General features: G+C 64.1%; 103 protein-coding genes and 2 tRNA genes (1 of these 105 running past the window's edge). 62 read left to right on the top strand and 43 right to left on the bottom strand.

What is annotated here, in order from left to right:
• The 15 genes from AABB87_RS13900 to AABB87_RS13830 form a co-directional block, all read left to right on the top strand.
• Positions 1 to 855, top strand: partial view of a serine/threonine protein kinase gene (locus AABB87_RS13900; RefSeq protein WP_341971796.1) — the final stretch only. 1,020 nt of this gene lie to the left of the window's left edge; only the last 855 of its 1,875 coding nucleotides appear in the window; its start codon lies off the left edge, out of view; its stop codon occupies positions 853 to 855.
• On the top strand, positions 852 to 3,338 hold the full coding sequence (locus tag AABB87_RS13895; protein ID WP_341971795.1) for a protein kinase domain-containing protein: 2,487 nt from the start codon (positions 852 to 854) through the stop codon (positions 3,336 to 3,338). Before AABB87_RS13900 ends, AABB87_RS13895 begins: the two co-directional genes overlap by 4 nt.
• A gap of 200 nt (positions 3,339 to 3,538) precedes the next feature.
• Positions 3,539 to 5,248 carry a glycosyltransferase family 39 protein gene (locus AABB87_RS13890; RefSeq protein ID WP_341971794.1) on the top strand — a complete coding sequence of 570 codons (1,710 nt, stop codon included), beginning with the start codon at positions 3,539 to 3,541 and terminating at the stop codon, positions 5,246 to 5,248.
• 152 nt (positions 5,249 to 5,400) lie between these two features.
• On the top strand, positions 5,401 to 6,495 hold the full coding sequence (gene apbC / locus AABB87_RS13885) for an iron-sulfur cluster carrier protein ApbC (protein WP_341971793.1): 1,095 nt from the start codon (positions 5,401 to 5,403) through the stop codon (positions 6,493 to 6,495).
• Positions 6,496 to 6,633: 138 nt separating this feature from the next.
• The gene (locus tag AABB87_RS13880) at positions 6,634 to 7,521 is read left to right on the top strand and encodes a formate dehydrogenase accessory sulfurtransferase FdhD (protein WP_341971792.1); all 888 of its coding nucleotides are present in this window, start codon (positions 6,634 to 6,636) and stop codon (positions 7,519 to 7,521) included.
• 303 nt (positions 7,522 to 7,824) lie between these two features.
• A complete protein-coding gene (gene fdnG / locus AABB87_RS13875; protein WP_341971791.1) occupies positions 7,825 to 10,896 on the top strand; it encodes a formate dehydrogenase-N subunit alpha in 3,072 nt (1,023 codons plus the stop codon).
• 2 nt (positions 10,897 to 10,898) lie between these two features.
• A complete protein-coding gene (gene fdxH / locus AABB87_RS13870) occupies positions 10,899 to 11,807 on the top strand; it encodes a formate dehydrogenase subunit beta (RefSeq protein WP_341971790.1) in 909 nt (302 codons plus the stop codon).
• Complete coding sequence (locus AABB87_RS13865; protein ID WP_341971789.1) at positions 11,804 to 12,430, top strand: formate dehydrogenase subunit gamma; 627 nt, start codon at positions 11,804 to 11,806, stop codon at positions 12,428 to 12,430. Before fdxH ends, AABB87_RS13865 begins: the two co-directional genes overlap by 4 nt.
• A 76-nt stretch (positions 12,431 to 12,506) precedes the next feature.
• Entirely contained in the window at positions 12,507 to 13,544 is a 1,038-nt protein-coding gene (fdhE, locus tag AABB87_RS13860) for a formate dehydrogenase accessory protein FdhE (protein ID WP_341971788.1), read from the top strand.
• Positions 13,544 to 14,995: an L-seryl-tRNA(Sec) selenium transferase gene (gene selA / locus AABB87_RS13855; RefSeq protein WP_341971787.1), complete on the top strand. Its 1,452-nt coding sequence runs from the start codon at positions 13,544 to 13,546 to the stop codon at positions 14,993 to 14,995. Before fdhE ends, selA begins: the two co-directional genes overlap by 1 nt.
• A complete protein-coding gene (gene selB / locus AABB87_RS13850; protein WP_341971786.1) occupies positions 14,992 to 16,938 on the top strand; it encodes a selenocysteine-specific translation elongation factor in 1,947 nt (648 codons plus the stop codon). Before selA ends, selB begins: the two co-directional genes overlap by 4 nt.
• Before the next feature lie 31 nt (positions 16,939 to 16,969).
• Positions 16,970 to 17,065 (top strand) — tRNA-Sec (locus AABB87_RS13845).
• Positions 17,066 to 17,149: 84 nt separating this feature from the next.
• On the top strand, positions 17,150 to 17,581 hold the full coding sequence (locus AABB87_RS13840) for a glycine cleavage system protein H (protein ID WP_341971785.1): 432 nt from the start codon (positions 17,150 to 17,152) through the stop codon (positions 17,579 to 17,581).
• Between the two features lie 29 nt (positions 17,582 to 17,610).
• Entirely contained in the window at positions 17,611 to 17,985 is a 375-nt protein-coding gene (locus AABB87_RS13835; RefSeq protein WP_341971784.1) for a DsrE family protein, read from the top strand.
• Positions 17,986 to 17,988: 3 nt separating this feature from the next.
• On the top strand, positions 17,989 to 18,567 hold the full coding sequence (locus tag AABB87_RS13830; RefSeq protein WP_341971783.1) for a nitroreductase family protein: 579 nt from the start codon (positions 17,989 to 17,991) through the stop codon (positions 18,565 to 18,567).
• 23 nt (positions 18,568 to 18,590) lie between these two features.
• Here the strand turns inward: AABB87_RS13830 and AABB87_RS13825 are convergent, their stop codons facing one another.
• Together AABB87_RS13825 and AABB87_RS13820 are read right to left on the bottom strand one after the other, a co-directional pair.
• Positions 18,591 to 19,634, bottom strand: coding sequence for a 2-dehydropantoate 2-reductase (locus AABB87_RS13825; protein ID WP_341971781.1), 1,044 nt, complete (start codon positions 19,632 to 19,634; stop codon positions 18,591 to 18,593).
• Positions 19,631 to 20,176, bottom strand: coding sequence for an Mpo1 family 2-hydroxy fatty acid dioxygenase (locus AABB87_RS13820; protein WP_058720299.1), 546 nt, complete (start codon positions 20,174 to 20,176; stop codon positions 19,631 to 19,633). Before AABB87_RS13820 ends, AABB87_RS13825 begins: the two co-directional genes overlap by 4 nt.
• A 105-nt stretch (positions 20,177 to 20,281) precedes the next feature.
• Between AABB87_RS13820 and AABB87_RS13815 the strand changes: the two genes are divergently transcribed.
• Together AABB87_RS13815 and AABB87_RS13810 are read left to right on the top strand one after the other, a co-directional pair.
• A complete protein-coding gene (locus tag AABB87_RS13815) occupies positions 20,282 to 21,049 on the top strand; it encodes a YceI family protein (protein ID WP_341971780.1) in 768 nt (255 codons plus the stop codon).
• Positions 21,050 to 21,236: 187 nt separating this feature from the next.
• A complete protein-coding gene (locus AABB87_RS13810) occupies positions 21,237 to 21,917 on the top strand; it encodes a DUF502 domain-containing protein (protein ID WP_341971779.1) in 681 nt (226 codons plus the stop codon).
• Between the two features lie 31 nt (positions 21,918 to 21,948).
• On the opposite strand, the gene moeA is transcribed toward AABB87_RS13810, so the two are convergent.
• The 4 genes from moeA to moaA all read right to left on the bottom strand — a co-directional run bounded on the left by moeA (position 21,949) and on the right by moaA (position 25,685).
• Positions 21,949 to 23,250, bottom strand: a complete 1,302-nt coding sequence (gene moeA, locus AABB87_RS13805) for a molybdopterin molybdotransferase MoeA (RefSeq protein WP_341971778.1) — start codon at positions 23,248 to 23,250, stop codon at positions 21,949 to 21,951.
• Positions 23,251 to 23,313: 63 nt separating this feature from the next.
• The gene (locus AABB87_RS13800) at positions 23,314 to 23,865 is read right to left on the bottom strand and encodes a GNAT family N-acetyltransferase (protein WP_341971777.1); all 552 of its coding nucleotides are present in this window, start codon (positions 23,863 to 23,865) and stop codon (positions 23,314 to 23,316) included.
• On the bottom strand, positions 23,862 to 24,539 hold the full coding sequence (gene mobA / locus AABB87_RS13795; protein ID WP_341971776.1) for a molybdenum cofactor guanylyltransferase MobA: 678 nt from the start codon (positions 24,537 to 24,539) through the stop codon (positions 23,862 to 23,864). The genes AABB87_RS13800 and mobA overlap by 4 nt, the downstream gene beginning before the upstream one ends.
• Positions 24,540 to 24,548: 9 nt before the next feature.
• Positions 24,549 to 25,685: a GTP 3',8-cyclase MoaA gene (gene moaA / locus AABB87_RS13790; protein ID WP_341971775.1), complete on the bottom strand. Its 1,137-nt coding sequence runs from the start codon at positions 25,683 to 25,685 to the stop codon at positions 24,549 to 24,551.
• 186 nt (positions 25,686 to 25,871) lie between these two features.
• Between moaA and AABB87_RS13785 the strand changes: the two genes are divergently transcribed.
• Both AABB87_RS13785 and AABB87_RS13780 read left to right on the top strand, forming a co-directional pair.
• Positions 25,872 to 26,363, top strand: coding sequence for a response regulator (locus AABB87_RS13785; protein ID WP_341971774.1), 492 nt, complete (start codon positions 25,872 to 25,874; stop codon positions 26,361 to 26,363).
• A gap of 23 nt (positions 26,364 to 26,386) precedes the next feature.
• Positions 26,387 to 27,775, top strand: coding sequence for an ATP-binding protein (locus AABB87_RS13780; RefSeq protein WP_341971773.1), 1,389 nt, complete (start codon positions 26,387 to 26,389; stop codon positions 27,773 to 27,775).
• Positions 27,776 to 27,855: 80 nt separating this feature from the next.
• Here the strand turns inward: AABB87_RS13780 and AABB87_RS13775 are convergent, their stop codons facing one another.
• Positions 27,856 to 28,458 carry a phenylacetic acid degradation protein PaaY gene (locus AABB87_RS13775; protein ID WP_341971772.1) on the bottom strand — a complete coding sequence of 201 codons (603 nt, stop codon included), beginning with the start codon at positions 28,456 to 28,458 and terminating at the stop codon, positions 27,856 to 27,858.
• A 232-nt stretch (positions 28,459 to 28,690) separates the two neighbouring features.
• Here AABB87_RS13775 and AABB87_RS13770 point away from each other — a divergent pair, with 232 nt between their 5' ends.
• The 12 genes from AABB87_RS13770 (at position 28,691) to AABB87_RS13715 (ending at position 39,796) form a co-directional block, all read left to right on the top strand.
• Entirely contained in the window at positions 28,691 to 29,497 is an 807-nt protein-coding gene (locus tag AABB87_RS13770; protein ID WP_341971771.1) for an enoyl-CoA hydratase-related protein, read from the top strand.
• Between the two features lie 4 nt (positions 29,498 to 29,501).
• The gene (gene paaI / locus AABB87_RS13765; RefSeq protein WP_058720289.1) at positions 29,502 to 29,963 is read left to right on the top strand and encodes a hydroxyphenylacetyl-CoA thioesterase PaaI; all 462 of its coding nucleotides are present in this window, start codon (positions 29,502 to 29,504) and stop codon (positions 29,961 to 29,963) included.
• Positions 29,964 to 29,994: 31 nt separating this feature from the next.
• The gene (gene paaK, locus AABB87_RS13760) at positions 29,995 to 31,311 is read left to right on the top strand and encodes a phenylacetate--CoA ligase PaaK (RefSeq protein WP_341971770.1); all 1,317 of its coding nucleotides are present in this window, start codon (positions 29,995 to 29,997) and stop codon (positions 31,309 to 31,311) included.
• A gap of 24 nt (positions 31,312 to 31,335) precedes the next feature.
• A complete protein-coding gene (gene paaA, locus AABB87_RS13755) occupies positions 31,336 to 32,337 on the top strand; it encodes a 1,2-phenylacetyl-CoA epoxidase subunit PaaA (RefSeq protein ID WP_341971769.1) in 1,002 nt (333 codons plus the stop codon).
• A 37-nt stretch (positions 32,338 to 32,374) separates the two neighbouring features.
• Positions 32,375 to 32,689, top strand: a complete 315-nt coding sequence (gene paaB, locus AABB87_RS13750) for a 1,2-phenylacetyl-CoA epoxidase subunit PaaB (protein ID WP_058720286.1) — start codon at positions 32,375 to 32,377, stop codon at positions 32,687 to 32,689.
• A gap of 11 nt (positions 32,690 to 32,700) precedes the next feature.
• Positions 32,701 to 33,501 (top strand): 1,2-phenylacetyl-CoA epoxidase subunit PaaC, encoded by an 801-nt coding sequence (gene paaC, locus AABB87_RS13745; protein ID WP_058720285.1) that lies wholly within the window; start codon positions 32,701 to 32,703, stop codon positions 33,499 to 33,501.
• Between the two features lie 2 nt (positions 33,502 to 33,503).
• Positions 33,504 to 34,028: a 1,2-phenylacetyl-CoA epoxidase subunit PaaD gene (gene paaD, locus AABB87_RS13740; protein WP_058720284.1), complete on the top strand. Its 525-nt coding sequence runs from the start codon at positions 33,504 to 33,506 to the stop codon at positions 34,026 to 34,028.
• 21 nt (positions 34,029 to 34,049) lie between these two features.
• Positions 34,050 to 35,129 carry a 1,2-phenylacetyl-CoA epoxidase subunit PaaE gene (gene paaE / locus AABB87_RS13735; RefSeq protein ID WP_341971768.1) on the top strand — a complete coding sequence of 360 codons (1,080 nt, stop codon included), beginning with the start codon at positions 34,050 to 34,052 and terminating at the stop codon, positions 35,127 to 35,129.
• 32 nt (positions 35,130 to 35,161) lie between these two features.
• Positions 35,162 to 35,782, top strand: a complete 621-nt coding sequence (locus tag AABB87_RS13730) for a TetR/AcrR family transcriptional regulator (RefSeq protein WP_341971767.1) — start codon at positions 35,162 to 35,164, stop codon at positions 35,780 to 35,782.
• A 71-nt stretch (positions 35,783 to 35,853) separates the two neighbouring features.
• Positions 35,854 to 37,008 (top strand): ABC transporter substrate-binding protein, encoded by a 1,155-nt coding sequence (locus tag AABB87_RS13725; protein WP_058720281.1) that lies wholly within the window; start codon positions 35,854 to 35,856, stop codon positions 37,006 to 37,008.
• A 186-nt stretch (positions 37,009 to 37,194) separates the two neighbouring features.
• The gene (gene paaZ / locus AABB87_RS13720; RefSeq protein ID WP_341971766.1) at positions 37,195 to 39,270 is read left to right on the top strand and encodes a phenylacetic acid degradation bifunctional protein PaaZ; all 2,076 of its coding nucleotides are present in this window, start codon (positions 37,195 to 37,197) and stop codon (positions 39,268 to 39,270) included.
• Between the two features lie 34 nt (positions 39,271 to 39,304).
• Positions 39,305 to 39,796, top strand: a complete 492-nt coding sequence (locus AABB87_RS13715) for a hypothetical protein (RefSeq protein WP_058720279.1) — start codon at positions 39,305 to 39,307, stop codon at positions 39,794 to 39,796.
• A 69-nt stretch (positions 39,797 to 39,865) separates the two neighbouring features.
• On the opposite strand, the gene AABB87_RS13710 is transcribed toward AABB87_RS13715, so the two are convergent.
• On the bottom strand, positions 39,866 to 40,627 hold the full coding sequence (locus tag AABB87_RS13710; protein WP_445944867.1) for a C40 family peptidase: 762 nt from the start codon (positions 40,625 to 40,627) through the stop codon (positions 39,866 to 39,868).
• 390 nt (positions 40,628 to 41,017) lie between these two features.
• Here AABB87_RS13710 and AABB87_RS13705 point away from each other — a divergent pair, with 390 nt between their 5' ends.
• On the top strand, positions 41,018 to 41,446 hold the full coding sequence (locus AABB87_RS13705) for a YidB family protein (protein WP_341971765.1): 429 nt from the start codon (positions 41,018 to 41,020) through the stop codon (positions 41,444 to 41,446).
• 75 nt (positions 41,447 to 41,521) lie between these two features.
• Here AABB87_RS13705 and AABB87_RS13700 read toward each other — a convergent pair whose 3' ends face one another.
• The 4 genes from AABB87_RS13700 to AABB87_RS13685 all read right to left on the bottom strand — a co-directional run bounded on the left by AABB87_RS13700 (position 41,522) and on the right by AABB87_RS13685 (position 45,580).
• Complete coding sequence (locus AABB87_RS13700; RefSeq protein WP_341971764.1) at positions 41,522 to 42,385, bottom strand: HAD family hydrolase; 864 nt, start codon at positions 42,383 to 42,385, stop codon at positions 41,522 to 41,524.
• Between the two features lie 100 nt (positions 42,386 to 42,485).
• Positions 42,486 to 44,258 (bottom strand): PhoH family protein, encoded by a 1,773-nt coding sequence (locus tag AABB87_RS13695; protein WP_341971763.1) that lies wholly within the window; start codon positions 44,256 to 44,258, stop codon positions 42,486 to 42,488.
• A 290-nt stretch (positions 44,259 to 44,548) separates the two neighbouring features.
• Entirely contained in the window at positions 44,549 to 45,031 is a 483-nt protein-coding gene (locus AABB87_RS13690; protein ID WP_058720275.1) for a peroxiredoxin, read from the bottom strand.
• A gap of 174 nt (positions 45,032 to 45,205) precedes the next feature.
• On the bottom strand, positions 45,206 to 45,580 hold the full coding sequence (locus tag AABB87_RS13685) for an Mth938-like domain-containing protein (RefSeq protein WP_341971762.1): 375 nt from the start codon (positions 45,578 to 45,580) through the stop codon (positions 45,206 to 45,208).
• A 141-nt stretch (positions 45,581 to 45,721) separates the two neighbouring features.
• Between AABB87_RS13685 and AABB87_RS13680 the strand changes: the two genes are divergently transcribed.
• The 6 genes from AABB87_RS13680 to speD are packed head-to-tail and all read left to right on the top strand — an operon-like array spanning position 45,722 to position 51,645.
• Positions 45,722 to 46,948: a pyridoxal phosphate-dependent aminotransferase gene (locus tag AABB87_RS13680; protein ID WP_341971761.1), complete on the top strand. Its 1,227-nt coding sequence runs from the start codon at positions 45,722 to 45,724 to the stop codon at positions 46,946 to 46,948.
• Between the two features lie 47 nt (positions 46,949 to 46,995).
• Positions 46,996 to 48,309, top strand: coding sequence for a homoserine dehydrogenase (locus tag AABB87_RS13675; protein ID WP_341971760.1), 1,314 nt, complete (start codon positions 46,996 to 46,998; stop codon positions 48,307 to 48,309).
• A gap of 1 nt (position 48,310) precedes the next feature.
• Positions 48,311 to 49,717 carry a threonine synthase gene (gene thrC / locus AABB87_RS13670; RefSeq protein WP_341971759.1) on the top strand — a complete coding sequence of 469 codons (1,407 nt, stop codon included), beginning with the start codon at positions 48,311 to 48,313 and terminating at the stop codon, positions 49,715 to 49,717.
• Positions 49,718 to 49,745: 28 nt separating this feature from the next.
• Positions 49,746 to 50,978 carry a molybdopterin molybdotransferase MoeA gene (locus tag AABB87_RS13665; RefSeq protein ID WP_341971874.1) on the top strand — a complete coding sequence of 411 codons (1,233 nt, stop codon included), beginning with the start codon at positions 49,746 to 49,748 and terminating at the stop codon, positions 50,976 to 50,978.
• A 15-nt stretch (positions 50,979 to 50,993) separates the two neighbouring features.
• Positions 50,994 to 51,245 (top strand): molybdopterin converting factor subunit 1, encoded by a 252-nt coding sequence (moaD, locus tag AABB87_RS13660; protein WP_445944872.1) that lies wholly within the window; start codon positions 50,994 to 50,996, stop codon positions 51,243 to 51,245.
• A 28-nt stretch (positions 51,246 to 51,273) separates the two neighbouring features.
• Positions 51,274 to 51,645, top strand: coding sequence for an adenosylmethionine decarboxylase (speD, locus tag AABB87_RS13655; protein ID WP_341971757.1), 372 nt, complete (start codon positions 51,274 to 51,276; stop codon positions 51,643 to 51,645).
• Positions 51,646 to 51,728: 83 nt separating this feature from the next.
• Here speD and AABB87_RS13650 read toward each other — a convergent pair whose 3' ends face one another.
• The gene (locus tag AABB87_RS13650; RefSeq protein ID WP_341971756.1) at positions 51,729 to 52,262 is read right to left on the bottom strand and encodes a porin family protein; all 534 of its coding nucleotides are present in this window, start codon (positions 52,260 to 52,262) and stop codon (positions 51,729 to 51,731) included.
• Positions 52,263 to 52,401: 139 nt separating this feature from the next.
• Positions 52,402 to 52,896, bottom strand: coding sequence for a redox-sensitive transcriptional activator SoxR (gene soxR / locus AABB87_RS13645; protein ID WP_341971755.1), 495 nt, complete (start codon positions 52,894 to 52,896; stop codon positions 52,402 to 52,404).
• Positions 52,897 to 53,110: 214 nt separating this feature from the next.
• Between soxR and AABB87_RS13640 the strand changes: the two genes are divergently transcribed.
• Both AABB87_RS13640 and AABB87_RS13635 read left to right on the top strand, forming a co-directional pair.
• Positions 53,111 to 54,112 (top strand): questin oxidase family protein, encoded by a 1,002-nt coding sequence (locus tag AABB87_RS13640; protein ID WP_341971754.1) that lies wholly within the window; start codon positions 53,111 to 53,113, stop codon positions 54,110 to 54,112.
• A 5-nt stretch (positions 54,113 to 54,117) separates the two neighbouring features.
• Positions 54,118 to 54,603, top strand: coding sequence for a hypothetical protein (locus AABB87_RS13635; protein ID WP_341971753.1), 486 nt, complete (start codon positions 54,118 to 54,120; stop codon positions 54,601 to 54,603).
• A gap of 288 nt (positions 54,604 to 54,891) precedes the next feature.
• On the opposite strand, the gene AABB87_RS13630 is transcribed toward AABB87_RS13635, so the two are convergent.
• The gene (locus AABB87_RS13630) at positions 54,892 to 55,215 is read right to left on the bottom strand and encodes a DMT family transporter (RefSeq protein ID WP_341971752.1); all 324 of its coding nucleotides are present in this window, start codon (positions 55,213 to 55,215) and stop codon (positions 54,892 to 54,894) included.
• A gap of 2 nt (positions 55,216 to 55,217) precedes the next feature.
• On the bottom strand, positions 55,218 to 55,568 hold the full coding sequence (locus AABB87_RS13625) for a DMT family transporter (RefSeq protein ID WP_341971751.1): 351 nt from the start codon (positions 55,566 to 55,568) through the stop codon (positions 55,218 to 55,220).
• Between the two features lie 615 nt (positions 55,569 to 56,183).
• Here AABB87_RS13625 and AABB87_RS13620 point away from each other — a divergent pair.
• The gene (locus AABB87_RS13620) at positions 56,184 to 56,690 is read left to right on the top strand and encodes a cytochrome c (RefSeq protein ID WP_341971750.1); all 507 of its coding nucleotides are present in this window, start codon (positions 56,184 to 56,186) and stop codon (positions 56,688 to 56,690) included.
• 74 nt (positions 56,691 to 56,764) lie between these two features.
• Here AABB87_RS13620 and AABB87_RS13615 read toward each other — a convergent pair whose 3' ends face one another.
• From AABB87_RS13615 to AABB87_RS13580, 8 genes are all read right to left on the bottom strand, one after another.
• Positions 56,765 to 57,274, bottom strand: coding sequence for an FKBP-type peptidyl-prolyl cis-trans isomerase (locus tag AABB87_RS13615; protein ID WP_341971749.1), 510 nt, complete (start codon positions 57,272 to 57,274; stop codon positions 56,765 to 56,767).
• A gap of 86 nt (positions 57,275 to 57,360) precedes the next feature.
• Complete coding sequence (locus AABB87_RS13610) at positions 57,361 to 58,929, bottom strand: flavin monoamine oxidase family protein (protein ID WP_341971748.1); 1,569 nt, start codon at positions 58,927 to 58,929, stop codon at positions 57,361 to 57,363.
• Positions 58,930 to 59,164: 235 nt separating this feature from the next.
• Positions 59,165 to 60,775, bottom strand: coding sequence for a polyamine aminopropyltransferase (locus AABB87_RS13605; RefSeq protein WP_341971746.1), 1,611 nt, complete (start codon positions 60,773 to 60,775; stop codon positions 59,165 to 59,167).
• Between the two features lie 92 nt (positions 60,776 to 60,867).
• Positions 60,868 to 61,836, bottom strand: coding sequence for a PA2778 family cysteine peptidase (locus AABB87_RS13600; RefSeq protein WP_341971745.1), 969 nt, complete (start codon positions 61,834 to 61,836; stop codon positions 60,868 to 60,870).
• Positions 61,833 to 62,231, bottom strand: a complete 399-nt coding sequence (locus AABB87_RS13595) for a PA2779 family protein (RefSeq protein ID WP_341971744.1) — start codon at positions 62,229 to 62,231, stop codon at positions 61,833 to 61,835. Before AABB87_RS13595 ends, AABB87_RS13600 begins: the two co-directional genes overlap by 4 nt.
• Positions 62,232 to 62,360: 129 nt before the next feature.
• Complete coding sequence (locus AABB87_RS13590) at positions 62,361 to 62,585, bottom strand: DUF350 domain-containing protein (protein WP_058720259.1); 225 nt, start codon at positions 62,583 to 62,585, stop codon at positions 62,361 to 62,363.
• Positions 62,586 to 62,607: 22 nt separating this feature from the next.
• Positions 62,608 to 64,251, bottom strand: a complete 1,644-nt coding sequence (locus tag AABB87_RS13585; protein ID WP_341971743.1) for a DUF4178 domain-containing protein — start codon at positions 64,249 to 64,251, stop codon at positions 62,608 to 62,610.
• Complete coding sequence (locus AABB87_RS13580; protein WP_341971742.1) at positions 64,244 to 65,314, bottom strand: SPFH domain-containing protein; 1,071 nt, start codon at positions 65,312 to 65,314, stop codon at positions 64,244 to 64,246. Before AABB87_RS13580 ends, AABB87_RS13585 begins: the two co-directional genes overlap by 8 nt.
• A 239-nt stretch (positions 65,315 to 65,553) precedes the next feature.
• Here AABB87_RS13580 and AABB87_RS13575 point away from each other — a divergent pair, with 239 nt between their 5' ends.
• The gene (locus AABB87_RS13575; protein ID WP_341971741.1) at positions 65,554 to 66,045 is read left to right on the top strand and encodes a molybdenum cofactor biosynthesis protein MoaE; all 492 of its coding nucleotides are present in this window, start codon (positions 65,554 to 65,556) and stop codon (positions 66,043 to 66,045) included.
• A gap of 19 nt (positions 66,046 to 66,064) precedes the next feature.
• The gene (crcB, locus tag AABB87_RS13570; protein ID WP_341971740.1) at positions 66,065 to 66,445 is read left to right on the top strand and encodes a fluoride efflux transporter CrcB; all 381 of its coding nucleotides are present in this window, start codon (positions 66,065 to 66,067) and stop codon (positions 66,443 to 66,445) included.
• Here crcB and AABB87_RS13565 read toward each other — a convergent pair.
• The 3 genes from AABB87_RS13565 to AABB87_RS13555 are packed head-to-tail and all read right to left on the bottom strand — an operon-like array spanning position 66,430 to position 69,949.
• Positions 66,430 to 68,124, bottom strand: a complete 1,695-nt coding sequence (locus tag AABB87_RS13565) for a sensor domain-containing diguanylate cyclase (RefSeq protein WP_341971739.1) — start codon at positions 68,122 to 68,124, stop codon at positions 66,430 to 66,432. The two genes, crcB and AABB87_RS13565, sit on opposite strands and share 16 nt — an antisense overlap.
• A 2-nt stretch (positions 68,125 to 68,126) precedes the next feature.
• Positions 68,127 to 68,636 carry a hypothetical protein gene (locus AABB87_RS13560; RefSeq protein WP_341971738.1) on the bottom strand — a complete coding sequence of 170 codons (510 nt, stop codon included), beginning with the start codon at positions 68,634 to 68,636 and terminating at the stop codon, positions 68,127 to 68,129.
• Between the two features lie 5 nt (positions 68,637 to 68,641).
• Positions 68,642 to 69,949 carry a hypothetical protein gene (locus AABB87_RS13555; protein WP_341971737.1) on the bottom strand — a complete coding sequence of 436 codons (1,308 nt, stop codon included), beginning with the start codon at positions 69,947 to 69,949 and terminating at the stop codon, positions 68,642 to 68,644.
• Positions 69,950 to 70,225: 276 nt separating this feature from the next.
• On the opposite strand from AABB87_RS13555, the gene clpB reads away from it, so the two are divergent.
• Positions 70,226 to 72,820: an ATP-dependent chaperone ClpB gene (clpB, locus tag AABB87_RS13550; protein WP_341971735.1), complete on the top strand. Its 2,595-nt coding sequence runs from the start codon at positions 70,226 to 70,228 to the stop codon at positions 72,818 to 72,820.
• A 122-nt stretch (positions 72,821 to 72,942) separates the two neighbouring features.
• Here the strand turns inward: clpB and AABB87_RS13545 are convergent, their stop codons facing one another.
• Both AABB87_RS13545 and AABB87_RS13540 read right to left on the bottom strand, forming a co-directional pair.
• On the bottom strand, positions 72,943 to 74,319 hold the full coding sequence (locus AABB87_RS13545) for a L,D-transpeptidase family protein (RefSeq protein ID WP_341971734.1): 1,377 nt from the start codon (positions 74,317 to 74,319) through the stop codon (positions 72,943 to 72,945).
• A gap of 28 nt (positions 74,320 to 74,347) precedes the next feature.
• On the bottom strand, positions 74,348 to 75,538 hold the full coding sequence (locus tag AABB87_RS13540; protein WP_341971733.1) for a nuclear transport factor 2 family protein: 1,191 nt from the start codon (positions 75,536 to 75,538) through the stop codon (positions 74,348 to 74,350).
• 193 nt (positions 75,539 to 75,731) lie between these two features.
• Between AABB87_RS13540 and AABB87_RS13535 the strand changes: the two genes are divergently transcribed.
• A complete protein-coding gene (locus AABB87_RS13535; RefSeq protein ID WP_341971732.1) occupies positions 75,732 to 76,703 on the top strand; it encodes a type IV pilus assembly protein FimV in 972 nt (323 codons plus the stop codon).
• Between the two features lie 59 nt (positions 76,704 to 76,762).
• The gene (gene nadB, locus AABB87_RS13530) at positions 76,763 to 78,385 is read left to right on the top strand and encodes an L-aspartate oxidase (protein WP_341971731.1); all 1,623 of its coding nucleotides are present in this window, start codon (positions 76,763 to 76,765) and stop codon (positions 78,383 to 78,385) included.
• An 18-nt stretch (positions 78,386 to 78,403) separates the two neighbouring features.
• On the opposite strand, the gene AABB87_RS13525 is transcribed toward nadB, so the two are convergent.
• From AABB87_RS13525 to AABB87_RS13515, 3 genes are all read right to left on the bottom strand, one after another.
• A complete protein-coding gene (locus AABB87_RS13525; protein ID WP_058720249.1) occupies positions 78,404 to 78,694 on the bottom strand; it encodes a late competence development ComFB family protein in 291 nt (96 codons plus the stop codon).
• Between the two features lie 147 nt (positions 78,695 to 78,841).
• Positions 78,842 to 79,945, bottom strand: coding sequence for a quinolinate synthase NadA (nadA, locus tag AABB87_RS13520; RefSeq protein WP_341971730.1), 1,104 nt, complete (start codon positions 79,943 to 79,945; stop codon positions 78,842 to 78,844).
• 112 nt (positions 79,946 to 80,057) lie between these two features.
• Positions 80,058 to 80,918, bottom strand: coding sequence for an AraC family transcriptional regulator (locus AABB87_RS13515; protein ID WP_341971729.1), 861 nt, complete (start codon positions 80,916 to 80,918; stop codon positions 80,058 to 80,060).
• Between the two features lie 73 nt (positions 80,919 to 80,991).
• On the opposite strand from AABB87_RS13515, the gene AABB87_RS13510 reads away from it, so the two are divergent.
• The 5 genes from AABB87_RS13510 (at position 80,992) to AABB87_RS13490 (ending at position 85,698) form a co-directional block, all read left to right on the top strand.
• Positions 80,992 to 82,248: an MFS transporter gene (locus AABB87_RS13510; RefSeq protein WP_341971728.1), complete on the top strand. Its 1,257-nt coding sequence runs from the start codon at positions 80,992 to 80,994 to the stop codon at positions 82,246 to 82,248.
• Positions 82,245 to 83,957, top strand: a complete 1,713-nt coding sequence (locus tag AABB87_RS13505) for a thiamine pyrophosphate-binding protein (RefSeq protein WP_341971727.1) — start codon at positions 82,245 to 82,247, stop codon at positions 83,955 to 83,957. Before AABB87_RS13510 ends, AABB87_RS13505 begins: the two co-directional genes overlap by 4 nt.
• A 36-nt stretch (positions 83,958 to 83,993) precedes the next feature.
• The gene (locus AABB87_RS13500) at positions 83,994 to 84,215 is read left to right on the top strand and encodes an RNA-binding S4 domain-containing protein (protein WP_341971726.1); all 222 of its coding nucleotides are present in this window, start codon (positions 83,994 to 83,996) and stop codon (positions 84,213 to 84,215) included.
• A gap of 23 nt (positions 84,216 to 84,238) precedes the next feature.
• Positions 84,239 to 84,739 carry a ribonuclease E activity regulator RraA gene (gene rraA / locus AABB87_RS13495; RefSeq protein WP_341971725.1) on the top strand — a complete coding sequence of 167 codons (501 nt, stop codon included), beginning with the start codon at positions 84,239 to 84,241 and terminating at the stop codon, positions 84,737 to 84,739.
• A 170-nt stretch (positions 84,740 to 84,909) separates the two neighbouring features.
• Positions 84,910 to 85,698: a substrate-binding periplasmic protein gene (locus AABB87_RS13490; RefSeq protein ID WP_341971724.1), complete on the top strand. Its 789-nt coding sequence runs from the start codon at positions 84,910 to 84,912 to the stop codon at positions 85,696 to 85,698.
• Positions 85,699 to 85,865: 167 nt separating this feature from the next.
• On the opposite strand, the gene serB is transcribed toward AABB87_RS13490, so the two are convergent.
• The 3 genes from serB to AABB87_RS13475 all read right to left on the bottom strand — a co-directional run bounded on the left by serB (position 85,866) and on the right by AABB87_RS13475 (position 90,800).
• The gene (serB, locus tag AABB87_RS13485; RefSeq protein ID WP_341971723.1) at positions 85,866 to 86,576 is read right to left on the bottom strand and encodes a phosphoserine phosphatase SerB; all 711 of its coding nucleotides are present in this window, start codon (positions 86,574 to 86,576) and stop codon (positions 85,866 to 85,868) included.
• A gap of 13 nt (positions 86,577 to 86,589) precedes the next feature.
• Positions 86,590 to 90,054 (bottom strand): transcription-repair coupling factor, encoded by a 3,465-nt coding sequence (gene mfd, locus AABB87_RS13480; RefSeq protein WP_341971722.1) that lies wholly within the window; start codon positions 90,052 to 90,054, stop codon positions 86,590 to 86,592.
• Positions 90,055 to 90,134: 80 nt separating this feature from the next.
• The gene (locus AABB87_RS13475; protein ID WP_341971721.1) at positions 90,135 to 90,800 is read right to left on the bottom strand and encodes a CCXG family PEP-CTERM protein; all 666 of its coding nucleotides are present in this window, start codon (positions 90,798 to 90,800) and stop codon (positions 90,135 to 90,137) included.
• A gap of 272 nt (positions 90,801 to 91,072) precedes the next feature.
• Here AABB87_RS13475 and AABB87_RS13470 point away from each other — a divergent pair, with 272 nt between their 5' ends.
• Positions 91,073 to 92,326 carry a hypothetical protein gene (locus tag AABB87_RS13470; RefSeq protein WP_341971720.1) on the top strand — a complete coding sequence of 418 codons (1,254 nt, stop codon included), beginning with the start codon at positions 91,073 to 91,075 and terminating at the stop codon, positions 92,324 to 92,326.
• A gap of 7 nt (positions 92,327 to 92,333) precedes the next feature.
• Positions 92,334 to 93,482, top strand: a complete 1,149-nt coding sequence (locus AABB87_RS13465) for a substrate-binding periplasmic protein (protein WP_341971719.1) — start codon at positions 92,334 to 92,336, stop codon at positions 93,480 to 93,482.
• Between the two features lie 71 nt (positions 93,483 to 93,553).
• On the opposite strand, the gene AABB87_RS13460 is transcribed toward AABB87_RS13465, so the two are convergent.
• Positions 93,554 to 94,603: an RNA methyltransferase gene (locus tag AABB87_RS13460; protein WP_341971718.1), complete on the bottom strand. Its 1,050-nt coding sequence runs from the start codon at positions 94,601 to 94,603 to the stop codon at positions 93,554 to 93,556.
• A 219-nt stretch (positions 94,604 to 94,822) separates the two neighbouring features.
• On the opposite strand from AABB87_RS13460, the gene AABB87_RS13455 reads away from it, so the two are divergent.
• The 3 genes from AABB87_RS13455 (at position 94,823) to ispD (ending at position 98,090) form a co-directional block, all read left to right on the top strand.
• Positions 94,823 to 96,334: an acetyl-CoA hydrolase/transferase family protein gene (locus tag AABB87_RS13455; protein WP_058720237.1), complete on the top strand. Its 1,512-nt coding sequence runs from the start codon at positions 94,823 to 94,825 to the stop codon at positions 96,332 to 96,334.
• Between the two features lie 26 nt (positions 96,335 to 96,360).
• The gene (locus AABB87_RS13450) at positions 96,361 to 97,305 is read left to right on the top strand and encodes a bestrophin family protein (RefSeq protein ID WP_341971716.1); all 945 of its coding nucleotides are present in this window, start codon (positions 96,361 to 96,363) and stop codon (positions 97,303 to 97,305) included.
• A 71-nt stretch (positions 97,306 to 97,376) separates the two neighbouring features.
• Complete coding sequence (gene ispD / locus AABB87_RS13445; RefSeq protein WP_341971715.1) at positions 97,377 to 98,090, top strand: 2-C-methyl-D-erythritol 4-phosphate cytidylyltransferase; 714 nt, start codon at positions 97,377 to 97,379, stop codon at positions 98,088 to 98,090.
• Between the two features lie 62 nt (positions 98,091 to 98,152).
• Here ispD and AABB87_RS13440 read toward each other — a convergent pair whose 3' ends face one another.
• Both AABB87_RS13440 and AABB87_RS13435 read right to left on the bottom strand, forming a co-directional pair.
• Positions 98,153 to 99,238: a PEP-CTERM sorting domain-containing protein gene (locus AABB87_RS13440; protein WP_341971714.1), complete on the bottom strand. Its 1,086-nt coding sequence runs from the start codon at positions 99,236 to 99,238 to the stop codon at positions 98,153 to 98,155.
• A gap of 257 nt (positions 99,239 to 99,495) precedes the next feature.
• Positions 99,496 to 100,125 (bottom strand): outer membrane beta-barrel protein, encoded by a 630-nt coding sequence (locus AABB87_RS13435; protein WP_341971713.1) that lies wholly within the window; start codon positions 100,123 to 100,125, stop codon positions 99,496 to 99,498.
• A 257-nt stretch (positions 100,126 to 100,382) separates the two neighbouring features.
• On the opposite strand from AABB87_RS13435, the gene AABB87_RS13430 reads away from it, so the two are divergent.
• Positions 100,383 to 101,120, top strand: coding sequence for a helix-turn-helix domain-containing protein (locus AABB87_RS13430; protein WP_058720232.1), 738 nt, complete (start codon positions 100,383 to 100,385; stop codon positions 101,118 to 101,120).
• 20 nt (positions 101,121 to 101,140) lie between these two features.
• Here AABB87_RS13430 and AABB87_RS13425 read toward each other — a convergent pair whose 3' ends face one another.
• Entirely contained in the window at positions 101,141 to 103,378 is a 2,238-nt protein-coding gene (locus AABB87_RS13425; protein ID WP_341971712.1) for a patatin-like phospholipase family protein, read from the bottom strand.
• Positions 103,379 to 103,573: 195 nt separating this feature from the next.
• Here AABB87_RS13425 and ispF point away from each other — a divergent pair, with 195 nt between their 5' ends.
• On the top strand, positions 103,574 to 104,104 hold the full coding sequence (gene ispF, locus AABB87_RS13420) for a 2-C-methyl-D-erythritol 2,4-cyclodiphosphate synthase (protein ID WP_341971711.1): 531 nt from the start codon (positions 103,574 to 103,576) through the stop codon (positions 104,102 to 104,104).
• Positions 104,105 to 104,119: 15 nt separating this feature from the next.
• Here ispF and AABB87_RS13415 read toward each other — a convergent pair whose 3' ends face one another.
• The 3 genes from AABB87_RS13415 to ompR form a co-directional block, all read right to left on the bottom strand.
• Positions 104,120 to 104,950: a hypothetical protein gene (locus AABB87_RS13415; RefSeq protein WP_341971710.1), complete on the bottom strand. Its 831-nt coding sequence runs from the start codon at positions 104,948 to 104,950 to the stop codon at positions 104,120 to 104,122.
• Positions 104,951 to 105,197: 247 nt separating this feature from the next.
• Entirely contained in the window at positions 105,198 to 106,532 is a 1,335-nt protein-coding gene (locus AABB87_RS13410) for an ATP-binding protein (protein ID WP_058720228.1), read from the bottom strand.
• An 11-nt stretch (positions 106,533 to 106,543) separates the two neighbouring features.
• Positions 106,544 to 107,284, bottom strand: coding sequence for an osmolarity response regulator transcription factor OmpR (ompR, locus tag AABB87_RS13405; protein WP_058720227.1), 741 nt, complete (start codon positions 107,282 to 107,284; stop codon positions 106,544 to 106,546).
• A gap of 201 nt (positions 107,285 to 107,485) precedes the next feature.
• Between ompR and AABB87_RS13400 the strand changes: the two genes are divergently transcribed.
• The gene (locus AABB87_RS13400) at positions 107,486 to 108,244 is read left to right on the top strand and encodes an SIMPL domain-containing protein (protein WP_341971709.1); all 759 of its coding nucleotides are present in this window, start codon (positions 107,486 to 107,488) and stop codon (positions 108,242 to 108,244) included.
• A gap of 62 nt (positions 108,245 to 108,306) precedes the next feature.
• Here the strand turns inward: AABB87_RS13400 and AABB87_RS13395 are convergent, their stop codons facing one another.
• Positions 108,307 to 109,077 carry a 3-hydroxybutyrate dehydrogenase gene (locus tag AABB87_RS13395; protein WP_341971708.1) on the bottom strand — a complete coding sequence of 257 codons (771 nt, stop codon included), beginning with the start codon at positions 109,075 to 109,077 and terminating at the stop codon, positions 108,307 to 108,309.
• 104 nt (positions 109,078 to 109,181) lie between these two features.
• On the opposite strand from AABB87_RS13395, the gene AABB87_RS13390 reads away from it, so the two are divergent.
• The 3 genes from AABB87_RS13390 (at position 109,182) to AABB87_RS13380 (ending at position 112,601) form a co-directional block, all read left to right on the top strand.
• The gene (locus tag AABB87_RS13390; protein WP_341971707.1) at positions 109,182 to 110,066 is read left to right on the top strand and encodes an alpha/beta fold hydrolase; all 885 of its coding nucleotides are present in this window, start codon (positions 109,182 to 109,184) and stop codon (positions 110,064 to 110,066) included.
• Positions 110,067 to 110,142: 76 nt separating this feature from the next.
• On the top strand, positions 110,143 to 112,458 hold the full coding sequence (locus tag AABB87_RS13385) for a RelA/SpoT family protein (protein WP_341971706.1): 2,316 nt from the start codon (positions 110,143 to 110,145) through the stop codon (positions 112,456 to 112,458).
• Positions 112,459 to 112,524: 66 nt separating this feature from the next.
• A tRNA-Val gene (locus AABB87_RS13380) sits at positions 112,525 to 112,601 on the top strand.

Here is a 112,601-nt window from a genome sequence, read left to right as displayed (position 1 = left end):
AATATGCAGCGCGCCATTGCCATGATTGGGCTCGAAGGCGTGCAGCAGGCGGCGCGTGCGCTCAAGCCCTGGCCGGGGCCGCTGAGCCCGGTGCAGGCCGAGATGCTCAAGAGCTTGATGAAGCGCGTCCAGCATGCCGGGCAAATCGCCCAGGCGCTGCGGCCGGCGGGATACGACGGCGAGGTGGTCTACCTGATCACGGTGATGCAAAACCTGGGTCGTTTGCTCTTGCAGTACCACTTCCCCGACGACGCCCAGCAGATCCGCCAACTGATGTTGCCGCCTGAGCCCACGGCGGAATTTCCGCATCCGGCCAGCTTGAGTGAGCAGGCGGCTGCCTTTGCCGTGCTGGGTTGTGACCTGGACAGCCTGGGCGCCGCCGTGGCCCGGCATTGGAGCTTGGGCGATGAGTTGCTGCACATGATTCGGCGCCAGTCGCCCGACGCTCCCGTGCGCCACAGCGAAGGTGATGCCGACCTGCTGCGCCTGACCTGCAGCTTCGCCAATGAATTGGAAGACGCATTGAATCTGCCCGAGAGCAAACGCCAGGCCGGCATCGAGATCGCGACGCGGCGTTACGCCCGGCCGCTGGGCCTGGGCCTGCGGGATGTTTACAACGCCCTCAATCCCGAGGCACCCAAGGCTGCCGAGGACTTCCCTCAAGATCGCGCTGAGGCCGCGCGTGGCAAGCCCCAAGAGTCTGTGGATCCCTTGCAGCCGGGGGCGATTGCAGCGCCCAAGGCTTCGGCGCTGCGTTCCCGTTTGGCGGCGATGGCGCCGCCCAATCCGGGCAGCGGTGGTGGCAACGGCAACAGCGGCAATACCGGCAACAGCGGTTCAGGAGGCTCACGATGAGCGCCGAGCAGTCGCCGGTTTCGCCCCGTCCCTCGGGCACGGCTGGGGTAGAACAGCTGCCTCAGCTGGGGCGCTTTCGCCTGCTCAAGAAGCTGGGTGAGGGCGCGCAAGCCACCGTCTGGCTGGCGCATGATCCGCGCCTGGACCGCGAGGTCGCACTCAAAGTGCTGCGTCCCGGCACCGACCCCGGCAGCGTGGATGAATGGCTGCACGAAGCGCGCGCCGTCAGCCGCCTGACCCACCCCTTCATCGTGCCGATTTTTGAGGCCGACACCCAGGGCGGACAGTCCTATATGGTGTTCGAGTATGTGCCCGGCGGCACTTTGGTGGACCTGATGCGGCGCCAAGGCAAGCTGGACGCCCGCGCGGCGGTGGAGCTGTGCATGGATGTACTGGACGGCTTGCATGCCGCCCATCAGGCGGGCGTGGTGCACCGCGATCTGAAGCCCAGCAATATCCTGATCGATGCCAAGGGGCGCGCCCGGGTGATGGACTTCGGCATCGCCGGCCGTGTGGCCGTGAGCAGCGGCGGTGGAACGGTATCGCCAGCTTTGCGCAGCGAGCGCGTGGTGGGTACGCCCGGCTATTTGTCGCCCGAGGCGGCCGCCGGCATGGCGCCCAGCCCGCAGATGGATGTGTTTGCTGCCTCGATATTGCTGGTGGAAATGCTCAGCGGCCGGCGCCTCAATTACGACCCCGACCCCTGGCGCGCGGTGCAACGGGTGCAGGGCGAACAGTTCATCGTGCCCGGCGACCTCGGTGCGGACGTGGACGACGCGCTGCGCGCCATCATCCAGCGTGGCCTCGCCCGCGACCCGGAGCAGCGCTGGCTGGACGCGCATCTGATGCACGACGCCCTGGCGGAGTGGCTCAATCCCACCGAAGACGCGCCCGCCGCGGGTGAGGCCTCAGGCGAGGGCGCGGCCCTGGAGTTTTTGCTGCGGCGCATGCGGCACCAAGGCGATTTCCCGGCCATGTCCAATGCGGTCAGCCGGATTCAGCGCCTGACGCTCTCAGAAAAGGAAAGCCTCAGCAGCCTGTCTAACGAGATTTTGAAAGACGTGGCGCTGACGCAAAAGTTGCTGCGCCTGGTCAACACGGTGCAATACAGCCAGGCCGGTGCGGGCGGCATCACCACCATCTCGCGTGCGGTGGCCTTGGTCGGCTTTGCTGGCATACGCAATCTGGCGTTGTCGCTGATTTTGCTGGAGCGCATGGAAAACAAAGCCCATGCCCAGCAGCTGCGCGAGGAGTTTCTGCGCTCGCTGATGGCTGCTTCGCTGGCGCGGGAGTTGTCCGCGGGTGAGCGCGATAGCGAAGAAGCCTTTCTTTGCGCGATGTTTCACAACCTCGGCCGCTCGCTGACCGAGTTCTATTTCCCCGAGGAAGCGCGCCAGATCCGCCGCATCACCCGACCCGAGCGCGGCCCGCTGCTTGTCAAGGATGCGCCCGCGCCGGTGCCGGAATGGATTGCCTCGGCCCGCATTTTGGGCATGAGCTATGACCAGCTGGGCATTGGCGTGGCCCGGCAATGGGGCTTGCCGGAGAGCCTGCAGCTCAGCATGCGGCGCCCCGAAGGCGAACCGCCGCTGCGCCAGATCAGCAACCCCGATGAGCGCCAGCGCTGGCTGGCCCATGCCGCCAATGATGTGGCGGATGTGATTTTGCGCACCGAGCCGGCTCAAGCTCACTCCCGGGTGAATGCCATGGCGCAGCGCTACGCCCGCTGCCTGGGGGTGTCGGCCGAGGCCTTTGGCAAAGCCGCAGATCAGGCGCGCCTGCGCCTGGCGCAAATGACGGCGGTCATGGATCTGGCGCTGCCGCAGAACTCGCCCGCGCTGCGCCTGCTAGCACCCCTGACGCCAACGCCGGATGATTCGCTCTCGGCCCTGCAGTTGCAGGCCACCCAGGTGCTGGAGTCCACGGAGCACTTGAGCCATCAACAGCAGATTCGCGAGCGCGCGGTCGAAACCCTGGCCGCTGGCATTCAGGATGTCAGCAATGCCATGGTGGAGAACTTCAAGCTCAATGAAGTGCTGCGCATGATTCTGGAATCCATCTACCGCGCCTTGGGCTTTCGGCGCGTGGTGTTTTGCCTGCGCGACCCTAAGCTGGACCAGCTGACCGGGCGTTTTGGCCTCGGCCAGGATGTGGAGAGCGTGGTGACTTGTTTCAAGATCGCGCTCCAACCCAGCCCCGGCAAGCAGGCCGATTTGTTCGAGGCGGTGTGCCAGCGCGGCGTCGATACGCTGATCGCTGATGCCAAAGCGAGCAAGATCGCCGATCGCCTGCCTCCCTGGTATTGCGGCCCGGTGGCTGCCAATAGCTTTTTGTTGCTGCCTTTGGCCTTGCGTGGCAAGACCTTTGCGTTGATTTACGCCGACAAGGCGAAAGCCGGGGGGCTGGACCTGGGCGAAAAAGAGCTTTCGCTGCTGCGCACCCTGCGCAATCAGGCCGTGATGGCCTTCAAACAGACCGCCTGACTGACCCATTGGGGGCATAAACCGCTACCTCTAATCGAGTGGTGGTTTGTAATTGCTCGTAAACGTATCATTGCTGCCTTGTAAAGATGGGCGGCTTCGGCTGACCTGTCGAGTCATCAACAACGCTCACTTTGGTGAGCGTTTTGTTTGTGTGCCACAGGTGCAGATGCGCAAACAGCTCTGCCCGCAGAAGGACTTCCATGACTTGGAATGAAGGGCTGGCGACCGGGCGACCGAATGGGTCGAATGAGGCGCAGGGTGGGCCTCATTGGTCTGCCGGCGCGCTCAAGCCGCCGCAGCAAAGTTTGACGCTCGGGGCTTGGCGCCTGGATTGCGCCAATGCCCGCCATATGGCCGGCCTGACCTATGCGTTCTTGGTCTTCCACCTGCTGCTGTGGACGGTGCTAGCCACCTTGAGCCATCGCGCGCCGCCTTGGGACAATATCGAACAGCTGGTCTGGCAGCAGTCGCTGGAGTGGGGCTATTACAAGCACCCACCGTTCCCGACCTGGTGGGTGCACGGGTGGACCGAGTTGTTGGGCCGCAAGATGTGGGTCACCTTCTTCGCGGCTCAGCTGAGCGTGGTCTTGATGCAGTTCTTCATCTGGCGCATTGCCCTGATGGTGACGACCCCGGCGCGCGCCTTCGCCTCGGTAGTGCTCAGCAGCCTGGCGATTTATCACGGCGTGCACGGCATCATGGCCAACCACAACACCTTGCAGCTGATGCCTGTTGGCCTGCTGCTGTGGATGACTTTGCGGGCGGTGCGCGGCGAAGGGTCGGCGGGGCAGGTCTGGCGCTGGGCGCTGGTGGGCGCAGCTGCGGCGCTGTGTCTGCTGTCGAAGTACAGCGCGCTGATCTGGTTGGCGGTGATCGGCCTGTGGCTGTTGCAGGATGCACGTATGCGCAGCTGGCGCGCTTGGGGCGGGGTGGCGCTGGCGCTGCTGGTCTGCGTCCTGCTGGTGTCTCCGCATATCAGTTGGTTGACGCAGGAGGGCTCGCCCGGCCTGAACTATGCCGGCCGCGCCATGCAGGGCCAGAACGACCCCGATCAAATCAATCACTGGGGCCGTTTGGCCAAGTTCTGGGTGATCCAGTTTGGCCGTGTGCTGCCGATTTTCCTGGGCCTGGGCTTGATGCTGGCCTTGCTGCGCCGCGCCAATAAAAAAGTGGGCCAGGCAGTGGATGAGGCCGCTCACCCGGTGCTTGGTCCGGCCAGCGAAAAGCTGTCAGCCAGCTCCGAGTGGCGCTTTGTGCTGTTCATGGGCCTGGGCCCGATGCTCTTGACCACGGTGCTGGGCGTGTTGGGTGTGCGCCTGGGTTCGGCCTGGGCCGCGACCTATTTCGTGATGGCCGGCATTTTGGCCCTGGCCTGCCTGCCGCTCAAGCCGCCTTCGGCAAGCCCGCAATTTGTGCGCAGCGTGTTGTTGGCCGGCATCGTGCTGGAGGTTTTGCTGGCCCTAGGCATGGCGCTGGGCAGCGGCTGGTTGGCGGATTTGACCGGCCGCGGCGCGCGTTCCAACTTTCCAGCCGCCAAGCTAGCGCGTCAGCTGGATCGTGTTTGGGAGGCCCAAGCCACGACGCCGCTGCGCGTGGTGGTGGGTGAGACCTGGCTGGCCGGCAATGTGTCGGTGCGTTCCAAATACCAACCCTTGGTGTTCATCGAGGCGGATAGGCAAAAGTCGCCCTGGATCAAGCCCCATATGTTGGAAGACTGCGGCGCCCTGATCGTGGTGGATGGGCGTGATCTGGCCGAGCCCATGCCGGCTGCCATGCGGGAGTTGCTGGACCGCGCCGAAGCAAGCGGCCGCGTCAAGCTGCACTGGACCCGTTTGGCCGACCGCGGCCCGCAGTTGGATGTGATGTGGGCCGTGTTGCCCGCCCAGCGCCCTGAGGCCTGCCCGCGCTGAACCGTGCATGCATGCAGTGCTTGGTGCGCGCGCTGCAGCGATAGGCCTTGGGCCCGCAGGGGCATGGCGGGTCTGGGCTAGACTTCGCGCCATTCGCCCCTCAGCGGAGCCCGGGCTCTGCCGAAGGCACCAACAAATTCCCTTCTCGCGCCATGCCTAACATTCAAGAAGCCGCCTTGCTGCAGGCCCTGCAGACCGTCGTCGACCCCAATACCGCGCAAGACTTTGTCAGCACCAAGCAGCTCAAGAACCTGAGCATCGCTGCGGGCGATGTGTCCTTCGAAGTCGAGCTGGGCTATCCGGCGGCCAGCCAGATCGCTGAGTTGCGCCGCCAGTTGGTGGCCGCTGCGCGCCAGGTCGAGGGCGTGGCCAATGTCAGCGTGCATCTGCACAGCAAGATCACTGCGCACGCGGTGCAGCGCGGCGTGCAATTGCTGCCCGGCGTGAAGAACATCATCGCCGTGGCCTCGGGCAAGGGCGGCGTGGGCAAGAGCACCACGGCGGCCAATCTGGCCCTGGCCCTGGCTGCAGAAGGCGCGCGAGTGGGCATTCTGGATGCCGACATCTACGGCCCCAGCCTGCCGCTGATGCTGGGTGTTGCCGGCAAGCCCGAAAGCCAAGACGGCCAGACCATGGAGCCGCTGATGGCGCATGGCCTGCAGGTCATGTCCATCGGTTTCCTGGTCGAGCAAGACCAGGCCATGATCTGGCGCGGCCCCATGGCCACCCAGGCGCTGGAGCAGCTCTTGCGCCAGACGCGCTGGCAGGATCTGGACTATCTGGTCGTTGATATGCCCCCGGGCACCGGCGATATCCAGCTGACCTTGTCGCAGCGCGTGCCGGTCACCGGTGCGGTGATCGTGACCACGCCGCAAGACATCGCCCTGATCGACGCCAAGAAGGGTTTGAAGATGTTTGAGAAGGTGGGCGTGCCCATCCTCGGCATTGTGGAAAACATGGCGGTGCATGTCTGCAGCAACTGCGGTCATGCCGAACACATCTTCGGCGCCGACGGCGGCCGCAAGATGGCCGAGCAGTACAAGCTGGACTATCTGGGCGGCTTGCCGCTGGCCATGTCCATCCGCGCCCAGGCTGATGCCGGCGCGCCGACCGTGGTGGCCGAGCCGCAAAGCGAAATCGCCGGTCTGTACAAGACGCTGGCACGCAAGGTGGCGGTCAAGATCGCCGGCCAGGCCAAAGACTATTCGGCCAAGTTCCCGACCATCTCCATCTCCAAGAACAGCTGATCGCTAGATTGACCGCGGCCCGCCCGCTCTGGGCGGCGCGGTCAAGCGATGATTGTGCGAATGGCGGAATGCTTGCGGGCCTGGCTTGAGCCGGTCTTGCTTGCCCGTTTGTCCTTCCTTGGCGGCCACAATAGCGCCATGGTCAGCCCACATTGCACGCACAGCGCCGCGCCCCCGATTGAGTCTTCTCTGCCAAGGCTCAGCCAAGCGCGCGCCGCGCTGACGCATGAGATTACGGTGCTGGATGAGTCAGGCGCGCAGCGCCGCCTGCACATCCCGGCCGAGCGACCGCTGACCTTGTTTGTGAACAAACAGGAGTTGCTCACCCTGATGACTCTGGGCGAGGCGCCCGAGCTTTTGGTGCTGGGCTATTTGCGTAACCAGGGCCTGATCCAATCGGCCGCCGAGGTTCTGTCCGTCACGGTGGATTGGGAGGTCGGCGCGGCCGCCGTCTACACCCGTGCAGGAGCTGCGCAGTGGCAGGCTAAGAGCGCCGCGCATCTGGCCACGCGCACAGTTACCACCGGTTGCGGCCAAGGCACCATGTTTGGCGATATGCAGGCTGGCCTGGCGGATCTGGTGTTGCCGGATGTGCGACAGGCGCGCTTATCGCAAACCGATTTGTCCGCGCTGTTGGCGGAGATGCGGGCGCTGGACAGCGTCTACAAAAAAGCTGGCTCGGTGCACGGCTGCGGCCTGTTTGAGCAGGGGCAATTGCTGCACGCCGTAGAGGATGTGGGCCGGCACAACGCCATCGACACCCTGGCCGGCTGGCTGTGGATGAATCGCAGCGAGCCCCTGCGCGCGCCTGTGCTCTACACCACCGGGCGCCTGACCAGCGAGATGGTCATCAAGGCCGCCAGCATGGGCGTGCCCATCGTGGTTTCGCGCAATGGCATCACCCAGATGGGCCATGCCCTCGCCAGCCAGTTGGGGCTGTGTCTGATCGGCCGCGCCAAAGGCCGACACTTCATTGTTTACAGCGGCTTCGAGCGCTTTGTGCCCGAAGCTGAAATGGTCACGTAAGTTTGCGCGCGGATGATCCGCGGCTCCCTGCCGGGCCGGTCATTTTTTGCTGTTCGATCGGGTTCCAATTAAGCGGCCTAGGTGGGTCGCCGGCGTGCGCCAACTTGGGGCTTGACGCTATGGACAAGGCGGGGGACTTGTGTCGGAATACGGGCAGCGTGTCGCTTGTTTGTCACGGCGGCCTTTGGCACAGGCGGATAATTTTCAAAGAATTTTTTCAGCGATTTGGGAGTGCGAGCTTGCATGGCCAGCATAGGCATCGGGCTCGTGAAACTTGGGTGTCAGTCCGTAGGAGACGCGAACATGGATATGAACCGGAGGCATTTCTTCCGGGTGAGCGGGGCGGGGCTACTTGGCTCCAGCTTGGTGGCGCTGGGCTTTTCGCCCACGGCGGCGATTGCCGAAGCGCGTAACTTCAAGCTCAGCCGCGCCACCGAAACCCGTAGCACCTGTCCGTATTGCTCGGTGGGTTGCGGCATCCTGATGTACAGCATGGGCGACAAGTCCAAGAACGTCGTCAGCGACATCATGCACATCGAAGGCGACCCGGATCATCCGGTCAATCGCGGCACGCTCTGCCCCAAGGGCGCAGGCTTGCTGGACTTCGTGCACAGCAAGAACCGCCTCAAGTGGCCCGAGATCCGCGAGCCCGGTTCCAAAGAATGGAAACGCGTCAGCTGGGATGAGGCGATGGATCGCCTGGTGCCCATGATGAAGGCTGACCGCGACGCCAACTTTGTGGCGCAGAACGCGGCCGGCCAGACCGTCAACCGCTGGCTCACCACGGGCATGTTGTGTGCCTCGGCCTCCTCGAATGAGTCGGGCTATATCACCCACAAAGCGATGCGTTCGCTGGGGATGTTGGTATTCGATAACCAAGCGCGCGTTTGACACGCTCCGACGGTGGCCAGTCTGGCCCCGACGTTTGGGCGCGGTGCGATGACCAACCATTGGGTGGACATCAAGAACGCTGATTTGGTGCTGATCATGGGCGGCAATGCCGCCGAGGCTCACCCCTGCGGTTTCAAGTGGGTGATCGAAGCCAAGCACAAGAATAAGGCCAAGCTCTTGGTGGTGGATCCGCGCTTCACGCGCTCCGCTGCAATGAGCGACTACTACGCGCCGATTCGCGCGGGCTCCGACATCGCCTTCCTGGGCGGCGTCATCAACTATCTCTTGTCTAACAACAAGATTCAGCAGGAGTACGTCCGCAAGTACACCAATGCCAGCTTCATCGTCGGCGAGGCCTTCGGCTTCGAGGATGGGCTGTTCTCTGGCTACGACCCGGTCAAGCGCAAGTACGACAACGCCAGCTGGGCCTACGAAATGGGCGCCGACGGGTTCGCTAAGGTCGATGAGACCTTGGAGCATCCGCGCTGCGTGCTCAATGTGATGAAGCGGCATTACGCCCGCTACACGCCCGAGCTGGTCAGCAGCATCACCGGCACACCGCAGGACAAGTTCCTCAAGTGCTGCGAGATGATTGCCGAGACGGCCAAGCCCAACAAGGTGATGACCGTCATGTACGCCTTGGGCTGGACTCAGCACAGCCAGGGCACGCAGATGATCCGCAACGGCGCCATCATGCAGCTCTTGCTGGGCAATATGGGCCTGTCCGGTGGCGGCATGAATGCCTTGCGCGGCCACTCCAATATCCAGGGCTTGACCGATTTGGGTCTGCTCTCGACCTCGCTGACCGGCTATATGAGTCTGCCGCGCGAGAGCGAGCAAGACCTGGAGACGTACTACAAGCCGCGCGCCACCAAGCCGCTGCGGCCCGGGCAAATGAGCTTCTGGCAGAACTACCCCAAGTTCTTCGTCAGCATGCAAAAAGCCTGGTGGGGCAAGGCCGCCACGGCCGAGAACCAATGGGCGTATCACTACCTGCCCAAGTGGGACAAGGCCTACGACGTGCTGCAGGCCTTCGAGATGATGGGGCAGGGCAAGCTCAATGGCTATATCTGCCAGGGCTTCAACCCGGTGGGCAGCTTCCCCAACAAGAAGAAGATCATTGCCGGCTTGTCCAAGCTGAAGTACCTGGTCATCATCGACCCGCTGGTGACGGAGACCGCCGAGTTCTGGAAGAACTACGGCGAGCACAACGACGTCAAGAGCGAAGAGATCCAGACCACGGTGTTCCGCTTCCCCAGCACTTGTTTTGCCGAGGAAGATGGCTCGATCACCAACTCCGGCCGCTGGTTGCAGTGGCACTGGAAGGGCGCCGAGCCTCCGGGCGAAGCCAAGGGCGACCCGGAGATCATTGCCGAGCTGTTCACGCGCCTGAAGGCGGCCTACCAGAAGGACGGTGGAGCCTTCCCGGACCCCATCCTCAATCTGAGCTGGCCTTACCTGATCCCCAATAGCCCCAGCCCCGAGGAATTGGCCAAGGAGGCCAATGGCAAGGCACTGGCCGACGTCACCGATCCCAAGGATCCGACCAAGGTCCTGGCCAAGGCGGGTGAATTGCTGTCTGGCTTTGGCTTGCTGCGTGATGACGGCTCAACCGCGAGCGGCTGCTGGATCTACGCCGGCAGCTGGACGCAGGCCGGCAACCAGATGGCGCGGCGCGATAACGCCGACCCGTATGGCATCGGCCAAACGCTCAATTGGGCCTGGGCCTGGCCGGCCAACCGCCGCGTGCTCTACAACGCCGCTTCTTGCGATTCCACTGGCAAGCCTTGGAACCCCAAGCGCAAGCTGGTGGCCTGGAACGGTGAACGCTGGGCCGGCTCCGACGTGCCCGACATTCGCCCCGACGCCAACCCGAATGATGCGGACGCCGTGCGCCCCTTCATCATGACGGCCGAAGGCGTGGCGCGTTTGTTCGCACCTACAGGCCTGGTGGATGGCCCCTTGCCCGAGCATTACGAGCCCTTTGAGTCGCCGTTGCCCAACAACCCCATGCACCCCAAGAATGACAAGGCGCGGGCCAACCCGGCCGCCCGTGTCTTCAAGGGCGATATGGAGGCCTTCGGCAACCCCAAGGACTTCCCGTATGTGGCAACCAGCTATCGTCTGACCGAGCACTTCCACTACTGGACCAAGAACTGCGAAAGCAACGCCATCATCCAGCCCCAGCAATTCGTTGAAATCAGCGAAGAACTGGCCAAGGAAAAGGGCATTGCCAACGGCGGTTGGGTCAAGGTCAGCAGCAACCGCGGCTTCATCAAGGCCGTGGCGGTGGTGACCAAGCGCATCCCGGTGCTGGACGTCGCGGGGCAGAAGGTGCATACCGTCGGCTTGCCCAATCACTGGGGCTTTGTCGGGGTGGCTAAACCCGGTTATCTGGTCAATACGTTGACGCCTTTCGTGGGCGACGCGAATACCCAGACGCCCGAGTTCAAGAGCTTCACCGTCAACATCGAGAAAGCCTGACCATGTCTTCACTTCAATCTTTAGACATCGCCAAGCGCTCGGCCACCACCACGCCCAGCCCGCAGGCGCGCCACAAGACCATTGAGGTCGCCAAGCTGATCGACGTGTCCTCCTGCATCGGCTGCAAAGCCTGTCAGGTGGCATGCATGCAGTGGAACGAGTTGCGTGACGAGGTGGGTGAGAACCACGGCACCTACGACAACCCGCGCGATCTGACGGCCCAGTCCTGGACGGTGATGCGTTACTCCGAGGTGCAAGTCGAGGAGAACAAACTCGAATGGCTGATCCGCAAGGACGGCTGCATGCACTGCGAGGATCCGGGCTGCCTGAAAAGCTGCCCGGCCCCCGGCGCCATCATCAAGTACGCCAACGGCATCGTTGACTTCATCTCCGAGCACTGCGTCGGTTGCGGCAACTGCGTCACCGGCTGCCCCTTCGATGTGCCGCGCATTTCCAAGGCCGATAACAAGGCCTACAAATGCTCGCTGTGCTCCGACCGGGTGGGCGTGGGCCTGGAGCCGGCTTGCGTCAAAGCCTGCCCCACCGGCGCCATCCACTTCGGTGCCAAGGAAGACATGCTGGACTACGGTGCCGAGCGCGTGGCCGACCTGAATGAGCGTGGCTTCAAGGAGGCTGCGGTCTACAACCCGGCCGGCGTGGGTGGCACCCATGTGATGTATGTGCTACAGCACGGTGACAAGCCGGAGTTGTATGCCGGCCTGCCCGCCGATCCCAAGATCAGCCCGCTGGTCTCGCTGTGGAAGGGCTTGGCCAAGCCGCTGGCGGTGGCGGCCATGGCCGGCGCCGTGGTGGCAGGCTTCTTCCATTACATGAAGGTGGGCCCCATCGAAGCCAAGGATGATGGCGACGAGGGTGAAACCAAGACCGGCAAGGAAAGGAGCGGGACATGAGCACGACCAAAGTCTTGCAGCGTTACTCGGACCGCGACCGCATGAACCACTGGGCGATTGCCTTGTTGTTCATTTTGGCGGCGGTGTCTGGCCTGGCCTTCTTCCACCCCAGCTTGTTCTTCCTGAGCAATTTGGTGGGCGGCGGCGTGTGGGCGCGCATTCTGCACCCCTTCCTCGGGGTGGCGATGTTTGTGGCCTTCCTGGGCCTGTTCGTCAAGCTCTGGCGTGAGAACGTCTTGAACGAAGCCGACCGAGAATGGCAGCGCCACAGCGCTGACATGCTGCGCGGCGACAAGAGCAAGATGCCGCCGGTTGGCAAGTACAACGCCGGGCAAAAAGGCGTGTTCTGGTTGATGTCCCTGTGCCTGGCCGTGCTGCTGTTGACGGGTGTGATGTTCTGGCAACCTTGGTTCGCCGACTTCTTCCCCATCACCTTGCGCCGCATTGCCGTGCTCTTGCACTCGGCCTCGGCCGTGGGCTTGATTCTGGGCACCATCATGCATGTCTATGCCGCTATCTGGGTCAAGGGCACCATCCGCGCGATGACGCGTGGCACGGTCACCGAAGCCTGGGCCAAGCAGCACCATGCCTTGTGGCACAAGGAAATGACCGATCGCAAGTAGTCAGTCCAGACTCCTCGGCGTGTTAAAAAAGGGGCGGGCTGCGGCGCCGCCCCTTTTGTGTTTTGACGGAAAACCTATGACAGTCTCCAGCACCGCCAAACTGATGTCGCCCGAAGAAATCGCGGTGCGCGCGGGTGAACAGATTCCCTTTTTGCTCTACCCCGAGCCCGGCGTTTTTGCTGCGCGCGCCTTGCGTTTGCGTCAGCTGGCCCAAGGCCATGCCATGGCTGACTTTCTGCACTTCGCGGCCGAGCTGGCACAGGCCCAGCACGAGCAGCTGAGCCGCTCGCAGCCGGCCCTGACCCTGCCCAGCCAAGCGCAGATCGAGCAAGCCGCACAAGCCGGCCAGGCTTTGTTGGCGCCCGCACGTTGGCCGTTGGATCCGGTCTGGCGCGAAGGCCTGCGTGCCTTGATGCACACGCTGGCTGCGCGCTTGGCCGCCGGCCCCGCGCAAGCCGCCGTGCTGGGCTTGGTGCAGGCCAGCGACAGCCACCTGGACCTGCAAGCGCAGCGACTGCTGGCCGGCGTGATGCTGGGCCTGGATCTGGCCACCGCGCCGCTGATCGCCGCCGGCTTGCAGCTTTACTGGACTCAAGTGCTGAGCCAGTTGCAAGCCCGCTACGAGCGCGACAAGGTGCCCAATCAGCTGGCGCCTTTCGGTCGTATCGACGACCCGCTGGTCTGCCCCTGCTGCGCCTCCAAGCCGGTGGCCAGCATCACCCGCATCGGTGCCGATGGCGCTGGCTTCCGCTATCTGTCTTGCAGCCTGTGCGCCGCGCAATGGCATTACGTGCGGGTCAAGTGCGCCCATTGCCAAAGCACCAAAGGCATCTCGTTCCAGGGCCTGCTGGCCGAGGACGGCAGCACGCCCGAGGGCGCGGCCGCCGTGCAGGCCGAGTGCTGCAGCGAATGCGGCCACTACCTCAAGGTGGTGCACATGGAAAAAGACCAGGCGGTCGAACCCCATGCCGATGACTTGGCCACGCTGACACTGGATCTGCTGGTGTCTGACACGGGTCTGATTCGCCACGGCCTCAATCTGATGCTTTTGTTTGGCGATCCAGAATCTGAGGGCGAAGCGGGCAATGCCCCGCCCGACACGAAAGCGCACTGATGACGACGCCCGAAGCATCCATGGTTCATGGTCTGAAGGCAGCGCCCAAAGACTTGCCCTCGCTGGACCGCCTGCTGAGCAGCCCGCGCGCGGGCGAGTTGATCGGCCAGCATGGCCACCAATTCGTTGCCAAGCGCGCGCGCGCCTTGCTGGATGGGCTGCGCAGCAGCGCCCTGGCCGGCACGCTGGAGTTGGCCGAGCTGGCCCTGCCCAGCCTGGCCGAGCGCCTGAGCGAACGCTGCGCGCAAGACCTGGCCCCGCGCATGCGAGCCGTCATTAATTTGACCGGCACGGTCTTGCACACCAATCTGGGCCGCGCGCTCTTGGCGGATGAGGCCTTGGGTCATGTGATGGCCATGATGGTCGGGCCGAATAACCTCGAATTTGATCTGAGCACCGGTGGACGCGGCGACCGCGACAGTATGGTCGAAGCCCTGCTGTGCGAGATCACCGGCGCTGAAGCCGCCACCGTCGTCAACAACAATGCCGCCGCCGTGCTGCTGTCCATCGCAGCACTTGCCGGTGGGCGGGAAGTGATTGTGTCGCGCGGTGAATTGGTGGAAATCGGCGGCGCCTTCCGCATGCCGGATGTGATGGCCGCCGCAGGCGCCCGCCTGGTTGAAGTGGGCACCACCAACCGCACCCACGCGGCCGATTACGAGCGCGCCATCGGTGCCAACACGGCCATGCTGATGAAGGTTCACACCAGCAATTACGCCATCCAGGGCTTCACCTCGGCGGTGGACGAGGCAGAACTCGCCCCCATCGCGCACGCCAAGGGCTTGCCGCTGGTGACCGATCTGGGCAGTGGCTCGCTGGTGGATCTGGCGCAATGGGGCTTGCCGCGTGAGCCTCTGCCGCAAGAAATGCTCAAGGCCGGTTGCGATGTCGTCACCTTCAGCGGCGACAAACTGCTGGGCGGCCCGCAAGCCGGGCTGATCGTTGGCTCGAAGGCGCAAATTCAGCGCATTCGCAAATTCCCGATGAAGCGGGCGCTGCGCATGTCCAAGCTGCCACTGGCGGCGCTGGAGGCCACGTTACGCCTCTACCTGCAACCCGAGCGGCTCGCCCGCGACCTGCCCACCCTGCGCTTGCTGACCCGGCCGGTGGCCGAGATTCAGGCCCAGGCCCTGCGCCTGCAAGCACCGCTGGCGCAGGCCCTGAGCCCGCGCTTTGTGGTCAGCTTGAGCGAGATGCAAGGGCAGATTGGTTCCGGCTCGCTGCCGGTGGATGTCTTGCCCTCTGCAGGCCTGGTGATCGCGCCGGCTGGTACCAGCAAGAAGGGCTTGGGCACGGCGCTGGACGAGCTGGCCCGCGCCCTGCGCAGCTTGCCCCTGCCGGTGCTGGGCCGGGTGCAGCAAGACCAGTTGTGGTTGGACCTGCGTTGCCTGGACCGCCAGGAGGCCGACTTCCTGGCCCAACTGCCAGCGCTGCGGGAGGCCTTGGCTTGATCATCGGCACCGCCGGTCATATCGACCACGGCAAGACCACCTTGGTGCGCGCCCTGACCGGCGTGGACACCGACCGTCTGCCCGAAGAGAAAAAGCGCGGCATCAGCATCGAGCTGGGCTATGCCTTCATGCCGGGTACGCAAGGCGAGAGCATCGGCTTCATCGACGTGCCCGGCCATGAGCGCCTGGTCCACACCATGCTGGCCGGCGCCACCGGCATGGACCATGCCTTGCTGCTGGTGGCCGCCGATGACGGCGTGATGCCGCAAACGCGGGAGCATCTGGCCGTCTTGGCCTTGCTGGGTTTGAAGGCCATCACGGTGGTGATGAGCAAATGCGACCGGGCCGATGCGCAGCGCCGCCTGGCGCTGCGTGAGGAAATCGCCGCGCTGTTGAGCGGCAGTGGCGTGGACGGCAGCGCACTGTTTGAAGTCAGTGCCAGCACCGGCCAAGGCGTGGCCGAGCTGCGTGCGCACCTTCTTGCTTTGCGACCCACGCGAGCGGCCTTGGCGGAACAAGGCTTTCGCCTGGCGGTGGACCGGGTCTTCTCGCTAGCCGGCGTTGGCACGGTGGCAACCGGCACGGTACACGCGGGCGAGGTCAGCGTGGGGGATGAGTTATGCCTGGTGCCGCCTGTTACCGGGCAAGCGCCGCGCCGGGCCCGCGTGCGCAGCCTGCACGCGCAAAACCAAGGCGTGCAGCAGGCGTCTGCGGGCCAGCGCTGCGCGATCGGCTTGGTCGGCGTGGACAAACAAGACGTGGCGCGCGGCCAATGCTGGGTGGCGCCCGACTTGGCCTTGAGCAGTGAGCGCCTGGACGTGCGCCTGCGCCTGTGGCCCGCCGAAGCGCGCGCCTTGCGCAGCGGCACGCCCGTGCATGTACACATCGGCTCGGCCACGGTGATGGCCAGTGTGGCGGTGTTGGCTTCTGCGCAAGAGGGCAGCCTAGCCGCTGGCGAACAAGGCTTGGTGCAGCTGGTGCTGCGTGAGCCCTTGGCGGCTTGGGCCGGCGACCGGGTGGTGCTGCGCGATGCAGCGGCCAGCCGCACCATTGCCGGCGGCGTGGTGTTGGATCCTTTTGCCCCGGCCCGCTATCGCCGCAGCCCGCAGCGTCTGGCCGAGCTGGTTGCGCTGCAGCTGGATAGTCCTGCAGCCCGCCTACACGCCTTATTGCCCGCCGCCGTGCTGGGCCTGGATCTGAGCCGCTGGGCCACTGCTCAGGGCTTGTCCGCCGAGGCTCGGCAAAGCTTGGAGACGCCAGCGGACAGCTTGCTGGCCAAGGCCGAGGATGGGCACGCCTGGCTGCTGGGCGCGGCTCCCGCCGCGGCGCTGGCCGCCACAGCGCTGCAAGTGCTGCGCGACTATCACGCCAAGAACCCGGGTGAGTTGGGCCCCGACACCGCGCGCTGGCGCCGCTTGGCCGCACCGCGCCTGCCGGAAGCGCTCTGGCGCGCCTTGTTGCAGCGCCTGCAAGAGTCCGGGCAGCTGCAGCTGCGCGGAGCCGTCGCGCATCTGCCTGAGCATGGCTTGCAGCTCTCGCGTGCCGATGAATTGGTGGCGCAGAAGATCGCGCCCTTGTTGAGCACGGCCGGCTTCGAAGGCGCTTGGGCGCGCGACCTGGCCAGTGCCACCCAAACGCCCGAGCCTTTGATGCGCGTCAGCCTTTCTCGCCTGGCGCAAGGCGGCGAGCTGCATCAGGTGGTGAAAGACCTGTACTATGCGGCCCCGGTGATGACACGCTTGGCGGCTATGGCGCGCCAGGTGGTGGACGCGCAAGGCGAGGTCACGGCGGCAGCGTTTCGCGATGCCACCGGCCTGGGCCGCAAGCGTGCTATTCAGATTCTGGAATACTTCGACCGCGTCGGGCTGACCCGCCGCGTTGCCGATACGCACAAGCTGAGGCTGGATTCGCTCTTGTTCAGCGAGCCGGTGCCAAAGGCATGAAGAGGACCTGTGCTTTTGTGGGCAGGACAAAGGAGGGGAAACGATCCTGGTGGATCGGCCGGGCTTCAAACCCGGTGGGTGGTGCCACGCGCCGCCGGGTGGGTTCGACTCCCATTCCCCTCCGCCACTGCATTCCCACCCAGTCTTTGGAGCAGCCGATGCTGGTGAATACCGGTTTATCGTTGCTACATCCCCACCGCGCCCAGACCCCATGCTGATCCAAGGCATCTTGCTCCCCGACAACCTGCTCTATCTGGTTGAACACCAGACCTGGGCTCGCTTGCAGCCTGATGGCTCGGCGCGGCTGGGCATCACGGCCATGGGCTTGAAGGCCTCGGGTGAAATTTATATGTGCCGGCCCAAGTCCGTGGGCACGCAGCTGGAGCAGGGGCGGGCGATGGCGGTGGTGGAATTGGCCAAGTCCATCGTGTCGGTGAAAACGCCGCTATCGGGCCAGGTCTTGCGGGTCAATACCGCGCTGGAAGAATGCCCCGAACTGGTGTGGCGCGACCCCTACGGTGAAGGCTGGTTGCTGGACCTGGCGCCCAGCCGCCTGGCAGAGGAACAGGCGCTGCTGCACAGCGGTGAAGCGGCGCGCGCGCCGATGGAGAACTATGCATGGCTGAATCAACTCAAGCCATAAACACCACAAACTCCACATACGCCCCAAGCGTGACGGGCATTGCTTTGCTGCTGTGGGCGGCCGAGCCCGAGGCGCCGCATCGCCTGGTCACGCCCTTTTTCCATGCTGCGGCCGCAGCGGCCATGGATTTGGAAGTGGAGATTTATTTCACCGCCCGCTCGGTGCTCTTGCTCAAGCCCGGCGTGGCCGCAGGCTTGCGGGCCTCCGCGCTGCATGACAAGACGGTCTACCAAGCCATGCAAGAAGCGCTGGCCCATGGCGCCAAACTGTTTGCTTGTACGGATGCCCTGCATGCGCAAGGCCTGCAGCGCAGCGAGCTGATTCCCGAGTGCAGCGGCCATGGCGGCGCTGTGCAGTTCATGTCCCGCGTGGCCGATCCGGCCTGGCGCAGCCTGGTGTTCTGAGTCATGCCTTCCAGCCCCAATCACGACGCATTGCAAACCTTGCTGGGCCGCTACTCCGTCGGCCCTAAGCATTTGTTGGAACCCGGCCCCTCGAACGAAGAATTGGCGCTGATGGTGGCGGCCGCCTTGCGCGCGCCCGACCATGGCGAGTTGCTGCCATTTCGCTTCAAGCGGGTGGCGGGCGAGGCCCGGCAGCGCATGGCTGACTTATTTGCCGCAGCCGCTCGCGCCGCCGGTAAAGATGAGGCGGGCGCCGCCATGGATGCCGAGCGGGCATTGCGGCCTCCTCTGACCGTGGCCGTGGTGGCCCGCATCGATCTGGGTCACCCGCAGGTGCCCGCGCATGAGCAATGGGCTTGCGTGGGCGGGGCGCTGAGCAACTTCCTCAATGCCGCGCATTGCCTGGGTTATGGGGGCAAGATGCTGTCCGGCGCCAAGGTGCGCGACCCCGGCATCACCGCAGCGTTTTGCTCGCCGGGCGAAATCTTGCTGGGCTGGATCGCGCTGGGCACGCCGGCCAAGCGGGCCAGCGGCCCTTCACGCAAGGGCGGGGTGGAACAGGCTTTGCAGGATTGGGGCTGACGACAGGTCTGCACGGCGGCGATTCAGCTCAGCCCCAGGGCTGCCAGCAATTCATCCGGGCCATAGGGGCGGCTGCGCGCAGGCCAGTCCTGCACCAGACTCTGCATTCGTGCATTCAGCGGCGCCGACACGCCGACGCTGCGAGCCAGTGCCAGCACCTCGCCGCATAAGGCATCGATCTCGGTGCGGCGCCCTAAGGCCAAGTCATCGGCCATGCTGGATCGGGCCTTGGCATCGATCTTGAGCATGCGCGCGGCCACCAGCTTGAACAGCGGGGTGGGCAGGCGCAGCACGTTGAGCAGGCGGCGCGGTGGCAGCGGCGTCATCGCCTGCACGGGCTGGCCGGCGGCGGCCAGCACATCCAGTGCTTCGGCCTGCAGTGCAGCCAGGCAGCGGCGGTAGCCGCGTTGCTGCAACTGCTCGCGCAGCGGCAGGCCGGACAAAGCATTGACGGGATTGTTGAGGTTGAGCAGCAGCTTGCCCCATTGCACCGCCCGCATCGCCTCGGCGGAGTCGATCAACTGCAGCTCGATGCCGCTGTGGGCGAAGGCGCTCTGCAAAGTGCGTAGCGCGGCATCAGGCGCGGCATGGCCTTGCACCATCAGCGCGCCGCTGCTGCCGCGGTGGAAATGACCCGGCGCCAACTCGGCCACATTGAAGGGCACCATGCCGGCGCGGACATCCAAGGCAGGCGCTGCGGCTTGGGCCGCGCTGGCATTGCTGATGCCGTTTTGCATCGACAGCAGCAAGCCGCCTGCGGGCAGGGCAGCCTGCAACTCGCTGGCTGCCTCGGCAGTGGCGGCGCTTTTGACGCACAGCAGGCTGACGGCCGGGTGTAGCCCGGCGGGAACGCGCTCGTGCAGTTGCAGCTTGGCGGCTGGGATGGTGTGCTGGCGGCCAGTCAGATCGCTGCAGACCAGGCCATGAAGGCGCAGGCTGTCCAGCACCCGTGGGCGGCCGACGAAATGCAGGTCCAGCCCGGCCGTGTCGGCCAGGCCGCCCAGATAGCAGCCGATGCTGCCGGCGCCCATCACCAGCACTTGCATCGGTGCGGGCTTGATCGTCAAGCCAGTGGGCGGGTCAGGTCACGGAAATGGGTGGGGCCAACGCGGCGTTCAATCTCGGCCAGCATCTCGCGGCCCCAGCCCAGCGCGAACATGGCTTCGGCCACAACGAACATCGGCCCGACGGCCAGGCCGATTAAATCGTCCACGAAGGCGGGCTTTTTGCCCTCGTAATAATGGCCCAGGAACTGGATCAGCCAGCCCAGCACAAAGCTGCCCACGCCCCAGGCCAGCCAGCTGCTGGTGCTCTCGGCCGCCAAGGGCTCGGCAAGCACGCACAAGAGGCCGTTGACGGCGCTAACGGCCAGGCCCAGCGCCACATTGCCGCGGGTCAGATACCAGACGGTGCTGATCAGCCAGATCACCGAAATCGGCGTCAGGCTCAGGCCCATGACATCCACAGCGGGGCGCGACAGCAGCACGGCGATGGCGAACACGATCAGCGGGATGCCGACGAAATGGGTGGCGATATTGCGGCGGTCGCGGTGGTAGGCGGCGTACTGCGCCATCAGGTCCAGCGCGGAGCGAAAAGTGGAAGGGGTCATGGCAATGTCCCGATAAATGTCAATACTGCATGCTAGTCCAAGCCGCTGACTTTGCACTGTCAGAATCGGGACACATTTCCGCTCCTTTCCATCGTCGTCAACATCATGCTGCCACTTGCGTTTGCTCCTCGACATGCCCTGGCTGTGGCCATGTTTCTTGCCATGGTCGGGCTGACGGGCTGCAGCACGCCGGCGGTCACAGCCTTGGCGCCACCCACCTTGACTCAGGGCACCGACGAAGCCGGCCAATTGGCCGAACGCTTTGCCACGCTGCAGCGGGCCAATCCGCAAGCGCAGTTGTTCAAGCTGGACGCTGAGGCGTCGAACTTGACGGTCCATGTGTTCCGCGCCGGCCGAGCGGCTGCTCTGGGGCACAACCATGTCTTGCAGGCGCCCGCCTTGCAGGGCTGGGCCTTGGTCACGCCGGCTGCGCTGGGGCAGACGCAAATGGAGTTGCTGTTCAGACTTGATGAGCTGCAGCTCGATGCCCCGGCCCAGCGCGCCCGACTCGGCCCTGGCTGGGCCAGCGAGTTGTCGCCCGCGGCGGTGGCGGCGACGCGCAGCAATATGCTGGGCGCCGCCGGTTTGCAGGCCGATCAATACCCCTGGGTTCGCCTGCGGGCGGTGAAGCTTGTGGGCGAGTTACCCAAGTTGGCTGTTCAGGTCGAGATCGAGCTGCACGGCCAAAGCCGTAGCCAGTGGCTGGCGCTGGAGGCCAAGCTTGACGATCAGCGATTGAGCGCACGCGGCGCGCTGGTGCTTCGCCAAAGCGACTTCGGCCTGACGCCGTTTTCGGTCGGCGCCGGCCTGCTGGCGGTGGCGGACGAGTTGCTGGTGGAGTTTGAGCTGGTGGCGCGTCCGCAGGCGCGCTGAGCCTAGCGGCCGGCCTTGCTGCAGGGGGCGCTGCTTGGACGACGCGTCGGTCTTAGCTTCAGCCAAGGCGCTAGCATTGCCGGGCGCTTGATCGCGCGCCTATCCCGCTGTTCATCGCGCCAGTCAGCAAGCTTTTCCGCTGGCCTGCCAAGGCCCCGCCACCGACTTTGTTCCCGATCACCCACCCATGAAACCACTCGTCAAGTCCACCCAAGCCCATGTCCTGCGCACCCTGCTCACCGGCGCGCTGGCAGCCTTACCGATGGTGGCCACTTTGGTGCTGCTGAGTTGGGTGATGTCCTTGCTGCTGCGCTATCTTGGGCCGGGTAGTGCGGTCGGCGGTGTACTCGCGGGCTTGGGTTTGCGCATCACCGAGTCTGAAGGGCTGGCCTATGCCCTGGGCGTGGGCTTGTTGCTGATCTTGGTGTATCTGCTTGGCTTGATGGTGGAGACGCAGTTGCAGCGCCGCCTCAAGGCCATGCTGGATAACCTGATCCGGCGCATCCCCATCATCAGCACGGTCTACGAACTGCTGACCCGCATGGTGACCTTGATGAGCAAGCGCGATGCCGACGGCGTCGGCGCGATGACGCCTGTGTGGTGCCATTTCGGCGGTGTCAAGTCGGCGGAAGAGGGTGGTGGCGTGTTGGTGCTGGGCTTGCTGTCCACGCCCGAGCCGGTGCAGATCAATGGCCAAGCCTATATGGCGGTGATTGTGCCGACGGCGCCGGTGCCGGTGGGCGGCGGCTTGCTCTACTTGCCGCACAGCTGGATCACCCCGGCCGATGTGGGCATGGACGGGCTGACCAGCTTGTATGTCTCCTTGGGGGTCACCAGCAGCGAAGTGCTGGGGCGAAAAGGCGGCTAGCCCCCGGCACTCAGGCCGGCGGCGGCTGGCTTTAACTCAGGGCCGCCAAGGGCCACACGGTGACCCAGTCACCGGCTCGCACATCGGCCTGCTCATGGCTCAGCACCACCAGGGCATTGGCCTGGCACATGCTGGACAAAATGCCCGAGCCTTGATTGCCGGTGATGGCGACCTGCCACTGGCCCGCCGCATTGCGGCTGACGATGCCGCGCTGGTACTCGGTGCGGCCGGGCTTTTTGCGCATGGCCTCGGTGCTGATGGCTTGCACGCTCAGCAGCGGTTCGGGCGTGGCCCCGCTCATGCGCAGCAGCGCTTCGCGCACGAAGGCATAGAAGGTCACCATCACCGCTACCGGGTTGCCTGGCAGTCCGAATAGCAGCGTGCCCGGACCGTTGGCCGATGGCATGCGGCCGATGGCCAGGGGACGGCCCGGCCGCATGGCGACGCGCCAGAACAGCACATCGCCCAGCTCGGCCATCACGGCCTTGGTGTGATCCGCCTCGCCAACGCTGACGCCGCCGGAGCTGATGACTGCATCGGCCTCCAGCGCGGCGCGGCTGAAGGCGGCGCGCAGGGCTTGTGGGTCGTCGCGCACCAAGCCGAGGTCGATCACCTCCACGCCCAACTGCTCCAGCAAGGCCCACAAGGTGTGGCGGTTGCTGTCGTACAAGCCGCCCAGGGGCAAGACCTGACCCTGCTCGACCAGCTCATTGCCGGTGGACAAAATCGCCACCCGCAGGCGCCGCCACACCGGCACCTGGGCCAAGCCCAGCGAGGCCAGCAGGCCGATGTCGGCCGCGCGCAGCTTGCGGCCCTGGCGCAGGGCGATGGCGCCGTGCGCCAGGTCTTCACCGGCCAAGCGGCGGTTGTCGCCGGGCTGCAGCATTCCCGGCGGGATGCTGATGTGTTCGCCCTGGGCATCGGCTTCAAGCTGCACCAGCTCTTGCGGCACCACCGTGTCCAGGCCCGGCGGCATCACCGCGCCCGTCATGATGCGCTGGCAGCAGCCGGGCCGCAGCGCACTTGCACCGGCCTGGCCGGCCAAGCTGGTGCCGGCCACGCGCAAGCGGGTCGGGCCATCAGATTGCAAGTCGCTGCCGCGAAGGGCAAAGCCGTCCATGGCTGAGTTGTCAAACGCGGGGACGTTCAAGGGCGACACCACGTCTGCGCTCAAGACCCGACCCAGGGCTTGGCGCAGGGGCACCTCGCTCTGTTCGGCCGGCGTACTGAGCAGCTGCCCAATGAAGTCTTGCGCTACCTCCACGCGCAAGGCTTTGGGGTCATAGCCGGCTAGGCGGGCGGCTATGGCGGCAAGGGAGTCGGGAGCAGTCATGCGCAGGGGAGAGGACTTCAGGAATTGAACGGTTTGATCAGACTAGAGCAGCATCGGCCTGGGTCAGCGCAGGCGCAAACACATCAGGTCTTTGTCCAGCACGCGGCCGTCAGGCAGCTTGATGGCGCCGGGCAAGCGGCCGTAGCGGGTGAAGCCGCAGCGCTCGTACAGCTTGACGGCCCCGGTGTTGCTGGCGGTCACGCTCAGTGTCACCAACTCCAGCACCGGCTCACCGCGCAGCAGGTTCAAGCTGCGTTGCAGCAGCTGCTGGCCGATGCCGCGGCCGCGCAAATCGTCACGCACCATCATGCCGACGATGTGCACCACATGCCGCACCTTGACGCGGGCCTCATGTTCGCAAGTGATGGCGCCCACCAAATGCCCGTCATGCCAAGCCAGCAGGGTGAATAAGCAGACGCCGCCTCCGCCACCGCTGAGGCGGCTGCGGTAGCTTTCGGCATCGCGGCTGATTTCGGTGGCCGCGTCAGAGGTGAAGGCTTCCGGGTGGCGAGCCAGCATGCCGTCGCGCAAGGCCTTGTAGGCCGGCAGATCGGCCGCGTGCATGGGCCGCAATTGGCAGTCGGGTGAGGTGGGCTTGGGGCTGGCTGCGTTCACTTGTGCGCTCCTGCGGCTTGGCCGGGCCTGCATTCAATCCCTTCCAGCCCCTCCAGCGCCTGCAGTTCAGCCAGGCTGTTGGCATTGAAAAATGCTTGCGCGTCGCTGGGCTGCTCGAAGGGCACTAGGCAATGCGGCTGCGCTCGCAGCCAGGTGTCGATCTTGCGGCCACCGCCAGCGATGTAGTCGGCCAGGCTGTCTTTCAAGCTGACCCGCAAGAGGCAGAACACCGGCTGGATCTGGCTGGCGCTGGCAATGCCTTCTTGCGGGTTGGCGCTCAGCGGCACCGCCAGCTCGGCGTTGGGCGATTGCTGCTGCGCAGCCGCCAGCCGCGCGGCCAGGTCCAGGGGCAGGGCGGGGGTGTCGCAGGGTGCGCTCAGCAGCCATTCGGTCTTCGCCGCTTGCAGTCCGGCCAGCAAGCCTGCCAGCGGGCCGGCGAAGCTGTCGTCGGCATCGCTGACCACCGCGTAACCGCTGGCCGCATAGCGGGCCTGATTGCGGTTGGCATTGATCAACACCGGGCCTACCTGCGGGGCCAGCCGGGCTAATACATGCTCGAACAGGGCCTGGCCGCGCAGCAGCTGCAAGCCCTTGTCGACGCCGCCCATGCGGCTGCCGCGGCCGCCGGCCAAGAGCAGGCCGGTGATTTGTGATCGCTCGATTCGCCCCGTCATCGTGCCTGCTCAGCCGCCGATGTAATGCATCTCGACGCGGCGCTCGCCAGCTTGGGCGTTTGCCTGCGCTTGGCCGCTGGCGCGCAGCTGCGAGTAGCGGTCGCTGCGGGCTGACCAGAGCTGGGCGATGGCGCCTGCCAGGAGTTCATCGCTGCTCGCGCTGCCGCCCCGCAGCAGGCCGCGTAAATCGGCCCCGCGATGGGCGAACAAGCAGTTGTAGAGCTTGCCTTCGGTGGACAGGCGAGCTCGGTTGCAGTCGCCGCAAAAGGCTTGGGTGACGCTGGAGATCAGGCCGATCTCACCCGCACCATCGGCATAGGCCCAGCGTTCGGCCGTTTCGCCGCTGCTGCTGGGGTCCAGTGGCTTGAGCGCGAATTCTTCTTGCAGCCGCGCCAGCACTTGGGCGGATGGCAAAACCTCATCCATCTGCCAGCCATTGCTGCTGCCCACGTCCATGTATTCGATGAAGCGCAAGGTGATGCCCGAGCCGCGGAAATGCCGGGCCATGGGCAGGATTTGGTCGTCATTGCTGCCGCGCTTGACCACCATATTGACCTTGATCGGCGCCAGGCCCACGGCTTGGGCGGCGGCAATGCCGTCCAGCACTTCTGCCACCGGGAAGCCCACATCATTCATGCGCTGAAACTGGGCGTCATCTAGGCCGTCCAGGCTCACTGTGATGCGCTGCAAGCCGGCGTCCTTGAGGCTTTGCGCTTTCTTCTTCAGCAGCGAGCCGTTGGTCGTGAGGGTCAGGTCCAGCGGCAGGCCTTCGGGTGTGCGAATTGCGGCCAACATCTCAATCAGCTTTTCGATATGGCGGCGCAGAAGCGGCTCGCCACCGGTGAGGCGCAGCTTTTGCACCCCCAACTGGGCGAACACCCGCGCCAGGCGGGTGATCTCTTCGAAGCTCAGCAAGTCGGCATGCGGCAAGAAGACATGGTTCTTGTCGAACACATCCTTGGGCATGCAGTAGCTGCAGCGGAAGTTGCAGCGGTCGGTGACCGAGATGCGCAGGTCCCGCAAGGGGCGGCCCAAGGCATCCAACACGGCCCCGCCGGCCCAGGGCATGGCGGGCGTGTCGAGGACGGTAGGCAGCGCGTTGAGCTGGCGCTGGTCGGCAATGGGGAAGACGACGCGAGTAGTCATGGGGGTGATTGTGCCCGCTGGCGAGCGCGCTCTGAGCGAGCGCTGTTTGCGCCTGCGCTGCGGCTGCCAATGTCGGTGCTTTTTACCTCGATGGGCATGCTCGTGCACTGCTGGGGCGCATGGCCAAACCGCAGTAATATCCCGACACAGCTTGTAGTCAAAGCGCCATGACTGGAAGGGCCTTACGTGGATGATGATCTGCTCCTGTGTGACGACCTTGAAGAGCAAGGCCCGGCGCTCGATGTGGCGCCTTGGAAGATATTGGTCGTGGATGACGACCCTGGCATCCATGAGGTCACGAATTTGGTGCTGGCCTGCCGCCGCTTCGACGAGCGGCCTGTCGTGCTCTTGCATGCCAGCTCGGCTGCGGAGGCGGAGCTCGTCTTGTCCGAGCATGGCGACGTTGCCATGCTGCTGCTCGACGTGGTGATGGAGTCCGAGATGGCGGGCTTGCTGCTGGTGGATCGCATCCGCGGCCAGCTCAACAATCGCCGCACGCGCATCATCATTCGCACCGGCCAGCCCGGCTTGCTGAACGAGGACGATGTGCTCAGGCGTTATGACGTCAACGGCTATTGCCTCAAGACGGCACTCACTGACGCACAACTTAATCGCACTTGCCTGCTGGCCCTGCGCAATTACCGCGACATCCGGGACGCTTGCCTGGCCCTGAGCTGAATGTGCTTGCTGGGGGAGTTGCGATGAGCTTGCCGAGTTCCACGAATTCCACGAGTGCCCCTAGTACCTCGGGCGCCTCAGGCGCCGCGCTTTTCGACGAGTTGCAGGCCAAGCAACTGGCCGAAGCCGCGCTGCGCTCAATCACCCTGTCCACCTCCAAGGCCCAGGGCGAGGAGTTTTTTCGGGTGCTGGTGAAGGATCTGGCCCAGGCCATGCAGGTCCACTACGTGATCGCTGGCGAGCTGTGCCAGCTGGACGACGGCGAGGGCATACAGACCCTGGCGGTCTGGGGCGGCAGCGACTACATGCCCAATATCAGCTACAGCCTGGCCAGCACCCCTTGCCGCAATGTGACCGACCAGAGCATGTGCTTCTTGCCCTGCGATGTGCAGCAGGCCTATCCGGAAGATCTGCTCTTGGTCGAGATGGGGGCGCAGAGCTATATCGGCATGCCTATGGTCGGCAGCGATGGGAAGACTTTAGGCATCCTTGTGGCACTGGATGTGCGGCCGATGGCGGAGGATACGCGCTTGCTGGCCTTGTCCTTGCTGTCCATCTTTGCGGCGCGTTGCGCTTCTGAATTGCAGCATCGGCGGCGTGAGGTGGAGTTGGAGGCTCTGGTCGAGACCCGTACGCAGGCGCTGGCGGAAGCGCAGGCCCTGCTGCACGAACGCGAGAAGTTGGCCGCCTTGGGAGGCATGTTGGCGGGCATGGCGCATGAGGTGAACACGCCGGTGGGCGTGGCCATCACCTCTTCATCGGGCCTGAAGACCTATGCCCGTGAACTGATAGAGGCGGTGCGGGCGGAGAAGGTGTCGCGCAGCCATCTGCAAGAGCTGAGTTTGCGTATCGAAAGAGCGGGTGACCTGGTGCAGCGCAATCTGGAGCGCGCGGCCGATCTGCTGGCGAGCTTTCAGACCCTGACGAACGCGCAAGCGACCGCGGCCCCGGTGGAGCTGCTGCTGTCACAAGAGCTGGCGCAGCTTCTGGCCGCCCATTGGGCCGAATTCGATCAGCGCGGCGCTCATCATTGCCTGGATGTTCCCGCTGGTCTGCGCGTGCGCTTGCCCAAGGGCAGTTTGGGGCAGATGGTGTCGAATTTACTGATGAATGCCCTGAAACATGGCTGCGTTGAAGGGCGAACGCTGACCGTGACCATCAAGGCCAATGCGGTGGGTGAGGATTTGCATCTGCAGGTGCGCGACGATGGTGCAGGCGTGGCGCCTGACGTCCGCGCCCATATGCTGGAACCTTTTTACACCACCAAACGGGGGCAGGGCGGCACGGGGCTTGGCCTGCATCTGGTGTTCATGATGGTGCAAAAGCTTGGCGGTCAGCTCAGCCTGGGCGGCGCACCCGGCAGCGGCTTGGTGGTGGACATTGTTTTGCCGCACTGCGTGGTCGGGGTTTGACGGCGGCTTGATGCAGGCCGGCGGCTGGCATCAGGCCCCGCTCACGCCAATGCTGGCGCCCCGACGCCAACGAGCTTTGCTCAAGCTCGCTTGTTAGCGATCAGAGTCTTCGGCCCCGCCACTTTGAGCTGCGGCCGGTTCTCCTCTTCAGCCGCCAGTGGCTGCACCTCCACCAGCGTGGCGTGGCAGCGCAGGGTCAGGTCTTGATAGGTCTGGGTGCCATGCAATTTCCATTTGATCTCGTCCTCGCTCAAGGCGCGCATGACCTTGGCGGGCAGGCCGGCGATCAGGGATTTTTCGGGCAGCTTGAGGCCGGCGCGCACAAAAGCGCAGGCGGCGACGATGCTGTAGGCGCCGACCTCGGCCTCGTCCATCACCACCGCGTTCATGCCCACCAGTGCGTCATGGCGCACGGTGCAGCCATGCAGCACGGCGCCGTGGCCGATATGGCCATTGCGCTCCACCAGGGTGACGGAGTCTGGGAAGCCGTGGACCACGCAGCTGTCTTGCACATTCACGCCCGCTTCCAGCACGATGCGGCCGAAGTCGGCGCGCAGGCTGGCGCAGGGGCCGATATAGCAGCCCGGGCCGATATGCACGTCGCCAATCAAAACGGCGCTGGGGTGAACGTAGGCACTGGGATGAACGACGGGGATGACGCCGTCGATGGCATAGCTGGGCATGGTGTTTGAGCTCTCGGGTTTGAAGCAGCTGAGTGGGCGAAAGGGCTTTGGGCGCGAGCGGGCTGGGCGGTTTAGGGTTAGTACTGCCTTGCTGCGCTTGCGTTAAATCAATGCACAGCCTACGATCTACCGACCGGTCGGTCAAGAATGTTTGTTTGGTCGACTTTTGTCAAATTGCAGTGCCGGGGCCCGAGGTATGCCCCAGCCACTGTGCCGCAATTCAGGGCCACGCATGCAGCAAGAACCGCAGTATTTGAGCAGCCAGGACGGCGCCGTGTTGACGCTCACGCTGAACCGTCCGCAGGCGCTCAATGCCTTCACCTCGGTCTTGCTCGCTCAGCTGCGCGAGGCGCTGGACGCCGCGGCCGAGGATGCCTCGGTGCGCTGTGTGGTGATCACCGGCGCGGGCCGCGCCTTCTGCGCCGGTCAGGATCTGTCTGACCCCTATGTCAAGCCCAGCGATGACCCGGCTGACGCGCCCAAGGACATCGGCCAATTGCTGGACGGCTTTTACGTGCCCCTGGCGCTGCGCGTGCGCAGCATGCCGGTGCCGGTGATTGCGGCCGTCAATGGGGTGGCCGCCGGGGCGGGTGCTAATTTGGCCTTGGGCTGTGATTTGGTCTTGGCCGGCCAGTCGGCCAGCTTTATTCAAGCCTTTGCCAAGATCGGCCTGATCCCCGACTGCGGTGGTACCTGGCTGCTGCCACGCTTGGTGGGCCGTGCCCGCGCCCTGCAACTGGCCTTGCTGGGCGAGAAGCTGCCGGCAGCCGAGGCGCAAGCCATTGGCCTGATCTACCAAGTGGTGGCCGATGAAGACTTGGCCGCCACCGCCCAAGCCCTGGCGCAGCGCCTGAGCCAAAGCCCGGTGCGCGCCATGGCGCAAACCCGCCGCCTGTTTGACCAGGCCGGTTTGCTGGACTTTGACGAAGCGCTCAAGCAAGAGGGGCTAACGCAAAGCCAGCTCGGCTTTGGCGATGACTATCAAGAGGGCGTCAATGCCTTCTTGCAAAAGCGCAAGCCCGTGTTCAAGGATCGCTGACACCATGAATGCACAAGAAATTGCCGAAGCGGTGCGGGATGGCATGTTTGCCAACGACCGCGCGTCCAAGGGTTTGGGCATGGAAATTCTGGCCATCGCCCCCGGCGCAGCCACCCTGGTCATGACGATCAAAGAGTCCATGCTCAATGGCTTCGACATCTGCCATGGCGGCTTCATCACCACATTGGCCGACTCGGCCTTTGCCTTCGCCTGCAACTCCTACAACGAGTTGACGGTGGCCTCGGGCTTTGCCATCGACATCGTGGCACCGGCTCGTCTGGGCGACCGGCTCAAAGCCGTGGCCCACGAGGTGTCGCTGGCCGGTCGCACCGGCGTTTACGACATCACCATCACCAACCAGAACGACGAGCTGATCGCGGTGTTCCGTGGCAAGTCTTACCGCATCAAGGGCAAGCCCGTGGTGCTCTTGCCCATGCCCACGGATGCCGCCGCTTCCGCTGACTGACCGACTGACTGACTCAGGACGAGCTTTTGATATGAGCGCAAGAATCCCCGCCCCGGGCGAGTTGGACCCGATCGAGACCGCCAGCCGCGATGAGTTGCAAGCCCTGCAACTCCAGCGCCTGCGCTGGAGCCTGGCCCATGCCTACGACAATGTGCCGCATTACAAGGCCGCCTTCGATGCGGCCGGCGTCCACCCCAGCGACCTCAAGACGCTGGCGGACCTGAGCCGCTTCCCCTTCACCACCAAACACGATCTGCGCGACAACTACCCCTTCGGCCTGTTCGCCGTGCCGCAGAACCAGGTCGCGCGCATTCACGCCTCCTCGGGCACCACCGGCAAGCCGACCGTGGTGGGCTATACCGCCAAAGACATCGACACCTGGGCCGGCCTGGTGGCGCGCTCCATCCGCGCCGCCGGTGGCCGCGCTGGCGACATCATTCACATCGCCTACGGCTACGGCCTGTTCACCGGAGGCCTGGGCGCACATTACGGCGCCGAGCGTCTGGGCTGCACGGTCATCCCCATGTCCGGCGGCCAGACCGAAAAGCAGGTGCAGCTGATCCAGGACTTCAAGCCCAAGATCATCATGGTCACGCCCAGCTATATGCAGGTGATCATCGAGGAATTCGCGCGTCAGGGCCTGGAGGCCGAGGCCTCGAGCTTGAAGATCGGCATCTTCGGTGCTGAGCCCTGGACCGAGGCCATGCGCCGCGAGATTGAGGCCAAGGCTGGCATCGACGCGGTGGACATCTACGGCTTGTCCGAGGTGATGGGGCCAGGTGTTGCCAGCGAATGCGTGGAAAGCAAGGACGGCCCGGTGATCTGGGAAGACCATTTCTACCCCGAGATCATCGACCCCGAAACCGGCGCGGTGCTGCCCGACGGCTCGGAGGGGGAGCTGGTGTTCACCTCGCTGAGCAAGGAAGCCCTGCCCATCATCCGCTACCGCACCCGCGACCTGACCCGCTTGCTGCCGCCCACCTCTCGCGCCATGCGCCGCATGGGCAAGATTGTTGGCCGCAGCGACGACATGCTGATCATCCGCGGCGTCAATATGTTCCCGACGCAGATCGAAGAGCTGGTGCTGCAAGAGCCGCAACTCTCGGGCCAGTACCAGATCGTGGTCAGCCGAGACGGCTTGCTGGACGCGGTGGAAGTGCGCTGCGAGTTGCAATTGGCCGCCGTGGGCCAGGCCGATGTGGGGGCGATTGCCAAATCGCTGCAGCACCGCATCAAGACCCTGGTGGGCGTGTCCACCAAAGTGGCTATCGGCGCGCCCGATTCGATCGAGCGCACCCTGGTCGGCAAGGCCAGGCGGGTGGTTGACCAGCGACCCAAGTCTGTTTGAGTTGATTGTTTTTCAGGAGCAAGCATGTACACCCAAGCCATGAGCGTCGGCCCACAAGATGTGGCCGCCAAGGTCAAGAGCGCGGAAGAAGCCCAAAAGGAGGCCGCGTTCGAAGCCCGGATTGATGCCGGTGATTTCATCGAAGCCAAAGACTGGATGCCCGAGCATTACCGCAAGACCTTGGTGCGCCAGATCAGTCAGCATGCGCATTCCGAGATCGTCGGCATGCTGCCCGAGGGCAACTGGATCACCCGCGCGCCCACGCTGAAGCGCAAGGCGATTCTGCTGGCCAAGGTGCAGGACGAAGGCGGCCACGGCCTCTACCTCTATTCCGCTGCCGAAACCCTGGGCACCAGCCGCGATCAGATGTTGGCGGCCCTGCATTCGGGCAAGGCCAAGTACAGCTCCATCTTCAACTACCCGACGCTGACCTGGGCCGATATCGGCGTGGTCGGCTGGCTGGTGGATGGCGCGGCCATCATGAACCAGGTGCCGCTGTGCCGCTGCTCCTTCGCGCCCTATGCCCGCGCCATGATCCGCGTCTGCCGCGAGGAAAGCTTTCACCAGCGCCAGGGCTATGAGTCCTTGCTGGTGATGATGCGTGAAGGCACGGCCGAGCAAAAAGCCATGGTGCAAGACGCGGTGAACCGCTGGTGGTGGCCCTCGCTGATGATGTTTGGCCCGGCGGACAAAGACTCACCCAACTCCGAGCAAAGCATGCGCTGGGGCATCAAGCGCATCAGCAATGACGATCTGCGCCAGAAGTTTGTGGACGCCACCATTCCGCAGGCCGAGGTCCTGGGTATCACCGTGCCGGACCCCGACCTGAAGTGGAACGCCCAGACCGAGCACTACGACTTCGGCGCCATCGACTGGGCCGAGTTCTGGCGCGTGGTCGGCGGCGACGGCCCCTGCAACCGCGAGCGCCTGGCTGCCCGCGTCAAAGCCTGGGACGAAGGCGCCTGGGTGCGTGAGGCGGCCCTGGCCCATGCGAAGAAACAGTCACTCCAAGCCAAGGCCGCCTGAGCCTTTCGCCTAGCAACAAGATCAAGGAAACAGCATCATGAGCGAAGCCCAAAAGCCCCAGCCCAGCACCCAAAACGAATGGCCCTTGTGGGAAGTGTTCGTGCGCAGCAAGGCCGGCCTGGACCACAAGCACTGCGGCAGCCTGCACGCGGCCGACGCCAAGATGGCGGTGCAGATGGCCCGCGAGGTCTACACCCGCCGCCAAGAAGGCACCAGCATCTGGGTGGTCTTGTCCAAGCACATCGTTGCCTCTGACCCGGGCGAGAAGGGCATGTACTTCGACCCGATGGAAGACAAGGTTTACCGCCATCCCACGTTCTACGAACTCCCTGAGTCCGTGAACCACATGTGAGGGCGCCTGCCATGTCAATCGCCTCCATCCAAGTCGGCAACAAGGCCGACGTTCACTACCTGCTGCGCATCGCCGATGCCTGCTTGATTCTTTCCCAGCGCCTGGGCGAGTGGTGCGGCCATGCGCCCATCCTCGAGGAAGACTTGGCGCTGACCAATATGGCGCTGGACCTGGTGGGCCAGGCGCGTGGGCTCTTGACCCGCGCCGGCCAGCTTGACGGCCAAGGCCATGACGAAGACCAGCTCGCGTTCTTGCGCGACGAGCGTCAATACCTCAACCCGGTGCTGATGGAGCTGCCCAATAGCGCCAGCGGCAATAGCCGGCCCGGTGACTTTGCGCTCACGCAGGTGCGCAACTTCGGCGTGGCCACCTGGCTGCTGCTGCTGTGGCAGGGCTTGGAGAAATCCAGCGACGCCGAGGTGGCCGCCATTGCCGCCAAGGCCGTCAAGGAAGCCAGTTATCACCAGCAGCATGCGGCTGACTGGGTGGTGCGCCTGGGCGATGGCACAGCCGAGTCCGCCGCCAAAGCCCAAGCCGCCTTGGCCCTGCTGTGGCCTTATTTCAACGAGTTGTTTGCTGACGATGCGGTCAGCGCCGCCGCAGTGGCGCAAGGCCTGGGCCCGGCCTGGTCCACGCTCAAGCCGCAGTGGCAGGCGCAAGTGGCCGAGGTGCTGGCCGATGCCCAGCTCAGCCACCCCAAGGACAGCGCCTATGTGCCGACCGGGCACCTGGGCATTCACAGCGAGCACATGGGCCATCTGCTGGCGGAGATGCAGTATCTGCAGCGCGCCTTCCCTGGCGGTAAGTGGTGATCATGAGCCCCACCGAGGTCAAGGAGCTTGGCTGCGGTCGTCTGGAAGCCGCCTGGGAAGTGCTCAAGCAAATTCCCGACCCGGAAGTGCCGGTGATCTCGCTGTTCGAGTTGGGCATCGTGCGCGATCTGCGTGAGACAGCTGCCGGCCTGCAGGTGGTGCTCACGCCCACCTACAGCGGTTGCCCTGCCACCGAGCTGATTCAGGACGATGTGCGCGCCGCGCTGGCCCGCTTCGGTGAGGTGGAAGTGATCTTGCAGCGCGCGCCGGCCTGGACCACCGACTGGATCAGCGAGGCCGGCCGCGCCAAGCTGCTGGCCTACGGCATTGCGCCGCCCGGACGCGTCTTGTCGGACCAGCCCCAGCCCATCCGCCTGGTGCATCGCGCCGCGCTGACCCAGCTGGCCTGCCCGCGCTGCGGCTCGGCGCAGACCGAGAAGCTCTCGGCCTTTGGCTCCACGGCTTGCAAGGCCTTGTACCGCTGCTTGAGTTGCCGCGAGCCCTTCGAGTATTTCAAACCGATTTGATTGCAGAGGAAGCACTTCACCATGAGTCTTCATTTTCATCCCCTCAAGGTGCGCGCCGTCACGCCCGACACCGAGGAAGCCGTGATCGTCTCCTTCGACCTGGCGCCCGAGTTGGCCGAGGCCTTCAAATTCACCCAGGGGCAATACCTGACCCTGCGCCAAGACGTGGGTGGCGAGGACCTGCGCCGCAGCTACTCCATCTGCGCCGGTGTGGACGATGGCGAACTGCGTGTGGGTGTGCGCAAGGTGCAGGGCGGGCGTTTTTCCAACTGGGTCAATAGCGAGCTCAAGGCCGGCGATGTGATCCAGGTCTACCCGCCGCAAGGCCGCTTCTTTGTGCCGATCGAACCCAGCAGCGCGCGCCACTACGTGGGCATTGCCGGCGGCTCGGGCATCACCCCGATTCTGTCCATCATGAAAACGGTGCTGGCCAAGGAGCCGGCCAGCCGTTTCACGCTGATCTACGGCAATCGCCGCCAGGCCTCCACCATGTTCAAGGAAGAGCTGGAAGACCTGAAGAACCAATACCTCACCCGGCTCAGCCTGCACCATGTGTTCAGCGACGAGGTGGTGGACGCGCCGCTGATGGCCGGCGTGATGAATCGCGCCAAGATTGCTGAGCATTTGAGCGCCCTGGTGCCGGCCGCCGGGATCGACCAGGCCTTCATCTGCGGCCCCTACCAAATGAATGACGAGGCCGAGGCCGCCTTGCGTGAGGCCGGCGTGCCGGAAGAGCGCATCCATGTGGAGCGCTTCGGCACCGTAGAAATGCAGACCGGCAAGCCCGCGCCCCATGTGGTGCTGGCCGGTGATTTGGATGCGGCCAAGGTCACCGTGATTCGCGATGGCATCAGCCGCGAGATCGAGTTCGGCAAGCAAGACGCCAGCATCCTCGACGCCGCGGCTCGCGCCGGCATGGACGTGCCTTTCTCCTGCAAGAGCGGCGTTTGCTCGACCTGCCGCTGCAAGGTGCTGGAAGGTGAGGTGCGCATGGACAAGAACTTCGCGCTGGATAAGCATGAAGTGGCGGCCGGCTTCATCCTCAGCTGCCAAGCCCATGCTTTGACACCCAAGGTCGTGATTTCCTTCGACGAGCGCTGACAATCAGCGCTTTGTCAAAGTAAAAGGACCCCATGGCCAGAGGACGTGCCCCCGGATTTGAGAACCAGCGCGAGGAAATCCTCGACGCGGCGGCGCGGCTGTTTGCCCACAAGGGCTATGCCGGCACGTCCATGAACGCGGTGGCCGAAGCCTGTGAGGTGTCCAAGCCCACGCTTTACCACTACGTCAAGGACAAGCAGGAGTTGCTGGCCCAGATCTGCGAAACCCATGTGCTGGGTCTGGCCGAATTGGTCAAGGATGTGCAGGCGCTCCAGTTGGCGGGCGAGCCGCATCTGCGTGCCTTGATCGCGCGCTTTGTGCAGAGCTATGGCCAGGCGCAGAACCAGCACCGGGTTCTGACCGAGGATGTGAAGTTCTTGAGCGAAGAAGATCAGCAGCGCCTGCTCAAGGTTGAGCGCGAGGTGGTCAATGCCTTCGCCGAGGCGGTGGCCGCGGTGCGGCCCGAGTTGAAGCAAGAGAAATTACACAAGCCGCTGACCATGCTGCTGTTTGGCATGATCAACTGGACCTTCACCTGGCTCAAGCCCGATGGTGATTTGAGTTACGAGGACATGGCGCCGATGGTGGCGGATTTGTTTTTCGGCGGCCTCGGGGCGGTCAGCGCCCCGACAGCAAGCCCCGTGAAGGATTGATGCAGCAAGATGGTTTGGTCGGGCCTATCCGGCATGGTTGTTTGACACATAAATCAATGGAGACAAAGACGATGAATCAGATCAAGAAAACCCTGTTGGCGCTGGCGTCCACCGCGGCGCTGTTCGCGGCATCGGCCCAGGCCGATATCAATGTCGGCGTGACCGTCTCGGCCACCGGCCCGGCCGCTTCGCTGGGTATCCCCGAGAAGAACACCATCGGCCTGATGCCGACCACCATCGCCGGTCAGAAGATCAACTACATCGTCCTGGACGACGCCTCTGACACCACCGCGGCTGTGTCCAACACCCGCAAGCTGATCAGCGAGCACAAGGTGGATGTGGTGGTGGGTTCCACCGTGACGCCTAACTCCCTGGCCATGATTGATGCGGTGGTGGAGGGCAGCACGCCGATGATCTCCATGGCCGCCTCGGCCCGCATCGTCGAGCCCATGGATGCCAAGAAGCGCTGGGTCTTCAAGACCCCGCAGAACGACATCATGATGGCCCTGGCCATCGTCCAGCACATGGCCGCCGCCGGCGTCAAAACGGCCGCCTTCATTGGCTTTGCCGATGCCTACGGCGAAGGCTGGTTCAATGAATTCAGCAAAATCGCCGCCGTCAAGGGCGTGCAGATCGTCGCCTCCGAGCGCTACAACCGCACCGACACCTCGGTCACCGGCCAGGTGCTGAAGCTGATCGCCGCCAAGCCCGATGCGATCCTGATCGGCGGCTCGGGCACGCCGGCTGTGCTGCCGCAAAAGACGCTGAAAGAGCGCGGCTACGCAGGCAAGTTCTACCAAACCCACGGCGTGGCCAATAACGACTTCCTCCGCGTTGGCGGCAAGGATGTCGAAGGCACTTTCTTGCCCAGCGGCCCGGTGCTGGTGGCGGCGCAATTGCCGGCTGACCACCCGGTGAAGAAGAGCGCGCTGGAATACATCGCCAAGTACGAGGCGGCTTTCGGCAAGGGCAATGTGTCCACCTTCGGCGGCCACGCCTGGGACGCCGGCCTGCTGCTGCAAGCCGCCATTCCGGTGGCGCTGAAAAAGGCTCAGCCCGGCACGCCCGCCTTCCGCGCCGCCCTGCGTGATGCGCTTGAAGGCGTGAAGGAATTGCCCGCCGCCCACGGCGTGTTCAGCATGAGCCCGACCGACCACCTGGGTCTGGACCAGCGCGCCCGCGTGATGGTCAAGATCGAAGGCGGCACCTGGAAGTACCAGCCCTGATCGTTCCACCGCTGGGCTGCTGCGCAAGCCAGGCTGGGGTTCTGCAGTGCTCGCCGTACAAGGAAGTACGGCGGCGCGCTGCGGCCCCAATCTCGGCTTGCTCGCCAAGCCCTTCGGCCGCCCGATCCGCTTTTTCAATGACAGCCTCTGCGACTCGCAGAGCCATTCAATAGTTTGAGATCCGCCATGAGCGCCACGCCCCCCATCCTCCAAAGCCTGATCGCCAATCGCTGGATCGGCACGCAATCTGCTCGCGCGCTGCACAGCGCCATCAACGGCCGCGCCGTGGCGCTGACGCATGCGGACGAGATCGACTTCGGCGAAAGCCTGGCCTATGCGCGGGGTCAGGCCTTGCCTGCGCTGCTGAAGCTGGACTTCCAGCAGCGCGCTGCCCTGCTCAAGGCCCTGGCCACCTACCTGATGGAGCACAAGGAGTCGCTCTACGCCGTCTCGGTGCACACCGGCGGCACGCGCTCGGACAACTGGATCGACGTGGAAGGCGGCATCGGCACCTTGTTTGCTTACGCCAGCATCGGCCGCCGTGAACTGCCCAGCAGCAATGTCTTTCACGAAGGCCCGGCCATCGCCCTGGGCAAAGAAGGCCAGTTCATGGGCTCGCACATCCTGGCGCCCAAGCGCGGCGTCGCCGTGCACATCAATGCCTTCAACTTCCCCATGTGGGGCATGTTGGAAAAATTCGCGCCCAGCTTCCTGGCGGGCATGCCTTGCATCGTCAAGCCGGCCACCGCCACGTCCTTCGTGGCCGAGGCCTGTGTGCGCTTGATTCATGCGTCGGGCCTCTTGCCAGCCGGCAGCTTGCAATTGATCGTTGGCGGCTCGGGTGATTTGCTGGATCGTTTGGAGGAGACCGATGTGGTCACCTTCACCGGTTCAGCCGACACGGCCGCCATGCTGCGCGTCAACCCCAATCTGATCCGCCGCTCCATTCCCTTCAACGGCGAGGCCGATAGCCTCAACTGCGCCATCCTAGCGCCGGACGTGCTGCCGGGCGACCCCGAGTTCGAACTCTTTGTGCGCGAAGTTGCCCGTGAGATGACGGCCAAGACCGGCCAGAAGTGCACCGCCATCCGCCGTGCCATCGTGCCGGCTCAGCACATCGATGCGGTGGCTGCTGCGCTGCGCGAGCGCCTGGCCAAGATCAAAGTGGGTGACCCGGCTGTGGAGGGCGTGCGCATGGGTGCCTTGGCCTCCAAAGCCCAGCAGGCCGATGTGGCCGAGCGCGTGGCCTTGCTCAGCCAAGGCAATGAGACGGTGTTCGGCGCCGCGGACGGCTTCGCACCGGTGGGTGAGGGCGTGAGCGAAGGTGCTTTCTTCTCTCCCACGTTGCTGATTTGTCGTGACGCGTTTGCGAACGAGACGGTGCATAACGTCGAGGCCTTCGGCCCGGTTTCCACCCTGATGCCTTACGAGGGCCTGGACCAGGCGCTGGCCCTGGCCGCCAAGGGTCGCGGCAGCTTGGTGGCCTCCGTCGTCACCAAGACGCCTGCGATCGCTGCCGAGGCGGTCTATCAGGCGGCGGCCTTCCACGGCCGTGTTCATGTGCTGGACCGCGAGTCCGCCAAGGAATCCACCGGCCACGGCTCGCCGTTGCCACAGTTGAAACATGGCGGCCCTGGACGTGCCGGCGGTGGTGAAGAGCTCGGCGGCCTGCGCGCCGTTAAGCACTATTTGCAGCGCTGCGCGGTGCAGGGTTCGCCCACCATGCTCAGCGCCATCACCGGCGAATACCAGCGCGGTGGCAAGGTGCAAGAAGATGCGATCCACCCCTTCCGCAAATACTTCGAAGAGATCCAGATCGGTGACTCGCTGCTGACGCATCGCCGCACGGTCAGCGAGGCGGATATCGTCAACTTCGGTGGCGTTTCCGGCGACTACTTCTATATGCACTTCGACGAAGTGGCGGCCAAGGACACACAGTTTGGTCAGCGCATTGCGCATGGCTACTTTGTGCTCTCGGCGGCGGCCGGCTTGTTTGTCTCGCCCGCACCCGGCCCGGTGCTGGCCAATTACGGCCTGGACACTTTGCGCTTTGTGAACCCGGTGGCGATTGGCGACACCATTCAAGCCCGCCTGACTTGCAAGCGCCGCATCGACCGCGCTCAATCCACAACTCCGCGCCCTGACCAGCCGGTCCAGCCACGTCAAGGCGTGGTGGCCTGGGACGTGCAGGTGATGAATCAGCGCGGCGAATTGGTCGCCAGCTACGACATCCTGACCCTGGTGGCCAAGAAGCCGGCTTGAGGTTGACGCCCGGTGTTCGTGATACCTTCTCCGCATGAGTACCGATATCACCGACACCGTATTGAACCCCGAAGACACCTGGACCCAGGGCGACTTGCTCTGGCGCGATGAGCGCTGGACCGCCCAGGTCATCAAGAACGAAGACGACGAAGGTTGGGCCGTGGCCATGACCCTGGCCGGCGAACAAGAACCGGCCCTGGTCGGCCCCTGGACCATGGGGCGCGATAAAAAGAATCCCAAGCCGCTGTCTGCCCCGGCGTTCCACACCTTGGTGAAAACCGCATCCGAAGTGCTGCGTCGCCATGAGCAGCAACTGCATGCCCAATTGCACAAAAGCCTCAAGCTCGATACCGAGCAAGGCCGCGTGCAAGTGCTGTTGGACATCGTCCCGGACGAAGACAACCCTTACGCGACCTTGAGTGCCAAAGATGCGGGGGGCGAGTTGTTGGCGCAGCGCCGGGTGGAGGCGGGTTTTAAGTTCAACGAGACTTCGGCGCGCAACTGGCTGGCTAGTTTGGAGCTCTGATTCGGAAGAGTGATGGCGGCGCGGGTCGCTCAGGCCCGCCGCAGCGCTAGTAAGAGGGCGCCTGAGCGCTCACTCCCCGGAGGTTTTTCCGTTCGCTGCGTTCTTCAGATCGGCGCGGCGTGCGCCGGTGAAGCGCTTGGACCAATAAGCTTCACGCATGTCCTCAACCCGAACGGCGCCGCCGACACGGGGGGAGTGGATGAATTTGCCTTCGCCGACGTAAATACCTACGTGCGAGAAGGTACGGCGCATGGTGTTGAAGAACACCAGATCGCCGGGCTTGAGTTCTTCCTTCTTGACCTGCAAGAGGCTGGACAGCTTGGCCTGTTCGTCGGCCCGGCGCGGCAGGATCAGGCCCACGCTGGACTCAAAAATATGGCGGGTGAAGCCGCTGCAGTCAAAACCGCTTTCGGCCGTGTTGCCACCGCGGGTGTAGCGCACGCCCAGAAAATTCATGGCCGACAAGACCATGTCAGACGCTCCGTCCCGCACCTGGTTCAAGAGCTTGTTGGACTCGCCCTGGGCTTGCGCCAGCAGGCCATGTTCTTGCAAAAAGCGGCTGACCGGGTCGGCCTGCAAGGCGGCGGCATCGGCGCTGAGTACAGGCGGGGTCGCCGCGCTCGTCAAGGTGGGTGCGGTTGCCTGAGCGGACGTTGTTGGTTTGACGTTGCTGGCCAAGGCGGCTGTCGCGCCAGTTGCCGCTGGCGCTGTCGACTGCGCGCCGGGCTTTTGCATCTGGGCCTGGCCAAAGGCGCCGGTCATGGTGCCGGGTGGCGGGGCCTTGTTCGCACTACCTGCAGCTTGTTGCTGTGCCCATGCGCTTTGGCTCATCGCCAGAGTAAGAACCAGGGCCGCAAGCGTGCCCAACACAAAGCGCGGCTGGCTTGGGCTGGTGCAAAGGCTGGGGGTGGAGGTCCTTGCGCGTGGGGCTGTCGTCATGGTCGACGCGCAGCTTAGGTGCGGGTGCTTGCGGGTGTCAAGCAAAGTGAGCGAAAGCAAGGGAAAGTCTGAGTCAAATCAAGGCCTTGGATGAATTCAAGCGATGGAAGGATTGGAACACATCTGCCCGCCCGGCCGTTCAGCCCGGCCCGGCCGTGGGCGGCACTTGTGTGAACAATGCCTTGTCCCCTCATTTGTCACTCAGGCTTGGCTGCTTGTGCAGAAAATGGCCGGCGGTGAATGGCACCGGCAAATTTAGCTTTGGAGAAGCTCATGGGACTGATGGATTCATTATTGGGTGCGGCCTCTCAGGCCCTGGCTGGCCAAGCAGGTCAGCAGCAAGCCGGTGGCCTTGATTTGATGGGCCTGGCTGCAGGTCTGCTGAATCAGCATGGCGGTTTGCCCGGCCTTTTGCAGCAATTGCAAAGCTCGGGCCTGATGGAGCAGGTGCAGAGCTGGGTGTCCACCGGCGCCAATTTGCCGGTGTCGGGTGAGCAAATCACCGCGGCGCTGGGCAGTGGCAGCGTGGCTCAGATGGCTCAGCAAACCGGCCTGTCACAAGGCGAGTTGGGGGCGCAATTGGCGCAGTGGCTGCCCCAAATCATCGATCATTTGACGCCCAACGGTCAGGCGCCTGCTGCCGGTTCTGCAGGCGGCGTCGACCTGGGCAATCTTGCCGGCATGCTGGGCGGTCTGCTCAAGCAAGGCTGAGCTTTCGGCTTGCTATGAAGGGCCGGTGTCTCGGCCCTTCAATGTCCTCTTGCGGCGGCTAGCTTTGAGGCGCCCTCAGGGCTTGCCGCGGCCGCGGCTGGCGCTTTCTTGCCATTCAGCAGCAATGAACTGCAGCACGCTGTCGCTGTGGTGCGGGCCAATCACTTGATGGGCCAGTTGCTTGACCTCGCTGATCGCGTTGGCCACCGCAATGCCGCGGTGGGCGGCGCGCATCATTTTGATGTCGTTGACATGGTCGCCGAAGACCACCACTTCGCGCGCATCCAGCCCGTAGCGTTGGGCCAGGGTCTGGATGGCCTGATCCTTGGTGGCGCGCCGGTCGTGCACGGTCAGCCAAGGCCAGCCCGGCAGATAGAGGTCTTCGGCCACATGGGTTTCGACCTGCTCGCCGCACAGTGCTTCGATCTCGGCCTGCAGGGCCAGTAGCACCGGCTCACGGTCCACCACCACAAACGTCACCACCGGGTCGCCAAGTTCGTCTTGCAGGCGGGCGGAGTGGCGCAGGCGCGGATCGGCGTTGCGCAAGCGTTCGTCAATGAAGCGCTGCTGGCCTTCGTTCTCTGCCGCCTGGTAGAACAACTGGTCGCCTAGCGCGCCATGGGTAGAGAAGAAGGGCAGGCTGCCCTGGCGCCGAATCAGGCCGAACAGCTCTTGCGCCAAGGCCGGCTCGATCGAATGCACCAGCTCATGCTGGCCGCTGGCCATATCGCTGATGTAAGCGCCGTTGGACGAAATCACCGGCAAGCGCAAGGGCAGATCGCCAAGAATGCGCGCGATGGAAGACACGTGGCGCGCACTCGCCACCGTGAAGCAAAGCCCTTCGTCCAACATGCGGGCCAGGCCTGCGCGGGTGCTGGCGGAGAGCTGGGCCTGCGGGTCGAGCAGGGTGCCGTCGAGATCGGAAACGTAAAGAGTCATGGCGGTGTGACGGCGAGCGGAAGGGGCGTGAGTCGTGCAAGAAAAAAGGCGACCTTGCGGTCGCCTTTGGGATTGTGCGCCAAAGCTTGGCGCAGAGTGCTTAAAGCACCTCAGAGGCGAAATCCGCCAAGCGTGAGCGCTCGCCGCGCGCCAGGGTCACATGCCCGCTGTGCGCCCAGCCCTTGAAGCGGTCCACGGCATAGGTCAGGCCCGAGCTGCCTTCGGTCAGATAAGGCGTGTCGATCTGCGCCAGATTGCCCAGGCAAACGATCTTGGTGCCGGGGCCGGCACGGGTGATCAGGGTCTTCATTTGCTTGGGCGTCAGGTTTTGCGCCTCGTCGATGATGACGTATTTGTTCAAGAAGGTGCGCCCGCGCATGAAGTTCAGGCTCTTGATCTTGATCTTGCTGCGCACCAGGTCATTGGTGGCGGCGCGGCCCCATTCGCCGGCAGCGCTGTCGCCACGCGCCAGCACTTCCAGGTTGTCGTCCAGCGCGCCCATCCAGGGGCTCATCTTTTCTTCCTCGGTGCCGGGCAGGAAGCCGATGTCTTCGCCCACCGGCACGGTCACGCGGGTGACGATGATTTCGGAATAGCGACGGTCATCCAGCACTTGAGACAGTCCCGCGGCCAGGGCCAGCAAGGTCTTGCCGGTACCAGCCGTACCCGTCAGCGTGACGAAATCGCAGTCCGGATCCAGCAGCAGATTGAGGGCGAAATTTTGCTCCCGGTTGCGTGCGGTGACGCCCCAGCAAGCATGCTTTTGGTTGCCGTAGTCCTTCAAGGTGCGCAACACGGCGGTCTTGCCGGTGATCTCCAGCACCTTGGCGTAGAGCGGCGCGGCGCCGGGCGCCTCCAGATAAAGCAGCTCGTTGATCAGCAGCGAAGGCACGAGCGGGCCGCTGATGCGATAGAAGGTGATGCCGCCCTGGCTCCAGCTTTCCATGGTCTTGCCATGGCGCTCCCAGAAGTCGGCCGGCAAGGCCTGCACGCCGGTGTAGAGCAGGTCGGAATCTTCAAGGGTCTTGTCGTTGCGGTAATCCTCAGCGGCCAAGCCCAGGGCGCGCGCCTTGATGCGCATATTGATGTCTTTGGACACCAGCACCACTTCGCGGTTTGGTTCCTTGAGCTTCAGGGCTTGCACCACACCAAGGATCTGGTTGTCCGCCTTGCCTTGCGGCAGGCCGGCGGGCAGGGGGGTGTCGAGCAGCTGGGTCTGGAAGAACAGCTTGCCGCCGGCTTCGCGGTGACCGGTGTGGTCCAGCGGCAGGCCCAGAGCCATTTCTTCGACGCTGCTGCCTTGCAGGCCGGCGGCCAGGGTGTCGAGTTCGCGGCTGACCTGGCGCACATTGCGGGCCACTTCGGTCATGCCCTTTTTGTGCCCATCCAGCTCTTCGAGCGTGATCATGGGCAGGTAGATGTCATGTTCCTCGAAGCGGAACAGGCTCATCGGGTCATGCATCAGCACATTGGTGTCCAGCACAAAGAGCTTGGGCTCGCCGCTCTCGGCACGTTTGCCGCTGCGCGGCTTGCGGGCCAGGGGGCTGGGCTTGAGGGCGGGTGCCTGGGCGCGCGGCTTGGCTGCTGCAAAAGTGGTTTGCACGGCCGGCGCAGCTGCTGCGGTGATCTTGGGTTGGGCTGCGGGCGTTGGTGCCGCGGCTATTGTTGGCGCTGGCTTTGCCGCTTGGGGGCTGCTGCTGGCGGGCGCCTTGGCCTGAACAGCGGCGCTGTCCGGCAGGCTGCGGGACTTGGCCGCTGGCTTGGCGGGCGGTGTCTGGCGCTGGGTGCCGGGCTTGCTCACGGCCAGAGTGTTGTCAAAAGCGGTGGGGTCAAGGCGGCTGGCGCGTTTGGTCGGGGGCTTTGGCAGTGGCATGGTGGGCTAAGGTTCAGGCTGCGTTGGCGCAACCTTGGTGGGAATACGGCGCGCAGAAAAAGCAAAAGCCGCACAGGCAGCTGTACGGCTTTGGAATTTTGGCTACACGGCGCTCGGGCATGAGCCCATTATGCACAAAGCGATGTGACGCGTTGATGCTCGCCCCTAGTGCATCGTTTGCGCATCTTTCACGCGACAGTGCGGGCTTGAAAATGAAAAAAGCCGACCCGGATTGATCCAGAATCGGCTTTTGGCTCGGCCAGTGAGGGCCCGCGCGACTGAGGCTTAACTCAAGCTGCTTCCTTCTTGGTCAGCAGCTTGACTTCCTTCAGCACTTCGTCGACGTGACCGGCGACCTTGATGCCACGCCATTCGGCGCGCAGCACGCCCGAGGGGTCGATCAGGAAGGTGGAGCGCTCGATGCCCTTGACCTTCTTGCCGTACATGATCTTGTTCTTGACCACGCCGAACATATGGCAGAGCTTCTCTTCGGTGTCGGCGATCAGCTCGAAGGGCAGCTCAAGCGTCTGCTTGAACTTCTCATGCGAAGCCATATTGTCGCGGGAGACACCCAGAACGACTGCTCCGGCCTTGACGAAGTCCTTATGGCGGTCACGGAACTGCATGGCCTCCGTTGTGCATCCTGGCGTGTTGTCCTTTGGGTAGAAGTACAACACCACGGCTTGACCTGAATAGGTATGTGGTGTGAACTTCACGCCTCCGGTGGCGAGGGCTTCAATTTCCGGGAGTGGTTTGTTGAGCGCTGGCGTCATGTGGCCTTATGGGTATGATGCGCCTGGTAGGGCATAGCCGTCCATTATACGTTGAATGGCGAGTGCCCTTGGCCGCCGCGCCCGCGCCCCCCTAGCTGAGCGTGCCGCAAGACCAACATCCTGCTTTGTGGTGCTTGACAAGGCGCGGTGAGTGCGGGAATCGCGCGCCGGCGCTTAACTTTCTATCAGAAGTGCCGCCAAAACGGCCCGACCCTCGCTGGCCAGCACGTTGTATGTGCGACATGCGGCCGCCAGATCCATGGTTTCCACGCCGATGCGCTGCGCGATCAAGCTTTGATACAGCGCGGGATTGGCGAAGCGAATGCGGCTGCCGCTGCCGAAAATCACTAACTCCGGCTTGCAGGCCAGCATTTGCTCAAAATGCGCCGCGCTCAAATCCTCAAAGCGTTGTAGCTGCCAAGCCTGCACCTCACCTTGCCAGGGCACCAGCAAGCTGGCGCTGTGCTGGACCTTGTTGACCCAGACGCTGCGGCCATCGTGGTGCGAAATGCTGTTGCCGCCGAGCGGCTCGTCGAGTTGGAATTTCATCTGGGCTAAGCCTGGGTCAATGAGAAGCGAACGCTTGGCGCGGGAGGGCCTGCTACCCTGTGATTAAATTGTATGTTTTGCAGCGCAGCAATGCCGCTGCAGCCGCCTTCAGCCCGTGAGTCACTATCAGGAGTGCCCGCTTTGAGACCGATAGCCAAGTCCGCCAAACTAGCCAATGTCAGCTACGACATTCGGGGTCCCGTGCTGGACAAGGCGCGAGCGATGGAGGAGGAAGGCCAGAAGATCATCAAACTGAATATCGGCAATGTGGCCGCCTTCGGTTTGGAGCCGCCTGACGAGATCGTGCAGGACATGATACGTAACCTGCCCGCGGCGGCCGGTTACACCGATTCCAAAGGCCTGTTCGCGCCGCGCAAGGCGGTGGTGCACTACTGCCAGGAAAAGCAGGTTCGCGGCGTCACCATCGACGACGTCTATTTGGGCAACGGCGCTTCTGAGCTGATCCAGATGAGCATGCAGGCCTTGCTCAACGATGGCGACGAGATGCTGATCCCCAGCCCCGACTTCCCGCTCTACACCGCGGTGGTGGGCCTGAGCGGCGGCCGCCCGGTTCACTACCTCTGCGATGAGCAGTCGGGCTGGACGCCGGACATCGAGGACATCCGCGCCAAGATCACCCCGCGCACCCGCGGCATCATCGTCTGCAATCCGAACAACCCGACCGGCGCGCTGTACCCGACGCAAGTCTTGCTGGACATCATTGAGCTGGCGCGTCAGCACCAGCTGATCGTCTTCGCCGACGAGATCTACGACAAGACCCTGTACGACGGCAACACCCACGTCAGCATGGCCAGCCTGGCGGACGATGTGCTGTTCGTCACCTTCAACGGCTTGTCCAAGAACTATCGCTCTTGCGGCTACCGTGCCGGCTGGATGGTGGTGTCGGGCGAAAAGCGCCATGCCCGCGATTACATCGAAGGCCTGAATATGTTGGCCAGCCTGCGCCTGTGCTCCAACACGCCGGGGCAGTTGGCGATTCAGACCGCGCTGGGCGGCTATCAAAGCATCAAGGACTTGGTGGCGCCGACCGGCCGCCTGTGCCGCCAGCGCGATCTGGCTTATGACTTGCTGACGCAGATTCCCGGCGTTAGCGTGGTGAAGCCCAAGGCCGCGCTGTACATGTTCCCGCGCCTGGACCCCAAGATTTACCCGATTCAGGACGACCAGCAATTTGCCTACGAGTTGCTGGCCGAAGAAAAGGTCTTGATCGTGCAGGGCACTGGTTTCAACTGGGGTGCACCGGATCACTTCCGCCTGGTCTTCCTGCCGGCCGTCGATGACCTGCAGGAAGCCATTGGCCGCATCGAGCGCTTCCTGGCGCATTACCGCAAACGGCACAGCGTCTGACGCATGCCCCCGCAGCAACAGCATTTAGCGACGAACGAAAACACACCATGAAACCGATCAAAGTAGGCTTGTTGGGCATTGGCACCGTCGGCACGGGCACCTTCCATGTGTTGCAGCGCAATCAGGCCGAGATTCGCGGCCGCGCCGGCCGTGGCATTGAAGTCAGCATGGTGTGCCGCCGCGATCTGGCCGCTGCGCGCGCCGTGGTTGGCGACAGCGATGTTGTGGTAACCGCCGACCCCTACGCCATCATCAACAACCCCGAGATCGACATCGTGGTTGAGACCATCGGCGGCTGCGGCCTGGCCCGTGAATTGGTGCTGGCTGCGATTGCCCAGGGCAAACATGTGGTGACGGCCAACAAGGCCTTGCTGGCCGTGCATGGCACCGAAATCTTCGAAGCCGCGCGCGCCAAGGGCGTGATGGTGGCGTTTGAAGCCGCCGTGGCCGGTGGCATCCCCATCATCAAGGCCTTGCGCGAGGGCTTGAGTGCCAATCGCATCGAGTGGATCGCCGGCATCATCAACGGCACCACCAATTTCATCCTGTCGGAAATGAAGGCCAAGGGCCTGGACTTCGATGTGGTGCTCAAAGAAGCGCAACGCCTGGGCTATGCCGAGGCCGACCCCACCTTCGATATCGAAGGCGTGGACGCGGCTCACAAGCTGACCATCATGAGTGCCATCGCCTTCGGCGTGCCGGTGCAGTTCGACAAGGCGCATGTGGAAGGCATCACGGCCCTGCAAGCGGCCGACATCCGCTACGCTGAGCAGCTGGGCTACCGCATCAAGCTCCTGGGCCTGACCCGCCGCCGCGAAAACGGCATTGAGTTGCGCGTGCACCCCACGCTGGTGCCCACCAATCGCCTGATCGCCAATGTGGAAGGCGCCATGAACGCGGTGTTGGTGCAGGGCGATGCCGTGGGCACCACGCTGTACTACGGCAAGGGCGCGGGCGCGGAGCCCACGGCCTCGGCCATCGTGGCCGATCTGGTCGATGTGACCCGCCTGGCCACGGCCGACCCGGACCACCGCGTGCCGCATCTGGCCTTCCAGCCCGACGCGATGAGCAATACGCCGGTGCTGGTGATGGATGATGTGATCACCGCCTACTACTTGCGCCTGCGCGTGGCCGATCAAGCTGGTGTGCTCTCACGCATCACTACCATCCTGGCCGAGCACGACATCTCCATCGACGGCATGCTGCAGCGCGAATCCGCCGATGGCGAGAAGCAGACCGACCTGATCATCCTGACCCACGAAACCGTCGAAGGCCGCATGAACAAGGCGCTGGCCCAGATGCAGGCGCTGCCGACCGTGCTGGCTCCCATCGTGCGCATCCGCAAGGAAGACCTGGCCTAATATGAAGTACATCAGCACCCGCGGCGATAAGACCGAACGTAGTTTTTGCGAGATCTTGCTGGAAGGCCTGGCGCCCGATGGCGGCCTCTATTTGCCTCTGAGCTACCCCAAGGTCAGCGCTGAGACGCTGACGCGCTGGCGCGGCCTGGCCTATGCCGACCTGGCCTTCGAGATTTTGTCGCTCTATATCGACGACATCCCGAGCGAAGACCTGCGCGCCATTACCCGCCGCACCTACACCGAGGCCGTGTTCGGCACGCCCGAGATCACACCGCTGAAGCCTTTGGGGACAGGTCTTGCCTTGCAAGCCCTGTCCAATGGCCCGACCTTGGCTTTCAAGGACATGGCCATGCAGTTGCTGGGCCAGTTGTTCGAGTATGAGCTGGGTCGGCGCGGTGAAACGCTCAATATCCTTGGCGCCACCTCGGGCGATACCGGCAGCGCGGCCGAGTACGCCATGCGCAGCAAGGCCGGTGTGAATGTGTTCATGCTCAGCCCGGCTGGCCGCATGAGCCCCTTCCAGCAGGCGCAGATGTTCAGCCTGCAAGACGCCAATATCCACAACATCGCCATCGAAGGCGTGTTTGATGATTGCCAAGACATCGTCAAGGCGGTCAGCAATGATCTGGAATTCAAGCGCAAGTACAAGATCGGCACGGTCAACTCGATCAACTGGGCCCGCTTGCTGGCGCAGGTGGTCTATTACTTCGCGGGCTATTTCCAGGCCACCCAGAGCAACGAAGAGAAGGTCAGCTTCACCGTTCCCTCGGGCAATTTCGGCAATGTGTGCGCGGGCCATGTGGCGCGCATGATGGGTTTGCCCATCGTCCAATTGGTGGTGGCCACCAATGAGAACGATGTGCTGGACGAGTTCTTCCGCACCGGCATCTACCGGGTGCGCAACGCGGCCGAAACGCACGAGACCTCCAGCCCGTCGATGGACATTTCCAAGGCCAGCAATTTCGAGCGCTTTGTGTTCGACCTGCTGGGCCGCGATGGCGCCTTGGTCAAGAGCTTGTTCGGTGAGGCGCTGCACACCCAGGGCCGCTTTGTGCTGAACGCTGATCAATTCGAAGCGATCTCGCAGTACGGCTTTGTCTCGGGTGCCAGCAGCCATGCTGATCGCCTGGCCACCATCCGCCAGACCTACGAAGACTTTGGCGTGATCGTCGACACCCACACGGCCGACGGCCTCAAGGTCGCACACGGCCATGTCCAGCGCGGCGTGATGATGCTGGTGCTGGAAACGGCGCTGCCGGCCAAGTTCGCCGCCACCATCGTCGAGGCGATTGGCATTGAGCCACCGCGTCCCGTGGGTCTCGAGAACATCGAGGCCTTGCCCAAGCGCGTGGTGACCATGGCGGTCGATGTGGCAGCCGTGAAGGCCTTTGTTGAACAACATGTCTGAGCAGCCCCAGGCCTTCAAACGCCCGCCCATGCAAAGTCTGGATGAGGCGCTGGCGCGCCTCTTGTCCGCTGTGCAGCCCTTGAGTGAGCCGGAGAGTGTGGCCACGCAAGACGCGCTGGGCCGGGTGCTGGCGGCCGAGGTTCGCTCGCTGCTGGATGTGCCGCCGGCCGACAACACCAGCATGGACGGCTATGCCCTGCGTGCCGCCGATGTGAGCGCGCCCGGCACGCTGCTGCCGGTGTCGCAGCGGGTGCCCGCAGGCGTGGTGGGTGCGGTGCTGGTCCCTGGCAGCGCGGCGCGCATCTTCACCGGTGCGCAGATTCCCATCGGCGCCGACGCGGTGGTCATGCAGGAGCAATGCGAGGCTGTTGCCGACTCGGACTCCGGCACAGGACTGGGCCAGGTACGCGTCAACACGCTGGTGCAAAGCGGGCAGTGGATTCGCCGCCGTGGTGAGGATGTGCAAGAGGGTCAGGTCGTGCTGGCGCAGGGCGCCAGGCTCGATGCTGCGGCCCTAGGCCTGGCGGCCTCGGTCGGTGCCGCTCAGCTCTCAGTCGCGCGACGCCCGCGCGTGGCCTTGTTCTCCACCGGTGATGAACTCGTCATGCCGGGTGAGCCGCTCAAGCCCGGCGCCATCTACAACTCCAATCGCTTCACGCTGCGAGCCTTGCTGCAAGGCCTGGGCTGCGAGGTGATTGACCTGGGCATCGTGCCCGATCAGCTGGACGCCACCCGTGCCGCCTTGCGCGCTGCAGCGGCTCAAGCGGACTTGATCATCACCTCGGGCGGCGTATCGGTCGGCGAGGAAGATCATCTGCGCCCCGCCGTGCAGGCGGAGGGCCGGCTGGACCTGTGGCAGATCGCCATCAAACCAGGCAAGCCGCTGGCCTTTGGTGAAGTGAACAAGGCCGCGGGCGGCAAGGCCTGGTTCATCGGCCTGCCGGGCAATCCGGTGTCCAGCTTTGTGACCTTTTTGCTGCTGGTGCGGCCAGTGATTCTGCGTTTGCAGGGTGCTACAAAAACAGCGCCGCTGGGTTTTGGTTTACGGGCCGATTTTGATTGGCCCAAGCCCGACCGCCGGCGCGAATTCTTGCGCGTGCGGGTGAATGCGCAGGGCGGCCTGGATCTGTTTCAGAACCAAAGCTCGGGCGTTCTCAGTTCGGCCGTTTGGGCCGACGGCCTGGTGGACAACCCCGCGGGGCAAGCCATTGCCAAGGGTGACTGGGTGCGCTTTGTGCCCCTGAATGAATTGTTGAGCTGAGCTGAAGCAATGACCATCAAGATTGAAGTGCGTTACTTCGCCGCGCTGCGGGAGCAACTGGGTGCGGCTCAGAGCCTGGAACTGGCCCAGGCCGCCAGCGTGGGCGAGTTGCGCGATCTGCTGATCGCCAGTTCCAGCCAGCATGCCCAGGCCTTGTCGCGCGCCAAAGCTCTGCGTTGCGCGCTCAACAAAAACCTGTGCGCCGAAACCGCCTTGCTGAGCGACGGTGACGAACTGGCCTTCTTCCCGCCGGTGACCGGCGGCTGATGCGCCTCCTGGCTTTAGCGCCCTAGCCATGCAAGGCCTGCACCTCACTGCCGATTTGCGTGGCTGCGCAACCGAGCAGGCCTTGATGGTCGATCCGGCCGCCCTGCGTGCGCTGTGCTTGGCGGCAGTGGCCAAGGCCGGGCTGACGGCGGTGGGCGAGTTATTCCATCGCTTTGCGCCCGCAGCTGGCGAGACGCAGACCGGCATCACCGGCGTGCTTTTGCTGGCGGAGTCGCACCTGGCGGTGCACACCTGGCCCGAGTTGGGCGGGGTCACGCTGGACGTCTATGTCTGCAATTTCGGCCAGGACAATAGCGCCTGCGCTGAAGCCCTGATGCAGCAGCTGATCAGCGCCTTTGCGCCGGAGCAGCTGAGTCGGCAAGCCCTGCAGCGAGGCTGAAAAAGGCAATGGCGTATCGCCCATGAGAAAGCCCCGCCGAAGCGGGGCTTTTTTCCATCCTTCAAGCCGCTAAGGGCAGGGGATCAGAATGCGTAGTTCAGGCCCAGATTGAACTGGCTGATGCGTGCCGACAGCTTGTCGCCAAGGACTTCGAACTTGTTATTGCCCAGATCGGCGTACTCACCGCGGATGCTCAGCTTGTTGCTGAGTTGGTATTGCGCGCCGATGCCGACCACGGCAGCGTTGGAGTCGAAGGACACGGTGGCGCCCTTGACGGCCACTTCCAGAACGTTGCGGCTCAGGCCCAGACGTGCGTAGACCGAGAAGCCGTTCGACAAGGGCAGGAGACCCAGGACGGAGACTTGTGCGGCATTAGCGCGCACGGTGCCGACGTCGATGTCTTGCGAGGCCAGGCGGCGCAGCGAGCCTTCGAAGGCCACGTTGTCGTTCAGTTGGTAGCCCACCACGGCGCCGAAGCCGGTTTGGCCATCGGACTCGCCGTCAGCCTTGAAGGTGGTGCGGCCGACGTCGGCGCCCACGTACCAGCTATTGCCAGCCGCAGAGGCGGATGCAACGGCGACGAAGGACAGGGCGGCAGCGGCGATGATTTTTTTCATTCTCAGATTTCCAATTGATATCCAGGGATTTCCCTAGGGGGCGGGATCCTAACAAAGCCGCGAAGCCCTTCAGCCCCAAGGCGTTGTGTTCTCCCATCACACTGGCCAAGGTGAAAAATTCCTTTGCAGCCGATCGCCCTCAGTCTGGCTTGGCTTGCTCGGCCATCACCGCGCTAGCCTTGTCGCCCAGCAGGTAACGAGCCCCACTGCCATATTGGGCCGCGCCGTCATTGGGGTTGTAGAGCGCGCACTTTTTCAGTGACAAGCAGCCGCAGCCAATGCAGGCGCTGAGTTGATCGCGCAGCTGGGTCAGCGCCTGAATTTTTTGATCGAGCAGGGGGCGCCAGGAGAGGGACAGGCGTTCCCAATCGGCCGGTGTGGGCGTGCGGCCATCGGGCAGGCTGGCCAGCGCAGCCTTGATCTGGTCCAGGCTCAAGCCCACGGTTTGGGCGGCGCGGATGAAGGCCACCCGCCGCAAGTCGCTGCGCCGGTAGTGGCGCCGGCCCGCGGCATTGCGCAAGCTGCCCAGCAGGCCTTGCTGTTCGTAAAAGCGCAGGGCGCTGGCGGCCAAGCCGCTGCGCTTGGCCAACTCACCGATGGGCATATTGGGATCTTCAGTGGCTTTGGCTGGCATCGCGCGAATGAAGTGCTTGACTTCAAGTTAACTTGAACTTTCAGTATAGGCGCCTGTCTCGCAAATGAAGAAAGGACTCTGAGATGCAAACCCAGCTTGATGACGCCAAGGTTCTGACCCATCCACCCCCGCAGCAGCTTCCTCGGCAAGCGCAAGCCCAGCCACAAGCGACCAGGGCGGCGACGCCACGAACGCAAGCTTTACTCGCGCCGAATTGGCTGATCTGCATGAGTTGCTGGCGCAAGGCCAGAGCTATCCGCCCGAGTACCGCGATCAGTTGGCCAACCACCTGCCTATGGCTTTGCATGCCTTGTTCGAGCTGGGCGCCAGTCCGCAGCAGCTGCGTGCGTTTGAGTCGGGCTATGCGCGCCGCTTCGAAGGCCTTGCCCGCCCCGAGCCGGCACCTCCAGCCGCCGATTGGCTGGCTTTGCGCGGGCAGATGAGCGCCTATGCGCCTTTGCGGGCATTCTTCGAGGCTGCGCTGGCGCAGGAGGGGCGAGATGCCTTGCTGCGCCGCGTCTTGCCTGAGTTGATGGATGCAGGCCTGGCAACCGCCGCCTTTCACGGCCTGATTCGCACGGCGCACGCTATCCAAGCGTGGTATGAGCCTGAACTGGCGTCTGCCTTGGCTTACTGGGCCTCGCGTTGGCAGGCTTTGCCGGCCCCGCGCCTTGTTGCTGAGCCACCGAGCTTGGTTTTGCCGGATTGGGCCGCCGAGTTGGCCACCCGCGCGCAGGGCTGGCGCAGCGAAGCGCCGCTGATTCAACTGCGCATGATGGAGGCCAGCGCCACGCCCACCTATCAGCAGTTGGCCGACGCCTTGGCACCGGCGGCTGATGCGCCGACTCGGGTGGCCGAGTTGGCGCAATTAGCGCTTGAGGTCTATATGCAAACGCGCAACTTCACCGTGCTGCACATGATCACCGGTCTGCGCGCTCTGCGAGTTGTGCTGCCCTGGCTGGCCCAGCCGGAGCGGGTGCAACTGCCGCTGGCCCGGTCGCTCGCGGCCGCTTACCTAGCGGGCCGTGTCACGCCGCTGGCCCGGCGGCCGGCCGCGCTGCCGCAAAGCTGGCCCGAGGCGCTGGCGCTGGCCAGAGTCTCGAGTGACGACCATCTGATCAAGCTGGCCCATGCCTGCCAAGACGAGGCCAGGGCTTACGGTGAGCCGCGCTACCTGCAAGCGGCTGCCCTCGCGGTGGCGATGGCGTCCTACTAGGCGCTTTGTTCAAGCCCAGGCGGCTGCTCCCGGCCGTGGCGCAGGGCCTGGACATGGTCAACTTGATGTCCTACGACGCCCGTTTTGAGAACTACGACGGTGTGACCGCCTGGAACGACTACCGCGGCCTGTTCTCCTCCAAAACCATCGTGTCCATCGGCCTGGAGTCTTCTCCCGAAGGTTGGGCTGGCGGCAACTTGGTGGTCAATGACGCTGATGCCCAGTGCACCGGCTCGCGCAACCTCAAGACGCAATACGGCGCGCAGCTGAATCTGCCTTACTCGGTGGAGCGCTACAGCAATGCCGTTGTGAAGAGCCAGCACCCCAACCGTAACCCGCGCGACGGCGCCATGCTGTGGAGCATCTTGAAGACCGCCAATGGCAGCTGCGGCAGCGCAGCCCTGGCATCACCAGGCACCATCGGCAAGCGCGTGGCTGAAGTCTTCGGCCAAGGCAATGACCCGGTGCTGCAACGAGCCGAATGGAAGTGATGGATTGACTGACGGATCGGTCGATCGATCGATTGATGCTGCGTGACCTGCGCCGGGCGCTCCAGAGATGGGCGCCCGGCGCATTTGCTTTCTAGCGCAGGGGGAGGATGAGGTATTGGCAGCCGGATGTGCGGCAACTCGCGCATATTCCAAGGGCTCGACTGTCGATGACAGGCGAGCCCTTGATTCAATCAGTTCAAAGGTGCGGTGACTGCTCAGCGTCTCTTGAGGAAAAGTTGCTGCCAAGCCGAGCCCAGATCTTGCCGGGGCAGAAGGCGCGATGCCTTCTTACTCGACCAAGCTCAGGATCAACACCGCCGCAATGACCAGCGCAATGCCTAGCCAAGCAATCGGCTTGAGTCGGTGGCCGAACAGCAGTCGCCCACAGATGGCCGTACCCAAAATGCCGATTGAGCCCCACATCGCATAGGCCACGGCGAGATCGATGCTCTTGATGGCTTGGCCCAGCATCAGGAATGCCAGCCACAGCATGGCGATGGCGCCGAAACCCCAAGCACGGTTTTTGAAACCATTGGATTTCTCAAGCATCATATTGGCGGCAATATCGCTGCAGGCCGAACCCATAATAAAAATAATTGGCATCGTCTGCATAATCAAGACTCCTCGCCGAGTGCTACGCACACGATGCCCATCATGACCAACGCAAGTCCAAGCAGCTCAGTGCCCGACAAGTCTTCCTTGAACACCAGCACACTCACCAGCGAAAGCGAGGCAAGTCCGATGCCTTCCCACACGGCATAAGCAATGCCGATCGAGATTTGTCCAATGGCTTGCGATAGCAAGTAGTAGGACGCCGCCAAGGCCACGGCCATCAACAAATAACCCTGGAAACTATCACCGCGCGAAGCATTCGCCATCAGGGTGGTGCCAGCGACTTCGGCAGCAATGGCTGACAACAAAAACAGCCGCGCAACGATCAGATTCCTGTTCTTAAAACTAAGCATAAGTTCACCTATAATTTATTCCTTTGAAAATAAAGTTTTGCAATTTTACTACAAGGCCTTAACTTTATAAAATAGATAAATTTCTTTGTTGTTTGGCTTGTGTAATTTGATTGTTGAGTTTTTGTGTTTGAAAAATATTATTGACGGGCGTAATTGTATTTAATGGATATTTAGCGCATCGCAAGGGACTGAAACCCGCCTGAAAATGAGGTTTAACCGACGTACTACTTCTTCCGGGGTAGTTGTATACATTGCCAAGCAATAAGGCCAATCAAAGGCGTGAAAGGCCGTTCTAGCTTTTGCCCGCCAAACCTCAATGCGCTGCGACCGCTGCGGGCATCAAGCAGATATGCCGATCAGTGCTGTGCGCGGCACAAAAAACGGCCGGGAGTGGAGGCAACGATGGGCTGCTTCCCCTAGGTTTGGTCATGAGGGTCAGTAAGAGCAGAGAAGCGGCAAAGCCGGCTTCATTCAGCCTCGAGCCATCGCAAGATCTTCTGCATACCCAATTTGACGATTGGGCCCAAGCCAATGGCCAGCATGATCTTGATCAATTCCAAGCCGCATGCTCAGGCCACAATGGCTGCACACCATAGCAAGCAGGAGGCCGACGAGATGAGTGCACCACAAGCCGCCCAGTCCTTCCATCACCGTGTACCAGCGGGTCGTCGCACGCTTTGCGGCGCGGCCGTGCTGAGCACGCTATTGGCCTTGCTACTCAGCGGCTGCGCGGTCGAGTTTCAAAACAAGCAGGGCGCCAAAGAGATCGCCGAGGCGGCCAAGCCGCCGGGTTCGGTAGCTACCGGCTGGCGCGTGTTTCAAGAGAACTGCGCGGCCTGCCATGGCGCTGCCGCCACCGGCACGGTCAAGGCCCCCGATCTGCTGCCGCGTGTGCGTGAGATGGGTTCCGACCGCTTTACCAATTTGGTGCTGAAGCGCTATGACTGGTCCGCATCCCAGGCTGGTGGCAATTCGGCAGGATTGAGCACCCGCCCGGTCGGCCAAGCCGTCATGCCGGCCTGGCAAAGTGACCCGGTGGTGAACGCCCATATCGTTGACCTGTACGCTTACCTCAGCGCACGCTCGGAAGGCAGGCAAGGGCCCGGGCAGCCGCTGCGGTAACAAATCTGAGGGTTTGCCGGGCTTTCTGGTCGGCCAGCTCTTGTCTTCAGCCACCGCAGGGCACTGCGCCTGCTTCAGGGCGCCACGATGCCCAGCAATTCCACCTCAAAGACCAGCGGCGTGTTGGGCGGAATCTCGCCGCCACCGGCGCCGCGCTCGCCATAGGCCAGGTTCGAGGGGCAATGCAGCAAGGCCTTGCCGCCGACCTGCATCAGCTGCACGCCTTCGGTCCAGCATTTGATGACGCGGGACAGCGGGAATTCCGCTGGCATGCCGCGCTTCAGGGAACTGTCGAACTCGCGGCCGTCCAAGAAGCGGCCGACATAGTGCACCCGCACCTTGTCAGCGGCGGTCGGGTGCGCGCCCGTACCCACCTTCAGGGGCTCGTAGCGGATGCCCGAGGCAGTGGTCAGCGCCTGCGCCGCACCCGCCGGGGCGGCCGATGGGCTGCTTGCGGCATTGGTGGGGGCGGAGGCTGGCGCTGCGGCGGCTTTGGCCGTGTTCTTGGCTGCGGCAGCTGGTTCAAGCACAGCAAAGCTGCTGAGCGCCAAGGCCAGGGTGACGATAAGACTTGTCTTGGTCATGAAGATTGCGTTGAGAACAAAACGTCATCATCGCAGCCTAGAGGCAGGCCTTTGCCATCACCGCTGGCGCCGCAGATGGCGGCGCGTCAGCGGTGTTTGCCGGCGATCATTGCGGCCACCTCGACGCCCCGCGTGTAGGCCTCTTCGAACACCGAATAGCCGGCCAGATCGCTGTGCGCAAAATGCAGCCGGCCTTGCGGGCGACGCAAGGCCGCCAGGCTGCTGGCGCCGCGCAGAACCGGCACGGGGATGCTCATCGCATGGCCCCAGCGCATCAGGTCGGCGCGCAGCAGCTGCGCGGGCAGATCGGGGTGAACATGGCTGAGCTGGGCCAGCACCTGGCCCAGCCAGGGCCGCCAGTCGGCTTGCAATAGCTCCGCCCGGCGCGCTTGCGGCAGGGCCCAGTAGGCAGTCAGCACGGTGGCGCCGCTCTGCGGCGACAGGCTTTGGTGCATGGCATCGACATAGCCCAGGGCCTGGCCGCCGTAAACCACATTGTCCCAAGATGGCGGCGCGCCAACGCGTTGCAGCAAGGGCGCACCGATCTGCAGATTGGCCACCAGCCAAGGCGCATAACGCAAGACTTGGGCGGCATCGCGCAGCGGTGCGAGCGAACCAGCAAGCAGCCGATTGGCGATGAAGAGCGGCGTGGCCAGCACGACCTGCTTGGCTTCCCACACCTCGGGGCTTTGCGTTGCCTCGTTCCAGGCCTGCACCTGGACTTGATGTTTGTCTGGGCTGATGCGCAGCACCGTGCGGCCGCTGTGTAACTGGGCTTGCAGGCCGGCGCTCATGGCCTCGATCAGATAGCCATTGCCTTGCGGCCAGGTCAGCACTGGCTCGCGCTCTTGGGCGCTATCACCAGGCGGGTGAAAGCCGTGGCGGCTGGCGAAATAGTGCAGGCCGGCCCAGGCCGAGACGGTGGTCAGGCCGGCACCAAAGTCATCGCGGCAGCAGTAGTCCAGATACCAAAGCAGCTGAGCGTCGTCCAGGCCTTGGCTGCGCAGCCAGGTGGCGAAGGTCTGTCCGTCCAATTCAGCGTGCTTTGGTGTCCAGCCCGCGCGGTGGCTGGGGATGGTGAAGCGCAGCTGGCGCTGCACGGCGTCCACTGCCGCCTCGAAGCGCTGGTATTGCTCGCGGGTGCCGGGTGTGAGCGCGGGTGGCAACAAACCCTCATGCCATTGGCCTTGAAAGAACAAGCGCTCTTGCGGGCTGTGGCAAAGATGGCGCTCCTCGTAGACCGCGCGGCCGAGCACTTGCCGTACCAGGCCCAGCTCTTCCAGCAGGTGGTAGACCTCGGGGCTGTCTCGGCCCGGCACCGGCAAGTAGTGCGCGCCCAAGGGGCAAGCCATGCCGCCCATCTGATGGCCGCGGCTATTGCCGCCGGCGCTGTCCTCCAACTCCAGCAGCACCACATCATCATGCTTGGCATTCACCAAGGCGCGCGCGCAGGCAAGACCTGACACCCCGCCTCCGATGATCAGGGTCTGGCAGCGCTTGACAGGAGCGGCGGTGAAGTCGGGCAAAGCCGCACGCAGGCGGTGGCCGCGCGCGGCCGAGGCGCCGACCCAGCCACCGGCCACTTCAGGCGAGGGGGCTTGGCAGGCGCCGAGCAGCGCCGTACCGGCGCCAAGGATGAGGCTGCGGCGTTTCAACCTAGATCCGGCAGTTGGACGCGCACGAAGGGCTTGCCAAGTGGTGCGCTGGCAAGGCACGCCGACGCAGTGGGCTAATGCCCACAAGGAGAAGCAACGCAGCCAGCGTGCCGCTTGGCGAGCACGGCGGGCGTGTAGCGTTGTCGGCCAAATGATGTGGGCGGTTCATCGGTCGGAAAGTCCTAGGTATAGCTGCGTCCAAGATAGCTCAAGCGGTCAACTGCCGAATCTAGGTTTAGTGCACCTTGCCCCATTCAGTCTCGAATTCATGCACCAGGGCCTGGTTCGACAAGCGGTTCACTTCCGTGGGCAGCCTTGCCATATCAGGTGGAAAGTTCATCAGCGCCGGCAGGCCGGCCAGGTTCAAAAAGCGCAGCCCGCTCGGCAGCGTGCGTGGCGCGGCAAAAGGGCGGCGCGAGGCAAGCACAAAACCCCACTCGCCAAAGCTGGGCACATGGGCGTGGTAGGGCGTGGTGCTGAAACCCACCGCCTCCAGCGTGTTCACCACGGTCCAGAAGCTGCGCCGCGCAATCAGCGGCGAGGTGGTTTGCACGACGGCATAGCCGCCGGCGCTGAGGTGCTGGTCCACCAATTGGTAAAAGCTGGTGGTGTAGAGCTTGCCCAGGGCGAAATTGCTGGGGTCGGGGAAGTCGATGATGATGACGTCGAAGATCAGCGCCGGGTTTTGCTCCAGCCAGCCGAAGGCATCGGCGTTAACAATCTTCAGCTTGGGGCTCAAGAGCGCATCTGCATTGAGCTGACGCAGCAAGGGCAGGGTGGCGAAGAGCTGGGTCATATGCGGGTCCAGCTCCACCAGGGTGACGCTTTCCACCGAGGGGTAGCGCAGCACCTCGCGCACCGCCATGCCATCACCGCCGCCCAGCACCAGCACCTTCTTGGGCGCGCCGTGGCCAGCCATGGCCGGGTGCACCAGCGACTCGTGATAGCGGTATTCGTCCTTGGAGTGGAACTGCAGATTGCCGTTCAGAAACAGGCGCACGCCGCCATTGCCGGCGGTGACGACGACGCGCTGATAGTCCGAGCTTTCACGCACGATGATGTGCTCACCGTAGAAGCGGTCTTCGGCCCAGCTGCTCAAGCGGTCGGCGCCCAGCATGGCGGCGCTGAGCAGCAGCAAGCTCAGGCCACAAGCCCAGGCGTGGCTTTTGAAGGCGCGCAGCTCATGGCGAAACAGCAGCAGAGCCCACGCCGCCACCAGCACATTCAGCAGGCCGAAGAACAAGCCGGTGCGCACCAGGCCCAGATGCGGCACCAGCAACAGCGGGAATGCCAGTGCCACCACCAGGGCGCCGAGGTAGTCAAAGGTCAGCACCTGCGAGACCAGATCGCGCAAGGCATAGCGTTGGCTGAAGTGCTTTTTGAGGATGCGCATCACCAGAGGAATCTCCAGCCCCACCAGCGCGCCCACCAGCAGCACCAGGCCGTAAAGCAGTATGCGAAATCCGGCTTGCTGGCCGGGCGGCAGCAGGCTGTGGGCCGCAAACAGGGCGGCCGGCATCAGCCCGCCGATCACACCCACCAGCAACTCAATCTTGAGGAATTGCGCGATGAGTTGGCGCTCCACAAAACGGCTCAGCCAAGACCCTATGCCCATGGCAAAGAGGTAAGTGCCGATGATGGTGGAGAACTGCAGGATGGAGTCGCCGAGCAAGTAACTGGCCAGCGCACCGGCCGCCAACTCGTACACCAGACCGCAGGCGGCGATGACGAAAACGCTGGCGAGCAGCAGCAGTTCTGGCAGAGAGATTGAGCCGCCCGGCGGCTGAGAAATACCCGCGTGGACGGGTGAATCGGCGGATGGCAATGGAGCGGCGGGGCAGGTCATGGGCGCAAGGTTACTGCATGGCTGCGCGGGCGCCGGCTCGGCGGCGACTTGGGCTTCATCCACTGCCACTCAGCCGGGCTTTGACGCGCCCCTCAAGGCTCAGCGTTCAAGCGGCGCTGCAAATCCTGGTAGCGGCTCAACATCGGGCCGCCAAGGGCCACGGCCCGTGTGATGGCCTCGCGCGCAGCAGGCGTTTGCCCTCGCTCCATCAAGACCTGAGCCAGGTTGTTCCAGGCCAGTGCCGCTTGTGGATGAACTTGCGTCGCGCGGCGAAAGGCAGCCTCGGCGGCGGCAAGGTCGCCGCTGGCATAAGCGCTGTTGCCCGCGCCCATTTGCAGCAGCAAGTCATCCGGCCAGCGCTGCAGGGCGCTGGCATAGGCGGGTCTTGCGGCTGCCGCGTTCAGGCGCTCCAGCGCGGCGATGGCCGGGCCAAAGCTGGCAGCCTGGGCGGTGGCGGGGAGTTGATCGGCAGGCAGGGCCAGCATGGCCCAATGCTCGCCGCGCGCCCAGGTGCGCTCGAAGGCCGAGAGCGACATTTCCAGCTGGGACGTCAAACCGGAGTGCAAGGTGACGGTGTTGCGCTCGCGGTCGTAGCCGATCAACACGGCGTAATGCCAGACCGGATAGATGGGTAAGGATAGGTTTTGAAACACCAGCACCGGGTGGCCGGCGGCCACTTCGGCCAGCACCGCATCCAGGCGCGGCGGCACGAGGTAGGCCGGCAAGCCCTGGCGGCGCGCGGCCACCAGCATTTCAAGCTGGAGCGAGCCCTGACGGCCGGGCAGGTAAACCTGAGGTTTGAGCTGCTCGGCCGAGACCTTCATGCCAGCGGACTGCAGCAGCATGGCCAGCGCGGCGGGACCGCATTCGAATTCTTCTTGGGCGATGAAGGGCGTGTCGGCCAGCAAGACCTGTGCAGGCAGCTCGGCCGGCCATTGCGCTTGCAGCTCGCGCACCGGCGTGGCCACGCAGCCGCTGAGCAGCAGATTCACCGCCAGGGCGCCAGCAAGAACAAAGCCCGCCAGGGCGGGCTTGTTGTGCTTTGACTTGCTTGGGCTCACCGCACCGAGCGGGTGAAGGGGAAGACCTTGGTCAGGCCCAGAATGTCGGTGACCAGCAAGATGATGAAGATGGTGAAGATCAGGCCCAGGACTTCGCCGCCGGCGGGGGCTTGGGCAATGCGGCCGTCCAACTGGGCGACTTCGGCGTCGCTCATGGCATTGACGCGTTCTTGGGCGGCCTGGGCATCCACGCCTTGGCCGACCAGGGCGCGCTGCACATCGCTGCGCTCAAAAAACGCTTGCACGCGCTCGCGGGCGCTGCCGGTGGCGGCCGCATCAGCGGGGGCGAGCAAGGCCTCGGTGGGGATGATGTCTGCGTGGGCGCGCATCGGCACGCTCATCAGCGTGCAGGACACCACCAGGGTGGAAGCGATAAGGCGTTGGATCGTGGACATGATTATTGGCGTCAGGAGAGCGAGGGTCGCCGAGTGTAGGCGTCACATGGCTGCGCCACCGAGCAGCCTTACAAACTGATGCACTCTGCCCATGGCGCACCGACCAAGCCAGGGCTGGGCGGCGCCACGTCAGCCGTGAATCGCCGCCGCCACAATCTGCCCGATCGATATGCACATTGCTGCCACCACGATGGCCAGGGCCACGTTTTTGCGCTCGACGATTTCCTCCCACAGCTTGTAGGGGGTGAGCTTGTCGATGATGATGAAGCTGATCCAGAACACCAGCACGCCGATCAGGGCGTAGAGGATGGAGCCCAGCACGATGGCTGGCTTGAGCCATTCGAAACCTGTCATTTTGAAATCTCCTTGCGATGAGTCATTTGTGGCCGCCGCCGCTGCTTCCGTAGCCGCCGTAAGAACCGCCTACGCGCGCGCCACTGCCACCGCTGCGCTTGCACTGTGCGTACTCGGCGCTGTTCTCGCCATAGGTGTCGCGGGTGTTGTCACAGTCATCGCTGTTGCTGGACAGCACAATGATGAAGATGATGAAAAGCACGAAAAGCGCAATCGCCACTTTGCGGCCGATGCTGCCGACGTCGCCCTCCAAGCTGCTGCCAAGCCCGCGGCCCAGACCACCGATACCGCTCAAGGCCCCCGCATCGGTGGCCAGCGGCAGGCCGAAGGCCTTGGCGACGACGCTGGCGTCCAGCGTGCGGCCCCAGCTCCAGGTCACCTCATTGCCCGTTTGCTCACGGCTGAGCAACTCTTTGCCGGCGCCGACGCGGCATTCGTAATCACTGACCAGGGCGCGTTGATCACGCTTGACCTGCCAGTAGAACTCGCCCAGCACATGGGTGCTCTTGGCGGTGTAGCTTTGCGCGTAACGGCGCTTGAAGGTCTTGCCCTGCCACTCGATGGTGAAGCCCAGGGCGCGTGACTGGGTCGGCGCGCCGGTCAGCGGGCGCACCAGGCTCCAACCGTCTTCGCTGTCCACCAAGAAGACAAAGCCTTCGCGCTTGTTGAACAGCAGGTACTCACGCCAGAAGGTTTGCTCGGCAAAGTCATCCGCGCTGTCGGGGATGTCGCAGCGCTCTTGGTAGCCCACCACCTGCCAACTCAGCAAAGGCCCATCGCCAAAGGCCAGCGAACCACTGCGGCCCAGGGGAATGTCGGGTTCGCGGCCATTGGTTTGCGCGTAGTGGGGCAGCTCGGCGGCGGCGCTTTGGCTGATGTCGATCACCGCCTGGCATTGGCCGCAGACCAAGGACTTGGAGCCGTTTAATTTTGGCGTTAGCGAGGCGCCGCAGCTTGGGCAATTGAACTGGCGCGCACCCAGGGTCTTGCTGCTTTCTTCGCGCAGGCCTCGCATGGCCAGATCGTCGATGCGCACGGCCCGGCCCAGCGACCACTGCGGCGCCTCCGGCTTGGCATAGTCCAGCGTACCGACCTCGTCTTGCGCATTGCGCAGCTCGGCCACCAGGTATTCGCGCTGCAGCTCGGGTGGGCGCGGCAATTCACCCTGCGCGGCCAGCAAGGTGCTGGGTGTCAGCGCGGCCACGGACCAGGCCTGGCCGTTGATGATTTGCTGGCCGCCTAGTGTCAGCGCGTGGGCGGGTGGGGGCGGGCTGCTCAGTGGCGCATCGAAGGCGAGCACAAAGCTCCCGTTGTCCTCGGCCAACCAGGCGCTTTTGCGCACCGCCTCGCTGCCATCAAACAGCAAATGCCATTCGTTCCACTGACCCTCGGCATAGCCCAGTTGCAGGCGGCCCACCACGGTGAAGGCCTGGCCGCTGTAGCGGCCGCTGGCGCCCAGTTGCAGGGGCGAGTAGTCCTCGATCAGCTCGGCGCTGATGCCGATTTTGCGCAGCGCCTCGCCCTCGCGCAGCAGGCTGCTGCGACAGTAGCTGCAGACGGTGCAGGCGCTGGCGGCGGAGGCGAATTCAAGCGGGGCGCCGCAGTTGGGGCAGGCCGCTTGCCAGCGGCGCTGGGGCGCCGGGGCGGAGGCGTTCGAATCAGACAAGTTTCTTCAGCAGCTCGGCTTTTTTGGCAGCGAATTCTTCATCGGTCAAGATGCCCTTGCTGACCAGGGCGCCGAGCTTTTCCAGCATGGCAAACACCTCGTCGCTATTGGCGGCCGGCGCCGGTGCAGCAACAGTTGCGGCGGTCGCCGCAGCAGCCGCGGCAGCAGGCGCCGCGACCGTGCCCGCCAGGCCCGCGCCCAGTTGCTGGGCCAGCACCTGGCCCATGGCAAGACCTGCCCCCAGGCCCATCGCGTCGCCGGCCACACCGCCGCCGCCCGAGCCCACGCCTTCAGCCAGCTTGGGGATGGCTTGGGCGGTTTGGTACTGCATGAACTGGCCCATGTCTTTGCCAATCATGCCCATGCCGATTTTTTGGTCGAGGACTTTTTGCAGCTCCTCCGGCAGCGAGACGCTTTGCAGCGTCACCGCGTCAAGCTTGAGGCCAAGGCGCTCGAACTCAGGCGCGGTGGCCAGCAGCAGCTGCTTGGCAAACTCGACCTGATTGGCGGCCAGGTCCAGGAAGGGGATGCCACTTTGCGCCACCGCGTCGCTGATGTGTTGCAACATCAGGCCGCGCAGCTGGCCGTCCAGATCGGCCACGCCGTAGCGCTCGCGGGTGCCGGAGATTTCGGTGTGGAAGAGCTTGGCGTCGGCAATTCGGTAGGCGAAGTTGCCGAAGGCGCGCAAGCGCACGGCGCCGAAGTCCTTGTCGCGAATCGTCACCGGCTGCTGGGTGCCCCAGCGCTGGTCGATCTGCTGGCGGGTGCTGAAGAAGTAGACATCGCTCTTGAAGGGGGACTCAAACAGCTTGTCCCAGTTCTTCAAATAGGTCAGCACCGGCAGGGTCTGGGTGGTGAGCTTGTACATGCCGGGGCCAAACACATCGGCCACCTTGCCTTCGTTGACGAAGACGGCGATTTGCGATTCCCGCACGGTCAGCGAGCCGCCGTATTGAATTTCTTTGTCTGCGACCGGAAAGCGCCAAGCCAGGGTGCCATCGCCATCCTCGGTCCATTGGATGATGTCTATGAACTGCTTTTTGATGAAATCCATCAGGCTCATGGTGCGGGTCTCCTCGTGATCGTGGCTGCTGGCGAAAGCGCCGGTTCATTGTTTCAACTGGCGCCGGCCGGCTCGTGCTCGGTGGCGGCAGTATCCCCGAGTCGGCCTTGCGCTGAATGGCAGCATTCCTCGTTTTGTAGGAAAGACACCGCACAGCGGGGGTGAATCTTGCCCTCAGCTGTCGTTTGGCCCCCGGCTTTCGCGTTCGCGCGGCGCGCGTCAGATGCCACAATTCCGCCATGACTGCATCCACTTCCGCCCCGCGCGTACGCATCCAGACCGAGGACTTTGACCTCAGCCAAGAAACCCTGGCCTTGCGGGCCGACGATGGCGGCGTTGGCGCTGTGGTCAGCTTTGTGGGCACGGTGCGTGACCAAGTGGGTGGGGAAGCGCTGTCCCAAATGGAGCTGGAGCATTACCCCGGCATGACCGAGTCCAGCATCGAGTCCATGGTGGACGAGGCGTTCAAGCGCTTCAACATCCGCGGCGCCCGTGTCATCCACCGGGTGGGTGTGCTGCCGGCTTGCGCGCAGATCGTGCTGGTGCTGGTCAGCTCGGCCCACCGCGGCGAAGCCTTCCAGGCCTGCGAATTCTTGATGGATTATTTGAAAACCCAGGCCCCGTTTTGGAAGAAGGAAACGCTGGCCAGCGGCGCCCGTTGGGTGGATGCTCGGGTGACGGATGACGCGGCACTGGCGCGCTGGGGTATTCAGAGCGCCAACGCGCAATGAACTCGCAATGAACCCGCTGATGAATCCACTCTGGCTCAAGGTCTTGGCAGTGGCGGCCGGCGCTTCGGCCGGTGCCTTGCTGCGTTGGCGCGCGGGCTTGTGGCTGAACGCCACTTGGGCGGGCTTCCCGTTGGGGACGCTGGCCGTCAATCTGCTCGGTGGCCTGTTGATCGGCATCGCGCTGGAGTGGTTTGCCCGCACCCCCAATGAAGTCTTGCAGCTCTTGCTGGTGACGGGCTTGCTGGGTGGTTTGACCACCTTCTCGGCCTTTTCGGGTGAGTCTTTGATGCTGCTGCAGCGTGGTGATCTCGGGCTGGCGCTGCTGCATAGCGGGGCTCATATGTTGGGCGCCCTGGCGGCAGCCGCCCTTGGCATGCGCCTGGCTCAGGCCTTGCTTTGATGGGCTGACTGAGGTGGATTGGCCGCGCAGGCTTGGCTGAGCGACTCGGCCACACGCCAGGCGTTCTTGCCATGGCGCTTGACTTCGTACATGGCCGCGTCGGCGGCATTGAACAGCGCGGCGCGGTGCAGGGCGTGGCGCGGATAGCTGGCCAGGCCGATGCTGGCGCCTACCTGGGCGGTGCGGCCGTCGCGCAAGGCGATGGGTTCACTCATGATGCGCAACAAGTTTTGGGCGAGTGCTTGCACCATCGGCGCTTCGGCATCGACCCGGTCGAGCAGCAGCACCAACTCGTCGCCGCCCACCCGTCCCGCGATATCGCTGCTGCGGCGCAGTACGCCTCGCATGCGTTTGGCGCACTCCACCATCACGGCGTCGCCGGCCTCATGGCCGAGTTCGTCATTCACCTTTTTGAAGCCGTCCAGGTCCAGAAACAGCAAGGTCACCGCGTGACCGCTGGCCTGGGCTTGCTGCAGCATCTGATCCAGCGCGGCGATGACGCCGACGCGGTTTTTCAGCCCGGTCAGTCCATCGTGCAGGGCTTGATGGCTGGCCGCCGTTTCCTCTGACTTGCGTTGGGTGACGTCGTAGATCACGCCTTCCACCATGCCCTCGGCCATGTCGGCGCTGGCTTGCTGAACCGAGATCAGGCAGTGCACCCAACGCTGCTCGCTGCCTTTGCTGCGCAGGGCCAGGTCGGCGGCCATGGTTTGGCCCTGGGTATTGGCGTCGGCAATCATTCGGCGTACTTGCTCGGGATCGGCAAACACGGCGTCCACAAAGTCCTTGCTGGCCAAGTCGGCCGGGCTTGCGCCCTCGGCATCGATCAGACGCAGCACGGTCGGGTTGCTATTGATCAGGCGCCCGCCTGGCGTCAACACAAAGATGCCGGCGCTGGTGTGGTTGAAGATCTGCCGGTACTGCGCCTCCATGGCCGCAATCTCGGCGCGCAGCTGGCGCTCGGCCTGCAAGGCGGTTTCGGTAGCCGTCAAAAGGCCGTTCACCGCAATGACGACGGTGCCTACTTCGTCATTGCGGTGGCGTCTGTTCACGCTGAGGCGCTGGCCGCTGCCGGGTGCGATCGTGCTGAGTTGCTGGCTCAGCCGCATCATCGGCTTGGACAGCATGAGCAGCACCACATGGTTGAGCAGCAGGGCCAGAATGGTGATCAGCGTGGCCTGGGCGATGCCCAGCCAGCGAGCCAGGAGATTGGCCTCCTGGATGACCTGGGGCAAGCTGCCCTGTGCCAGCAAATGCCCCAGTTCTTCGGCGCCGTCGAAGGGTGAAACCAGGCGCCGAGTCACCAGCAATGAGGCCTCGACCGAGCCGGGGGGCGGCGCCGGGCTTCCGCCGTCCTGCGGGCTGGCCGCCAACACCTTGCCGGCGGTGTCTCCCACCCAGACCCGGGCCACATTGGGATCGCGGGCCACGCCTTTGATCAGCTCAAGCAGCAGCACCTGGTCTTCGGCGTACACGCCCACTGCTGCGGACTTCTCTATGGCGCTCAGCATGGACTCCAGCGTGGTTTTGGTCGATTCGCTGGCCTTCACAAAGGTCAGTCGCACCACCACCAGGCTGGCAAGCAAGGCGAGCAAGGTGGCCACGCCGATCAGAATGAGTGTGAACTTGCCGTGCAGGCTGCGACGGTAGCTCTGAAAGCGGAGCAGGGCGTGTCTCATGCTCAGTTGCTTCGGCTCAGGGTCATCACCAGCTTGGCCTGGCCTTCGGCTGGCGGGCTGCTCAGGTAAGCGATGGCGCGCGGATTGCGTTTGACTTCGGCCAGCAACGCTGAGTCACCCGCCAGCATTTTGGGTGGCACCACCCGACCTGTGAACAAGAGCCGCGCCCAGTAGCTGTCGATTTGAGCCAGGTCCATGCCGGTGAGCGCCAGGTAGAAAGCCTCGCGCTGTGCGCTGTCCCGCGGTTGGTCGAAGACCTCGGCAGGCCCGCCGCCGGGGAAGTTGCGGCTGCGGCCGGTGTAGAGGGCGATCAATTCTTTTTTGTCGATTTTGGCCAGGGGGTTGATATTGTTGACGATGACGTAAAGCTCGGCCCCATCTTTCGCCGCGCAAGGCTCGGTTCCGCCCAGCCACAGCACGGTCAGCCCCACAGCCAAAGCGCCTAGGCGAAGCAAACGATACAGTGCTTGGCGGCGGTGCAGGGTGTGGGCGGGCATGGTGCGGGCAGCCATGCGGCTCAAAAGACAAAGTCCAAGGTGGCGGAATAGATCTGGCTGCTGCCCGACTCAGAGGTGTTGTGCCGCCAGGATCCGGCGCCGTTGGCCTGGGTGTTGACTTGATCCACTTGCAGCTTGAGCGCCATGCGCGGAGCGAAGTCATAACGTAGGCCGAGACCGATCGAGCTTTGCTCGAAGCGGGCGGTGTTGGCCGCTTCGGCAGCTAAGGTGCCCAGGCCGGTGGCCATGGCCGCGTTCGGCGCGCCGATCACAGGGGTCAGCTCAGCCTGCCAATTCAAGGGTGCTGCGTTGGGCATCTTGTCCGCCTGGCTGCGCCCAGCGATCAGGTAGGCGCTCAGGCGCTGCCAACGTCGTCCCAAGGAGGCATAGCCTCGCCAGCCGGCTGAGAGACCCGAGGCCAGGTGGACATGGCTGGCTTCGGCGCTGCCGAACCAGGTGCTGGACTGGTATTGCAGTCCCAGCGATGCATATTGCGTCAAGCCCTGGGGGTACAAGTCATCGGATAGGTTCTGCGCTTGCTGCGCCACGGACGGCACAGGCAGTGCGGTGATCTGTTGCAAGGCCTGCTGCAACAGCCGCAAGTTGGCATTGGGCTTCACGTGGATATCGGCGCGGGCATAGCTGGCCTTGATCAGCCAATGCCCGGCCTCACGGCTGAGGGTGAGGACGGCTGTATTGCGGTTGCGTATGCGCAGAGAATCATCTATGCGCAAGGCTTGAATGGTGTTGAGGCCATTGCCCAGCTGCACTTTGGCGGTCCAGTCGGCGTGTTCGGTGTGCCAGATGTGGCTGAGGTCGGCGCCGTCGAGCGAGTTGATGGGCATCCAGCCATAGAACTCGATATTGGGTCGCACCCAGGGCAGGGCATAGCCCACATTACGCAGGTCAGCTTGTAAAAACACGTCCGGGCTGGTGCGGCCCAGGCGCAGATGCCAGTCCGCGCTGATTTGATAGCCCACAAACGCCCATTCGACCGCCTCGCCCAAGCTTGCGTCCTTGGCCCGTTGCCGCAGCACCAGTTGCAGCGCGGTGTCCCAGCGCTCGGCCGGCGCCCAGTTCAGTTGCAGGCCCAGCCGGGAGTCAACCAGGGCGCTGCTAGCGCTGCTGGCGCCGACCTGGGTTTGCTCGCGCGCCAAGAGCCAGTCGTGGTCGCTGCGGGTGTGGCTCAGACCTAAGGTGCCAAAGCCGCTGAGCCGCAAGCTGCTGGGCGAGTTGTCGCCAGTGTCGTTGGCGTGCACGCCAGCCACGCCAGCCACGCCAAGTGCCAACAGCAAGGAGGCCATCAGCTGCCGGCCAGCGCTTGCCATCAAAGGACGCCTCGCTTCATCGGGTGGACTCAAAAACACGCGGGGCCCTTGCTGCATGTCTTCCTACCGGCTGCATGGTGGTGCTTGACTATATGTCCGGATCCCTGTGCCGTCATGGGGTCGAAGTAATCAAGCAACACCCGGCAATTTCGCCGATGCCGGGGCTTCGCTGTTCAGCCCGGTCACCCTTCAACTGGCTTGCGCCAGATCAAACCGCCGGGACTTGAAATGACCTTCACTGCACCCACTTGCAAGCCCACGGAGGTTCCAATCATCATGCGCGTCGATAAATTCACTTCACGGTTCCAAGAGGCTTTGAATGAGGCCTCCAGTCTCGCGATTGCCCGCGACAACCCCTATATCGAGCCGGCGCACTTGCTGGCGGCGATGCTGCTGCAAGACGATGGCCCCCGGGCGCTGCTGGAGCGCGCCGGTGTCAATGCCGCAGCCTTGAAAACAGCGCTGGAGTCCATCATCGCCGGCCTGCCTCAGGTCAAGGGTGAAGGCCAGCAAGTGGGCGCCGGGCGCGACTTGGTGGCCTTGTTGCAGGCGGCTGAGAAAGAAGCCAATAAGCGCGAGGATCAATTCATCGCCAGCGAGATGTTCTTGCTGGCCTTGAGTGACGCTAAGAGCGACCTGGCCGGTGTGGCCCGCGGCCATGGCCTGACCCGCAAGGCGCTTGAAGCTGCCATCGATGCCGTGCGCGGCGGCCAGAAGGTCGACAGCGCGGAGGCCGAAGGCCAGCGCGAGGCGCTCAAAAAATACACCCTGGATCTGACCGAGCGCGCTGCCCTGGGCAAGCTGGACCCGGTGATCGGCCGTGACGATGAGATCCGCCGTGCCATCCAAGTGCTGCAGCGCCGCACCAAGAACAATCCGGTGCTGATCGGCGAGCCGGGCGTGGGCAAGACCGCCATCGTGGAAGGCTTGGCGCAGCGCATCGTCAACGGCGAGGTGCCCGACAGCCTGAAGAACAAGCGCATCCTGGTGCTGGACATGGCCTTGCTGCTGGCCGGCGCCAAGTATCGCGGCGACTTCGAGGAGCGCCTCAAGGGCGTGCTCAAGGAAGTGGCCCAGGACGAAGGCAAGACCATTCTCTTCATCGACGAAATTCACACCATGGTGGGCGCCGGCAAGGCCGAAGGCGCCATCGACGCGGGCAATATGCTCAAGCCCGCGCTGGCGCGCGGCGAGTTGCATTGCATCGGCGCCACCACGCTGGATGAGTACCGCAAATATGTGGAGAAAGACGCCGCCCTGGAGCGCCGCTTCCAGAAGGTGATGGTGGGCGAGCCCACGGTGGAGGCCACCATCGCCATCCTGCGCGGCCTGCAGGAAAAGTACGAGGTGCACCACGGCGTGCAGATCACCGACCCGGCCATCGTCGCCGCGGCCGAGTTGAGCCACCGCTACATCACCGACCGCTTCCTGCCGGACAAAGCCATCGACCTGATCGACGAGGCCGCGGCCAAGATCAAGATCGAACTCGACTCCAAGCCCGAGGTGATGGACAAGCTGGATCGCCGCATGATCCAGCTCAAGATCGAGCGCGAGGCGGTGCGGCGCGAGAAGGACGAGGGCTCGAAAAAGCGCTTTGACTTGATCGAGGAAGAGTTGCTGAAGCTGCAACGCGAAGCCAATGACCTGGACGAACTCTGGAAGTCTGAGAAAGCACAAGCCCAAGGCTCAGCCCATGTGAAGGAAGAGATCGACCGGATCAAGCAGCAGATCGAAGAGCTCAAGCGCAAGGGCGACTTCAACAAGCTCGCCGAGTTGCAATACGACCGCCTGCCCAAGCTCGAAAAGCGTTTGCAAGAAGCCCAGGCCAAAGAGGCCAGCAAGCAAGGCACGTCCGACAAGCCCAAGCTCTTGCGCACCATGGTCGGCGCCGAAGAAATCGCCGAAGTGGTGGCTCGCGCCACCGGCATCCCGGTCGCCAAGCTGATGCAGGGCGAGCGCGACAAGCTGCTACAAATGGAAACCAAGCTGCACCAGCGCGTGGTGGGCCAGGACGAAGCGATTCACGCGGTGGCTGATGCCATCCGCCGTTCGCGCGCGGGCTTGTCGGACCCGAATCGGCCGACCGGCAGCTTCCTCTTCCTTGGCCCCACGGGCGTGGGCAAGACCGAGCTGTGCAAGGCCCTGGCCGGCTTCTTGTTCGACAGCGAGGATCATCTGATCCGTGTCGATATGAGTGAGTTCATGGAGAAGCACTCGGTCAGCCGCCTGATCGGCGCACCTCCGGGCTATGTGGGTTACGAAGAGGGCGGCGCCTTGACCGAGGCGGTGCGACGCAAGCCCTATGCCGTGCTGCTGCTGGACGAGGTGGAAAAAGCCCACCCGGATGTTTTCAACGTCTTGTTGCAGGTGCTTGACGATGGCCGCCTGACCGATGGGCAGGGCCGCACGGTGGACTTCAAGAACACCGTCATCGTGATGACCAGCAATCTGGGCTCACAGCAGATCATGGCCTTGGTGGGCGAGCCCACCGAGGTGATTCGCGACGCCGTGTGGGGCGAGGTGAAGGCGCATTTCCGGCCCGAGTTCCTCAACCGCATCGACGAAACCGTGATCTTCCATGCCTTGGATGCGGCACACATCGCCGACATCGCCAAGATCCAGCTCAAGACCCTGGAGCAGCGCCTGGAGAAGATGGAGATGACGCTGGACGTCAGCCCGGAAGCCGTGGCGGAATTGGCCAAGGTGGGCTTCGACCCGGTGTTTGGTGCCCGCCCGCTCAAGCGCGCCATTCAGCAGCGCATCGAGAATCCGCTCTCCCGGCTGATTCTGGAAGGCAAGTTCGGCCCCAAGGATGTGATTCCGGTGGATGTGGTCGACGGCGTGTTCCAGTTCGGGCGCACGGTGCATTGAGACCTGCGCTGACGGCTAGCTAGATCGAGCCGTCACTAGAAAAAAAGTGGCGGGCCGTTTGGCTCGCCTCTTTCATTTGTGTGATCTAGCTTGGCTGGGCGTCAAGCCGACGCCCACGTGAATCAACTCACCACGCCATCAAAAAAGATCCGCCACTTGCCGGCTTGCTCGCGCCAGTACTGGCGCTTGAGCAGCGGGGCGGCATCGCTGCCGCTTTGCTCGCGGTAGGTGACGATCATGATGGGTTCCAGATCGTGGCCGGGCAGCACGCTCAGGCGCTCCAGGCTTTGCAGCGGCAGCGCCTGGTTTTGCATCAGGGCAAGCTTGTGCTCCAGGCGCTTGGCCTCGCTGTCCGAGCCGCGCTGAAGATCGGGCTCGTAAAGGCTGCGCAAGGTGGTGGCGTCCTGGCTCTTGCGCGCAGCCTGCCAGCTGGCAAAAGCGGCTTCGAAGGCCGGCGCGATATCGGGCTTGGCGCCTTGCTTGGCGACCCAGTCCACATGTTCCAGGATCAGCACCGGCGTCTCGCGTGCCTTGACCGTGTCGGCCAGGTACTGCATATCGTCGTTGCTGAGCACGATGCAGCCGTCGGTGGATTGCGGGCCGCGCGCATAGCTGCCGGCGCGCTCGCCATGCAGCCAGATGCTGCTGCCGCTGCGGCCCAGCAGGCGGTCGTACTCATTCGGGTAGTTGAGCGGCAAGGCGGCCGCGCCGTAGCGGGCCACCGCCTCGTCGCGCCTTATGCCCACCTGGTAGATGCCCAGGGGCGTGCGCTGATCGCCTTCTGCTTGTTTGCTGATGCCCGCCTTGCCCAGCGAGATATAGCTGTCTTTGACCAGGCGCAGGCCGTACTCGGCACTGTTTTCGAACAGGTAGAGCCGGGCCTTGGCCGTGTCCACCACGATGGCGTGGCGCAGCGAGCTGGACAAGCCCACCAACTCCTTGGGCACCGCGTCTTGCGGCGGCCGCTCCACCAGCGCGGCCAGGCGCAGCTGTGCTTCGGTGCGCAAGGCGCTGGCGCGGCTGACTTGCTCGGGCGTGGCGCCCAGCTGGGCAAGTGCTGCCGCTTCGGGCGTGGTGCGGGCCAGCAGCAGATCGGAGTAGGTCAGCTGCGCCAGCGAAAAATCAGGCTGCTTGGCGACCAGGGCTTGCACGGTGGCGAAGGCCTGGGCTTCCTCCCCGCGCGCCAGCATCTGGAAGGCCGAGATCAGCTGGCCTTCTGGGGTCTGGGCATTGATCTGCGCGGTCAGGATGCTGGGCTCCGCCTTGGCCGCCGTAGAGGAAGCGGCCGGGTGGCCAAAGCCCAGGCTCAGTGGGGCATTCGCCTCAACGCGGGAGGACAGCATATTCATGCCCGTCAGACCCAGCACGGCCGCGGCGGTGGCGCCGCCCACCAGCAGGGCGCCACGCAACCAGGGTTTGCCGGTGGCGGGGGCTGGCTTCTTACTCGGAGGGGACTGCTCTGGCTGCATCTCGGTCGTCACATCAATCGTTCTGGGCACGCGGCTGGCTTGCGTTCGGCGCGTCGGCTCAGCTGGAAGATTCTTGGCTCAGCAGCCAGGCGCCCGACTTGGACTTCACCAGGTTCAGGGTCTTGCTGCTCTTCACGCTCAGTGCGTCCGAGGTGTAGTTCTGGCGGAAAGTGACGGTGGCCTTGTTGCCATCGCCGTCTACCTTGATCTTCAGGCCTGAGACTTCCACTGCGATCTTCTTCTTGCCCATGATGCGGACGCGGCGGTCCTCTTCCCAGGCCTTGCGCGTGGCGGCCTTGCCCTTGAAGTCGGGCGTGTAGGCCTTGTAGTAGTCGTCCATATCGCGCCGGCTCCAGGCCTTGGCCCAGTTCTGCACGGCCTTTTCGATGGCTTGCTGCGATTCTTGCTGCGGGTTCGGCTTCGCAGCTTCGGCCTTGGCGACCTCAACTTTTGGCGCTTCAGGCTTGGCCACGGGTGTTGCGGCGGCTGGTTTGGCTGCGGCGGTCGTGGCCGGCGCGCTAGCCACGACGGGTGCCGGGGCCGCTGCCTTAGCCTGCACGACAGGCGCCGGTGCAGGCACGCTGACTGCGGGCGGGGTGGTGGCTTTGGCGGCAGCCGCTGGAGCCGGCGCCGGAGCGGGGGCAGGAACTGGCGCAGGAGCAGGAGTTGGCGCAGGAACTGGTGCCACGGCCGCCGCCTTGGCCGCGCGCGGGTCCACGCTGGGCTCAAACACGTTTTGCACCACGGCCAGCTTCAGCGGCAGCTGGTTGTCGCCCTTGTCCAGAGCCAGGGCTTTTTTGTAGGCTTGGCCGGCCAAGCGAGCGTAGACATCGCCCAGGTTCTGGAAGGCGGTGGCATAGCTGGGATTGGTGCGGATGGCCAATTCCAGGGCTTGGCGCGCCTTCTCGAAATCACCTTGATTGCCGTAGAGCACGGCCAGGTTGTTGTAGGGGCCAGGCAGCTCGGGGTTGGTTTCGATCAGCTTTTGAAACACTGCAATTGCCTCGGGCTCGCGCTTGAGCTGGGCCAGGGCATTGCCGCGCTGCAAGCGCAGGCGCGGGTCATTGGGCTTGGCCACCAGGGCTTGGTCGACCTTCTTCAGCGCATCACCCGCATTGCCTTTGGCCAGCAGGGCCTGGGCATCGCTCACTTCGTCGGCCCGGGCAGCGCCGGCGCTCAAACCAAGCGCCAGGCTCAGGGCCAGCGCGTGCAGGGGGAAGCGTGTCAAGGACGAGGTGTGAAGGGGCATGGTTGCGGCCTGGTTTTGGGTGGCCGGATTGTAGCGGTGGGGCCACCCACGGCCGGCCATCGCGCCCAAGCCAGGGCGGGCTGCGTGCTAGAGTGCCATGGCAAATTTCATGCCCTGTCTTTTGCGCTTGCAGCTCGCGCGAAAAGCCGAGCTTCCCTTGACCCTTCCAGCCTTCGCAGAAAGCCGCCAACCCGTGCCCTCACGCCGCCGCGCTGCCGCCGTTTTTGCTGCTCATCTCGCTGCTCAACTGGGCCTTTTGCTGAGCTTGACTTCGCCGGCGCAGGCCTTTGAGCTGGGGCGGCCGCAAACGCTGTCGGGCTTGGGCGAGCCGCTGTCGCTGAAGCTGCCCTTGCGCATGAACGCGGGGGAGACGCTCAACCCGGATTGCATTCAGGTGCATATTGAGTCAGGCGAAAATCGCCTGACCGCGGGTGATGTACAGAAGACGGTGGAGCTGCATCCCGAGACCCAATCCGGCACCGTGTGGCTGCGCAGCAGCGTGCCGATCGAAGAGCCGGTGATTAAGCTGGCCATCGGCTGCCCGCTGCAACATCTGACCGCGTTTGTGGACCCGGCTCAGTCGGGGGGCGCTGCGCATGCCGCCGTGAACACGACCGGCGACTTGAAATGGGCGCCGAGCGCGGCTGGCATTGCGCCCGCTGCGTCGGCTTCAAACTCGGCCAAGGCCCAGCCTCAGGCTAAGACGCCGCTCACTTTGGCCACCGAATCAGGCCTGCGCCTGGACGGGCAAGTGGGCCAGGTGGGCCAGACTAAGCGGCGCCCCTCGGCGGCCGACAACTGGCAGCACGACGATGCCGGTAGCCGTTTGAGCTTGGCGTTGCGCCTGGCCCAGGATGTCGGCGAGGCCTTGCTGTCGACGCCGGAGGCCGTGGCGACGCGTCTGCGCGAAGCCGAGCGTGAGTTCAATCAATTGCAGCGCGAGCAGCGCAGCCTGGATGCGCAAGTCGATCTGCTGACCAAGCAATTGCAGCAGGGGCCGACGGAAGCGCCTTCTGGCCTGGGCGTGGTGGCGATGCTGCTGGGCTGGGCGCTTTTGCTGATTGGCGCTGCGATTTACTTCTGGCGCCGCCGGCAAGGGGCACAAAGAGGTGTGCGTAAGGGTATGGGAAAGGGCGCCCGGCGGGATGCCGCTGCCGCTCTTTAGAATGCACGCTTCACATTGACGGCGCGGCGGCCTTGCTAGGGGCGCGCGCCAAAGGCCACATGTCCTCCTCTGCCTCCCTGTCTTCGACGACAACTTTGCCCGTGGTGATCGTGGGCGCCGGCTTGGCCGGGCTCACCACGGCCTTGCATCTGGCCGACCGCATGCGCGTGATCGTGCTGGCCAAGCGTGAATTGGGCGAGGGCGCCACCGCCTGGGCCCAGGGCGGCATCGTCGGCGTGCTGGGTCAGGACGACAGCATCGACAGCCATGTGCGCGACACCCAGGAAGCCGGCGCCGGCTTGGTGGACGAGGCCACGGCCCGTTTCATCGCCGAGCAAAGCGCGCAGGCGGTGGCCTGGCTGGTGCAACAAGGCGTGCCCTTCACGCCCGACAGCAGCGGTCCGCTGGGTCTGCACCTCACCCGCGAGGGCGGCCACGCCGTACGCCGCATCGCCCATGCCGCCGATGCCACCGGCAAAGCCATCCACGACCAACTGCTGGCCGTGGCCGCGGCGCACCCGAATATCGAACTGCGCCAGCGCTGGATGGCGCTGGACCTGATCACCTCGCGCCATCTGCAGCGCGATGAAGAGCCGCGCTGCTACGGCATCTATGCGCTCGACATCGACTCGCAAAAGGTCGAGGCACTGGCCGCCCAAGCGGTGGTGCTGGCCACCGGCGGCGCCGGCAAGGTCTACCGCTACACCACCAACCCCGATACCTCCACCGGCGACGGTATCGCCATGGCCTGGCGCGCCGGTTGCCGGGTGGCGAATATGGAGTTCATCCAGTTCCACCCGACCTGCCTCTACCACCCGCAGGAACGCAGCTTTTTGATCACCGAGGCCTTGCGCGGCGAGGGTGGGCATTTGAAGCTGCCCGATGGCAGCCGCTTCATGGCGGCGCACGATGAGCGCATGGAGCTGGCGCCGCGTGACATCGTCGCCCGCGCCATCGACTTCGAGATGAAAAAGCACGGCCTGGACCATGTCTGGCTGGATGCCCGCCATCTGGGCGAGGATTTCTTGAAAGAGCATTTCCCCACCGTCCATGCGCGCTGCCTGGGCCTGGGCATCGACATTGCCAAGCAGATGATTCCAGTCGTGCCGGCGGTGCATTTCACTTGCGGCGGCGTGGTCACCGATATGAATGGCAGTGCCGATCTGCCGGGCCTCTACGCCGTGGGGGAAACCAGTTACACCGGCCTGCACGGCGCCAACCGCCTTGCCAGCAATTCATTGCTGGAATGCGTGGTGCTGGGCCAGACCTGCGCCAGCCACATCCAGGCGCAGCCGCAACACCCCGCCGCGCCGCTGCCGGCCTGGGACGAAAGCCAGGTGGAAGATGCCGACGAGCAGGTGGTCATCTCGCACAACTGGGACGAGCTGCGCCTGCTGATGTGGAACTATGTGGGCATCGTGCGCACCACCAAGCGCCTGGAGCGGGCGCTGCATCGCATCGCACTCTTGCGTGGCGAGGTGGATGACTACTACGCCAATTTCCGCGTCAGCCGCGACCTGCTGGAGCTGCGCAATCTGCTGGACTGCGGCGAGCTGATCGTGCGTTCGGCCTTGCTGCGGCATGAGAGCCGCGGCCTGCATTTCAGCCGCGACTATCCGCGCACCTTGCCGGTCAGCTTCCCGACCGTGCTGGTGGCGGAGCGGGGTTTGAAAACCCGCTGAAGCTGTCGCCTTAAGCGCTCAGGGCTGGGCGCGCAGCGCCGCGCGGGCGTGCACGAAGTGGAAGGCGTAGCCCACGGCTTCGTCGATGGCGGCGTCGATCTCGCGCCGCTCATGCTCGGTCAGATAGAACAGAAAGTCCACCGCGTGGCGGATGTAGCGCGGCGGCAGGCGGTTCAGCGCCACGCAGGCCACATCGCAAAGCAGGTCGGGGTCGGCCGCAATCTGCGGGAAATCGGCGGACGACTTCATCACCGCGGCCAGCACTTCGCGTTCGTGATGGTTGTAGATCGAGCTGAAATCTTGATTCATGGTGGGTTCTCCCGCAAAAGCATCGGCTGACACGATAAAGCTTTTCGCCTGGCTTGCGGGCAAAAAAAGGCCAGCTTCCGCTGGCCATTTCGAATCCGCTGAGGCGACTTGATTCATCGCCTATGTCATTGACCTGGCTAATTCCGCCTATGCCGCACCGATGCCGGGCACCAGGCCGGCGCGCTGGTTCTTCAGCGCGGCGGTGAAGTCCAGCATGCGGTCAATGCAAGTCTTGGCCTTGACGCGGGTGGCTTCGTCCAGCTCGATGGCGCCCTGGCCGTGGCGCAGGCAATCAATCAGGCCTTGCAAGCTGTTCATCGCCATCCATGGGCAATGGGCGCAGCTCTTGCAAGTGGCGCTGTTGCCGGCGGTGGGCGCTTCGATCAAGGTCTTGCCCGGCGCCAACTGGCGCATGCGATGAAGAATGCCGTTGTCGGTGGCAACGATGTATTCCTGTGCCTTGCCCTCCACCACGGCCTTGATCAGGGCCGAGGTGGAACCCACCACATCGGCCAGCGCCACCACGCTTTGCGGTGACTCGGGGTGCACCAGCACCATGGCGCCGGGATGCTGCTCGCGCAGCAGTTGCAACTCCACGCCCTTGAACTCGTCGTGCACGATGCAGGCGCCGTTCCACATCAGCATGTCGGCGCCGGTTTGTTCCTGGATGTAGCGGCCCAGGTGGCGGTCTGGCGCCCAAAGGATTTTTTGACCCTTGGCCTTCAAGTCGGCCACGATCTCCAGCGCGCAAGAGCTGGTCACCATCCAGTCGGCGCGCGCCTTCACGGCTGCGCTGGTGTTGGCGTAGACCACCACTTGGCGGTCCGGGTGGGCGTCGCAAAAAGCGTTGAAGTCCTCGGCCGGGCAGCCCAGGTCGAGCGAGCAGGTGGCGTCCAGATCGGGCATCAGCACCCGCTTCTCGGGGCTCAGGATCTTGGCCGTTTCGCCCATGAAGCGCACGCCGGCCACCAGCAAGGTTTGCGCCGCGTGGTCGCGGCCGAAGCGGGCCATTTCCAGCGAGTCGGAGACGATGCCGCCGGTTTCCAGTGCCAGGTCTTGCAGATCACCGTCTACATAGAAATGCGCCACCAGCACGGCGTTGTGGGCCTTCAAGAGGGCGGCGGCCTCGGCCTTCAGGCTGGCGCGTTCAGCGGGGCTCAGGGGGGCGGGGACTTTGGCCCAGGCCTGGACGGTACAGCTTTGGCCTTGGGCGTCTTGGCGGGTGTAGTCAAACAGCACTTGATCATTCATGGCGAGATTTTATGAGGAGGACCGTTGCTAGGCCGCTGCAGCGGCCGCTAGGCACTTGGCCGGGTCGGGTCATTGCCGGCTTGGTTCCCGGTCTTTGGTGGAAGACAAGGCTTCAGGCTTCGGCAAAAAACCGGCTCGGCGGCATGCCCACGGTGCGGGTGACCATGGCGCTGAAGGCGCTGGCGCTGGCGTAGCCCAGCTCGGCGGCAATCAGGTTCATCGGCCGCTTGCGTGCTGCCAGGGTGAGGGCATGAGCCAGCAAGGCTTGCTGGCGCCATTGCGCATAGCTGCTGCCCAGCTCTTGCCGGAACAGGCGCGAGAGGGTGCGCGTGCTGGCGCCGACCTCGGCGGCCCAGCCGGCCAGGTCGGCATGGCGCAGGGGCTCGTGCAGCATGGCTTCGCAAAAGCGCCGCAGGCGTTTATCTTGCGGCAGGTCCACGCCCAGGCGCAGGCTGCTGGCGCGGCGCAGCTCATCCTCGATCAGATTGGCCAGCCATAGTTCGCGTTTGCTGCTATCGCTTTCACGCACCTCGGCCAGCTGCAAGACCAACTCGCGCAGCAGGGGCGAGACTTCGAGCACCCGGCTGTCCGCCCAAGCCGCTGCCGCGCTGCCGGAGAGGCCCGGGCCGATGCGGCCAGGACATTGGTGCAGATAGAGCGTGCGCAGATCCACCCGCTCCACCGGCGTGACCGCGTGTTCCACCTGGGGCGGTATCCACACCGCCCGCGAGGGCGGCACCAAAAACGTGGCCCGTTCGGTGCTGACGCGCACCACGCCGCTGATCGAAAACACCAGCTGGCCCCAGTCATGTTGGTGGGCCTGGATGTCCACATCGCTTTCCAGCACCCGCGCCTTGGCGCGCACCGGTCGCAGGGCACAAGGCGCGAAGCGCTGCGGGTCCAGCGGCGGCAAGCTGGTGCGGGCTTTGCTGGGGCGCGGCCGTGCAGGTGGCGTGGGCTTGGGTGTGGACATCGGTGGCTGAAATTCGATAGATTTTGGCGAGCTATCGTAACTCGGCCTTGATTCGGGCGCCTAAAGTGCGGGCATGACTACAGCCAGCCTGCCGCTTGCGGCCGAAACCACCCAAGCCCGCCGCGACATTGCCACCATCAGCCTGATCGGGCTGGCGCATGGCTGCTCGCACTTCTTCCACATGTTGCTGCCGCCGCTGTTCCCGGTCTTCATCCGCGAATTTGGGCTGAGCTATGCCGAACTCGGTTTGCTGGTCAGCACCTTTTTCATCATCTCCGGCCTTGGCCAAGCTATGGCCGGCTTTCTGGTGGATCGCACCGGCGCGCGCCCGGTGCTGTTCGCGGCGCTCTCCTGCTTTGTGCTGGCCTCAGTGGCGGCCGGCCTGGCCACCGGCTTTGGCGGCTTGCTGGTGGCCGCCGCCTTGGCTGGCCTGGGCAATGCGCCGTTTCACCCGGTGGACTTCACCATCCTCAACAAGCGCGTGTCGCCCGCTCGGCTGGGCCACGCCTTCTCGGTGCATGGCATCACCGGCAATCTGGGTTGGGCGCTCGCACCCGTGTTTTTGATCGGCTTGGCGCAGCTCAGCGGCAACTGGCGCTATGCCTATCTGGGCACTGCGCTGGCGGCCTTGGCCGTGATTGCCTTGCTGTGGTTCAAGCGCGCCGCCATTGACGACACCCAGGGCAGCTGGTCACATGACAAGGCAGGTGCTGCGCCCGTCAAAGACGAACACCCGATGGCTTTTTTGCGCCTGCCTTCGGTGTGGCTGTGCTTCTCGTTTTTCTTCTTTGGTACGACCGCGCTGACGGCGATTCAGAGCTTCGCCAGCCCGGCCCTGAGCCAGCTCTACGGCCTGGCCGCTGAGGCCACGGCCTTTGTCGTCACCGGCTATATGTTGTGCGGCGCGGTGGGCATGGTGATTGGCGGCTTCTGGGTCGCACGTTCGGCCAGCCTGGAGCGCAATATCGCCATCGCGCTGGCGCTGGGTGCGGCTCTGCTGGCCCTGGCCGCCAGCGGCTGGGTGCCTCCGATGTTGGCGGCCACGGTGGTGGCTCTGGCCGGTTTCGGCACCGGCTTGGCCGGCCCGTCTCGCGATATGTTGATCAAGCGCGCCGCGCCGCCCGGCGCCACCGGCCGGGTCTACGGCACGGTGTATTCGGGGCTGGACTTGGGCTTTGCTCTGGCCGCGCCCATCTTCGGCGCCATGATGGACAAGGGCCACCCCGGCGCGGTGTTCATGGGTGCGGCGCTGGCCTTGTTGCTGGCCATCGCCGCGGCCAATCTGGTTCAACTGGCGCAACCCAAGAAGGCTTTACAGTCCGCAGCATGACGACGACTCCACAAGCAAAACGCATGGCCGGCCACGTGCTGGTCGAGGCCTTGATTGAGCAAGGCGTAGACACCGTATTCGGCGTGCCGGGCGAAAGCTATCTGGCCGTGCTGGATGGCTTTCATGAGCACCGCGAGAAGATTCGCTTCATTGCCTGCCGCCAAGAGGGCGGGGCCGCCTTCATGGCCGAGGCACAGGGCAAATTGAGCGGCCGGCCGGGCATTTGCTTTGTGACGCGTGGCCCCGGCGCCACCAATGCCAGCATCGGCCTGCACACCGCGTTTCAAGACTCCACGCCGATGATTCTGTTCATCGGCCAAGTGGCCAGCGACCAGCGTGACCGCGAGGCCTTCCAGGAAGTTGACTATCGCCAGATGTTCGGCCCCGGCACCCTCGGATTCGCCAAATGGGTGGGTGAGGTGCATGACGCCGACCGCCTGCCCGAGTATGTGGCGCGCGCCTTCCATACGGCGATGCAAGGCCGGCCCGGCCCGGTGGTGCTGGTCTTGCCGGAGGACATGTTGACCGCGCTGACCAGCGCCCAAGTCTTGCCTCTGGCGCAGGCTGCTCAGGCTTGGCCCACCCCAGCGGCCTTGAGCGATTTGCGTAGCCGCTTGCTGGCGGCCGAGCGGCCCTTGGTGATTGCCGGCGGCGGCGGCTGGACGCCCGAGAGTTGCACCGCACTGCAGCGCTTCGCCGAGGCCTGGGGCCTGCCGGTGGGTTGTGCCTTTCGCTTCCAGGATTTGTTCGACAACCGCCATCCGCAGTACGCGGGTGATGTGGGCATTGGCATCAATCCGAAGCTGGCTCAGCGCGTCAAGGACGCTGACCTCATCATCGCCATCGGCCCGCGCCTGGGCGAGATGACCACCGGCGGCTACACCTTGCTGCAGGCGCCGCGCCCGGCGCAAAGCCTGGTGCATATCCATGCTGGGGCGGAAGAGCTGGGCCGTGTTTACGCGGCCGATTTGATGATCAACGCCAGCATGTCCTGCGCAGCCCAGGCCTTGGCCACATTAGCGGCGCCGGATCATTGCAAGTGGACCGACTGGACGCGGGCCGCCAATGCCGACTATCAGGCCAATCTGCTGCCGCAGCCGGTCAGCCCGCTGGACATGGCCGAGGTGGTCAAGAGCTTGAGCCGGCTCTGCCCCGAGGGCACGGTCTTCACCAACGGCGCCGGCAATTACAGCGGCTGGCTGCATCGCTTTCACCAGTATCCGGGCCTGCAGCAGCATGGCCGTACCCAACTCGCACCCACCAGTGGCGCGATGGGTTATGGCCTGCCGGCGGCGGTGGCCGCCAGCTTGCTGGAGCCTGAGCGTTGGGTGGTCAATATCGCCGGTGATGGCGATTTTCTGATGAATGGCCAGGAACTCGCCACCGCCACCGGCTATGGCGCCAAAAAGCTGCTCTGCGTGGTGGTGGACAACGGCACATACGGCACCATCCGCATGCATCAGGAGCGCGAGTATCCGGGCCGGGTTTCGGGCAGCGATTTGTTCAACCCGGACTTCTGCTTGCTGGCCCAAGCCCATGGCTGGGCCTCGCAACGCATCGAGATGACCGAAGACTTTGAGCCTGCCTTGCGCGCCGCGCTTGCAGCGGGCACGCCCTGCTTGCTGCACCTGCGCTTGTCCAGCGATGTGTCGACCAGCCGCAGCACGCTCAGCGCCATTCGCGAGGCCGCGCTCAAGCGATTGGGCTGAGCAAGCCTGGGCGGCGGCATCTGGGACAATATCGTCATGCAAAACATTGATTTCGAACTGCGCGGTGAGTTCATTGAGTTGGACAAACTGCTGAAGGCCAACGGCTTGGTGGAGAGCGGCGGACGTGCCCGTGCCGTCATCAGCGAAGGCCATGTGCAGGTGGACGGGCGCGAAGAACTGCGCAAGACCGCCAAGATTCGTGCGGGCCAAGTGGTGCAGTACCAAGGCGCCCGCATCAAGGTGCTCGCCGCCAGCTGAGTTTTAAGCACCAGGACCTTGCCATGGATTTTTCGACCTGTGATCTGTGCGACGCCTTCAAGTCCGATGAGTCCGGGCGTTTGCGTGTATTGCCGCCTGTTTATCGAAACTATGGCCAAGCTTTGCGTTTCGCTGGGCCTGTCCGCACTATCAAGTGTTTTGAGGACAACAGCCTCGTCAAGGCTGCGGTGGAAAGCCCGGGCCAGGGCCAAGTGCTGGTGGTGGACGGTGCCGGTTCCCTGCGCCGCGCGCTCTTGGGTGGCAATCTAGCCGCCGCTGCGGCCGCCAACGGTTGGGCTGGGCTTTTGATTCATGGCTGCGTGCGTGACCTGGCTGAATTGGCCCTCACTCCGCTGGGCATTCTGGCGCTCGCTCACGTGCCCATGCCGACTGATCGCAAAGGCCAAGGTCAGAGCGATTTGGTCCTGCATCTGCACGGCCAGCCAATTCGCCTTGGGGACTGGCTGTATGCCGATGCCGACGGCGTCGTGATCAGCGAGCAGCCGCTGCACCGCTTGGATTGAGCTTGCTTGACGGCCAAGGGCGTGCAGCTTGGCACGCATTGCGGCGCGGGTTTATTGGGCCGCTTGGTCAATCGACATGATCTGACGCTATTCTTGCTGCGAGATTAAGCGCTCGCAGCAATGGGCGAGCGGACCGGCGCGGTGTGCGCTTGACGTGGCAGGTGTGTCTCATGGCTGTGTTGTGGCGCTTGTTTTGGTTGGTGGGCGCCTGGCTCCTCAGTGGCGCGGCAATTGCTGCCACACAGATTCGAGTATTTACGACCGACTACCCGCCCTATGCGGCGCCGGACTTGCCCAACGGCGGCGGAGCAGTGCAGATGTTGCGCGAGGTCCTCCAGCCCTTTGGCTACAGTGTTGAGGTGGACTTTCTCCCTTGGGCGCGCTTGGCTGGCGAACTCAAACTGCAGCGCTACGACCTGGTCTTGCTGGCTTGGCCTGGGGACTTGAGTCAGCACGCTCTGGTGCCGAGCTCGCCCTGGTTTATCAGTCGGCTGGGCATGTTTGTGCGCCGCGATCAATTTCGAAAACAGGGTCGCAGCATCAAGGCGCTGCAAGGCCAAAGAGTCGGCGCGGTGCGTGACTACGCCTATCCGCCGCAGATTCTTTCCGCCGGCTTGCAACTGGAACTGGGGTCCTCGGATGAGCAAAACCTCCGCAAGCTGGCCGCCCGGCGCTTTGACTACGCCTTGCTTGAGCATGTGGTGGGGCGCTACTTGCTGAAGCAGCAAATAGCAGAAGTTAACGTGGATCAGATCGTCTGGCAGGAGCCTTCCCTGGCCGAGTTGCCTCTCCATGTGGGGGTGGTGCCCGGGCGACCCAGCTCAACCATGCTGCTGCAGGCCCTGGAGCTTGGCTTTCAAGCCTACAAGCGCGACGGCAGATACCGTCGCTTGCTCGATCAGCATCAACTCGACGGTGTACCGGAACCCAGAGCGCAGCGCCCAGGCGTAATGCCCTGATCGTCTGCTCAGTGGCTCGTCTTCCCTCACTAGCGGCTCACAAGTGGCAGCCAAGCCCCAACTTGCCCAGGGCCGCGGCGAATCACAAGCTTAGCGAACAAGGGCTCGCAAACAGACAGCAGCCCACCGATCAAGCCGGCGAGGGCATCGTTGGGCGAGTGTAATCCTTAAGCCAAGAGATCGAGTAGCTGGGCGAGGCTGCCCGCGTTGATCGCCACCATGGCCTGGGCGCGCACCTTGGGCTTGGCGTGGAAGGCCACCGAGAGGCCGGCTGCGCCCATCATCGGCAGATCGTTGGCGCCGTCGCCCACGGCCATGGCTTGCGCGGGCGTGCAGCCGATTTGCTCGCAGCATTGCAGCAGCATGCGGCGCTTTTCTTCGCCGTCGCAGATATCTCCCCAATTCTGCTGCACCAGGCCGCCGGTCAGGCGCTCGTCTACGATTTCCAGCTGATTGGAGCGAACAAAGTCCATGCCCAACTCGGCCGCAACATGGCGGGTGAAGAAAGTGAAGCCGCCCGACACCAGCAGCAGCTTGATGCCGGCAGCCTTGAGCGCCGCGCACAACTCACGCGCGCCGGGGTTGAATTGCAAACGCGTTTGCAGCACCTCTTGCAGCGCACTGGTGGGCACGCCCTGCAGCAGGGCCAAGCGGCGGCGCAGGCTGTCTTTGAAGTCTGTGATCTCGCCGCGCATGGCGGCTTCGGTGATGGCGGCGACCTCGTCCTTTTTGCCTGCGGCGGCGGCGATCTCATCGATGCACTCGATATTGATCAGGGTCGAGTCCATATCGAAGGCGGCCAATTTGAAATCGGCCAGGCGCAGCGGCGGCGTGAAGCCTTGAATCACCAGGGCGGCGGAGTTGTCGGTAGAGGTCATGGTTCGCGTGATCTCAGTTTTTCGTGGTCGGTTGGCCGAGCAGGCGCAGCACTTCGCGGATGGCTTGCGCCCGGTCCTTGGGGTCGCTGAGCGCCTTGTCGATGCGCAGCTTGTCATTGCCCACCAGCTTGATATTGCGGTTCTTCTGCACCAACTCAATCACGCGCATGGCGTCGATCGGCGGGTTGGGGCGGAAGTTGATGTTCATGGCCAGCGGTGCGGCATCGATCTTGGCCACGCCGTAGGGCTTGGCCAGCACGCGCAGGCGGTGGGTGTCGAACAGGGTCTGGCCTTGCGCGGGCAGCTTGCCGAAGCGGTCGGTGACCTCCTCCAGCAGCTTGTCGATCTGCTCGCTCTTTTCGGCGCTGGCCAAGCGCTTGTAAAGCGAGAGGCGCTGATGCACATCGCCGCAATAGGCATCGGGCAAAAGTGCTGGGGCGTGCAGATTGATTTCGGTGGTGGCGGCCAGTGGCGAGAGCAGGTCCGGCTCTTTGCCGGACTTGAGGGAGCGCACCGCCTCGGCCAACATCTCGTTGTAGAGCTGGAAGCCGATTTCCATCATATTGCCGCTCTGGTTCTCGCCCAGCATCTGGCCGGCGCCGCGGATCTCCAGATCGTGCATGGCCAGATAGAAGCCCGAGCCCAGCTCTTCCATGGCCTGAATCGCGTCCAGGCGCTGGGCGGCTTGCTTGGTCAGGCCCTCCAGATCGGGCACCAGCAAATAGGCATAAGCCTGATGGTGGGAGCGACCGACGCGGCCGCGCAACTGGTGCAGCTGGGCCAGGCCGAACTTGTCGGCGCGCGCCATGATGATGGTGTTGGCGCTGGGCACGTCAATGCCGGTCTCGATGATGGTGGAGCACAGCAAGACATTGTGTTTGCCGCTGACGAACTCGCGCATCACCCGCTCCAGCTCACGCTCGGGCATCTGGCCGTGGGCGATGATGATGCGGGCCTCGGGCACCAGCTCTTCGAGCTTTTGGCGCCGGTTCTCGATGGTCTCGACCTCGTTATGCAGGAAGTAGACCTGGCCGCCGCGCTTCAACTCACGCAGCATGGCTTCGCGGATGGTGCCGCTGGTCTCGCTGCGCACAAAGGTCTTGATGGCCAGGCGGCGCTGCGGGGCGGTGGCAATCACGCTCAGGTCACGCAGGCCTTCCAGTGCCATGCCCAGGGTGCGCGGGATGGGCGTGGCGGTCAGTGTCAGCACATCCACCTCGGCGCGCATGGCCTTCATGGCCTCTTTGTGGCGCACACCGAAACGGTGTTCTTCGTCGATCACCAGCAGGCCCAGGCGGTTGAACTTGACCTCGGGGCTGAGCAGCTTGTGGGTGCCTATGACGATGTCGATGGTGCCGTCGGCCAGGCCGGCCATCGCCGCCTTGATTTCCTTGGCGCTGCGGAAGCGGCTCATCTCGGCCACCCGCACCGGCCATTTGCCAAAGCGGTCGGCAATGTTTTGGTAATGCTGTTCGGCCAAGAGCGTGGTGGGCGCCAGGATGGCGACTTGCTTGCCGCCCATCACCGCCACAAAGGCCGCGCGCAGGGCGACCTCGGTTTTGCCGAAACCGACATCGCCGCAGACCAGGCGGTCCATGGGCTTAGGGCTGATCATGTCCTGGATGACGGCGTGAATGGCGGCGCGCTGGTCGGCGGTTTCCTCGAAGCCAAAGCTGGCGGCGAAGGCCTCGTAGTCGGGGCCGCTGTAGCGGAAAGCGTGACCTTCGCGCGCGGCGCGGCGGGCATAGAGATTGAGCAGCTCGGCGGCGGTGTCGCGCACCTGTTCGGCGGCCTTGCGCTTGGCTTTTTCCCACTGCCCGGAACCCAGGCGGTGCAGGGGGGCTTCTTCGGCGCTGACGCCGGTGTAGCGGCTGATCAGATGCAGTTGCGCCACCGGCACGTAGAGCGTGGCCTTGTCGGCGTATTCCAGGTGCAGGAACTCCGACGCGCCGTCGCCGATGTCGATATTGATCAGGCCCTGGTAGCGGCCGATGCCGTGGTTGTTGTGCACCACCGGGTCGCCGACCTTGAGCTCGGACAGGTCTTTGATCAGTGCATTGACGTCGCTGACCTGCTCTTGCTTGCGCCGCCGCCGGGTGGTGGGCGTGGTGGCAAACAGCTCGGTCTCGGTGAAGAGTTGGAGCACGCGCTCTTCGGCGGGGTCGTTCCAGAAAAAGCCCGCGGCTAAGGGCGCCGCGGTAATGGCGAACTTCTCCGGCGAGCCCAGGAACTCAGCCAGGCCCGACACCGAGGGCGGGTCGATCTTGTTGTCGCGCAGCAGTTCCAGCAGGCTCTCGCGCCGGCCTTCGCTTTCGGCCAGCAGCAGCACGCGGTGCGGCGTGCTCTTGAGGTGCGCGGCCAGGCGGGCCAGCGGCTCTTGCGCGCCGCGCTCGACGCTGACATCGGGCAGCGGGCGGGCGAAGTCCACCGGCTCATTGCCGCGAATGGCCAGCACCGCATGGCTGTGGGTGATGGCAAAAAACTCTTCCACCTTCAGGAAGATTTCCTCCGGCGCCAGGATGGGCCGCTCGGGGTCATGCTGCAAGAAGCGATGGCGCTCGCGCGTGTCGGTCCAGAAGCGGCTCAGGGCTTCGTCGATCTCGCCGTGCAGGGCCAGCGCCGCGCTGTCACCCAGGAAGTCGAAGATGGTGGCGGTCTGCTCGAAGAACACCGGCAGAAAATACTCGATGCCGCCGGTGGCAATGCCTTGATCGATGTCTTTGTAGATGCGCGAGCGGGTTGGGTCACCCTCCATCTTCTCGCGCCAGCGGGCGCGGAAGGATTTGCGCGCGGCCTCGTCCATCGGGAACTCGCGGCCCGGCAGCAGGCGCACCTGCGGCACGGGGTAGAGGCTGCGCTGGGTGTCGGGGTCGAAGGTGCGGATGGAGTCCACCTCGTCACCAAACAGGTCCACCCGGTAAGGCACCAGCGAGCCCATGGGGAAGAGGTCAATAAGCCCGCCACGCACGGCGTATTCGCCCGGCGAGACGACTTGGCTGACATGGGTATAGCCGCCCAGCGTCAGCTGCGACTTCAGGCTGGCTTCATCGAGCCGCTGCTTGGTCTTGAAGTTGAAGGTGGTGGCGGCCAGAAAGGCCGGCGGAGCCAAGCGCGTCAGCGCGGTGGTGGCGGGCAGCAGCACCACATCGGCCTCGCGCTGGTCGGCCGGCTTGCCCTGCGATTGCAGCAAGCGCCACAGCGTGGCCAGGCGCTCGGAGATCAGGTCCTGGTGCGGCGAGAAAGTGTCGTAGGGCAGGGTCTCCCAGTCCGGGAAGACGGCCACGCGCAGGTCGGGCGCAAAGAACTTGAGCTCATCTTCCAGGCGCTGCGTATCACCCGGCTCGGCCGTGATGATGGCGGTGATGCGCCCGGCGGCCATCTGCGTCTGGGCAAAGCGCGCCAGCAGCATGGCATCGGCCGAACCGGTGGGGCGGGGGAGGGTGAACTTCTTGCCGGGTTGAATCAGAGGTAGCTGCATATCGGGCGCACAAATGAGAACAGCCCCGAGCGAGGGGCTAGGGGCTGTGCTCATTGTAGGCAGGCTAGGCCTGCCAGTGCTTAGGCTGCGTTCGACTTGCGACGACGAGCCACCACACCCATGGCGCCCAGGCCGGCCAACATCAGGGCGTAGCTGCCGGGTTCCGGCACGGCCGAGGTGATGTTCAGGCCGTCGGTCTTGCCGAAGGTCTTGAAGCCGGTGTCGTTGATGGCGAATTGGAATTGCTGCTGACCGTCGCAGCAGTTTTCCAAGCCGAAGATTTCCAGCTTGTGGTTGCCGGCGCCGATGGCGATATTGTCGAAGGCAAAGAACTGGCTGCTATTGCCGTAGCCGTTGTTCCACCACATATCGTTGGACTTGAAGCCCAGGGCCACGCCGTCCAGGAAGACTGCGCCACCACGGCCGAAGTCCACGCCGCCGCGCAGATCCCAGCTGCCGGCTTGGCCAGCGGCCACGCCGAAATTCACGGTGATGCGATAGGCGAGGTCGGAGGAATTGCCGCCAAACACGCTCTTGTTGCTCAGGCCGTCAAACAAGGCCACGTCAGCCGACTTGGCGCCAGGCTGGCTCATGGCGGCGTTGACGACGTCGCGGTAAGTGGCGGCGCTGCTTTGCGCGCCAGCCAGGGACTTGGCGGTTTCAAATGTGATAACGCTGGCTTGCGCGCTAGCGGCTGCGGCGATGGTGGCGGCAAGCAGCAAGGACTTGGCAACAGTCTTATTCATCTAGGGATTCCCTCGAAATGATTTATGTGGCAGTGATTCCGGTGCAAAAGCTCTGCACGGGTGGACAATGTAACGAATTCGTCATGGTTAACACCCCCCTCAATTCGGTGGTTTTTGCGCTTCAAACCGCACGTTTGTGCGAAGGTTCCGCTATTTCGGATTCGTCTGCATCAATCTAGGTCGGTTCGGCTGGTTCTAGGGCGATTGCTGCAGCGGATGCAAGGGCAAATCAGCTGGCCTGCTAGGGCCGTGCTTCGATAAGATCAACGCTCATGAAGCTGAGTCAATTGCTGGGGTTTTTCGGTGGCTTGTTGCTCGGCCTGCCGCTTGCGGCCGCGGCGGACGATCAGGACGATGGCTCGCAGCGCTTCGAGTTATCTGGTTTTGGCACCTTGGCCGCCTATCGGGGCGGCAGCGATGTGGTTGGTGTGAAGCCGGATCCCCGCACGCCCAATTTGTCCAATGGTGACTGGCGCACGAATGGCGACACCCGCTTGGCTGGCCAAGTGCGCTGGCAAGTCTCCGAGCGGCTTGAAGCCGTGATGCAAGTGTTGGTGCAAGACGATATTGCCAAGCGTATGCGCCCGCGTACCGAGTGGGCCTATATCGGCTGGTCGCCCGCGCCGGCGTGGACGCTGCGCCTGGGGCGGCAAACCTTGCCCTTCTTTCTGGTCAGCGAAACCCGTAACGTCGGTTATGCGCAGACGGCCTTGCGGCCCATGAATACCGTGTACAGCATCAATCCGGGTGCTGCGGTGGACGGCTTAAACCTCACTTGGACCGGCGACGCTTTGGGCGGGCTGCTCAGCCTTGACTTGGGCGGCGGCACGGCCCGCGTTGATCTCAGCTCCGGCAGTATCGATATCAATCGCTCCACCGTCTTGGTCGGCAATTGGCGCCGCGGTAATTGGCAGTTACGTGCTGGTGTGTCCGCTTACGCTGTTGACTTGACGAATTCCGGTGCAGCCACTTTGCTCAAGCCGCCGGGCTGTGCCAATTGCAATGAGGTCTTGGCGCCGCGCGCCGCTTTGAGCAGCGAAGGCCGCTTGACTTACCTCGGCCTCGTTTGGCAAGCCCATGACTGGACGCTCACTGCCGAAGCCGCGCTGCGAGATTCCAATTCACTCTTGGTCGCCAAACAGGCCGGATGGTATGTGCAAGCCAGCCGCCGCATCGGCGCCTGGACCCCTTATGCCAGCGTTGGCCAAACTACCTACCGCGAAAGCCCGCTTGGCCTGCAGGCGGTACCCAATAGCCCGCCGGCGCTGGTGCAAGGCCTCAAGATCTTGGATACCTATTTGCAAAGCCCCTTTGACCGGCGCGTCATTCAAGTCGGCGTGCGGCTTGATTTGGGCGAGCACTGGGCGCTCAAATTCCAGCAGGATTTTTGGACCGCAACACGCGATCGCAGCACCGGCCGCGCGGCCGAACTGAGCTTGAATGCGCCGCCGCTCGGGCCGCCACTTCAAAAAAGCTGGGACGGGCATGCCAATATGAGCACGATCAGCCTGGACTTTGTCTTCTAAGGCCGCCATGAAGCCGATGACTCGCTTGACCCAAAAAAGCTCCATCGTGGCCGCTGGTAAGCGGGCTGCGCGCTGGCTGGGTGTGGCCTTGGCATTCGCGGCGCCCCTGGAGGCTGTGGCGGCTGATCCAGCCCGGCTGCGTGTGGCCATCGCCGCCAATGCGCAGCCGCCATTCGTGGTTTGGGCTGACGCGCAAGCTAGCCGAGGCATCGATCTGGAGGTCTACCGCGCCATCGCAGAGGCGCTTCGCTTGAAGCTGGACCCCCAACTGCTGCCCCGCCCAAGAATCGATGCCGCCGCCGCCGCGGGCGAGCTGGATTTGATCTGCCATACCTCGCCGAACCAGAGCCGCGATGTGGCGCTTTATCGCTGGAGTGCGTCCTTGCTGGATTTGCCCGACTTGCTGGTGGGACACACCAGTGCCAGCCCGGTGGATCAGGCGGAGCAACTCGCGCGCGGCAGCGTGGTCGGGACTTTGCTGGGCAGCCCTTATGCGCGCCTGGATGCCCGCTTTGCCGACGGCAGCTTGCAGCGTGACGATGTCATCAGCGAAGACCGTCTGCTCAAGAAAATTCAGCTGCTGCGACATCCCTATGGCGTGCTGAACCAGCAAAGCCTCAGCTGGGTGGCGGAGAACGGTGAACTCAGCGGCATTGCGCCCTGGCGTGCTCTCGTTGGCCTGAACAATTACCACTGCGCCTGGCCCAAGAACAGCCCGGTCAATGGTCAGGCATTGATGGATGCGGTTGAGACTTTGCGCGCGTCGGGGGGCTTGAGCCAGATCGTCGCGCGCTACAGCCGCCCGGCACTCGCCGTCGTGGTCTCTAGTCGCAGCGCGATCCAAGGGATAGAGCGCGATACCTTGGCCGATCTTTTCATGGGGCGGCGGCAAGCCCTGGCGGGTGGCGCGGCGCCCAATCTCTTGATGAGCGCCGGACCGGAGCGGGATCATTTCTTCAGCGCCGTCTTGCGCAAAGCACCGGCCGAATACCGCACGGCCTGGTCGGCCCAGCAGTTCGGTGGGCGGCTGCGCCCGCCGCTGGAATTGCGTGATGCTGAGAGCGTGCGCGGCCATCTGCAACGCCATCCAGAGGCGCTTGGCTTTGTGCCGCTGGCGTTGGTAGACGCCAGTCTGCGCATCATCTACATGCCTTGAGCTTGGCCGTGCTTTGCTCGGTCAGGCTGCCCAGCCTGGAGCGAGGCGGGATTGGTCGTTTGTAGCGGCCTTCAGCGCTTTTGCTGCGGGCGCATGACGACCGGCTGCAAGCCGCCCGCCTGTGCGCGTGCGCGCAACTGACCGCAGCCACCGTCCACATCTTGGCCGGCCGAGTCGCGCAGCTTGGTCAGCACGCCGCGGCGGTGCAGCTCGGCCGCGATGGCGCGGGCCTTGTCCCAGCTGGGGCGCTGGAAGGGCAGGTCGGGGATGCTGTTGTAGGGGATCATGTTCAGAATCGCGTACTTGCCACGCAGCAGCGCGACGATGCCGTCGAGCTCCTCCGGCCCGTCGTTGACCCCGTCCAGCAGCGTCCATTGGTACTGGATCGGGTAGGCGCTGGCGCGGGCATATTGTTCGCCCAGGGTCACCAGTTCATCCGGCGTGAGGCGCGGCGCGCGCGGCAGCAGTTGCGTGCGCAAGTCCGCCTTGCTGGTGTGCAGCGATAGCGCCAGCGCCGGCTTCACTGCGCCGGTGGGCAGGCTGTGCAGGCGCTCGAATACGCGCGGGTCACCCACCGTGGAGAAGACCAGATTCTTGTGCGCGATATTGCCCACGCTGCCCAGCAGCTCGATGGCTTCCATCACGTTGTCGAGGTTGTGCGCCGGCTCGCCCATGCCCATGAATACGACCTTTTTGACCGGCCGCTGACTGCGTGCTTGCGCCACCTGGGCGATGATTTCGGCGCTGCTGACTTGGCGGATCAGGCCGTCGCGCCCGGTCATGCAGAACAAGCAGCCGACGGCGCAGCCTACCTGGCTGGAGACGCAGACGCCGTCACGCGGCAAAAGCACGCTTTCCACCGTCATGCCGTCCTGCAGGGCCAGCAGCAAACGGGCCGAGCCGTCCTCGCCGGGGTGGCTGGAAACCAAGCGGGTCAGCCCTTGCAGGCGCGCGTCCAAGTCCGGCAATGCATCCCGCACCGCCAGGGGCAGAAAGTCCTCGGGCCGGCGCCGGCCCGCCGTCAAGGGCAGGGCGCGCACCCATTGGCGCAGCACCCGCTGCACATGCAGGGGCTTGGCACCCAGGGCGCTCAGTTCTTGGCGGATATCTTCGATGCGCATCTTGTGGTGGCAGGGAACTTTGTGGGGGGCGGGTCAGCAGGGGCGAAAAAGTCTGCCAATAAGCGTGGCCATTGTCTCAGTCGACGGGTGAGTGATCAGTACAAACCCTGATTGATGCCGATTCTTCGGCTAAGCTGTCGGGCAGCCGTACTGTGGAACTTCTTCTGACTTGGTCGAGTCGTTCTTCGATTGTTTTTTGAAAGTGCTGGATTCTCACCGATGCTTGATTTGAACCGTGTGCAAAACGACAGCCTGCGTCAGCGGCTGATGTCGGCCGAAGAAGCGGCTGCCCTGATCCCCGCGGGGGCCAATGTCGGCATGAGCGGCTTTACCGGCGCCGGCTACCCCAAGGTCATCCCGCAGGCACTGGCCGCGCGCATCGCCAGCGAGAACGCGGCAGGCCGGCCCTTCCGCATCGGCTTGTGGACAGGAGCCTCCACCGCGCCTGAACTCGACGGTGCTCTCGCCCGCGTGAACGGTGTGGAAATGCGCCTGCCCTATCAATCTGACCCGACCAGCCGCAAGTTGATCAATGCCGGGCAGATGGAGTACACCGATATCCACCTCAGCCATGTGGCCCAGTATGTGTGGTTCGGTTTCCTGGGCAAGCTGGATGTGGCGGTGATCGAGGTGGCAGGCATCCTGCCCGACGGTCGCTTGGTACCGTCGACCTCGATCGGCAATAACAAAACCTGGCTGGATCAGGCCGACAAAATTATTCTGGAAGTCAACAGCCTGCAAAACGCCGGGCTGGAGGGCATGCACGACATCTACTACGGCACCCAGCTGCCACCCAAGCGCGTGCCTATTCCCTTGGTGCAGGTGGGCGACCATATCGGTGAGCCCTATCTGCATTGCGATTTGAGCAAGGTGATTGCGGTGGTGGAAACGCATCAGCCCGATCGCAACTCGGTCTTCGCCGAACCGGATGAAGTGTCCAACGCGATTGCCGGCCACATCATCGAGTTCTTGCAGAACGAGGTGAAGTTGGGCCGTTTGACACCTGACTTGCTGCCCTTGCAGTCCGGCGTGGGCAATATCGCCAATGCGGTGCTGGCCGGCTTGGAAAAAGGCCCCTTTGAGAATCTGACCGCCTTCACCGAGGTCTTGCAGGACGGCATGCTGAGCATGCTCAAGTCCGGCAAGCTGGCCTATGCCTCGGCCACGGCCTTGTCGCTGAGCCCCGATGCGGCGGCCTTGTTTGAGCGCGAGATTGAATTCTTCCGCCAGCGCATCGTCTTGCGCCCGCAGGAGATGAGCAATCACCCCGAACTCATTCGCCGCCTGGGCCTGATCGCGATGAACGCAATGATCGAGGCCGACATCTACGGCAACGTCAACTCCACCCATGTGATGGGCAGCAGCATCATGAACGGCATTGGCGGCTCGGGCGACTTTGCGCGCAATGCCTATATGTCCATCTTCATGACGCCCTCCGTCGCCAAGGGCGGCGCCATTTCCTGCATCGTTCCCATGGTCTCGCATGTGGATCACACCGAGCATGATGTGCAGATCATCGTCACCGAGCAGGGCTTGGCCGATCTGCGCGGCCTCTCGCCCAAGGAGCGTGCCAAGGTGGTGATCGAGAAGTGCGCTCACCCCGACTTCAAGCCCGCTCTGCTGGACTATGTGCGGCGCGCAGCCGTAGGCGCGCCGGGACTGCACACCCCGCATTTGCTGGATGAAGCCTTCAGCTGGCATACGCGCTATCTGCGTGAAGGTCGGATGTAAGCGGTAGGGCTGAGAATCGAACCGCAATGATTGTTCGAGACCGCCCCTCTGGCCTGCGCCTGTTTCTGATCGTGCGTGGCTCGGTGCTGCGCCAGATCCGCGCGGTGCTGTTCGTCAACGTGTTGATCGCGGTGGCGGTGACGCTCTCGCATGGCATTTTGTTCAGCCACAAGATCACGCTGACCACCATTCCCTTCACCCTGATTGGTCTGCCGCTGGCGATCTTTCTGGGCTTTCGCAATAACGCGGCTTACGACCGTTATTGGGAAGCGCGCAAGCTTTGGGGCGAGTTGCTGCTGCGCAGTCGCAACCTGGCCCGGCAGGTCTTGAACTTTGTGGATGCGGAAGGGGCACCGCAAGCTGCGACGGCGCGCGACGATGTTCGCGTGCGCATGATCCAGCGCAGCATTGCCTACGCCCAGGCCTTGAAGCATCAGCTGCGCGGCACGCCCGACGTGCAGGGCGAAGTGCAAGCCTGGTTGCAGCCTCAGGAATGGCAGGCCCTGGCAAGCGCGCCCAACAAGGCGGCAAGCCTGATGATGAACATGGGCGCCGACCTGCAGCAGTGCCGCAGGGAGGGGCGTATCGATTCCGTGCTAACGGCCCAAATCGACAACACCCTGTCCGCCATCACCGCGGCCGCTGCTTCTTGCGAGCGCATCAAGAGTTCGCCCTTGCCCTTTTCCTACACCTTGCTCTTGCACCGCACGGCTTACCTCTATTGCTTTTTGCTGCCCTTTGGCTTGGTGGACAGCATTGGCTTCATGACGCCTTTTGTAGTGGCCATCGTGGCCTACACCTTCTTTGGCCTGGACGCGCTGGGTGACGAGATCGAAGAGCCTTTTGGCCTGCTGCCCAATGACTTGCCTCTGGACGCCATCTGCCGCGCCATCGAAATCGATATGCGCGCGGCGCTGGGTGAGACCGAGCTGCCCGCGCCCCTGCTGCCGCAGAACTATTGCCTGATGTGATGCTGCGGCGTGAAGCGGCATAAAGCGACGTCAAGCGGCGGCGCCCAGGCGCGCCACCTAAAATGCAGGCCATGACTTCTTATGCCGTGGGCCTGCAGCCCCAGTGTTATGCCCTGGTTCCCGCCGCCGGTGTCGGCGCCCGTTCAGGTGCCACCATCCCCAAGCAATACGTGCCGCTGGCGGGTCAGGCCATGATGGCTCATACCCTGGCCGCGCTGGCCCAGGTGACGCAGCTGGCCGCCACCTTGGTGGTGCTGTCGCCGCAGGATGATCAGTTTGATGCGGCGGTGCCTGGGTTCGCCGGCGAGCGCGCTTGGGTGGCGCGAGTGGGTGGCGAGACCCGTGCCGAAACTGTCGCCAATGGTTTGAATGAATTGTTGGCGCGTGGCGCTCAGCCTCACGACTGGGTGTTGGTGCACGACGCGGCGCGCTGCCTCTTGCGGCCTGAATGGGTGGCGCGTTTGATCGCCGCTTGCTGGGACGACGAAGTCGGCGGCCTGCTGGCGCTGCCGCTGGCTGACACGCTCAAAGCCTCGGCGCAAGGCCGCGTCACGGCTACCGTGGACCGGCGTGAAAAATGGGCCGCGCAGACGCCGCAGATGTTTCGCCTGGGCCTGCTGCGGCCGGCCTTGGCGAGCTTGAATGAGGGCATCACCGACGAGGCCAGCGCCATCGAGGCTCTTGGCCATCAACCCTTGCTGGTGGAGAGCCCGATGGAGAACTTCAAGGTCACTTGGCCGGCTGACTTCGCGATGGCCGAGGCCTTGCTCAAGAGTCGCAGGTGAAGCCGGCGCTGACGGTGTGTGTCAATGCGCCGGCCTTGGAACTCAACTCAATCTAGCTAAGTTCAGCGCTCGCGCCGCTGCCGTTTGGCCAGCAAGCCCAGCACGCCCAGACCTGCGAGCAGCAGGGCCGAGCTGGCGGGTTCCGGCACCGGCGGGTTGAAGCCGCCGCCGTTGTTGCCAAAGTCCCAGTTGGTATTGATGTCATCCACCGTGGCGGAGTTGGTCACCGTGCCGTACAGCGCCGCGAGGTCTCCTAAGCCAGCTTGCTGGGCGCCAGACTCCAGCGTGGCGCCGAAGGGCAGTTCAATGGAGGTGATCCGGCCAGTGTTGAAGAAGTCAGCGCTGCCGTTGTTGGAGACCGAGGCATATTGGTAGGCATTGAGGTTGAAGACCGTGCCGTATTGGAACAAGAGCTTTTTGTACACGGTCTTGCTGCCGGTCCAGGCCGGATCGTTGGCGGCAGCATTGATGTTGAAGTTGCTGCTGTAGTTCACCCCGGCCGTATCGGTGAATCTGCTGCTGATTTGCATATTCGACCAGCCGTCGTTGTAGACACTTGGGTCAGACAGTGCAGGGAAGCCGCCGTCCAAGGTGGCAGAGACCAGGATGGCGCCATAACTGCCGGTCGGCTTGGCCGCTGTGGCAGCGATGAAAAATTGCTGACTCCAACCTGCGCTGGCATCGGCACTGAGACTGCTTTTGAGGTCGGCAGGACTGCCCTGCACCAGGGCGCCGGTATCGTCCACCAGATGCGAGCTGATCTTGGTGCGTAGGCTTAGGCCTGCGGCTTCCGCCTGGCCGCTATAGCCCATGCCGTATTTGCCAGCGCTGGTGACGAGGTCATACACCGGGTCTAGGCCGCCGGGGCCGGTCGCGATGGTGAAGGTGGCATCGGCCACGCCAGTGCTGACATTGCCCGAGCCCTTCCAATTGCTTTGGTAGTCGCTTTTGCCGTTCAGGGAAAAGCTGCCATCGCCCAGCAAAGGGCTGGTGAAGGTGGTGTAGATGCTCCCATAGACTTGCGCGCTGGCGCTGTAGTACAGATCAGGGGCAGCTTGAGCCATGGGCGCCAAGCCCAGGGCCGAGCAAGCCCCCAGCAATGCCAAAGCATGGGCGAGCCGACGTTTGACAAGAACAGTTCTCTTCATGATGAATGGACTCCTGCGCTGATGTGGGGCAAGCCCGACCTGCCCTGTGGTGGCGCTCCTCGAGCGGAGCAAGCTGTCGATCCCCGGCAATGAGACCCGAAAACCGTCAGCAACGCGTCATTCAAACTAGGGGTGCAGGCTCATTCATTGAGTTGGCGCAAAGGCCGCATCCGCCTTGCTCCAGCTGGGGCGGCTCGATTTGGCGACGCTTGGCCTTGAGTCCCCGGCCCGGCGACTTGTCGACCTTGCTTGCCCGCTCAGAACTTGACGCTGATACCAGCCGACAACATCCCCATGCGGCTGGTGCCGGAGCCATAGCTTGCCGACAAGGCATCCCAGTCCAGGTTGAGCGTCATCTGCTTGCTGAGCGCATAGCTGCCACCCAGGCCCAGCAAAGGCTGAAAGCTCCAGCGCGATTGCGTGCCGCCTGCCGCATAGCTGGCACTGCCGCGCACATAGCCGACACCCAGCCGTGCCTTGATGCCAAAGTCGCCCATCTCCCAGGGCAGCACTACCGAGGCCCCGACGCCGCTTAGTTTGATAGACCCGGCCTCGTTGACGCTGCCTCGCTGCAAGCTGCCCTTGGCGCTGCCGATGCTGAAGGCCATGGCCTCCAGACCGAGGCCGCCCAGGATTTCGCCGCTGTGGCCGATGTAGACCTTGCCGCTGAGCTTGCCGTTGCGCTCGCAAGCGGCACCGTCATTGCAGTCCAGGCGGTAGTTGTTGAGCAGGCCGATATTGCCGCCCACATAGGTGCTGGATTCACGGCTGACGCTTGGCTGCGCTTGGGCGGCGCCGCAGCTGACGGCCAAGCCCACAGCCAGCCAGGCCAGCGGCGTTAAGCGATTGACCGAGGGCGCGGGCTTGAGTTCGGTGACTTTCGGCATTGAAGACTCCTGAAGTGATGATGCGGCTGCCGTGCGGTGAGCCCCGTGCTGGGGCGGCGCCACTCCGGTTTGGCGGTGCTGGCGAAGGCGACAGTGGGCGCAGTGTTGAAGCAATTCGCCGCATGCGCCAATGCTTTGTGGCAGGCAGCACAATGCGCCGCGAAGAGGCGCAGTTTTCGCTACGTTGCCCGACGTGGCGGCGAAAGAGGCAAGACCATGACAAGCCAACAAGCCCAATCATTGAAGGACCGTCAGCGATGAGTTCGCCCGAAGTACTGTTGCAAGTTTTGCGCGCGGAGATGCGCGCGGCCGGGCTGACCTACAAGGCCCTGGGCGCCAAGCTGGACTTGAGCGAGTCCAGTGTCAAACGCATGTTTTCGCAAGGCGATATGTCGCTGACTCGGATGGCGCAGGTCTGCGCGGCCGTGGGCGTGCCGATGGAAGATGTACTTCGCCAGGCGGCCGACAACACGCCGCACGCCGATACGCTGACGCTGGAGCAGGAGAAGTCCCTGGTCTCCGACCCCAAGCTGCTGCTGGTGGCCATCAGCTGCCTGGGCCATTGGAGCCTGGAGCAGATCGTGGAGACCTATGCCATCAGCGAGGCGGAATGCATCGGCTATCTGGTCAAGCTGGACCGGCTGGCGCTGATTGAGTTGAAGCCAGGCAATCGCTTTCGCATGCGGGTGTCGGTGGCTTTTCGCTGGCTGCCGGACGGACCGGTGCAGCATTTCTTCCGCCAGGCGGTGGTGGACGACTATTTTGCCGGGCGCTTCGATGGCGCCGGCGAGGCCTTGCTGTGCGTGAATGCGCGCTTGTCAGACGCCAGCGCCATGGACCTGGTGCAAAAGATTCGCCAGCTGGCTGCCGAGTTGGCCAAGCTGCATCAAAACGACCAGCGCCTGCCGCTGCGCGAGCGCGATGGCTTCACGCTGATGCTGGGCTTTCGCTCCTGGGAGTTCAAGGGCCTGACGGCGCTCAGGCGCAAGACCTGAGCTTTAGCCTGAGCAGGCGCTTACCAGCTCGGCCCCAGGAACAAGTAGAAGGCGCTCTCGCCGCCCTTGGTGCTGCCGGCGCCCAGATAGAAGGGGCCCAAGCGGGTATCCACCGCGACGAACAAGCTACCGGCGAGTTTGAAGTCTGCAAGCTCGATGCGCTGACCGTCTTGCACCGCCGCGCCCAGCTCCACCGAGAAGCCGCCACGCACCGCTTCACCTAAGCCCACCGGCATGGCACCGATGCGGCGCGCCGTGACGAAGCGCAGCAGGCCCACGTTCTGGTTAGACACCGAGCTCACCGGGCTGCCCGAGAGCCGCAAAAATCCGCCCAGCGAGGTGGCCGAACCAAAGTTCGCATGTGAGTATTCAGCCCAGACATGACCGGCCCATTGGTCTGCCCGAAAGGCCGCCAAGCCTTGAAAGCCAATCGCATCGCTGTGGACCTGAGTGCCCGCGAGCTGGGTGCGGGAGGCGCCGATGTCCAGCAAGACGCCGCGGGTCGGGAAGGCCAAAGAATCCAGCGTATCGGCGCGCAGGCGCAGCGAGTAGCTGCTGCCGCTTTGCTGAATCGGGGTGTCGCCGCGGTTTTGCGGCACTTGCAGCACCGCATCGCCACGGAAGCGGCTGGCACCCAACTGCACATCGCCCCATCGGCCCAGGCGGCGGCCCAGGGCCAGCTCGGCGATGCTGGAGCTGGTGTTGAAGCGGGCCTTGCGCTGGCCGTCCACAAAGAGGTCCCAGGGTGTTCCAGTGAAACTCAAGGTCGGCTCGACGTACCAGTCCGAGCCCAGGCCCAGCGGCTGGTGAAAGCTGCTGGCCAGCTTGCGCTCGCTGCCGATGCTGGCAAAGGTGCGCAGCTCACCACCCCAGGCATTGAGCCAGGAGAGGTTGTGCAAGGCCACCACTTTGAAGTTGTTGTCGTCGGCGAAATTGCTGCTCAGCTCCAGGCCCAGGCGCAGGCGGCTGTGCGCCCAATCGGCTTCACTGACATTGACGGTGATGTGGCGCTGGCCGTCGCGGTCAATCACCTGGGTGTCGATGCGCTCAAAATCGCCGCGCCCGTAGAGCTCCACCGTCGCCTGGTTGATGGCAGCCTGGCTGGCCGGCTGACCGGGCTGCAGTTCCAACTCGGCCTTGATCACCTCGGGGTTGACGCGCTTGGTGCCCTTGATCGTCACATCGGCCAAAGGCAGGGCGGCGGGGGTCACGGCGGGCGGCCGGCGGCGCGCTTGCTCGACCTGGGCATAGGCCTCGGGGCTGAGCGAGAAAGCGCTTAAGCGCTCCTGCGCGGCACGGGCGGCGCGCGCGCCGGTGGCGATGGCTTGCTCGCCACGGGTGAAGTCCAAAAAGCCCAGGCCTGCCAGATCGGGGTCGATCAAGACATCCTCGGGCCGCAGGGCTTTGGCCGAGCGGGCCGAGTTCTGCGTGGTCAGGATGGACAGCATTTGATTGGCCACGCCCAGGGCGCTGCCCAGCTCTTTCTCTTCGGCCAGCGGCGTGCCCACATCGACGGCGATGATGATGTCAGCACCCTTGGCGCGTGCGCTTTCCACCCCCATATTGCGCACCAGGCCGCCGTCCACCATCAGCCGGCCTTTGATGCGCACCGGCGAGAAAAAGCCCGGCACTGCCATCGAGGCGCGCATGGCCAGGAAGAGCGGCGTGCCGCTCAGGTCTGCCAACTCGCCGGTCAACAAATCGGTGGCCAGGGCCTCAAAAGGCAGGGGCAGGTTTTGCACATTCAGGTCGGCATATTGGCTGCTGACCAAGCGCTCCAGCGCGAATTCCAGGCCGCTATTTCCGGCGGCCGCCGGCGGCAGGCTGACCCCGTCACGCCCCAAGCCGAACTCCAGGCGCGAGGGCAGCATCTGATCGTCCTCGCGGCGCCGGTAACTCAAATCCTGGCGCGGTGGGCGGTCTGAAAGAATCGCGTTCCAGTCGGCGCTTCTGACAAAGTTTTCCAACTCCTCGACACTGCGCCCGGACGCAAAGGCGCCGCCCACCAGGGCGCCCATGCTGGTGCCCACCACCAAGTCCACCGGCACCCGCAACTCCTGCAGCACACGCAGCACGCCGATATGCGCCAGGCCACGCGCGCCGCCACCCGACAGCACCAAGGCGATCTTGGGCCGCCCCTGCGGCGTGGCCGAAGCCTGCGCCTGATCCTGCACGGGGCTTTCAGCCGCATGCACTGCCTGCGCCGCGCCTATGGTCCAGCACAGCAGGAGCAAGGGCGTGATCAGTCGAGTGCGCATGGTTGATGGCGGGCGAGGGCGGTCGAAGGTGAGCATGGCGGTGGCATGATGAGAGGGCGCCACGATAGCGCACAAATATGGCTTTGCTGCGCGAAGCATGCGCTAAGCTGCGCGCCCCTTGGGCCGCCGCACGAGGCCTGTCCAAATCGACGATATCTACCCAAGCTCGGTTCATGCCGAGCTCAATCACGCACCATGAGCGACTCAGCACAAGCCACAAATCCCAATGCAAATCGCCCAGCCTTGCCGGCCCTTCGTATCGGCGAGGGCTGGGACACCCATGCCCTGGTCGAAGGCCGGCCCCTGATCCTGGGCGGCGTCACGATCCCGCACAGCCATGGCTTGCTGGGCCATTCAGACGCCGACGCCCTGGCCCACGCCATCACCGACGCTTTGTTGGGCGCGGCGGCCCTGGGCGATATCGGCAAGCTCTTCCCCGACACGGCGGCCGAGTTCAAGGGCGCCGATTCCATGGTCTTGCTGGCCGAGGCTTATCGCCGGGTGCGTGAGGCGGGCTGGCAGATCGTCAATATCGACAGCACCATCAAGGCGCAGGCGCCCAAGATGGCGCCGCATATCGCTGCCATGCGCAGCCGTTTGGCGCAGGTTTTGGGGGTGGAAGTGGGCCAGATCAATGTCAAGGCCAAGACGGCCGAGAAGATGGGCCCCGTGGGTGAGGGCCTGGCCATCGAAGCGCAGGCCAGCTGCTTGCTGGCCGGGCTTTGATCGCCAGTCAGGGGCTCACAAAGACTTCTTCAGCAAGGCCTCGAATTCGGCCGCGCTGAGGGTCTTGCTGGCGGTGGGGCTGCTGGCGCTGCTGTCAGGGCGCAACTCCAGGGTGTAGCTCTTGCCGTCGGCGCTTTCCACAATCGTCACAGATGAGCCGTCGCCGCGGCTGCTGACCTTCACGCTGCTCGATTGAGGGTCGATGGTGTAGACCAGCTTTTGCGCCAGGCTGGGGGTCTGCAGCACGATGATGAGTTTGCCGCTGGCGTCCATGGTCAGGGCGTAGGTCTGTGTGCGCGTGCCCTGCCTGAGGCTGAGGTCGGCGATCACGGCGCTGGGCAGGCCTTGCGTAGTCAAGCTGGCGGCGACGCTGCCGTTGAGGGTTTGAAGCGGCGCGGCGCTGTCGCCGACACGGAACACCAGGTCTTTGATCAAAAGGCTGTGGCTGCCGCTGCTTTGGCCTACGGTGTCGCTGATGCTGCCCGAGGCCAAAAAGGCTTCGCCGGTCTGGCAGCTTTGGGCGCTGTAGTTGCGCACCGTGCCGGCAATGCTCAGCGTCATGCTGCCACCGGCGACGCAGGGGTAATTGGCGGCGGGCGCGTCGGCGGCCACGGCGTTGATGGGCAGCACGCCGGCCAGCAGCATCTCGGCGCTGTGCTGGGCGCCGGCGGCGGCGATGCCGGCGGTGGCTTCGTAGTTGCTGCTGTTGATGAAGGCCTCGGGTGTCGGCGGCAAGGGTTCGTTGCCTCCGCCACCCCCGCCGCAAGCGCTTAGCGCGATGCTGGCGACGGCGGCACACAGGGCTGGGTTGAAGCTTCGGATCAATCGTTTGCAACTGCTGCTCATGCTCTGGCTTTCTAGATGGTGATCTTCAAAGGGCGGGCAGGGAGGCCTTTGTGAGGCCGGGCGAGGTGCCGGCGTTCCCGCTGTGCGCTGCGGCGGGGCCATTGTTGGGCAGCTTGGAGCAGCGCAAGGGCAGCAAACGTGGGGGTATCGGAAAGTGCCCCGGCCGGGGTCAGGGCGCGCTACCGGCGGCCTGTGTGGGGTGCGGGACGCTAGCCGTTGGCCGCCGCTCATCCAGCGGCCGTTCAGCTCAGCTGGCCTTCTGGATCCGAATCACCGTCAGCAGGCCGCCGTCCGGCGCATTGCTGATCTCCAGTTGGCCGCCCAGGCGTTGCACGGACTTTTCCACAATGGCCAGGCCAAGGCCGGCGCCGGTGGCGGCAGTGCGGGCGGCGTCACCGCGGAAGAAGGGCGTGGTCAGCCGGCTGAGTTTGTCCGGCGGCACGCCGGGGCCGAAGTCGCGCACCTGCAGGGCCACCCAACTGCCTTGCAGGCTGTGGCTGACCTCCACCATGGTGGGCTGGCCCGGCGCATGGCCGTAGCGGCGGGCGTTTTCAAACAGGTTCAAGAGCACGCGGCCGAGTTCGGTGTCATCGGCCCAAACGCGCAAATCGAGCGGAATCAGCACGCGGATGCGGATCTGCTCCGGGTCGCGGAAGCCCTGCGCCTCGCGCTCCACCACCTCGGCCAGCGGCACCGGCTGCAATTGCAGCTCGGAGGGGCGGGCGTAGTCCATGAATTTGCAGATGATGGCGTCGAGCTGGGCAATGTCCTGGGCCATGAACTGGCGGGCTTGCTCGTCGGGCACGCTCATCTCGGCCTCTAGGCGGAGGCGCGCCAGCGGAGTGCGCAGATCGTGCGAAATGCCCGCAAGCATCACCGTGCGGTCATCTTCCATCTTGGCCAACTCACGCGCCATGCGGTTGAAGCCCATATTGACTTCGCGGATCTCGCTGGTGCGGGTGCTTTCGTCCAGGCGGGAGTCGTATTCACCCTCGCGGATTCGGTGGGCGGCGAAGCTGAGTTCGCGCAGCGGTTGGTTGATCAGTCGGGTGATCAGGGCCGAACCCAGCGCGGTGACGATCAATGCCAGCAGCAACCACCAACCATTGCTGGACAAGCTCACGCTCAGCGGCGCGGCGCTGGTGCGCAACCAATAACTGTCCTCGCCGATGGTGAATCGCACCCACAGGCCCGGCTCGGCATTGACGCTGCGCGCCACCACCGTGTCGGCGCCCAGGCGGCCGCGCAACTCTGCGGCCAAGCGCTTGGCAAAGGCATTGGCGTCGTAGGCCTGCCAGCGGTCGGCGGCCTCGGCCACGCGTACTTGCACCGCCTCGCTGCGCGCCAGCGAAGACAGCACGGCAACGCGATTGATGCTGTCGGTGTCCGCCAGGGCCACGCGGCTCAGGTTGACTAGGCCGGCGAGTTGCTGGGCGGACTCCAGCGCGCGTGGCTCAGCCTCCAGCACCTTGAAGGTTTGCTGCCAGGCCAGCACGCCGCCCGACAGCAGCAAGGCCAGCAGCGCAAAAGTGCGCCAGAAGAGGTTAAGCGCCAGCCGCGGCTTGGCGGGGTCGGTGTACACGCGCGGGTGACTTAGGCTTGCGGCGCTTCGTCCGGCACAAACACATAACCCACGCCCCAGACGGTCTGGATGTAGCGCGGCTGGGCCGGGTCGGTCTCCAGCAGCTTGCGCAGGCGCGAGACCTGCACGTCCAGGCTGCGGTCAAAAGGTTCGAAGTCGCGCCCGCGCGCCAGCTGCGCCAGCTTGTCGCGCGACAAGGGCTGGCGCGGGTGGCGTACCAAGGCCTTGAGCATGGAGAACTCGCCCGTGGTCAGCGGCAGCACTTCGCCGTTTTTCGACAGGCGGCGCTGCGCCAGGTCGAACTCAAAGGCGCCGAAGCTGACCGTCAGGGCTTCCATCGACGGCGCGCCGGGCGCCTCGGTGGCCGGGCGGCGGCGCAGCACGGCATTGATGCGGGCCAGCAACTCGCGCGGGTTGAAGGGCTTGGAGAGGTAGTCGTCGGCGCCCACTTCCAGGCCCACGATGCGGTCCACATCCTCGACCTTGGCGGTCAGCATGATGATGGGCGTGTTGTCGTTGGCGGCGCGCAGGCGGCGGCAGATGGTCAGGCCGTCTTCACCGGGCAGCATCAGGTCCAGCACGATCAGATCCACCGTCTCGCGGCTGAGTTGGCGATTGAGGGCGCGGGCGTCTTCGGCCAGCAGCACCTCGAAGCCTTCTTGCGTCAGATAGCGGCGCAACAGGTCGCGGATGCGGGCGTCATCATCGACGACCAAAATGCGATCTGCTCTTGTGTTGCTGGGGCTGTTCATGGCTTTACCGGGTCAAACTGAATTTGTAACAGCGCCATTGTGCGGCGCTTTGACGCGGTTTTTGGGCTGTGGCGCCCGCCGTTACAGCTTGTTAACAATTGTTTGCCCTCTGTGTGGCTTGCGCAGCAGGCTTGTCCGGGCGGTCAACGAATCCGCGCCGGGCGCATTAAGCTCGGTGTTATCACTATGAAAGGAAGCGCCATGTCGCAAGCCAAGATGTCCAAGCTGTCGAAGAAAACCTTGCTGAGTCTGTTGGTCTTGATGGGAGCCGGGGCAGCTGGAGGTGCCGCCCATGCCGCCGCCGGCCAGCCGGGCGCCGACAGCTTGCCGCGTGACCGCCTTAATCTGCAGGCCACGGCCAGCGTGGAGGTGGCGCGCGATGTCTTGGGCGTGACCTTCACCTCCACCAAGGAAGGCACTGACGCCGCCGCCGTGCAAACGGCCTTGAAACAAGCTCTGGATGCGGCGCTGGCCGAAGCCCGCAAGCTGGCCAAGCCGGGCCAGGTGGATGTGCAGACCGGCAATTTCTCGCTCTACCCGCGCTACGCCCCCAAGGGCGGCATCAACGGCTGGCAGGGCACGGCTGAGTTGCTGGTGGAGGGCAAGGATGTGGCCGCCATCGCCCAACTGACCGGCCGCGTCAACAGCATGACGATTGCGCGGGTGGGCTATAGCTTGTCCAAGGAACAGCGCCAGAAGGTGGAGGGCGATGTGGTCAAGCAGGCCATCGCCAATTTCAAGGCTCGCGCGGCCGACTACGCCCAGCAATTCGGCTACGGTGGCTACAGCATTGGTGAAGTCAATGTGAATAGCATGGACAGCACGCCCATGCTGATGGCCGCGCCGCCGGTGCGCTTCAAGGCCATGGCCGCCTCGGCCGATGAGGCGCTGCCCGTCGAAGCGGGCAAGGCCACGGTCAGCGTGACCGTGGGCGGCACGGTGGTGATGACGCTGCGCTAATCCGGTGAGGGCGCTAGGGCATGCCGGTGAGTGGCTGCCCTAGCGCTGTCTTGCGCGTAGGTTTACTGCGCCGTCCAGCCGCCGTCCAGGCTCCAGGCTTGGCCGCAGACATTGCTGGCGGCGTCGCTGCACAAGAAGACGGCCAACTCGCCCAATTGCTCGGGCGTGGTGAAGCGCAAAGAGGGCTGCTTCTCAGCCAGCAAGCGGCGCTTGCCTTCTTCCATATCGACGCCGTCGGCTGCCGCACGGGCATCGACTTGTTTTTGCACCAGCGGCGTCAGCACCCAGCCGGGGCAGATGGCGTTGACGGTCACCCCGGAGGTGGCAGCTTCCAGCGCGACCGCCTTGGTGAAGCCGATCAGGCCATGCTTGGCCGCCACATAGGCCGACTTCTGCGCCGAGGCGACCAAGCCATGCACCGAGGCCAGGTTCAAGATTCGGCCCCAGCCGCGCTGCTTCATGCCGGGCAAGGCCAGGCGGGTGGTGTGGAAGGCGGAGCTGAGGTTGATGGCAATGATGGCGTCCCAGCGCTCGGGCGGGAAGTCTTCCACCGCGGCCACATGCTGAATGCCGGCGTTGTTGACCAGAATGTCGCAGGCGCCGAACTCGGCCGTGACGTAGGCCATCATGGCCTCGATCTCGGCTGGCTTGCTCATGTCAGCGCCGTGGTAGCCGACCTTGACGCCCAGTGCGGCGACCTCGGCCTTGGGGCCTTCCACATCGCCGAAGCCGTTCAAGACGATGGTGGCGCCTTGGCGCGCCAGACTCAGCGCAATGCCCAGTCCGATACCGCTGGTTGATCCGGTGACGAGAGCAACTTTTCCATTCAACATGGGGGTGAGTCCTTTCAAAGCTAGTGGATGCCTCATGCACACTATACGGACCTGAGGGCCTGAACCCTGTTGGCGCAGAGATTGATGATGAAAGGATGCACGCCATGACCGAACCGCAGCTGAAGTTTGTGCAATGTTTGAGTGCATCCGGTCTGCACCGCATGGCGTTCTGGGAATGGGCTTACACCGGCCCGGCTTCGGCCGAAGCGCCGCCGGTGCTGATCTGTGTTCATGGCCTGTCCCGCCAGGGGCGGGATTTCGACACTTTGGCGCGGGCGCTGCAGTCGCGCTACCGGGTCATCTGCCCCGATGTGGTCGGGCGCGGCCAATCGGACTGGCTGGCCCAGCCTGCTGGCTACCAATTGCCCAATTACGTGGCCGATATGGTCACGCTGCTGGCGCGCCTGGATGCGCCGGTGGCGGACTGGCTGGGCACCTCGATGGGTGGCTTGATCGGCATCGGCTTGGCGAGTTTGCCCGGCAACCCGATTCGGCGCCTGGTGCTCAACGATGTGGGGCCGACGATTGAGTTTGAGGCCCTGCAGCGCATCGGCGGCTATTTGGGTCAGCCCAAGCATTTCGCTTCACGCGCCGAGGGGGCGGACTATTTGTGGGGCATCTCCAAGAGCTTTGGCCCGCACAGTCCGGCGCAATGGGCGGCCTTGTCTGCGCCTATGTTCAAGCCCGAGGGTGACGGTTTCAAGCTGCATTACGACCCGGCCATCGCCCAGCCTTTTGCGGCTTTCACAGCCGAGTTGGCGGCCATGGGTTCGGCGGCGATGTGGCGCGCCTTTGATGCGATTGCGTGCCCGACGCTCTTGCTGCGCGGCGCAGACTCTGACCTGCTGTCGCCGGCCACCGCCCAAGCCATGACGCAGCGTGGCCCGCGCGTGGCGCTGCGCGAGTTCGCCGGCGTCGGCCACGCACCCACATTGCTGGTGCCGGATCAAATCGCCGCCGTGGCGGAGTTTTTACTGAACGAGGCATGATGTCGGCCTGATTCAAAGTGCTGCCGCCTTGTTTGCGCGACCATCGATAAAAAAAGAAATGAAGACCGGTTTGACTATGAGCGGCGCCACAGCCGCTGCCTCGGCGACGGACGCCGCGCCCATCGTGGCCTTGGTGGATGTTGATTTGTTGGCGGCCGAGGGGGCGCGGGCGGGTGAGCCGCCGCAGTCGCTGGCGCCGGTGCAGCGTGCGCGTGCATTTGCCGAGCCCTTGCTGATGGGCCAGATCTTGGACACCGGCGAGGATGCGCAAGTCCACGCCGACGGGGTGGCCGGCATTTTGGCCGCCATCGGCGCGGCACCCTCGATGCAGGCTGCGGCCTATCTGGTTTACGCCGGTGACTTTCTCGCCAAGCCCGAGGAGGTTGTGGCCAAAGCCTTTGGCGAGTCCTACGCCAGCCTGGTCACGCATACCCGCCGCCTGGTGCAGATTCAGCGCGCCGCGCGCGAAGCTAAGGTGGATGCCGAGCGGCGCGGCGAGCAGACCGAGCGCGTCCGCAAGATGCTGCTGGCTTTCTCGCGCGACCTGCGCGTGGTGCTGCTGCGCCTGGCCTCGCGTTTGCAGACCCTGCGCTATTTCGCGCTCAGCAAAACGGCCTGCCCGGGCAGCCTGGCGCAAGAGTCGCAGCAGGTGTTTGCGCCGCTGGCCAATCGCCTGGGCATCTGGCAGATCAAGTGGGAGATCGAGGATCTGTCCTTCCGTTTCTTGCAGCCCGAGGCCTACCGCAACCTCGCCAAGGCCCTGGACGAGACCCGGGTGGCGCGGGAGCAAAGCATCGAATCGGCGCGGGCCGAGTTGCAAGCCAGCTTGGCCGCGCAAGGCATTGCCGCCCAAGTGCAGGGGCGGCCCAAGCATCTCTACAGCATTCAAAAAAAGATGCAGGGCAAGAGCCTGGCCTTGTCCCAGGTGTTTGACCTGCGCGCGCTGCGGGTCATCGTGCCCGATCTGGCTGACTGTTATGCCGCCTTGAGCTGGCTGCACGAAGCCTACACGCCGGTGACCGGCGAGTTTGATGACTACATCGCCCGCCCCAAGCCGAATGGTTACCAGTCTCTGCACACGGTGGTGCGGGGCGCGGATGGCCGCGCCATGGAGGTGCAAATCCGAACCCAGGCCATGCATGACCATGCCGAGCATGGCGTGGCTGCCCACTGGGCCTATAAAGAGGCGGGCACGCGCGGTTATGCCGGCGTCAGCGCAGCGGGCGAATTTGAAGATCAGGTTGCGCAGGCGCGCAAGGCGGTGTTGCGCCAGTTGCTGGCCTGGGAGCGTGACTTCACCCAGGGCCAGCAGGCGGCGGAGCCAACACCTGCCGACGGCAGTGCGGAGGCGGTGTTTGACGAGCGCATCTACGTCTTCACGCCCCAGTCCACCATTGTTGAATTGACGGCCGGTGCCACGCCCATCGACTTTGCCTATGCTGTGCACACCGATCTGGGCCACCGCTGCCGCGGCGCCAAGGTGGACGGCCAGATGGTGCCGCTCAGCACCGCTTTGCAAAGCGGGCAGACGGTAGAGATCACAGCGGCCAAGGACGGTGGCCCTTCGCTGGACTGGCTGCATGCCGACAGCGGCTATCTGCGCAGCCCGCGTTCACGCGCCAAGGTGCGCGCCTGGTTCAATGCCCAGGCGCAGGCGCAGACGATTGCACGCGGCCGCGAGGCGGTGGAAAAGTTCTTGCAGCGCGAGGGCAAGACGGCCATCAAGCTCGAAGACCTGGCGGGCCGCCTGGGCTTCAAGGGGGCGGACGCCTTGTTCGAGGTGGTCGGCAAGGACGAATACTCCCTGCGCAATATCGAACTGCTGCTGCGCCCGACGGTGCAGGAGCCCTTGTCTGACGAAGCCCTGGCCCAGCGCATGAGCCGCGGCGCCAGCAAAGCGCCGCGCGGCGGCGTGCTGGTGGTGGGCGTGGATTCGCTTCTGACTAATCTGGCGCGTTGCTGCCGACCGGCGCCGCCCGATCAAATCGGCGGTTATGTGACCCGGGGCAAGGGTGTGGCCATTCACCGGGTGGATTGCATTAACTTCCGCCAGATGGCGCAGCGCGCCGGTGAGCGGGTGATCGAAGTGGCCTGGGGTGGCGAGGATGTTGCAGGCAAGGAAGGCAAGGGCGCGGCGCTTTACCCGGTGGATGTGATTGTTGAATCCAGCGACCGCCAAGGGCTGCTGCGCGATGTGCTGGAAGTGCTGGCCAAGGAAAAGATGAACGTCACCGCGGTCAACACCCAATCGGTCAAGTCCAGCAATAAGCAGACGCATGGCGAGACGGCGTGGATGAACTTCACGGTGGAAGTGGCTGATTCAGGCCGCCTGGCTCAGGTCTTGCGCAGCGTGGCCCAGGTGCCGGGTGTGCGGGCGGCGCGAAGAAAGTAATTGCAGAAAATTTTCCGCAATACTTGCTGAAGCCAATAAAACCGGGCTATACTGCAAAGCTCTTTTAGGCGCGTAGCTCAGCTGGTTAGAGCACCACCTTGACATGGTGGGGGTCGTTGGTTCGAGTCCAATCGCGCCTACCA

Origin of the sequence: Roseateles sp. PN1 (assembly GCF_038419725.1) — a bacterium.
Classification (GTDB): domain Bacteria; phylum Pseudomonadota; class Gammaproteobacteria; order Burkholderiales; family Burkholderiaceae_C; genus Paucibacter_A.
This window is presented reverse-complemented; position numbering and strand designations above follow the sequence as displayed.

Bases quoted from the DNA above. Each gene is read 5' to 3' on its own strand.
- AABB87_RS13895 (WP_341971795.1), top strand. From the start codon at position 852: ATGAGCGCCGAGCAGTCGCCGGTTTCGCCCCGTCCCTCGGGCACGGCT.
- AABB87_RS13890 (WP_341971794.1), top strand. From the start codon at position 3,539: ATGACTTGGAATGAAGGGCTGGCGACCGGGCGACCGAATGGGTCGAAT.
- apbC (WP_341971793.1), top strand. From the start codon at position 5,401: ATGCCTAACATTCAAGAAGCCGCCTTGCTGCAGGCCCTGCAGACCGTC.
- AABB87_RS13880 (WP_341971792.1), top strand. From the start codon at position 6,634: ATGGTCAGCCCACATTGCACGCACAGCGCCGCGCCCCCGATTGAGTCT.
- fdxH (WP_341971790.1), top strand. From the start codon at position 10,899: ATGTCTTCACTTCAATCTTTAGACATCGCCAAGCGCTCGGCCACCACC.
- AABB87_RS13865 (WP_341971789.1), top strand. From the start codon at position 11,804: ATGAGCACGACCAAAGTCTTGCAGCGTTACTCGGACCGCGACCGCATG.
- fdhE (WP_341971788.1), top strand. From the start codon at position 12,507: ATGACAGTCTCCAGCACCGCCAAACTGATGTCGCCCGAAGAAATCGCG.
- selA (WP_341971787.1), top strand. From the start codon at position 13,544: ATGACGACGCCCGAAGCATCCATGGTTCATGGTCTGAAGGCAGCGCCC.
- AABB87_RS13840 (WP_341971785.1), top strand. From the start codon at position 17,150: ATGCTGATCCAAGGCATCTTGCTCCCCGACAACCTGCTCTATCTGGTT.
- AABB87_RS13830 (WP_341971783.1), top strand. From the start codon at position 17,989: ATGCCTTCCAGCCCCAATCACGACGCATTGCAAACCTTGCTGGGCCGC.
- AABB87_RS13820 (WP_058720299.1), bottom strand. From the start codon at position 20,176: ATGACCCCTTCCACTTTTCGCTCCGCGCTGGACCTGATGGCGCAGTAC.
- AABB87_RS13815 (WP_341971780.1), top strand. From the start codon at position 20,282: ATGCTGCCACTTGCGTTTGCTCCTCGACATGCCCTGGCTGTGGCCATG.
- AABB87_RS13810 (WP_341971779.1), top strand. From the start codon at position 21,237: ATGAAACCACTCGTCAAGTCCACCCAAGCCCATGTCCTGCGCACCCTG.
- moeA (WP_341971778.1), bottom strand. From the start codon at position 23,250: ATGACTGCTCCCGACTCCCTTGCCGCCATAGCCGCCCGCCTAGCCGGC.
- mobA (WP_341971776.1), bottom strand. From the start codon at position 24,539: ATGACGGGGCGAATCGAGCGATCACAAATCACCGGCCTGCTCTTGGCC.
- moaA (WP_341971775.1), bottom strand. From the start codon at position 25,685: ATGACTACTCGCGTCGTCTTCCCCATTGCCGACCAGCGCCAGCTCAAC.
- AABB87_RS13780 (WP_341971773.1), top strand. From the start codon at position 26,387: ATGAGCTTGCCGAGTTCCACGAATTCCACGAGTGCCCCTAGTACCTCG.
- AABB87_RS13775 (WP_341971772.1), bottom strand. From the start codon at position 28,458: ATGCCCAGCTATGCCATCGACGGCGTCATCCCCGTCGTTCATCCCAGT.
- AABB87_RS13770 (WP_341971771.1), top strand. From the start codon at position 28,691: ATGCAGCAAGAACCGCAGTATTTGAGCAGCCAGGACGGCGCCGTGTTG.
- paaI (WP_058720289.1), top strand. From the start codon at position 29,502: ATGAATGCACAAGAAATTGCCGAAGCGGTGCGGGATGGCATGTTTGCC.
- paaK (WP_341971770.1), top strand. From the start codon at position 29,995: ATGAGCGCAAGAATCCCCGCCCCGGGCGAGTTGGACCCGATCGAGACC.
- paaA (WP_341971769.1), top strand. From the start codon at position 31,336: ATGTACACCCAAGCCATGAGCGTCGGCCCACAAGATGTGGCCGCCAAG.
- paaB (WP_058720286.1), top strand. From the start codon at position 32,375: ATGAGCGAAGCCCAAAAGCCCCAGCCCAGCACCCAAAACGAATGGCCC.
- paaC (WP_058720285.1), top strand. From the start codon at position 32,701: ATGTCAATCGCCTCCATCCAAGTCGGCAACAAGGCCGACGTTCACTAC.
- paaD (WP_058720284.1), top strand. From the start codon at position 33,504: ATGAGCCCCACCGAGGTCAAGGAGCTTGGCTGCGGTCGTCTGGAAGCC.
- paaE (WP_341971768.1), top strand. From the start codon at position 34,050: ATGAGTCTTCATTTTCATCCCCTCAAGGTGCGCGCCGTCACGCCCGAC.
- AABB87_RS13730 (WP_341971767.1), top strand. From the start codon at position 35,162: ATGGCCAGAGGACGTGCCCCCGGATTTGAGAACCAGCGCGAGGAAATC.
- AABB87_RS13725 (WP_058720281.1), top strand. From the start codon at position 35,854: ATGAATCAGATCAAGAAAACCCTGTTGGCGCTGGCGTCCACCGCGGCG.
- paaZ (WP_341971766.1), top strand. From the start codon at position 37,195: ATGAGCGCCACGCCCCCCATCCTCCAAAGCCTGATCGCCAATCGCTGG.
- AABB87_RS13715 (WP_058720279.1), top strand. From the start codon at position 39,305: ATGAGTACCGATATCACCGACACCGTATTGAACCCCGAAGACACCTGG.
- AABB87_RS13710 (WP_445944867.1), bottom strand. From the start codon at position 40,627: ATGAGCCAAAGCGCATGGGCACAGCAACAAGCTGCAGGTAGTGCGAAC.
- AABB87_RS13705 (WP_341971765.1), top strand. From the start codon at position 41,018: ATGGATTCATTATTGGGTGCGGCCTCTCAGGCCCTGGCTGGCCAAGCA.
- AABB87_RS13700 (WP_341971764.1), bottom strand. From the start codon at position 42,385: ATGACTCTTTACGTTTCCGATCTCGACGGCACCCTGCTCGACCCGCAG.
- AABB87_RS13695 (WP_341971763.1), bottom strand. From the start codon at position 44,258: ATGCCACTGCCAAAGCCCCCGACCAAACGCGCCAGCCGCCTTGACCCC.
- AABB87_RS13690 (WP_058720275.1), bottom strand. From the start codon at position 45,031: ATGACGCCAGCGCTCAACAAACCACTCCCGGAAATTGAAGCCCTCGCC.
- AABB87_RS13685 (WP_341971762.1), bottom strand. From the start codon at position 45,580: ATGAAATTCCAACTCGACGAGCCGCTCGGCGGCAACAGCATTTCGCAC.
- AABB87_RS13675 (WP_341971760.1), top strand. From the start codon at position 46,996: ATGAAACCGATCAAAGTAGGCTTGTTGGGCATTGGCACCGTCGGCACG.
- thrC (WP_341971759.1), top strand. From the start codon at position 48,311: ATGAAGTACATCAGCACCCGCGGCGATAAGACCGAACGTAGTTTTTGC.
- AABB87_RS13665 (WP_341971874.1), top strand. From the start codon at position 49,746: ATGCAAAGTCTGGATGAGGCGCTGGCGCGCCTCTTGTCCGCTGTGCAG.
- speD (WP_341971757.1), top strand. From the start codon at position 51,274: ATGCAAGGCCTGCACCTCACTGCCGATTTGCGTGGCTGCGCAACCGAG.
- AABB87_RS13650 (WP_341971756.1), bottom strand. From the start codon at position 52,262: ATGAAAAAAATCATCGCCGCTGCCGCCCTGTCCTTCGTCGCCGTTGCA.
- soxR (WP_341971755.1), bottom strand. From the start codon at position 52,896: ATGCCAGCCAAAGCCACTGAAGATCCCAATATGCCCATCGGTGAGTTG.
- AABB87_RS13630 (WP_341971752.1), bottom strand. From the start codon at position 55,215: ATGCAGACGATGCCAATTATTTTTATTATGGGTTCGGCCTGCAGCGAT.
- AABB87_RS13625 (WP_341971751.1), bottom strand. From the start codon at position 55,568: ATGCTTAGTTTTAAGAACAGGAATCTGATCGTTGCGCGGCTGTTTTTG.
- AABB87_RS13620 (WP_341971750.1), top strand. From the start codon at position 56,184: ATGAGTGCACCACAAGCCGCCCAGTCCTTCCATCACCGTGTACCAGCG.
- AABB87_RS13615 (WP_341971749.1), bottom strand. From the start codon at position 57,274: ATGACCAAGACAAGTCTTATCGTCACCCTGGCCTTGGCGCTCAGCAGC.
- AABB87_RS13605 (WP_341971746.1), bottom strand. From the start codon at position 60,775: ATGACCTGCCCCGCCGCTCCATTGCCATCCGCCGATTCACCCGTCCAC.
- AABB87_RS13595 (WP_341971744.1), bottom strand. From the start codon at position 62,231: ATGTCCACGATCCAACGCCTTATCGCTTCCACCCTGGTGGTGTCCTGC.
- AABB87_RS13590 (WP_058720259.1), bottom strand. From the start codon at position 62,585: ATGACAGGTTTCGAATGGCTCAAGCCAGCCATCGTGCTGGGCTCCATC.
- AABB87_RS13580 (WP_341971742.1), bottom strand. From the start codon at position 65,314: ATGAGCCTGATGGATTTCATCAAAAAGCAGTTCATAGACATCATCCAA.
- AABB87_RS13575 (WP_341971741.1), top strand. From the start codon at position 65,554: ATGACTGCATCCACTTCCGCCCCGCGCGTACGCATCCAGACCGAGGAC.
- crcB (WP_341971740.1), top strand. From the start codon at position 66,065: ATGAATCCACTCTGGCTCAAGGTCTTGGCAGTGGCGGCCGGCGCTTCG.
- AABB87_RS13565 (WP_341971739.1), bottom strand. From the start codon at position 68,124: ATGAGACACGCCCTGCTCCGCTTTCAGAGCTACCGTCGCAGCCTGCAC.
- AABB87_RS13560 (WP_341971738.1), bottom strand. From the start codon at position 68,636: ATGGCTGCCCGCACCATGCCCGCCCACACCCTGCACCGCCGCCAAGCA.
- AABB87_RS13555 (WP_341971737.1), bottom strand. From the start codon at position 69,949: ATGGCAAGCGCTGGCCGGCAGCTGATGGCCTCCTTGCTGTTGGCACTT.
- clpB (WP_341971735.1), top strand. From the start codon at position 70,226: ATGCGCGTCGATAAATTCACTTCACGGTTCCAAGAGGCTTTGAATGAG.
- AABB87_RS13540 (WP_341971733.1), bottom strand. From the start codon at position 75,538: ATGCCCCTTCACACCTCGTCCTTGACACGCTTCCCCCTGCACGCGCTG.
- nadB (WP_341971731.1), top strand. From the start codon at position 76,763: ATGTCCTCCTCTGCCTCCCTGTCTTCGACGACAACTTTGCCCGTGGTG.
- AABB87_RS13525 (WP_058720249.1), bottom strand. From the start codon at position 78,694: ATGAATCAAGATTTCAGCTCGATCTACAACCATCACGAACGCGAAGTG.
- nadA (WP_341971730.1), bottom strand. From the start codon at position 79,945: ATGAATGATCAAGTGCTGTTTGACTACACCCGCCAAGACGCCCAAGGC.
- AABB87_RS13515 (WP_341971729.1), bottom strand. From the start codon at position 80,918: ATGTCCACACCCAAGCCCACGCCACCTGCACGGCCGCGCCCCAGCAAA.
- AABB87_RS13510 (WP_341971728.1), top strand. From the start codon at position 80,992: ATGACTACAGCCAGCCTGCCGCTTGCGGCCGAAACCACCCAAGCCCGC.
- AABB87_RS13505 (WP_341971727.1), top strand. From the start codon at position 82,245: ATGACGACGACTCCACAAGCAAAACGCATGGCCGGCCACGTGCTGGTC.
- AABB87_RS13500 (WP_341971726.1), top strand. From the start codon at position 83,994: ATGCAAAACATTGATTTCGAACTGCGCGGTGAGTTCATTGAGTTGGAC.
- rraA (WP_341971725.1), top strand. From the start codon at position 84,239: ATGGATTTTTCGACCTGTGATCTGTGCGACGCCTTCAAGTCCGATGAG.
- AABB87_RS13490 (WP_341971724.1), top strand. From the start codon at position 84,910: ATGGCTGTGTTGTGGCGCTTGTTTTGGTTGGTGGGCGCCTGGCTCCTC.
- serB (WP_341971723.1), bottom strand. From the start codon at position 86,576: ATGACCTCTACCGACAACTCCGCCGCCCTGGTGATTCAAGGCTTCACG.
- mfd (WP_341971722.1), bottom strand. From the start codon at position 90,054: ATGCAGCTACCTCTGATTCAACCCGGCAAGAAGTTCACCCTCCCCCGC.
- AABB87_RS13475 (WP_341971721.1), bottom strand. From the start codon at position 90,800: ATGAATAAGACTGTTGCCAAGTCCTTGCTGCTTGCCGCCACCATCGCC.
- AABB87_RS13470 (WP_341971720.1), top strand. From the start codon at position 91,073: ATGAAGCTGAGTCAATTGCTGGGGTTTTTCGGTGGCTTGTTGCTCGGC.
- AABB87_RS13465 (WP_341971719.1), top strand. From the start codon at position 92,334: ATGAAGCCGATGACTCGCTTGACCCAAAAAAGCTCCATCGTGGCCGCT.
- AABB87_RS13460 (WP_341971718.1), bottom strand. From the start codon at position 94,603: ATGCGCATCGAAGATATCCGCCAAGAACTGAGCGCCCTGGGTGCCAAG.
- AABB87_RS13455 (WP_058720237.1), top strand. From the start codon at position 94,823: ATGCTTGATTTGAACCGTGTGCAAAACGACAGCCTGCGTCAGCGGCTG.
- AABB87_RS13450 (WP_341971716.1), top strand. From the start codon at position 96,361: ATGATTGTTCGAGACCGCCCCTCTGGCCTGCGCCTGTTTCTGATCGTG.
- ispD (WP_341971715.1), top strand. From the start codon at position 97,377: ATGACTTCTTATGCCGTGGGCCTGCAGCCCCAGTGTTATGCCCTGGTT.
- AABB87_RS13440 (WP_341971714.1), bottom strand. From the start codon at position 99,238: ATGAAGAGAACTGTTCTTGTCAAACGTCGGCTCGCCCATGCTTTGGCA.
- AABB87_RS13435 (WP_341971713.1), bottom strand. From the start codon at position 100,125: ATGCCGAAAGTCACCGAACTCAAGCCCGCGCCCTCGGTCAATCGCTTA.
- AABB87_RS13430 (WP_058720232.1), top strand. From the start codon at position 100,383: ATGAGTTCGCCCGAAGTACTGTTGCAAGTTTTGCGCGCGGAGATGCGC.
- AABB87_RS13425 (WP_341971712.1), bottom strand. From the start codon at position 103,378: ATGCGCACTCGACTGATCACGCCCTTGCTCCTGCTGTGCTGGACCATA.
- ispF (WP_341971711.1), top strand. From the start codon at position 103,574: ATGAGCGACTCAGCACAAGCCACAAATCCCAATGCAAATCGCCCAGCC.
- AABB87_RS13415 (WP_341971710.1), bottom strand. From the start codon at position 104,950: ATGAGCAGCAGTTGCAAACGATTGATCCGAAGCTTCAACCCAGCCCTG.
- ompR (WP_058720227.1), bottom strand. From the start codon at position 107,284: ATGAACAGCCCCAGCAACACAAGAGCAGATCGCATTTTGGTCGTCGAT.
- AABB87_RS13400 (WP_341971709.1), top strand. From the start codon at position 107,486: ATGTCGCAAGCCAAGATGTCCAAGCTGTCGAAGAAAACCTTGCTGAGT.
- AABB87_RS13395 (WP_341971708.1), bottom strand. From the start codon at position 109,077: ATGTTGAATGGAAAAGTTGCTCTCGTCACCGGATCAACCAGCGGTATC.
- AABB87_RS13390 (WP_341971707.1), top strand. From the start codon at position 109,182: ATGACCGAACCGCAGCTGAAGTTTGTGCAATGTTTGAGTGCATCCGGT.
- AABB87_RS13385 (WP_341971706.1), top strand. From the start codon at position 110,143: ATGAGCGGCGCCACAGCCGCTGCCTCGGCGACGGACGCCGCGCCCATC.